109 protein-coding genes (2 of these 109 running past the window's edge) are annotated in these 115,001 nt (G+C 51.8%); 48 read left to right on the forward strand and 61 right to left on the reverse strand.

Going from position 1 to position 115,001, the window contains the following annotated elements:
• Window positions 1-180, forward strand: the end of a protein-coding gene (gene pgeF, locus OQ371_RS00295) for a peptidoglycan editing factor PgeF (protein WP_265991569.1). It extends 588 nt beyond the left edge of the window; only the last 180 of its 768 coding nucleotides appear in the window; its start codon lies beyond the left edge, outside the window; the stop codon is at window positions 178-180.
• 74 nt (window positions 181-254) lie between these two features.
• A complete protein-coding gene (locus OQ371_RS00300) occupies window positions 255-512 on the forward strand; it encodes a GlsB/YeaQ/YmgE family stress response membrane protein (RefSeq protein ID WP_265991570.1) in 258 nt (85 codons plus the stop codon).
• A 48-nt stretch (window positions 513-560) separates the two neighbouring features.
• On the opposite strand, the gene OQ371_RS00305 is transcribed toward OQ371_RS00300, so the two are convergent.
• Window positions 561-1,328 (reverse strand): biotin--[acetyl-CoA-carboxylase] ligase, encoded by a 768-nt coding sequence (locus OQ371_RS00305; RefSeq protein ID WP_265991571.1) that lies wholly within the window; start codon window positions 1,326-1,328, stop codon window positions 561-563.
• A gap of 100 nt (window positions 1,329-1,428) precedes the next feature.
• On the opposite strand from OQ371_RS00305, the gene rsfS reads away from it, so the two are divergent.
• Together rsfS and ftsH are read left to right on the forward strand one after the other, a co-directional pair.
• Complete coding sequence (gene rsfS / locus OQ371_RS00310) at window positions 1,429-1,812, forward strand: ribosome silencing factor (RefSeq protein WP_265991572.1); 384 nt, start codon at window positions 1,429-1,431, stop codon at window positions 1,810-1,812.
• Between the two features lie 190 nt (window positions 1,813-2,002).
• On the forward strand, window positions 2,003-4,033 hold the full coding sequence (ftsH, locus tag OQ371_RS00315; RefSeq protein ID WP_265991574.1) for an ATP-dependent zinc metalloprotease FtsH: 2,031 nt from the start codon (window positions 2,003-2,005) through the stop codon (window positions 4,031-4,033).
• A 91-nt stretch (window positions 4,034-4,124) separates the two neighbouring features.
• Here the strand turns inward: ftsH and OQ371_RS00320 are convergent, their stop codons facing one another.
• A complete protein-coding gene (locus OQ371_RS00320; RefSeq protein ID WP_265991576.1) occupies window positions 4,125-4,895 on the reverse strand; it encodes a hypothetical protein in 771 nt (256 codons plus the stop codon).
• Window positions 4,896-5,010: 115 nt separating this feature from the next.
• On the opposite strand from OQ371_RS00320, the gene OQ371_RS00325 reads away from it, so the two are divergent.
• Window positions 5,011-5,787 carry a UDP-2,3-diacylglucosamine diphosphatase gene (locus OQ371_RS00325; RefSeq protein ID WP_265991577.1) on the forward strand — a complete coding sequence of 259 codons (777 nt, stop codon included), beginning with the start codon at window positions 5,011-5,013 and terminating at the stop codon, window positions 5,785-5,787.
• 17 nt (window positions 5,788-5,804) lie between these two features.
• Here the strand turns inward: OQ371_RS00325 and OQ371_RS00330 are convergent, their stop codons facing one another.
• Window positions 5,805-6,536 (reverse strand): carboxypeptidase-like regulatory domain-containing protein, encoded by a 732-nt coding sequence (locus OQ371_RS00330; protein WP_265991578.1) that lies wholly within the window; start codon window positions 6,534-6,536, stop codon window positions 5,805-5,807.
• 80 nt (window positions 6,537-6,616) lie between these two features.
• Window positions 6,617-7,450 carry a phosphatidate cytidylyltransferase gene (locus tag OQ371_RS00335; protein WP_265991579.1) on the reverse strand — a complete coding sequence of 278 codons (834 nt, stop codon included), beginning with the start codon at window positions 7,448-7,450 and terminating at the stop codon, window positions 6,617-6,619.
• 169 nt (window positions 7,451-7,619) lie between these two features.
• On the opposite strand from OQ371_RS00335, the gene OQ371_RS00340 reads away from it, so the two are divergent.
• Window positions 7,620-8,144, forward strand: a complete 525-nt coding sequence (locus tag OQ371_RS00340; RefSeq protein ID WP_265991580.1) for a hypothetical protein — start codon at window positions 7,620-7,622, stop codon at window positions 8,142-8,144.
• Window positions 8,145-8,153: 9 nt separating this feature from the next.
• Here OQ371_RS00340 and OQ371_RS00345 read toward each other — a convergent pair whose 3' ends face one another.
• Both OQ371_RS00345 and OQ371_RS00350 read right to left on the reverse strand, forming a co-directional pair.
• The gene (locus OQ371_RS00345; RefSeq protein ID WP_134033157.1) at window positions 8,154-8,363 is read right to left on the reverse strand and encodes a DUF2007 domain-containing protein; all 210 of its coding nucleotides are present in this window, start codon (window positions 8,361-8,363) and stop codon (window positions 8,154-8,156) included.
• The gene (locus OQ371_RS00350; RefSeq protein WP_265991582.1) at window positions 8,356-9,270 is read right to left on the reverse strand and encodes a CPBP family intramembrane glutamic endopeptidase; all 915 of its coding nucleotides are present in this window, start codon (window positions 9,268-9,270) and stop codon (window positions 8,356-8,358) included. The genes OQ371_RS00345 and OQ371_RS00350 overlap by 8 nt, the downstream gene beginning before the upstream one ends.
• Window positions 9,271-9,442: 172 nt before the next feature.
• Between OQ371_RS00350 and dusB the strand changes: the two genes are divergently transcribed.
• The 7 genes from dusB (at window position 9,443) to OQ371_RS00385 (ending at window position 17,641) form a co-directional block, all read left to right on the forward strand.
• The gene (gene dusB, locus OQ371_RS00355) at window positions 9,443-10,432 is read left to right on the forward strand and encodes a tRNA dihydrouridine synthase DusB (protein ID WP_265991583.1); all 990 of its coding nucleotides are present in this window, start codon (window positions 9,443-9,445) and stop codon (window positions 10,430-10,432) included.
• A gap of 311 nt (window positions 10,433-10,743) precedes the next feature.
• Window positions 10,744-11,667: a DMT family transporter gene (locus tag OQ371_RS00360; RefSeq protein ID WP_265991585.1), complete on the forward strand. Its 924-nt coding sequence runs from the start codon at window positions 10,744-10,746 to the stop codon at window positions 11,665-11,667.
• Window positions 11,668-11,687: 20 nt separating this feature from the next.
• The gene (locus OQ371_RS00365) at window positions 11,688-12,188 is read left to right on the forward strand and encodes an acyl-CoA carboxylase biotin carboxyl carrier protein subunit (RefSeq protein WP_265991587.1); all 501 of its coding nucleotides are present in this window, start codon (window positions 11,688-11,690) and stop codon (window positions 12,186-12,188) included.
• A gap of 120 nt (window positions 12,189-12,308) precedes the next feature.
• Entirely contained in the window at window positions 12,309-13,025 is a 717-nt protein-coding gene (pyrH, locus tag OQ371_RS00370) for a UMP kinase (protein WP_265991588.1), read from the forward strand.
• A gap of 130 nt (window positions 13,026-13,155) precedes the next feature.
• Entirely contained in the window at window positions 13,156-13,716 is a 561-nt protein-coding gene (frr, locus tag OQ371_RS00375) for a ribosome recycling factor (protein ID WP_265991589.1), read from the forward strand.
• Between the two features lie 428 nt (window positions 13,717-14,144).
• The gene (locus tag OQ371_RS00380; protein WP_265991590.1) at window positions 14,145-16,559 is read left to right on the forward strand and encodes a TonB-dependent receptor; all 2,415 of its coding nucleotides are present in this window, start codon (window positions 14,145-14,147) and stop codon (window positions 16,557-16,559) included.
• Window positions 16,560-16,570: 11 nt separating this feature from the next.
• Window positions 16,571-17,641: a DUF4249 domain-containing protein gene (locus OQ371_RS00385; RefSeq protein WP_265991591.1), complete on the forward strand. Its 1,071-nt coding sequence runs from the start codon at window positions 16,571-16,573 to the stop codon at window positions 17,639-17,641.
• A 30-nt stretch (window positions 17,642-17,671) separates the two neighbouring features.
• Here the strand turns inward: OQ371_RS00385 and OQ371_RS00390 are convergent, their stop codons facing one another.
• From OQ371_RS00390 to OQ371_RS00405, 4 genes are all read right to left on the reverse strand, one after another.
• Window positions 17,672-19,171: a RagB/SusD family nutrient uptake outer membrane protein gene (locus OQ371_RS00390; protein ID WP_265991592.1), complete on the reverse strand. Its 1,500-nt coding sequence runs from the start codon at window positions 19,169-19,171 to the stop codon at window positions 17,672-17,674.
• A gap of 11 nt (window positions 19,172-19,182) precedes the next feature.
• Complete coding sequence (locus tag OQ371_RS00395) at window positions 19,183-21,918, reverse strand: SusC/RagA family TonB-linked outer membrane protein (protein ID WP_265991593.1); 2,736 nt, start codon at window positions 21,916-21,918, stop codon at window positions 19,183-19,185.
• A 346-nt stretch (window positions 21,919-22,264) separates the two neighbouring features.
• Window positions 22,265-23,245: a UDP-glucuronic acid decarboxylase family protein gene (locus OQ371_RS00400; RefSeq protein ID WP_265991594.1), complete on the reverse strand. Its 981-nt coding sequence runs from the start codon at window positions 23,243-23,245 to the stop codon at window positions 22,265-22,267.
• Between the two features lie 124 nt (window positions 23,246-23,369).
• Complete coding sequence (locus OQ371_RS00405) at window positions 23,370-24,701, reverse strand: UDP-glucose dehydrogenase family protein (protein WP_265991596.1); 1,332 nt, start codon at window positions 24,699-24,701, stop codon at window positions 23,370-23,372.
• 309 nt (window positions 24,702-25,010) lie between these two features.
• Between OQ371_RS00405 and OQ371_RS00410 the strand changes: the two genes are divergently transcribed.
• From OQ371_RS00410 to OQ371_RS00420, 3 genes are all read left to right on the forward strand, one after another.
• Complete coding sequence (locus OQ371_RS00410) at window positions 25,011-26,165, forward strand: acyl-CoA dehydrogenase family protein (RefSeq protein ID WP_265991597.1); 1,155 nt, start codon at window positions 25,011-25,013, stop codon at window positions 26,163-26,165.
• A gap of 375 nt (window positions 26,166-26,540) precedes the next feature.
• Window positions 26,541-27,458: an SPFH domain-containing protein gene (locus tag OQ371_RS00415; protein ID WP_265991599.1), complete on the forward strand. Its 918-nt coding sequence runs from the start codon at window positions 26,541-26,543 to the stop codon at window positions 27,456-27,458.
• Between the two features lie 89 nt (window positions 27,459-27,547).
• Window positions 27,548-28,000 (forward strand): NfeD family protein, encoded by a 453-nt coding sequence (locus tag OQ371_RS00420; RefSeq protein WP_265991601.1) that lies wholly within the window; start codon window positions 27,548-27,550, stop codon window positions 27,998-28,000.
• Between the two features lie 73 nt (window positions 28,001-28,073).
• On the opposite strand, the gene pafA is transcribed toward OQ371_RS00420, so the two are convergent.
• Window positions 28,074-29,735, reverse strand: a complete 1,662-nt coding sequence (gene pafA, locus OQ371_RS00425; RefSeq protein ID WP_265991603.1) for an alkaline phosphatase PafA — start codon at window positions 29,733-29,735, stop codon at window positions 28,074-28,076.
• Window positions 29,736-29,834: 99 nt separating this feature from the next.
• Between pafA and OQ371_RS00430 the strand changes: the two genes are divergently transcribed.
• Window positions 29,835-30,572 (forward strand): fatty acid desaturase, encoded by a 738-nt coding sequence (locus OQ371_RS00430; protein ID WP_265991604.1) that lies wholly within the window; start codon window positions 29,835-29,837, stop codon window positions 30,570-30,572.
• Window positions 30,573-30,591: 19 nt separating this feature from the next.
• Here the strand turns inward: OQ371_RS00430 and OQ371_RS00435 are convergent, their stop codons facing one another.
• A complete protein-coding gene (locus OQ371_RS00435) occupies window positions 30,592-31,566 on the reverse strand; it encodes a polyprenyl synthetase family protein (RefSeq protein WP_265991606.1) in 975 nt (324 codons plus the stop codon).
• Window positions 31,567-31,755: 189 nt separating this feature from the next.
• Here OQ371_RS00435 and OQ371_RS00440 point away from each other — a divergent pair, with 189 nt between their 5' ends.
• The gene (locus tag OQ371_RS00440) at window positions 31,756-32,673 is read left to right on the forward strand and encodes a patatin-like phospholipase family protein (RefSeq protein WP_265991607.1); all 918 of its coding nucleotides are present in this window, start codon (window positions 31,756-31,758) and stop codon (window positions 32,671-32,673) included.
• 261 nt (window positions 32,674-32,934) lie between these two features.
• Here the strand turns inward: OQ371_RS00440 and OQ371_RS00445 are convergent, their stop codons facing one another.
• The 4 genes from OQ371_RS00445 to OQ371_RS00460 all read right to left on the reverse strand — a co-directional run bounded on the left by OQ371_RS00445 (window position 32,935) and on the right by OQ371_RS00460 (window position 41,458).
• The gene (locus tag OQ371_RS00445) at window positions 32,935-33,696 is read right to left on the reverse strand and encodes a hypothetical protein (RefSeq protein WP_265991609.1); all 762 of its coding nucleotides are present in this window, start codon (window positions 33,694-33,696) and stop codon (window positions 32,935-32,937) included.
• A gap of 18 nt (window positions 33,697-33,714) precedes the next feature.
• The gene (locus OQ371_RS00450) at window positions 33,715-34,587 is read right to left on the reverse strand and encodes a glycerophosphodiester phosphodiesterase family protein (protein WP_265991611.1); all 873 of its coding nucleotides are present in this window, start codon (window positions 34,585-34,587) and stop codon (window positions 33,715-33,717) included.
• 65 nt (window positions 34,588-34,652) lie between these two features.
• Window positions 34,653-38,078: a TonB-dependent receptor gene (locus OQ371_RS00455; RefSeq protein WP_265991613.1), complete on the reverse strand. Its 3,426-nt coding sequence runs from the start codon at window positions 38,076-38,078 to the stop codon at window positions 34,653-34,655.
• A gap of 194 nt (window positions 38,079-38,272) precedes the next feature.
• Complete coding sequence (locus tag OQ371_RS00460; protein WP_265991615.1) at window positions 38,273-41,458, reverse strand: TonB-dependent receptor; 3,186 nt, start codon at window positions 41,456-41,458, stop codon at window positions 38,273-38,275.
• 499 nt (window positions 41,459-41,957) lie between these two features.
• Between OQ371_RS00460 and selD the strand changes: the two genes are divergently transcribed.
• Both selD and OQ371_RS00470 read left to right on the forward strand, forming a co-directional pair.
• A complete protein-coding gene (gene selD, locus OQ371_RS00465) occupies window positions 41,958-42,992 on the forward strand; it encodes a selenide, water dikinase SelD (RefSeq protein WP_265991617.1) in 1,035 nt (344 codons plus the stop codon).
• 147 nt (window positions 42,993-43,139) lie between these two features.
• Complete coding sequence (locus OQ371_RS00470) at window positions 43,140-43,910, forward strand: alpha/beta fold hydrolase (protein ID WP_265991618.1); 771 nt, start codon at window positions 43,140-43,142, stop codon at window positions 43,908-43,910.
• Window positions 43,911-43,982: 72 nt separating this feature from the next.
• Here the strand turns inward: OQ371_RS00470 and OQ371_RS00475 are convergent, their stop codons facing one another.
• Window positions 43,983-44,561 carry a nitroreductase family protein gene (locus tag OQ371_RS00475; protein ID WP_265991619.1) on the reverse strand — a complete coding sequence of 193 codons (579 nt, stop codon included), beginning with the start codon at window positions 44,559-44,561 and terminating at the stop codon, window positions 43,983-43,985.
• A gap of 210 nt (window positions 44,562-44,771) precedes the next feature.
• Between OQ371_RS00475 and OQ371_RS00480 the strand changes: the two genes are divergently transcribed.
• The 3 genes from OQ371_RS00480 to OQ371_RS00490 all read left to right on the forward strand — a co-directional run bounded on the left by OQ371_RS00480 (window position 44,772) and on the right by OQ371_RS00490 (window position 47,187).
• Window positions 44,772-45,473 carry an SAM-dependent methyltransferase gene (locus OQ371_RS00480; RefSeq protein WP_265991620.1) on the forward strand — a complete coding sequence of 234 codons (702 nt, stop codon included), beginning with the start codon at window positions 44,772-44,774 and terminating at the stop codon, window positions 45,471-45,473.
• A 7-nt stretch (window positions 45,474-45,480) separates the two neighbouring features.
• Window positions 45,481-46,122 carry an MBL fold metallo-hydrolase gene (locus OQ371_RS00485; protein ID WP_265991622.1) on the forward strand — a complete coding sequence of 214 codons (642 nt, stop codon included), beginning with the start codon at window positions 45,481-45,483 and terminating at the stop codon, window positions 46,120-46,122.
• A gap of 120 nt (window positions 46,123-46,242) precedes the next feature.
• Complete coding sequence (locus OQ371_RS00490; RefSeq protein WP_265991623.1) at window positions 46,243-47,187, forward strand: RNA polymerase sigma factor; 945 nt, start codon at window positions 46,243-46,245, stop codon at window positions 47,185-47,187.
• A 53-nt stretch (window positions 47,188-47,240) separates the two neighbouring features.
• Here OQ371_RS00490 and OQ371_RS00495 read toward each other — a convergent pair whose 3' ends face one another.
• On the reverse strand, window positions 47,241-48,416 hold the full coding sequence (locus OQ371_RS00495; protein WP_265991624.1) for an alpha/beta hydrolase family protein: 1,176 nt from the start codon (window positions 48,414-48,416) through the stop codon (window positions 47,241-47,243).
• 284 nt (window positions 48,417-48,700) lie between these two features.
• On the reverse strand, window positions 48,701-48,895 hold the full coding sequence (locus OQ371_RS00500; RefSeq protein ID WP_265991626.1) for a hypothetical protein: 195 nt from the start codon (window positions 48,893-48,895) through the stop codon (window positions 48,701-48,703).
• A gap of 176 nt (window positions 48,896-49,071) precedes the next feature.
• Between OQ371_RS00500 and OQ371_RS00505 the strand changes: the two genes are divergently transcribed.
• Window positions 49,072-49,995: an alpha/beta fold hydrolase gene (locus OQ371_RS00505; protein ID WP_310586603.1), complete on the forward strand. Its 924-nt coding sequence runs from the start codon at window positions 49,072-49,074 to the stop codon at window positions 49,993-49,995.
• Window positions 49,996-49,997: 2 nt separating this feature from the next.
• Window positions 49,998-51,026: a glycoside hydrolase family 130 protein gene (locus OQ371_RS00510; protein WP_265991629.1), complete on the forward strand. Its 1,029-nt coding sequence runs from the start codon at window positions 49,998-50,000 to the stop codon at window positions 51,024-51,026.
• On the opposite strand, the gene OQ371_RS00515 is transcribed toward OQ371_RS00510, so the two are convergent.
• The 3 genes from OQ371_RS00515 to OQ371_RS00525 all read right to left on the reverse strand — a co-directional run bounded on the left by OQ371_RS00515 (window position 51,023) and on the right by OQ371_RS00525 (window position 53,683).
• Entirely contained in the window at window positions 51,023-52,306 is a 1,284-nt protein-coding gene (locus OQ371_RS00515; RefSeq protein ID WP_265991630.1) for an MFS transporter, read from the reverse strand. The two genes, OQ371_RS00510 and OQ371_RS00515, sit on opposite strands and share 4 nt — an antisense overlap.
• A gap of 27 nt (window positions 52,307-52,333) precedes the next feature.
• Window positions 52,334-52,915, reverse strand: coding sequence for a TetR/AcrR family transcriptional regulator (locus OQ371_RS00520; RefSeq protein WP_265991631.1), 582 nt, complete (start codon window positions 52,913-52,915; stop codon window positions 52,334-52,336).
• Between the two features lie 93 nt (window positions 52,916-53,008).
• Window positions 53,009-53,683 carry a DUF6624 domain-containing protein gene (locus OQ371_RS00525; protein ID WP_265991632.1) on the reverse strand — a complete coding sequence of 225 codons (675 nt, stop codon included), beginning with the start codon at window positions 53,681-53,683 and terminating at the stop codon, window positions 53,009-53,011.
• Window positions 53,684-53,777: 94 nt separating this feature from the next.
• On the opposite strand from OQ371_RS00525, the gene OQ371_RS00530 reads away from it, so the two are divergent.
• Together OQ371_RS00530 and OQ371_RS00535 are read left to right on the forward strand one after the other, a co-directional pair.
• Window positions 53,778-56,783, forward strand: coding sequence for a S9 family peptidase (locus OQ371_RS00530; protein WP_265991633.1), 3,006 nt, complete (start codon window positions 53,778-53,780; stop codon window positions 56,781-56,783).
• A 123-nt stretch (window positions 56,784-56,906) separates the two neighbouring features.
• Window positions 56,907-58,178, forward strand: coding sequence for a lactonase family protein (locus OQ371_RS00535; RefSeq protein ID WP_265991634.1), 1,272 nt, complete (start codon window positions 56,907-56,909; stop codon window positions 58,176-58,178).
• A gap of 78 nt (window positions 58,179-58,256) precedes the next feature.
• Here the strand turns inward: OQ371_RS00535 and OQ371_RS00540 are convergent, their stop codons facing one another.
• Window positions 58,257-58,553, reverse strand: coding sequence for a hypothetical protein (locus OQ371_RS00540; RefSeq protein WP_265991635.1), 297 nt, complete (start codon window positions 58,551-58,553; stop codon window positions 58,257-58,259).
• An 800-nt stretch (window positions 58,554-59,353) separates the two neighbouring features.
• Here OQ371_RS00540 and OQ371_RS00545 point away from each other — a divergent pair.
• The 3 genes from OQ371_RS00545 to glgX all read left to right on the forward strand — a co-directional run bounded on the left by OQ371_RS00545 (window position 59,354) and on the right by glgX (window position 62,896).
• Window positions 59,354-60,049: a YiaD family glycine zipper/OmpA-like lipoprotein gene (locus OQ371_RS00545; protein ID WP_265991637.1), complete on the forward strand. Its 696-nt coding sequence runs from the start codon at window positions 59,354-59,356 to the stop codon at window positions 60,047-60,049.
• Between the two features lie 76 nt (window positions 60,050-60,125).
• Window positions 60,126-60,581 carry a ferritin-like domain-containing protein gene (locus OQ371_RS00550; protein WP_265991638.1) on the forward strand — a complete coding sequence of 152 codons (456 nt, stop codon included), beginning with the start codon at window positions 60,126-60,128 and terminating at the stop codon, window positions 60,579-60,581.
• A gap of 218 nt (window positions 60,582-60,799) precedes the next feature.
• A complete protein-coding gene (gene glgX / locus OQ371_RS00555; protein ID WP_265991639.1) occupies window positions 60,800-62,896 on the forward strand; it encodes a glycogen debranching protein GlgX in 2,097 nt (698 codons plus the stop codon).
• 79 nt (window positions 62,897-62,975) lie between these two features.
• Here the strand turns inward: glgX and OQ371_RS00560 are convergent, their stop codons facing one another.
• The 6 genes from OQ371_RS00560 to OQ371_RS00585 all read right to left on the reverse strand — a co-directional run bounded on the left by OQ371_RS00560 (window position 62,976) and on the right by OQ371_RS00585 (window position 67,466).
• The gene (locus tag OQ371_RS00560) at window positions 62,976-63,704 is read right to left on the reverse strand and encodes a DUF3891 family protein (RefSeq protein WP_265991640.1); all 729 of its coding nucleotides are present in this window, start codon (window positions 63,702-63,704) and stop codon (window positions 62,976-62,978) included.
• A gap of 75 nt (window positions 63,705-63,779) precedes the next feature.
• The gene (locus OQ371_RS00565; RefSeq protein WP_265991641.1) at window positions 63,780-64,283 is read right to left on the reverse strand and encodes a pyridoxamine 5'-phosphate oxidase family protein; all 504 of its coding nucleotides are present in this window, start codon (window positions 64,281-64,283) and stop codon (window positions 63,780-63,782) included.
• 368 nt (window positions 64,284-64,651) lie between these two features.
• Window positions 64,652-65,056 carry a four-helix bundle copper-binding protein gene (locus tag OQ371_RS00570; RefSeq protein ID WP_265991642.1) on the reverse strand — a complete coding sequence of 135 codons (405 nt, stop codon included), beginning with the start codon at window positions 65,054-65,056 and terminating at the stop codon, window positions 64,652-64,654.
• 38 nt (window positions 65,057-65,094) lie between these two features.
• A complete protein-coding gene (locus OQ371_RS00575) occupies window positions 65,095-65,262 on the reverse strand; it encodes a DUF2188 domain-containing protein (protein WP_265991644.1) in 168 nt (55 codons plus the stop codon).
• A 307-nt stretch (window positions 65,263-65,569) separates the two neighbouring features.
• On the reverse strand, window positions 65,570-67,033 hold the full coding sequence (locus tag OQ371_RS00580) for a hybrid sensor histidine kinase/response regulator (RefSeq protein WP_265991646.1): 1,464 nt from the start codon (window positions 67,031-67,033) through the stop codon (window positions 65,570-65,572).
• Window positions 67,017-67,466 carry a response regulator gene (locus OQ371_RS00585; RefSeq protein WP_265991648.1) on the reverse strand — a complete coding sequence of 150 codons (450 nt, stop codon included), beginning with the start codon at window positions 67,464-67,466 and terminating at the stop codon, window positions 67,017-67,019. The genes OQ371_RS00580 and OQ371_RS00585 overlap by 17 nt, the downstream gene beginning before the upstream one ends.
• A gap of 337 nt (window positions 67,467-67,803) precedes the next feature.
• Between OQ371_RS00585 and OQ371_RS00590 the strand changes: the two genes are divergently transcribed.
• Window positions 67,804-68,433 carry a porin family protein gene (locus OQ371_RS00590; RefSeq protein ID WP_265991650.1) on the forward strand — a complete coding sequence of 210 codons (630 nt, stop codon included), beginning with the start codon at window positions 67,804-67,806 and terminating at the stop codon, window positions 68,431-68,433.
• Between the two features lie 73 nt (window positions 68,434-68,506).
• On the opposite strand, the gene OQ371_RS00595 is transcribed toward OQ371_RS00590, so the two are convergent.
• Complete coding sequence (locus OQ371_RS00595; RefSeq protein ID WP_265991652.1) at window positions 68,507-69,958, reverse strand: sigma-54-dependent transcriptional regulator; 1,452 nt, start codon at window positions 69,956-69,958, stop codon at window positions 68,507-68,509.
• Between the two features lie 49 nt (window positions 69,959-70,007).
• On the reverse strand, window positions 70,008-70,421 hold the full coding sequence (locus OQ371_RS00600; protein WP_265991654.1) for a response regulator: 414 nt from the start codon (window positions 70,419-70,421) through the stop codon (window positions 70,008-70,010).
• Between the two features lie 442 nt (window positions 70,422-70,863).
• On the opposite strand from OQ371_RS00600, the gene OQ371_RS00605 reads away from it, so the two are divergent.
• The 6 genes from OQ371_RS00605 to OQ371_RS00630 all read left to right on the forward strand — a co-directional run bounded on the left by OQ371_RS00605 (window position 70,864) and on the right by OQ371_RS00630 (window position 76,864).
• Entirely contained in the window at window positions 70,864-71,031 is a 168-nt protein-coding gene (locus OQ371_RS00605) for a lmo0937 family membrane protein (protein WP_134033013.1), read from the forward strand.
• A 466-nt stretch (window positions 71,032-71,497) separates the two neighbouring features.
• Window positions 71,498-71,785 (forward strand): YtxH domain-containing protein, encoded by a 288-nt coding sequence (locus OQ371_RS00610; RefSeq protein ID WP_265991658.1) that lies wholly within the window; start codon window positions 71,498-71,500, stop codon window positions 71,783-71,785.
• A gap of 52 nt (window positions 71,786-71,837) precedes the next feature.
• Window positions 71,838-72,179, forward strand: coding sequence for a YtxH domain-containing protein (locus OQ371_RS00615; RefSeq protein ID WP_265991660.1), 342 nt, complete (start codon window positions 71,838-71,840; stop codon window positions 72,177-72,179).
• 750 nt (window positions 72,180-72,929) lie between these two features.
• Window positions 72,930-73,607 (forward strand): response regulator, encoded by a 678-nt coding sequence (locus OQ371_RS00620; RefSeq protein WP_265991662.1) that lies wholly within the window; start codon window positions 72,930-72,932, stop codon window positions 73,605-73,607.
• A 57-nt stretch (window positions 73,608-73,664) separates the two neighbouring features.
• Window positions 73,665-75,080: a HAMP domain-containing sensor histidine kinase gene (locus OQ371_RS00625; RefSeq protein WP_265991665.1), complete on the forward strand. Its 1,416-nt coding sequence runs from the start codon at window positions 73,665-73,667 to the stop codon at window positions 75,078-75,080.
• A gap of 98 nt (window positions 75,081-75,178) precedes the next feature.
• Window positions 75,179-76,864, forward strand: a complete 1,686-nt coding sequence (locus OQ371_RS00630; RefSeq protein ID WP_265991667.1) for a proton-conducting transporter transmembrane domain-containing protein — start codon at window positions 75,179-75,181, stop codon at window positions 76,862-76,864.
• Window positions 76,865-76,975: 111 nt separating this feature from the next.
• On the opposite strand, the gene OQ371_RS00635 is transcribed toward OQ371_RS00630, so the two are convergent.
• Genes OQ371_RS00635 through aroQ form a run of 4 tightly spaced genes read right to left on the reverse strand, consistent with a single transcriptional unit; the run spans window position 76,976 to window position 79,455 of the window.
• The gene (locus tag OQ371_RS00635; RefSeq protein ID WP_265991669.1) at window positions 76,976-77,440 is read right to left on the reverse strand and encodes a pyrophosphohydrolase domain-containing protein; all 465 of its coding nucleotides are present in this window, start codon (window positions 77,438-77,440) and stop codon (window positions 76,976-76,978) included.
• Window positions 77,440-78,003 carry a MarC family protein gene (locus tag OQ371_RS00640; RefSeq protein WP_265991670.1) on the reverse strand — a complete coding sequence of 188 codons (564 nt, stop codon included), beginning with the start codon at window positions 78,001-78,003 and terminating at the stop codon, window positions 77,440-77,442. Before OQ371_RS00640 ends, OQ371_RS00635 begins: the two co-directional genes overlap by 1 nt.
• Window positions 77,990-79,009: an aminotransferase class V-fold PLP-dependent enzyme gene (locus OQ371_RS00645; protein WP_265991672.1), complete on the reverse strand. Its 1,020-nt coding sequence runs from the start codon at window positions 79,007-79,009 to the stop codon at window positions 77,990-77,992. Before OQ371_RS00645 ends, OQ371_RS00640 begins: the two co-directional genes overlap by 14 nt.
• Window positions 79,010-79,014: 5 nt before the next feature.
• Entirely contained in the window at window positions 79,015-79,455 is a 441-nt protein-coding gene (aroQ, locus tag OQ371_RS00650; RefSeq protein ID WP_265991674.1) for a type II 3-dehydroquinate dehydratase, read from the reverse strand.
• 111 nt (window positions 79,456-79,566) lie between these two features.
• Here aroQ and xerD point away from each other — a divergent pair, with 111 nt between their 5' ends.
• Complete coding sequence (gene xerD / locus OQ371_RS00655) at window positions 79,567-80,463, forward strand: site-specific tyrosine recombinase XerD (RefSeq protein ID WP_265991675.1); 897 nt, start codon at window positions 79,567-79,569, stop codon at window positions 80,461-80,463.
• An 85-nt stretch (window positions 80,464-80,548) separates the two neighbouring features.
• Here xerD and OQ371_RS00660 read toward each other — a convergent pair whose 3' ends face one another.
• The 4 genes from OQ371_RS00660 to OQ371_RS00675 all read right to left on the reverse strand — a co-directional run bounded on the left by OQ371_RS00660 (window position 80,549) and on the right by OQ371_RS00675 (window position 82,524).
• Entirely contained in the window at window positions 80,549-81,085 is a 537-nt protein-coding gene (locus tag OQ371_RS00660) for a DUF8685 domain-containing protein (RefSeq protein WP_265991676.1), read from the reverse strand.
• Window positions 81,086-81,176: 91 nt separating this feature from the next.
• Window positions 81,177-81,776: a class I SAM-dependent methyltransferase gene (locus tag OQ371_RS00665; RefSeq protein WP_265991677.1), complete on the reverse strand. Its 600-nt coding sequence runs from the start codon at window positions 81,774-81,776 to the stop codon at window positions 81,177-81,179.
• Between the two features lie 29 nt (window positions 81,777-81,805).
• The gene (locus tag OQ371_RS00670) at window positions 81,806-82,024 is read right to left on the reverse strand and encodes a hypothetical protein (protein WP_265991678.1); all 219 of its coding nucleotides are present in this window, start codon (window positions 82,022-82,024) and stop codon (window positions 81,806-81,808) included.
• Window positions 82,021-82,524, reverse strand: coding sequence for a SixA phosphatase family protein (locus OQ371_RS00675; RefSeq protein WP_265991679.1), 504 nt, complete (start codon window positions 82,522-82,524; stop codon window positions 82,021-82,023). Before OQ371_RS00675 ends, OQ371_RS00670 begins: the two co-directional genes overlap by 4 nt.
• 181 nt (window positions 82,525-82,705) lie before the next feature.
• Here OQ371_RS00675 and OQ371_RS00680 point away from each other — a divergent pair, with 181 nt between their 5' ends.
• Entirely contained in the window at window positions 82,706-84,301 is a 1,596-nt protein-coding gene (locus tag OQ371_RS00680; RefSeq protein WP_265991680.1) for a peptide chain release factor 3, read from the forward strand.
• A 56-nt stretch (window positions 84,302-84,357) separates the two neighbouring features.
• On the opposite strand, the gene OQ371_RS00685 is transcribed toward OQ371_RS00680, so the two are convergent.
• A complete protein-coding gene (locus OQ371_RS00685) occupies window positions 84,358-84,894 on the reverse strand; it encodes a hypothetical protein (protein WP_265991681.1) in 537 nt (178 codons plus the stop codon).
• 130 nt (window positions 84,895-85,024) lie between these two features.
• On the opposite strand from OQ371_RS00685, the gene pepT reads away from it, so the two are divergent.
• Window positions 85,025-86,263: a peptidase T gene (gene pepT / locus OQ371_RS00690; protein ID WP_265991682.1), complete on the forward strand. Its 1,239-nt coding sequence runs from the start codon at window positions 85,025-85,027 to the stop codon at window positions 86,261-86,263.
• A gap of 71 nt (window positions 86,264-86,334) precedes the next feature.
• On the opposite strand, the gene OQ371_RS00695 is transcribed toward pepT, so the two are convergent.
• The 9 genes from OQ371_RS00695 to OQ371_RS00735 form a co-directional block, all read right to left on the reverse strand.
• Window positions 86,335-87,129, reverse strand: a complete 795-nt coding sequence (locus tag OQ371_RS00695; RefSeq protein ID WP_265991684.1) for an SDR family NAD(P)-dependent oxidoreductase — start codon at window positions 87,127-87,129, stop codon at window positions 86,335-86,337.
• Window positions 87,130-87,142: 13 nt separating this feature from the next.
• Window positions 87,143-88,831 (reverse strand): D-alanine--D-alanine ligase family protein, encoded by a 1,689-nt coding sequence (locus OQ371_RS00700; protein WP_265991685.1) that lies wholly within the window; start codon window positions 88,829-88,831, stop codon window positions 87,143-87,145.
• A gap of 190 nt (window positions 88,832-89,021) precedes the next feature.
• Window positions 89,022-89,288 (reverse strand): NifU family protein, encoded by a 267-nt coding sequence (locus OQ371_RS00705; RefSeq protein WP_265991686.1) that lies wholly within the window; start codon window positions 89,286-89,288, stop codon window positions 89,022-89,024.
• A gap of 65 nt (window positions 89,289-89,353) precedes the next feature.
• Entirely contained in the window at window positions 89,354-90,463 is a 1,110-nt protein-coding gene (locus OQ371_RS00710; RefSeq protein WP_265991688.1) for an Mrp/NBP35 family ATP-binding protein, read from the reverse strand.
• A gap of 31 nt (window positions 90,464-90,494) precedes the next feature.
• Complete coding sequence (locus tag OQ371_RS00715) at window positions 90,495-91,508, reverse strand: GSCFA domain-containing protein (protein WP_265991689.1); 1,014 nt, start codon at window positions 91,506-91,508, stop codon at window positions 90,495-90,497.
• 82 nt (window positions 91,509-91,590) lie between these two features.
• Window positions 91,591-92,031: a 50S ribosomal protein L9 gene (rplI, locus tag OQ371_RS00720; RefSeq protein ID WP_265991690.1), complete on the reverse strand. Its 441-nt coding sequence runs from the start codon at window positions 92,029-92,031 to the stop codon at window positions 91,591-91,593.
• Between the two features lie 69 nt (window positions 92,032-92,100).
• A complete protein-coding gene (gene rpsR, locus OQ371_RS00725; protein WP_111629733.1) occupies window positions 92,101-92,352 on the reverse strand; it encodes a 30S ribosomal protein S18 in 252 nt (83 codons plus the stop codon).
• 2 nt (window positions 92,353-92,354) lie between these two features.
• Entirely contained in the window at window positions 92,355-92,738 is a 384-nt protein-coding gene (gene rpsF, locus OQ371_RS00730) for a 30S ribosomal protein S6 (RefSeq protein ID WP_265991694.1), read from the reverse strand.
• Window positions 92,739-92,881: 143 nt separating this feature from the next.
• Entirely contained in the window at window positions 92,882-93,826 is a 945-nt protein-coding gene (locus OQ371_RS00735) for a DUF8428 domain-containing protein (protein ID WP_265991696.1), read from the reverse strand.
• A gap of 178 nt (window positions 93,827-94,004) precedes the next feature.
• On the opposite strand from OQ371_RS00735, the gene OQ371_RS00740 reads away from it, so the two are divergent.
• From OQ371_RS00740 to OQ371_RS00765, 6 genes are all read left to right on the forward strand, one after another.
• On the forward strand, window positions 94,005-94,667 hold the full coding sequence (locus OQ371_RS00740) for a YggS family pyridoxal phosphate-dependent enzyme (RefSeq protein ID WP_265991698.1): 663 nt from the start codon (window positions 94,005-94,007) through the stop codon (window positions 94,665-94,667).
• Between the two features lie 15 nt (window positions 94,668-94,682).
• Window positions 94,683-95,069, forward strand: coding sequence for a DUF423 domain-containing protein (locus OQ371_RS00745; protein WP_265991699.1), 387 nt, complete (start codon window positions 94,683-94,685; stop codon window positions 95,067-95,069).
• A 6-nt stretch (window positions 95,070-95,075) separates the two neighbouring features.
• Window positions 95,076-95,483, forward strand: coding sequence for a hypothetical protein (locus tag OQ371_RS00750; RefSeq protein WP_265991701.1), 408 nt, complete (start codon window positions 95,076-95,078; stop codon window positions 95,481-95,483).
• Between the two features lie 8 nt (window positions 95,484-95,491).
• On the forward strand, window positions 95,492-96,157 hold the full coding sequence (locus tag OQ371_RS00755; RefSeq protein WP_265991702.1) for a hypothetical protein: 666 nt from the start codon (window positions 95,492-95,494) through the stop codon (window positions 96,155-96,157).
• A 95-nt stretch (window positions 96,158-96,252) separates the two neighbouring features.
• Entirely contained in the window at window positions 96,253-97,608 is a 1,356-nt protein-coding gene (gene eat / locus OQ371_RS00760) for an ethanolamine permease (RefSeq protein WP_265991703.1), read from the forward strand.
• A 203-nt stretch (window positions 97,609-97,811) separates the two neighbouring features.
• A complete protein-coding gene (locus OQ371_RS00765) occupies window positions 97,812-99,230 on the forward strand; it encodes a hypothetical protein (RefSeq protein ID WP_265991705.1) in 1,419 nt (472 codons plus the stop codon).
• Window positions 99,231-99,324: 94 nt separating this feature from the next.
• Here the strand turns inward: OQ371_RS00765 and OQ371_RS00770 are convergent, their stop codons facing one another.
• The gene (locus tag OQ371_RS00770; RefSeq protein WP_374761431.1) at window positions 99,325-99,987 is read right to left on the reverse strand and encodes an NIPSNAP family protein; all 663 of its coding nucleotides are present in this window, start codon (window positions 99,985-99,987) and stop codon (window positions 99,325-99,327) included.
• Window positions 99,988-100,238: 251 nt separating this feature from the next.
• Here OQ371_RS00770 and OQ371_RS00775 point away from each other — a divergent pair, with 251 nt between their 5' ends.
• Window positions 100,239-101,201: an alpha-E domain-containing protein gene (locus OQ371_RS00775; protein WP_265991707.1), complete on the forward strand. Its 963-nt coding sequence runs from the start codon at window positions 100,239-100,241 to the stop codon at window positions 101,199-101,201.
• A gap of 67 nt (window positions 101,202-101,268) precedes the next feature.
• Here OQ371_RS00775 and OQ371_RS00780 read toward each other — a convergent pair whose 3' ends face one another.
• The 5 genes from OQ371_RS00780 to OQ371_RS00800 all read right to left on the reverse strand — a co-directional run bounded on the left by OQ371_RS00780 (window position 101,269) and on the right by OQ371_RS00800 (window position 107,197).
• Complete coding sequence (locus OQ371_RS00780) at window positions 101,269-102,036, reverse strand: hypothetical protein (RefSeq protein WP_265991709.1); 768 nt, start codon at window positions 102,034-102,036, stop codon at window positions 101,269-101,271.
• 131 nt (window positions 102,037-102,167) lie between these two features.
• On the reverse strand, window positions 102,168-104,162 hold the full coding sequence (glgB, locus tag OQ371_RS00785; RefSeq protein WP_265991710.1) for a 1,4-alpha-glucan branching protein GlgB: 1,995 nt from the start codon (window positions 104,160-104,162) through the stop codon (window positions 102,168-102,170).
• A gap of 175 nt (window positions 104,163-104,337) precedes the next feature.
• Window positions 104,338-106,017: a putative maltokinase gene (locus OQ371_RS00790; RefSeq protein ID WP_265991712.1), complete on the reverse strand. Its 1,680-nt coding sequence runs from the start codon at window positions 106,015-106,017 to the stop codon at window positions 104,338-104,340.
• Window positions 106,018-106,112: 95 nt separating this feature from the next.
• A complete protein-coding gene (locus OQ371_RS00795) occupies window positions 106,113-106,715 on the reverse strand; it encodes a hypothetical protein (RefSeq protein WP_265991713.1) in 603 nt (200 codons plus the stop codon).
• Between the two features lie 92 nt (window positions 106,716-106,807).
• Window positions 106,808-107,197 (reverse strand): hypothetical protein, encoded by a 390-nt coding sequence (locus tag OQ371_RS00800; protein WP_265991714.1) that lies wholly within the window; start codon window positions 107,195-107,197, stop codon window positions 106,808-106,810.
• A gap of 425 nt (window positions 107,198-107,622) precedes the next feature.
• On the opposite strand from OQ371_RS00800, the gene OQ371_RS00805 reads away from it, so the two are divergent.
• Complete coding sequence (locus tag OQ371_RS00805) at window positions 107,623-108,102, forward strand: response regulator (protein WP_265991715.1); 480 nt, start codon at window positions 107,623-107,625, stop codon at window positions 108,100-108,102.
• Between the two features lie 58 nt (window positions 108,103-108,160).
• Here the strand turns inward: OQ371_RS00805 and OQ371_RS00810 are convergent, their stop codons facing one another.
• From OQ371_RS00810 to OQ371_RS00835, 6 genes are all read right to left on the reverse strand, one after another.
• Window positions 108,161-108,991 (reverse strand): response regulator transcription factor, encoded by an 831-nt coding sequence (locus OQ371_RS00810; RefSeq protein ID WP_265991716.1) that lies wholly within the window; start codon window positions 108,989-108,991, stop codon window positions 108,161-108,163.
• A gap of 116 nt (window positions 108,992-109,107) precedes the next feature.
• The gene (locus OQ371_RS00815) at window positions 109,108-111,147 is read right to left on the reverse strand and encodes an alpha-1,4-glucan--maltose-1-phosphate maltosyltransferase (RefSeq protein ID WP_265991717.1); all 2,040 of its coding nucleotides are present in this window, start codon (window positions 111,145-111,147) and stop codon (window positions 109,108-109,110) included.
• Between the two features lie 267 nt (window positions 111,148-111,414).
• Window positions 111,415-112,602, reverse strand: coding sequence for a DUF3179 domain-containing (seleno)protein (locus tag OQ371_RS00820; protein WP_265991718.1), 1,188 nt, complete (start codon window positions 112,600-112,602; stop codon window positions 111,415-111,417).
• 1 nt (window position 112,603) lies between these two features.
• Entirely contained in the window at window positions 112,604-113,161 is a 558-nt protein-coding gene (locus OQ371_RS00825) for a carboxymuconolactone decarboxylase family protein (protein ID WP_265991719.1), read from the reverse strand.
• Between the two features lie 107 nt (window positions 113,162-113,268).
• Entirely contained in the window at window positions 113,269-113,859 is a 591-nt protein-coding gene (locus tag OQ371_RS00830) for a carboxymuconolactone decarboxylase family protein (RefSeq protein ID WP_265994363.1), read from the reverse strand.
• Window positions 113,846-115,001, reverse strand: partial view of an MFS transporter gene (locus OQ371_RS00835; RefSeq protein ID WP_265991721.1) — the 3' portion only. Its footprint extends 71 nt past the window's final position; the window shows 1,156 of its 1,227 coding nt (coding positions 72-1,227); the start codon falls outside the window, past its right edge; the stop codon is at window positions 113,846-113,848. The genes OQ371_RS00830 and OQ371_RS00835 overlap by 14 nt, the downstream gene beginning before the upstream one ends.

Below are 115,001 nucleotides of genomic sequence, written 5' to 3' on the forward strand. Positions count from 1 at the left end.
ATTGATTTAAAAGCCGCCAACATGGCCCAACTGCTGGCGGCAGGCATCCCGGCTACTCAGATCGGGGTTTCACCGTATTCGACGGTTTTGCATACCCAGGATTATTTCTCGTTCCGGGCCGAAAATGGAAATACGGGTCGGATGCTGGCTATCATCGGGCTGCGTTCTGATTTTCAATAGGACCGATCAGGCGAATTTGAAAAACAAACCCGGACGTGCCGAGTTCTATACCCATACACAAAACGCACAAGGATATGGGACTCTTAATGACAATATTGGTCGGAGCCATCGCCGGTTGGCTGGCAGACCTTGTTTTTAAACGGTTTTCGTTTTCACTGTTTACCGAAATATTGCTTGGTATAGCCGGGGCCTTTGTTGGTGGCTGGATTTTTGGGAACACCTTCGCAACCGGAGCCGGTGGTATGCTCGACCGGATTCTGACGGCTTTTGTCGGTGCGGTTATCATCCTGGGTATTGCCGCCCTGATCAAAAGATCACGGAGGACAGCTTAATAAGGATTCAATCCTGTCCGGATAGCTGAATAAGTTGTTCGGACAGGATTATTGAATAACAAACTCTACTTCTTTAAACGCAAAGCTTTTTAACTTCTCACCCACCTGGATGGCCAATCGGCCGCTTTCTTCAACGCCGACGATCATTCCCCGAAAGCGTTCCTCATCCGCAATAAATTCGCTTTCTTCCTGATACCGGAATAAACGTTGCAGGTAATTCGTTTTCAAAACATCGCGTTGCCCGGCACGTAAGGCCAAATACCGCTTTTCGAGCGATTCTAATAACGACGGCAAGACGTCCGGGAGAACGAAATCACACTCATTTGGTGTTTCATTAATGAGGGAGGTGGCCGTCGCCGTTTGAAAGCGTGTCTGGTTGATATTCAGCCCGATTCCTACTACCGACCAGGCGATTGAATAGCCGTATAACGTGTTTTCAATCAGAATACCGCCAATTTTTCGTTGTTCAACATACAGGTCGTTCGGCCATTTGACTTTCAGCCGGTCGTTCAGGTACGTAGCCAGCCAGTCACTGATTCCCAGCGACACGGCAATATTTAGCCAGAACTGTTCGTTGGCCTGCAAAAAAGAAGGTTGCAAAATAACGGAGAAAGTCAGGTTTTGCCCCGGTTGGGCTTCCCACTGATTACCCCGCTGTCCCCGACCCGCCGTTTGGTGGTCTGTTACAACGACGGTTCCATCCAAAGCGGCTTCATTGGTAATCAGACTGGCCGCAATGTCGTTGGTTGACTGACAAGTTGGCAGATATTTAATTTTTTGGCCAATAAATAAGGTTTTGGGTCGAAACTTGTACAAATTTTTAATACATTTAGTTGGATGAATGCCGAATTACGGTACAAAACCTTGTTTGTAGCCCGTACCCGCTGATTCGGTCTGTGCAATTTAAACCAGTAGCATGAGAATTAACAAACCAAAAGAATTATCATCCGAAGAACTCTGCAAACTCGTCGTGAAGGGGATGCAGGAAAAGAAAGCCATTGACATTGTTGTCATGGATCTTCGCGAAGTTAAAAATGCCATTTCCGATTACTTTGTAATTTGCTCCGGTACGTCGGACACACAGATTGACGCAATTGCCGATTCTGTCGAAGAAGAAGTATACAAATCCAGCCAGGCTAATCCCTGGCACGAAGAGGGCAAAATGAATCGGGAATGGATTCTTCTTGATTATGTGGATGTTGTTGTCCATATTTTCAAAAAGGAACGCCGGGTTTTTTATGACCTTGAACAACTTTGGGGCGATGCCGAAATCCACACCGTGGAAGAAACCTTTGCCTGATCGATAGAACGGTATAACGGGTCAGACTCACGTCTGACCCGTAAGCAGACTACGGAATGAGTGTTTATCCGCTCTGAGAACCACCTGCCCCGGAAACACTCCGTTTATCGAAACCAGAGCCCCACAGAAACAATCCATTCCTAAATGGTGTTTCCTTTTTTATCTATTTAGCCGTAATTCTGTTGCCAAAATGCCTGATAATAATAGAAATCCACTATCACCCAGAACGCCCCGTCGGCCTAACTTCCAAGGCTGGATTGTAGCGATCCTGATTGCAGCGATCCTCGGGATAACCTTTTTCAACCGCAGCAGCGCCGTTCGAGAGACTACGATACGCGGTTTTGAAAAGATGGTTAAAAACAAGGAAGTCGAAGAGGTTGTCATTGTAAACAATGACGTCGTTGAAGTAACCCTGACCAGACAAGCATTACAGCAAAAATACCGCAACCTGTTTCAGGATAAGTCCTACTTCAATTCGGATTCCGGACCTCATTTCCAATTCCGGGTTTCGTCCGCGGAGTCTTTCAAGAAAGACCTGGACCGTATTCAGGAGGGTGTACCTGATAATGAGAGAATTGATTACAAAATAGAACAACGAAGCGACTGGAGTGGATTCTTGTCCACCTGGGGTTTCTTCATTGTTATGATTCTGGCCATGTATTTCCTGCTGGGCCGCATGTCGGGTGGCGCCGGACCGGGTGGTCAGATCTTCAACATTGGCAAATCCAAAGCTGCGCTGTTTGACGCCGAAAACCGGGTTAAGATTACGTTCAACGACGTAGCGGGCTTGGATGAAGCGAAAGAAGAAATCAAAGAGATTGTCGACTACCTGAAAAACCCGACCAAGTTCACCAAATTGGGTGCCAAAATTCCAAAAGGTGCTCTGCTGGTAGGCCCTCCGGGAACGGGTAAAACCTTGTTAGCCAAAGCCGTAGCGGGTGAAGCCGGTGTGCCGTTCTTCTCGCTGTCTGGTTCTGACTTTGTTGAAATGTTTGTTGGGGTGGGTGCCGCCCGGGTGCGTGACTTGTTCAAACAGGCCAAGGAAAAAGCCCCTTGTATCATCTTCATCGATGAAATTGACGCCGTTGGCCGGTCCCGTGGTCGGGGCTCCATGCCGGGCGCCAATGACGAGCGGGAAAACACGCTGAACTCCCTGCTGGTTGAAATGGACGGTTTTGCTACCGACTCCGGAATCATTATTCTGGCAGCTACCAACCGCCCCGACGTATTGGACTCCGCGTTACTGCGGCCCGGCCGGTTTGACCGCCAGATCAGCATCGACAAGCCGGATATTGTAGGTCGTGAAGCTATTTTCCGGGTCCACCTGAAACCCATCAAACTGGCTTCGGATGTTGATCCGAAAGAACTGGCAACACAAACACCGGGTTTTGCCGGAGCTGATATTGCCAACGTTTGTAACGAAGCGGCCCTAATTGCAGCCCGCCGAAACAAAGAATCTGTTGATATGTCCGACTTCCAGTACGCGATGGACCGCGTAATTGGTGGTCTGGAAAAGAAAAACAAACTCATCTCACCGGAGGAAAAAGAGATTGTGGCCTACCACGAAGCGGGTCACGCTGTAACGGGCTGGTTCCTTGAACACGCCGATCCGCTGGTGAAAGTAACGATCGTACCTCGCGGTGTAGCGGCTCTGGGTTACGCGCAATACCTGCCCCGTGAGCAGTACCTGTATCGTACGGAGCAACTCATCGACGAAATGTGTATGACGTTGGGCGGCCGCGCGGCTGAAGAGAATATCTTCGGAAAAATTTCAACCGGAGCCCTAAGTGACCTTGAACGGATCACGAAGCTAGCCTACAGCATGGTAACGATGTACGGGATGAATGACAAAATTGGTAATGTTTCGTTCTATGATTCAAAACAGAGCGAATACCAGTTTAATAAGCCCTATTCGGAAGCCACCGCTGAAGCCATCGACGACGAAGTTCGCAAGATCATTGATGCGGCTTACGCTCGTACGAAAGATCTGCTTGATAGAAATCGGGCCGGTCTGGAAGCCGTAGCGAAAGAACTGCTCGAAAAGGAGATTCTGTTCCAGAAAGACCTGGTTCGTATTCTTGGCAAACGTCCTTTCCTAAAAGAAACGACTTACCAGGCTTACAAAAACTCCGGTGAAATCGTGGAAGAAGAGATTGGTACAAACAGCAAGCCGGAACAAACCGAGCCGCTACCGACACCGGACTTGCCTGCGTTATCATAAGGCCAGTTTGACTAAATAAAAAAAGCCGACGTACGTCGGCTTTTTTTATACCCAAAGGATTTAAGAACAATACGAAGTGACCAATCTAGACTTACCTAAACTTATAGCCAGTCACATCAAAAGAATAATTTGTTGGGCCGAAGTGGATTAGTCTAAGCGTGCTGGTGGCGGGTTTTCCGTTTACTTTCTCCGAAAAATATTCCTTTTTGGATTGAACCAGCAATTCATTGGGTGCGAGCGACGAAGAGAAGTTGATGCTGTGGGCATCAGGCAGCTTGGCTTCCAGCGCTAGTTCATTGAATAGATACAGGGGATACGAATTGAAGGGCACCTCGGCTACCCAAAGCCATTCCGTATCTTTCGGCCCCAGGCTAGCCCGGTATTCCGTTGCCGTCAGACCGTATTGCGTTCCTTCACGACCCGTAGCCCGGTAGCGTTGATTGAACCGGTTATGGCACGCATCAGCACGGTTGGGTGCGTAAAAAGACTTACCGACATGGTACTGCATGATTACCTTTCCTTCGTATTTGTCGGCCACGTACACCCGGTAACTTCCGTCCGGTTGTCCGGTTACAAACGTGTACCCGCCTACGACGCCCGGAAAACTCAGATTGGCTAACTTACGGTCAAATCCAAATTGCCCCGTTTGTGAATTCAGTAACACCTGATAACGAACAACCGAACCGTTGTAATCGATTTGTTCGTAGACCAGAACCCGATCAAATACCAGTTTCTGGGGCGCTACCGGGCGGCTTTTCGTTACCATTGCCAATTCCGACTGTGCGTGAACCGGTGGTACTTCCTCTCCCAATAACCCCATAAAGCCTACCAAACCGGCTAATGCAATAAACCGTTTTTTCATAGTAACGTAACGTACAAGTTTTCTTGAATCAATAGCTTTCTTTTTGATGTTGCAATATGCAAGTTTCGGAGGTAATGAAGCAATATATTACTTTTGTATTCCTGAAAATTTATTCATGTTTCCTACAGAATCATTAGCGCTCCCACCGGGTCAAGCCGTATACTTTGCATCTGATTTTCACTTAGGCATTCCCTCACCAACCGCCAGCCGCGAGCGTGAAGCCCGGGTTATTCGCTGGCTAACCAACGCTCAAACCGATGCTGCAGCGATTTTTCTGGTTGGCGATGTGTTCGATTTCTGGTTCGAATACCGCAGTGTGATCCCCAAAGGGTTTAGCCGTTTGCAGGGCAAGCTGGCCGAACTGGCCGACAGCGGGCTACCAATCATTCTGTTTACCGGGAATCACGATATGTGGATGGCCGACTACTTTGCCGAAGAAATGGGCATTCCGACCTACCGGCGACCAAAATCCTACGAAATTGGCGGCAAACGGTTTTTGGTAGGCCACGGCGACGGCCTTGGTCCCGGCGATTTTAAATACAAGCAGCTCAAGAAGCTTTTTGAGAACGGCATGGCCCGCTGGTTTTTTAGCTGGCTTCACCCCGATATCGGTATGGCGTTTGGCAATGGCTGGTCGCGCAAACGCAAAGAATCCGAACAACATAGAACGGAAGAATTCAAAGGCGACGAACAAGAGTGGCTTTGGCAGTATTGCCGGGAAGTGGAAAGCCGTCAGCACCACGACTACTACATTTTCGGCCACCGCCACCTTGCCCTGGATTTGAGAGTAAACGACAATAGCCGGTACATTAACCTGGGTGAGTGGATTAACCTAAACACCTACGCCCGGTTTGACGGCCAGGATACGAAGCTGCTGACGTTTGAAAGCTAAAAGCCTATAGCCGAAAATCAGTTATTCTTGAGAATATCCTGCCGCGAGAGTCCTTCCGGTGGAGTAGCGTTGAGTTCCTGCCGGAAATCCTTCTTCTTCAGATCACCGTTTTTGACGGATTTGATAAAATTAGCCCAGGCAAACGGATTCAGGAAAGGTATAGTGGTCATCTGAGATCGACCCGTCATGGATTCGCGGCCAAACCACTGTTGATTGAGGTAGTATCGGTAGTTACCAGCGGCACTCATGGGCGTCATGGCCGCCAACCGCTGCATGGATTCTTCGCTGAGATTACGCGCCATGTTCTCACGTTCCTTGGCGTCGGGTAACTTCATGTTAACGAAAGCCTGCTTGAACAACTCCTCCGTCGGATACGGGTACACTTTTACTTCCGTCAGCATCTGCACGTCTTCCTGCATGGCTACGACCGCCGAGTAAGAGGCTTCGGTCAACCGGCGGGGAATGATATGGTATTGTTTTTTATACCCCACGTAACTAAACACAATGCTATCGCCCGGCAAAACCGGAATGGCAAAGTACCCGTTTGTGTTGGACAGAACGCCCCGACCCGCCCGGGGAATGGAGATGTACGCTTCCGGCAAGGGTTCCGACGTTTTTCCGGCGGTGATGATCCCGGTAAACATAATCAGCTTTTCCTGCCCCTGAGCCCGTGCAGTTTGCGGAGCGGTTGTCATCAACCCCGCCACAACGGCCAGAACAGTTATAATTTTTATCAATAATGTCTTCATATCCTCCTCTTAGAAACGCCCATATACAAGGCGTATTGTCCAAATCCTGTGAGCTGATGGAATAGTCTTCCTATTCAAAATCAGGCAAATAATTTTAAAAACGTAATAATAAACGGGGCCGCCAGCAGCAGACCGTCAAATCGGTCGAGAAAACCGCCATGACCCGGAATAGACGATCCCGAATCCTTGATGGCAATGCTCCGCTTAAAGAGCGATTCGACCAGATCACCGTAGGTACCGGTCACCACAATGATGGCCCCCACGCAGTACCACTCCCAGGGCCGCAAATCGTCGACAAAAATAGTTAGAAAAAAAGCGATGACGGCAGCCGCTAGTGCGCCCCCAACGGCCCCTTCCCACGATTTTTTGGGCGACACCCGTTCGAATAACTTCCGACGGCCAAATTTAGTGCCGGCAAAATAAGCCCCGATGTCGCTGGCCCACAGCAGCACCAGGCACCCCAGCATCAAACCCGGATGGTAGGTGCCCCCGCGCAGCGCCAGCACGTTCAGCAGGGCAAACGGCACGGCCACGTAAATAAGCCCTAAGAAGGTAAACCCGATATTCGTAAAAGGTTTTAAATCCCGCTTTTTATATAACTTGATTAAAAAAATCATGGAAGCCGCCGGGCAGATCAGAAAGTAGCTATCATAACCAACAATCTGTTTCTCAATCAAATAAGTAAGCAAACAAATAAGGCATCCAACAGCCGTTCCGTAATACGTCAGGGGTTGATTGCCATCCAAACCCAGAAGTTTATAAAATTCCAGCTGTGTCAGCGCACTGATGATGCAGAACAGCAGAGCAAAGGTCCAGTCACTGTACCAAATTCCAAATAAGATGATGATGACACCGATGGCCGCGGTAATAACGCGCTGCTGAAGGTTCGACATCCGACTCAAACGTGCTTTCATGTAGTAAGGTAACTACAAACCAGATTGGTTTATCTGGCGAAAATAACAAAATACCGACAGGTCATTCATACATCGGTTTCGCTTTCCGTCTATTTTTATCTTTATTTACAGTTTATCTCACGATTTATAGAGTTGCCGTTTCGGGCAATCTACTCACCGATTCGTACCTATGTTCTTTGTTCTGCTTAGCCTGTTTTTTCAATTGGCAGGAAACGGTCAGCAACCGGATTACGATCTTCGCTCCCTGCGCTGGGATATGACCAGCAAGGAAGTGCAGGCCGCTGAGCGCTCAACACCGTTTGTCAAAACCGACACGACCCTCCAATACCGTCGGCGGTGGTTTCAGACCTTCCCGATTTCAATCAAGTTTGCGTTTGTGAAGGATCAGCTGGTGGGGGCCCAGTACTTTTTTACCGAACGGCACGTGCGCGCCCAGCAGCACTTTAACGACTACGAAGCCGCAGTGAAGATTCTGACAGATCGGTACGGGAACCCGTTGGGCGACTATTGGAATTGGAACTCCCCACTGTACAAAGGGCGTCGGGAACGCTACGGAGATGCCGTGCTGCTGGGTCACCTGACCCGGTCCAATGTCTGGGAAACGGCCCGGTCCATCATCACGCTGGAAATGTCCGGCAAACCAACCGAAGGCATTTTTACGGTGATTTCGTACGCCAAAAAGATTGATAGCTAAAGGAGAAGCCTAGTATTCCAGATCCGCAGAAATTAAGTGAATTTTGGCGAGGGCGGCATCTTCGGCCTGCACATACACCTCGCAGTTTCCCAACAGGTAGTTACTATCTTTTTTATTAACGACAACGGCGTTGATGGCGTGTTCGGCCAACAGGACTTTGGCCAGTTCGGCGCGGTGCATGGTCGGTGTCACCAGTACTTTTTCCCACTGATCAGACATACGGCTGGGACGACGATTGATTTGATTTTCGAAAAAAAACTAAAAAACCTATCGTTAAAATTAGTGAAATTACCGCGCCGGTCCAAGGAACGCTATCGGTATTCTCAATGTCAATCGAAATCATTTTACGGTGGTAGAGCCAGACCATAAAAACCGTAAAACCGTTGTTTACCGTGTGCGCCAGAATAGCCACCCAAAGATTGCCCGACCAGACGTAGAGGTAGCCAAACAGAGCGCCCAGCAGAACCCGCGGTACAAAGCCGTAAAACTGCACGTGAATGGCACTAAAAATGATGGCCGCTACCCAAATGGCGACATGAACGTTGCCGGTCCACTGCGCCAGTTTTCGTTGCAAAAGCCCCCGAAACAGCACCTCTTCGCCAATGCCCGGAATGATGGCAATCACCAGCAGAGCAATTACCAGCTCCAGCGGTGAGGAGAAATCCGTCAGGAAGGTCGTCAGTTCGGAAAGCTGGTCTTCCTTTTGTTTCATCCATTCTTCCAGTCCGCGGAGCGCATCCGGCAGATCAAGGTTCTGATTCCATTCGATAATCAACCCGTTGAAAGGCATGAAGGTAATGGTTAGCAGAGCCACCAGCCCCACGGCCCGAACGGCGCTGAGCGGCCGGGTGTTGAAGTCGGTCCACCCCCGGTGTTCAATCCAGCGCAGGTAGAGCAGGCTCGGCAGCAGAAATGAGCAAAGGTGGCTGACGGCCTGAATCAGCATCAGCAACTGCCAACTGCCCGGAAAATCGGCGGGATTGTTTAAAATATCGGTTATTTCGCCCACCTCATAACCGCTCGTGGAAGCCCAGCCCGCCAGGAACACGCCGGCCAGCAAACCGCCCAGCGACATGCCCAGCAAGATAAAGCCCAACAGGACCAATAGACTACGTAAAGGATGCAAAGGATTCGTTGACGGGGATGCAGAGCGGAAGTCTTCCATAATTGCTGTAAATTTACGGCCAAAACCGTGAGGTCCTTACAAGTACACAATTTTTAATCCCAACACCTGTACGATTTTTGGGCCCCGGGGGTTTCAAACCGAACATCTTTAGAAACGGCGTTGTTAGCGATATATGGTTAAAATTGGAACAATTGAACTGGGCGACTTCCCGCTGCTGCTGGCGCCAATGGAGGATGTCAGCGATCCGCCGTTCCGGGCGGTTTGCAAGGCGAACGGAGCCGATTTGATGTATACGGAATTTATTTCGTCGGAGGGATTAATCCGGGACGCGGCCAAGAGCGTTCAGAAACTGGACATATTCGAATACGAACGCCCGATTGGTATTCAGCTTTTCGGTTCAGACATCGAAACCATGCGGGTCTGCGCCGAAATTGCCACGCGCGCGAATCCGGATCTGATCGATATCAACTACGGTTGCCCGGTCAAGAATGTGGCTTGCCGGGGTGCCGGGGCGGCTTTGCTGCAAGATGTTCCGAAAATGGTGAAAATGACCGAAGCCGTCGTGAAAGCCACCCACCTGCCCGTCACCGTAAAGACCCGCCTGGGCTGGGACGAAAACACAAAAAACATTCAGGAAGTGGCCGAGCGTTTGCAGGACATCGGTATTCAGGCGTTGACCGTTCACGGGCGTACGCGGGTGCAGATGTACAAAGGCGAAGCCGACTGGACACTCATTGGCCGGGTGAAGGAAAACCCGCGCATCAACATCCCGATTTTTGGCAACGGCGATATTGAAAGCCCTGAAAAGGCGCTGGAGTACAAAAACCGGTTTGGCGTCGACGGCATCATGATTGGCCGTGCCAGCATTGGCTACCCCTGGGTTTTCAACGAAATCAAGCACTACCTGCGGACGGGCGGGCATTTAGCCGCTCCTACCCTGGCCGACCGGGTGGCCGTCTGCAAACAACACCTGGAGTTTTCGATTCGCTGGAAAGGCGAGAAAACCGGCATCTTCGAAATGCGTCGTCATTATACCAATTACTTCAAGGGCCTCGACAATTTCAAACCGTTCCGGCTCCGGCTGGTGCAGGCTGATACGCTGGCGGAAATCAGCGGTATTCTGGACGAAATCACCGAAACGTACGAGGTAGCCCTGCTTTGAGGTACGAATTCCGAAGTACTGACGATTTTACCGTTTTAATTGTAAAAGTACTGGTGCCTCGGGACATGGCCGATCCGGGTGCCCATTCCACCTAAACAGAAACCTGAAGCCCCTGCAAGCCGTCAGGGGCTTTTTTATGCTGCAAAGCCGCTTCGTCAGCCTCTGGGCTCTTGAGTAAGGGGTTTAGCTTTCAGTGGCGGGTGGTTTGCTTGGCTTGGCCTACCCAAACCGACTTTCATTCAACCCATTAGCGCTGGACACTTTTTTACAATCGACCGAACCAAATTCTGGCGACCGATGGTTTTCGTTTTATGACAAGACTGTTTACCGAAAAATCCCCCACTCTACCCGAACCGGATCTTTCTTCATCCCCAAACCACCGGTTACAAGCCTGGTTGTTGCTTATACTGGTCGCTCTGATCTGGGGCACTTCTTTTATTTTAATCAAACACAGTCTGACGGCTTTTTCGGCCATCCAGGTCGGAACAGGTCGCATCTTCTTGGCGCTGGTCTTTTTCCTCCCGTATCTGCTCGTTCGCAGGAACCAGTTTCCCCGCGACCGCTGGCTGCCCCTCCTGGGGTCGGGGGCACTCGGTTACCTGATCCCCGCCATGCTGTTTGCTACCGCCGGGGCGCACCTGAATAGCTCGCTGGCCGGAACGTTGAACGCCCTCAGCCCGCTGTTTACCTTCCTGATCGGCGTGCTTTTATTCGGCCGACGGGCGAAGCTGCTGCAGGTTGGTGGTATTCTGCTGGGTTTCGCCGGATCGGTCTTTCTGGTCTTTTTCAGCGCAACCGGCTCCTTTTCCTACAACGGGTACGCCTTTCTGATTGTGCTGGCCACCCTCTTCTACGGCTTCAACATCAACATCGTCTCCCGGTATTTATCCGACTTGCCGGCCCTGCTTTCCACGGCCTCCACCTTTGCAATGGTTGGCCCGATTGCCCTGCTCGGGCTGGCGACGACGGACTTCCCGACTCGGGCTGCCGCTCCGGGTTCAACGCCCGCCCTGCTGATGCTCATCACCCTCGGCATGATTGGTTCGGGCTTCGCCACCATTCTTTTTAACCGGGTTATCCAGCTTACTTCCGCAGTTTTTGCCTCAACGGTAACCTATCTGATTCCCGTCGTGGCGGTCGTCTGGGGGTTGTTCGACGGCGAACCGCTGCACTGGCCGCAGGTTGCCGGTATGGGAATTTGCCTCTTGGGTGTATATTTGATCAACAAAAAATAAAACGCCTTAGCCCTTGCTTCATGTTTCGTGCTTCCGTTAACGATCAGCCCCCCTTTGAAATTGATTTTGCCAGCAACCAACCGGTTCTAAACGGCCAGCCTTTTCCCTGGGATCTGGTTCGGCTGAACGACCGGATGTTTCACATTCTCCACCAGAACCGTTCGTACATCGCCGAAATTCTGCACCTGGACCACGCGGCCAAAACCGCAACAATCAAGATTAACGAGTCAATTCATCAGGTTCAGCTCAAAGACCGTTTCGATCTGCTGCTCGAACAGATGGGTATGAGTACGGTCAGCCAGACGAAGATCAACGAGATCAAGGCGCCGATGCCCGGCCTGATCCTAAGCCTGAGCGTTCAGCCCGGCGATGTGGTGCGTAAAGGCGATATCGTCCTGATTCTGGAAGCGATGAAAATGGAAAACGTCATCAAATCACCCGGCGACGGCACGATCAAAACCGTCCGGATTGGCCGCGGTCAAACCGTTGAGAAAAACCAGGTCCTGGTAGAATTCAGTTGAGCTGGCAGAATCAGAAGAGAGGAATTGGCAGGCGTATTCTCTTGCGCAGCGCATTTTAACTCTTAGCTCTTGTCTCTTAACTCATCACAGTTCACTATATTTGCCGCCAAACTTTCCTTCATGGCTCAACTAAAATATAAACGAATTCTGCTGAAGCTTAGCGGAGAAGCATTAAGCGGAGAAAAAGGGTACGGTATCGATCCGACAGTTTTAGAACAGTACAGTCTGGAAATCAAGCGGGTTGTCGAAATGGGTGTCCAGGTTGCTATCGTTATCGGCGGGGGCAATATTTTCCGGGGTATCCAGGGCGAACGCAGCGGTATGGACCGGGTTCAGGGCGATTACATGGGCATGCTGGCAACGGTTATCAACGCCATGGCCATTCAGAGTTCGCTCGAGCAGCACGGGTTGTACACGCGCGTGATGTCGGCCATCAAGATGGAGCAGGTTTGCGAACCGTACGTCCGTCGGCGGGCTGTTCGTCACCTCGAAAAAGGCCGCGTCGTCATCTTCGGCGCCGGAACCGGAAACCCGTACTTCACGACGGACACAACGGCCAGCCTGCGCGCCATCGAGATCGAAGCGGACGTGGTTCTGAAAGGCACTAAAGTTGACGGAGTGTACACGGCTGACCCGTTCAAGGATAAAACCGCCACCCGGTATACGACGATTTCCTTTCAGGACGTTTACGAGAAGAAACTGAACGTAATGGACCTGACTGCCTTTACGTTGTGCAAGGAAAACAATCTTCCGATCATCGTGTTCGACATGAACCGTTCCAACAACCTGGTTCGACTGGTGGAGGGCGAAGACATCGGCACGCTGATTACGGGCTAATTTTTTAAATGACGAATTAAGAATGATGAACGATGAATCCGGAATGGGTCGCTGATGCGATGATCGACGGTAAATAAACCGTCAGCCCGTTCATCGCCCATCGTTCATACTTCATCATTTATGTAAAACTATGGAAGAAATTGAGCTTTATCTCGAGGACGCCCGGGATACGATGGAAAAGGCGTTAAAACATTTGAACATCGAATTATCCAAAATCCGGGCGGGCAAGGCCTCAACCGCGATGCTGGACGGTCTTCAGGTGGAGTATTACGGTGTCAACTCTCCGATCAACAACGTGGCTTCGATCACAACGCCCGACGCCCGGACTATTTCCATCAAGCCGTTCGAGAAAAAGATGATTGCTGAAATCGAAAAATCCATTCGTAACAGCAACCTGGGTCTGTCGCCCACCAACGACGGCGAAAACATCCGGCTGAACATCCCGCCCCTGACCGAGGAGCGCCGTCGCGATCTGGTCAAGAAGGTAAGGCAGGAAATTGAAGTCGGTAAAGTCAACATCCGTAACATACGCAAAGACACCAACGAAGACATTCGGAAATTGACTAAAGAGGGCGTTTCGGAAGACGATGTTAAAAAGGGTGAAGAGCGCGTTCAGAAACTAACCGATAGTTTTATCGCCAAAATTGACAGCATTTTCGTAGCCAAAGAACAGGACATTATGTCAGTATAAACGGTTTCGACCTTTTGCTACCGGCTTCGGAATCCTCAAAGGCGCTAGACCCGAGGATTCCGAAGCTTTTTTAGTAAGCTTTCTCCTGAAATGCCTCCGTTGTTTCTTCTTTTCCGCTAAGCCACTCCGTTTTACTAACGTTGGCACAGTAGCGTTCCCGGTTGGCCGACAAAACCGGACCAGCTCCACTTAGACGAATGCCCAGTAATGGTAAAATAAGCCCGAATGGTTTTTGGGTTGCTTTCATCGCAATAGGCAACATTGACTAAAGCTGCTGGCTTGGCATCGGTTTATTCCAATAGCAAACAGCAGGTGATTTGGGGACAAAATCGCCCTTTAAAAAACCGAATACTCCAAAACGATCATACTTTATTGCAAACACCCCCTTTCTTCTTATCTTGTAGCTAGATCTAAACCTATGCCAATTTGTGAAATTTTTACGCTGCGCCGGTCTGCTCGTGATCACCGGATTTCTGATTGTTGCTAATACCGATCTTCTTTTCGCCCAGTCTACGCTTTCCCGCGTTATTTCAGGCTATGTGCGGGAAACGGGCACGAACAAACCCATTGCCGGCGCTTCGGTATTTATTCGGGAAACCCGCCGGGGCACCACCACCGACCGGCAAGGCTTCTACACCCTGACGGTTTCGGAGGGTACCTACAATCTGCTCTTTTCGCACTTGGGATACCTGCGTTTTGAGCAAACCGTAACCGTTCCGCCCAACCGAAATCTAAACAACATTTCACTGGCGCCCGACACCCAACTGCTCAATGAAGTGACGGTGAAAACCGAGTCGCCCGACCGAAACGTTAAAAAGGTGGAACTGGGCGTTACCCAGTTACCCATCCAAAGCATCATTAAAATGCCCGCGCTCATGGGCGAAGTGGATGTTATGCGGAGTTTGCTGCTGCTGCCGGGCGTTACAACCGTCGGCGAAGGAGCCACCGGCATCAACGTGCGGGGGGGCAGCGTTGACCAGAATCTGGTGCTGCTCGACGACGCCCCGATCTACAACTCCTCGCATTTGATGGGTTTCTTTTCGGTATTCAACCCCGATGCCGTCCGCGATGTAACCCTGCAAAAAGGCAGCCTGCCCGCCCGCTACGGGGGCCGAACCTCCGCCGTGCTGGATGTTCGAACGAAAGAACCCGACGCCGAAAAGCTGCGGCTCAGTGGCGGTGTTGGACTTATCTCCAACCGACTTGGCCTTGAAGGTCCGCTTGCTGGTCGCAAGCTCACCTTTCTGGCCGACGCCCGGCTAGCGCTCAACGACTTTCTATTTAAACTGGGACCAACCAACATCAGGGATGTTAAAGCCAGTTTTTATGACCTGACGACCAAGCTCAAATTTTTACCCAACGAACGGAATACGGTTTACCTGTCCGGTTACGCCAGCAACGACCGGATGCTGCTGCCCTCGGATTCGCTGCTGGCAGTGGATGTGTCGGCTTCGCAAACGGGTTTTGACTACCAGACCGCCAACGGTTCGTTCCGCTGGACGCACACGTTCAACGAGCAGCTCAGCATGTCCGTCTCGGCGGTGTTTTCCCGTTACCGATCGGCCATGAGTGTACCCGACAGCAGCAACGAATTTCGGTTGCAGTCGGAGTTGTTGTCGAAGATTGGAAAGATTGAAATGAATTACCAGACCGATCGACACCGCTGGGCAATTGGCCTTCAGGCCACCCATTACCGTCTGGAACCCAACACCCTGAAGCCCGGGCCGTTCTCGAATGTGCTGCCCGTCAACCTGCCAACCGAATACGGCCTGGAAGCCGGTTTGTACGCCGAAGACGAGATCACGGTGAACGAAAAAGCGTCGCTGATTGCCGGCCTGCGGTATTCGCAGTTTCTCTTTCTGGGGCCAACGGAAGTGCGTACCTACGCCCCCAACGGCCCGCGTCGGCCCGAAACGCTGCTGGACCGGGAAAACGTCGGATCGGGCGCGGTTGCGCAACAGTACGGGGGCCTCGAACCCCGGCTGGCCCTGCGCTGGGCGCTCCGGAACGACCGATCCCTGAAACTTGCCTACACCCGCACGCGCCAATTCCTGCAACTGGTTACCAACACCACGGCTGCCCTGCCCACTTCGCGCTGGAAATTAAGCGACAACCACATTCGCCCCCAGATCGCTGACCAGTTTTCGGCGGGGTATTTTCGCAATTTCCAGAACGATATGTACGAGGCCTCCGCCGAAGTGTATTACCGGCAAAGCCAGAACGCCATCGACTACCGCGACGGTGCAAAACTGCTGCTCAACCCCGCCCCCGAAACCGATCTGGTGCAGGGTCAGGGACGAGCTTATGGCCTAGAACTGATGCTGAAAAAAAATCGGGGATTCCTGACGGGCTGGGCCAGTTATGCCTTTACACGTACCCATTTGCTGATCGACGGTCCTTTTTCCGGGGAGCGAATCAATAGCGGGAGGTGGTATCCCGCCAATTTCGACAAGCCGCACGCCGTAAACGTTCTGGCCATTTATCGACCATCGCTCAAGTTTACTTTTTCGGCCAATTACACCTACAGTACGGGCCGACCGATGACCGTTCCGTACGCCAAGGCGCGGGTCAGCAACGTAGTGACGCTGCCAGTGTATCTCGACCGCAATCAGCAGCGCATTCCGGATTACCACCGGCTGGACCTTTCGCTTACCTGGGAGAAGAATCCGGCCCGCAAAACCCGTTACTGGTACAGCTGGACGTTTTCCGTTTACAACCTTTACGCCCGCAAAAACGCGTACTCGGTGTTTTACCGGTTTAGCAGCTATTCAACGGGCGATGCCAATAAATTGTCCATTTTTGGTTCGGCCATTCCGTCGCTGACTTACAATTTTAAGCTGTAAAAGACTCCCGAATGAAGCCCGTTTCTCTTCTTCTCATCTTTGTATTGGCCGGACTACTTTGCCAGTGTATTACCCCCATCAACCCCGATACACGTACCCTACCTCCTTCGCTGGTTGTAGACGGACTGGTGACCGACCAGCCGGGCCGCAGCCGGGTTTCGCTTAGCCTGACGGCCGACTATACCGCTACCTCGCTCAATTATGTGGTTCAGGGAGCAGCTGTCTTTGTTACCGACAACACCGATCAGCGAACGGCTTTCAACGAAATATCGCCTGGTTTTTACCAGCCTGATTCAAGCTGGCGCGGTACGATTGGCCGCCAATACACACTTCATGTCCGGCTTTCCGACGGACGAGAGTACCAATCAAAACCGGAACTGATCCGCCCGATTGCTTCCATCGATTCGATGTACGTTGAATACTCGCAGCAATTGAAATACGGTACGGATACCTACGACAAAGGATTTGATGTTTACCTCGACCTTCAGGACCCGGCCACGCCCAATGATTATTACCGCTGGAGCTGGGTGCATTATGAAATACCGCAGTACTGTAAAATCGTTAAAATTCCGGTCTGCGGGAACTGTCTGGATCACTTGGAATTCGGGATGAGTTGCTGCGGATCCTGCTGGGACATTGTGCGATACCAGAATTTAATTAATATTACCAGTGACCAGGCTATCAATGGCAACCGCATCAGCCGCCGGTCCATCCTGCGAACTCCTTTCAACAGTTACTCAACGTATTACGTAGAGATTGAGCAGCAATCCCTGACCAAAGAAGCTTACGAATACCTGGCAACGCTGAAAGATCAGATCCAAAACACCGGAGGGCTTTTCGATGCGGCCCCGGCGACGCTGGTGGGCAACATGAGCCGCGTAAACGATCCGGAAGAGCGGGTGCTGGGTTATTTTGGTGCCTCTGCCATGACGATCCGCCCTTTGTACGTCGACCGACGCACAGCCCCGACTTATCCTGATGTCATTCCGTCTCCTCCCCCGCTTCCGCAGCCTGCCCCCTGCGAACCTTGCATCGAAAGCGCCATCCGAACTGGTAAAAAACCCATTTGGTGGCGGTATTAACCCAAATTTAAAAATTCCGCCTATCCCGTCTCACCAGCCCGGATTTTGGGTCAGGTTCGGATTTAATTGACGTTCTTTGGCGGGAATGGGAAACAGATAATGTTTCTTTTCGTCAAACGGTCGGCCCTTGGAAGTTAATTCGATGTAGGCTCTCTTCCAGCGCACCAGATCGCGCCAGCGGTGACCTTCCATGCCCAATTCCACCACCCGCTCGTGCATGATCCATTCCATAAAGGCGATTTTCGACAAGCCGGGGTCCAGCGGTTTCAGGTCCGCCCGCTCCCGCACCCGGTTAACGGCGGCATAGGCGTCAGCGGTTGGTCCCTGGGACGAATTAACGGCTTCAGCGTACATCAGCAACACGTCGGCGAAGCGCAGCAACCGGATGTTAACGTCCGAACCCGTCGTCCAATCGAATTCGTTACCGGCGTCTTTCTGGTATTTGCGGATAGCATAATCGGTGGGTTTGACATCAAACCAGGAATCGTATTCGAGCACCCGGAAGTAATCGAGTCCGTCAAACTTGCTGCCCCTCGGACCAAAAACAGACGCCAGCAGGCGCGTATCGCCGGTTTCAAACTGCTTGACGTACCATTCCGACGGGATAACGTTGTTGTAGGCCCGCCCCCGCACGCCCATTTCGAGCGGCCGCAACCCGCCCGTACCGCACTCGTCGCAGAAAGCGCCCGGGTCCACCGTGGTTGAGAACTGCACTTCGAAAAGCGACTCCCGGTTGTTTTCGTTTGTGTTCGTGTGGTTGTCCCGGTACTCCGGCACCAGGTCATACACGTTCGAGTCGATGATTTCCTTGAACAGTTGAGCGGACACGGCATAATCGGCCTGGTTGTTGGTCAGGTTGGCCCGGTACAGCAGGGCTTTCGCCCGAAATCCTTTGGCAGCTCCGCGGGTGACCCGGCCAATGTCGTCGTCCTCGTACGAAACCGGTAACCGTTTTTCGGCCTCCTCAAAATCTTTCAGAATGGCGGCATAAACCTGCGCGGTGCCGGTTCGACTGGGTTGTTTTTCGACTGGGTTACTCACATCGACCACTTTCAAAATTAGTGGAACATCCCCAAAATTGGTTACCAACGTGAAATAATACAGCCCACGCAGAAAATACGCTTCACCCAGCAGACGGCTCTTTTTATCCTCGTTCATCGGCACACCCGGAATGCGGCTGATCGCCAGATTGCTCCGGTAAACGCCCTGGTAACACCCCGACCAGAGTATATTGAACACTTCATTCGACGCATCGGCTTCGGCTTCCCGCATCTGCACCAGACTCGGACTGGTCGAAGCCGTTGAGCTGGTTTCGTCCGACATCAACTCCTGCGTCAGATGCATCATCTGGGAATAAAGCTCCGGTGACGCCAGCGTCGCATAGGCGGCATTGACGGCTTTCACGGCATCTTCTTCCGTTTTGTAGTAATTGTCGGTGGTCAGTTCATTGACATTCTGAACATCCAGCGCCTTTTCGCCACAACCGGCCATCAACCCGGCCACCAGCAACAGGGTGTTTATCTTTTTCATACTGTAGTTCATCAAAAGTTGAGTTGAATCCCGCCCAGAAACATCCGCGATTGAGGTTGCTGCGCCCGGTCGATCCCCTCGGCCACGGCCTGATTGCTGGCAAACTCGGGGTCAAAACCGCTGTATGGGGTGCGGGTAAACAGGTTTTGTGCCCCAACGTACACCCGCAACTGGCTGGCGCCAAAACGTGAGGTTACCTGCTCGGGCAAGGTATAGCCAAGTTGCAACGACTTGACCCGAAAATAATTGCCGTTCTCGATAAAACGGTCGGAGGGCCGGAAGTTGCGGGTGCCCGACGCATCCACACGGGGTTCCGTTGTCGACGGGTTGTCGCGGGTCCAGCGGTTGAGCACCTGGGTTCCGGCATTGTAACGCCCCTGAAAACCGTAGAGCCAGTAGGAAGTGACATTGTACAGCTGCCGACCCGATTCGCCCTGCAGCAATACCGACAGATCGAAGCCCAAGCCACTAACGGAGGCCGTAAAGCCGTAGTAAAACGTTGGAACGGGGCTACCGAGAAACGCTTTGTCGTCGTCGGAAATCCGATCATCGCCGTTTAGATCGGCGTAGCGAATATCCCCCGGCTCGGTACCGATCAGGCTCGGGTTGTTGACGATTTCGGTACGGTTTTGAAAAATTCCTTCTCGCCGAAAACCGTAATAGCTGCCAACCGGCTGACCAACGGCCGTGGCCGTCACATTTTCCTCGTACACCAGCCCGGAGAAAGCCGGACCGGGCCGTTCGCCCAGCGAAACGACCTTGTTTTTCTGCCAACTGGCAAAACCGCCCACGCTGTATGTGATAAGGTCCGTGTTTTGTTCGACCGCCAGGCTCAGATCGATTCCGGAATTATCGATTACCCCGGCGTTGGTCAACGGGGCCGCTGCTCCCACCGAAGCCGGTAGCGGGACCTCCACCAGCAAGTCCGTCGTCCGTCGGCGGAAGTAATCAACTTTCAGTTTCACCCAGTTATCCAGGGCGTTAACATCCAGTCCAACGTTGCTGGTTGTCGTGGTTTCCCAGCGAACACCCGGGTTGGGCAACGTACTCGGAAAAGCACCGACGCCCAGGAACGAATTGTTGGGTCCGAACGGGTAATTGTAATTCTGGGCAATCAGCGATGCGTACTGAAAATCGCCCACGTTATCGTTACCGGTTTTGCTCCAGCCCGCCCGCAGCTTGACGGTATTCAGGTAGGGCAACGCTTCCATAAAGGCTTCTTTACTGATGGACCAGGCCGCACCCACCGACGGAAAAACGCCAAACCGGTGGCCCGGCCCGAAGCGCGATGACCCATCACGCCGGACGGCCGCTGTCAGCCAGTATTTCTTGTCGTAATCGTACGCTACCTGACCCAGCAGGCTCACAATGCGGTAGAAGCCGTAAGTACCGCCCACGGTTCGGTTCCGCGACGATTGCCCCGCCGTCAGCGAGCGGATGTCGTTGCCGGGCAAATCATCCGCCGAAGCCTGCACATCGTCGCTGCGGTACGTCTGGCGGCTTCCAGCCAGCAAAACGCCAAATGAATGCACATCCTGGGTCCGCGTATAACTTAGCTGGTGGTGCAGCAGCGTGTTGTAATCCGTCTGTTTGGCCCGGGCCAGCGACGCCGTTGGGTTCAGATTGTATTCGCCCATATTGAAGGCCGGACGGGAATACGCCCGGTCAATAGTACGCAGGTCAAAGCCCAGGGTAGCGCGGTAAGTCAGCCCCTCCAGCAGCGTCCATTCGCCAAATAAATCGCCGGTCAGGTTCAGGGAGGTTCGCCGGTCGTTGGTCAGGGCCGCTAATCCAATGGGGTTGGGCGTGTCGTTGTTGGCATCCAGGTAAGTCGTTCCGTTGTAACCACCCACCCATCTCGGGTTGGTAATGGAAAGGTAAGGTGCGCTTTTCAGGGCTAGTTCGATGGGAGTCCGCCCACTGACACCGTCGTTGGCGTGCTGCACCGACTGACCAACCGTCAGGTGCTGACCAACTTTTATGTTTTCGGCAAGATCAAAATCAGTGTTAAGCCGGAGCGACAACCGTTCAAAATCGGATCCCCGAATAACCCCATCCTGCCTGAAGTAGTCGGCCGCCATCAGGTACCGGGCCGATTCGTTGCCACCGGCCACCGAAAGGAAGGCGTTCCGAACCGGAGCCGGGCGCATCAGGGCGCCGAGCCAGTTGGTAGTGGTGCCCAGCAACGTATCGAGCGACGATTGATTGGTCAGTTTAAAGGCCGGAATCAGTCCGCCGTTCGAGCGGCTGTCGTTGATGAAGTCGATGTACTGGCGAGTGTTGAGGAGCTGCGGCCCCTGGCCCGCCCGCCCGACGCCCGTGTATAAATCCAGGCTGACCCGGGGGCCTCCTGCCGTTCCTTTTTTGGTTGTGATAAGAATGACGCCGTTGCTACCCCGCATCCCGTACAACCCCGTCGAAGCCGCATCTTTCAGCACCTCGACCGACTCAATGGTGTTCGGGGCCAGCCAGTTCAGGTTATCCCACTGTCCGACAATCAAGCCATCGACCACCACCAGCGGAGTGGTGTCCCCGAAGCGGCCAGGGCCGTGCACTTGCAGGGTTGCCGGCCCACCCGGTTCCCCGGAATTTGACCGAACGAGCAGTCCTGCCACCTGTCCCTGTAACGCCTGCAGAGGATTTGCCGTCACAATCCGGCGGAGTTTTCGAGCCGAAACGGTATCATTCGAACTGGTAGTTTGCGGGGTCACCAGCCGCCCGTTCCGCACCAGAAGAGAGTCATCCATCGGACGATTCGGGCTGCCCAGGGCGGGTACTTGAGCAGTAAAAAAAACAGACAAACAACTAATTATCAGCTTGTTTGACCACATCCATAACGTCGAGTCGCACCGAGTCAGCGGTGATTTTACCATACCTGAGATAGGGTTAGAGAAGGGAATTCCAAAGGTAAACCAACTCTTTTAAATCAGGAATAATACCAGACAAAAAATAAAAAGCCTCCGTGATGGTCAAGATCACGAAGGCTCACGCATCCCCGGGCCCGGCCGCGCAGGCTATCGTCCGTGGAATTCTGTATTTCTTGGCGACGGAGTATCGCTCCGAATGTAGTCCCGGATGACGGGGCTACGTTCGTTATTTCTTTTCAAACTCGCGGTGATGAGCGGCTTTGAAAAGCTCCTCTTCGGGCAGGCTCTTGAAGTATTCATACGTAATCCGCAAGCCTTCTTCCCGCGACACTTTCGGCTCCCAACCCAGAATTTCTTTCGCCCGTGTAATGTCCGGACGGCGTTGTTTGGGATCGTCCGTGGGCAGCGGTTTTACGATCAGTTTCTGCGTAGTACCGGTCAGTTTGATGATTTCTTCGCCAAACTCCCGGATCGTAATTTCGTTGGGGTTTCCGACGTTGACCGGGTATGGATAGTCGCTCAGCAACAACCGATAGATACCCTCAATCAGATCGTCGACGTAGCAGAACGAACGGGTTTGGCTACCGTCGCCGAAAACCGTCAGGTCTTCCCCGCGCAGCGCCTGGCCGATGAAGGCGGGCAGTACGCGTCCGTCGTTGAGCCGCATCCGGGGGCCGTAGGTGTTAAAAATCCGCACAATCCGCGTTTCCAGACCGTGGAAAGTATGGTAGGCCATCGTCATTGCTTCCTGGAACCGCTTGGCTTCGTCGTAGACCCCCCGCGGACCGACCGGGTTGACGTTCCCCCAGTAATCTTCATTTTGCGGGTGAACCGCCGGATCACCGTACACCTCCGAAGTAGATGCAATCAGAACCCGGGCATTTTTAACCCGCGCCAGTCCCAGGCAGTTGTGAATCCCCAGCGAACCCACTTTCAGCGTCTGAATCGGGATTTTGAGGTAGTCGATCGGGCTGGCGGGCGACGCAAAGTGCAGAATGTAATCCAGTTCACCCGGAACGTGGATGAATTTCGATACGTCGTGGTGGTAGAACTCAAAATTCGGCAGGTGGAACAGGTGTTCGATGTTGCGGATATCGCCCGTAATGAGGTTATCCATTGCGATGACGTGGTAACCTTCCTTGATAAAGCGATCGCAGAGGTGTGATCCCAGGAAGCCAGCCCCGCCCGTTATTAGTACGCGTTTCATAGAGTCGTTGGTTATTCTAAGTAAAAGGTTTATAGCTTATGCTCGGCAAAGAACGCTCAGCAGCACGGCCGAACCGTAAGCTATAAACCGTTGCTCGTATTTTTAAAGCTGTGTTTGATTGAACCTAGGCACTTTGGTGGACTTCCGGTTTTACCGTTTCCCGGCCGATGCTGTAGTAGGTGTAGCCTACTTCTTTCATCTGGTCGAGTTCGTAGACGTTCCGGCCGTCAAAAATCACCTTGTTTTTCAACAGCAGGTTCATTTTGGTAAAGTCGGGCGTGCGGAACAGCGGCCACTCGGTCATGATCACCAGCGCATCGGCGTCGTCCAGGGCTGCGTACGAGGTGTGGGCGTACGTGATTTGGTTGCCCAGCACATTCCGCACGTTTTCCATCGCTTCGGGGTCGTAAACCGTTACCTTCGCCCCTTCGCTCAACAGCGCCCGAATGTTTTCCAGGGCCGGAGCTTCGCGAATGTCGTCGGTATACGGTTTGAAAGCCAGCCCCCAGACGGCGATGGTTTTTCCTTTTAGGTCACCGTCAAAATGAGCCTTGATGATCGGCAGCAGTTTGCTCTTCTGCAGGGCGTTCACGTCCATCACCGACTTCAGAATCTTGAAATCGTAGGCATTGTCCTGCGCGGTTTTCGCCAGCGCCTGCACGTCCTTGGGAAAACAGCTGCCCCCGTAGCCGATGCCGGCGAACAAAAACCGCTTGCCGATCCGGCTGTCGGTGCCGATGCCCCGGCGGATATCGTCGACGTTGGCCCCCACCTTCTCGCACAGGTTGGCAATCTCGTTCATGAAGCTGATCTTGACGGCCAGAAAGGCGTTGGCGGCATACTTGGTCATCTCCGCCGAGCGCTCGTCCATGAAGATAACGGGGTTGCCCTGGCGCACCAGCGGAGCATACAGTTTGTTCATAACCGCTTTGGCTTTCTCCGACTCCGTACCGATCACCACGCGGTCGGGTTTCATGAAGTCTTCCACGGCCACGCCTTCGCGCAGAAACTCGGGGTTCGACACCACGTCGAACTCCACCTGAGCGCCCTTTGAAATGTTATTCCAGACTTTCTCGGCGGTTCCCACCGGAACGGTGCTTTTATCGACTACCACCGCGTACTGCTTCAGCAGCGGGCCAAGGTCGTCGGCTACTTTCAGGATGTACTTCAGGTCGGCGGAGCCGTCTTCACCCGGCGGAGTGGGCAGGGCCAGGAAGATAACTTCGGCGCCTTCGATGCCTTCGGCCAGGTTGGTGGTAAACTTCAGGCGGCCTTCGGCGGTATTCCGATTGAAGAGGACATCGAGTCCGGGTTCGTAGATGGGGATGATGCCATTGTTGAGTTTTTCAACTTTTCGTTCGTCAATATCGACGCAGGTTACCTGATTTCCGGTTTCAGCAAAACAGGTACCGGTCACCAGTCCGACATACCCGGTTCCTATAACGGCTAATTTCATAGATTAAATGATAGATATGATAGAAGGTTGGATTACAACAGATTTGTACTTTTTATATACGTTGCTTGCAGAACACAAAAATAGATTTTTTTACATAATTCTGATGATCTTGGCTCAAATTTGTATTTACTGGTCAATTCTATACGGATAGCAAATTAGCTTTTTGCCCGTTACGCCCTTAAGCCACTGTTTTATTAGACAAAGACAAATGGTTTCAGTTGGATTTTCAAAAGGACTTGAGACTGTCGATTTAAAGTTGTAAATTATTACGAGGATCACTTTAAAATCGCCAACGAGCGAAAATCGTCTATGACGTCAGAAATTGGAGAAAACCAAGTAAATGATATTTCCCAACTGATCATACAAACGGTTCGTGACTTTGCCGCCCGTCAAATTCAGCCGTTTGTTCGGGAATGGGATGAGGCTCAGCATTTTCCGATTGAAACCATGCGGCAACTGGGTGAACTGGGTCTACTGGGTGTGCTGGTACCGGAAGAGTACGGCGGAGCGGGCCTGGGCTACCGCGAATACGTGGGCGCCATCGTGGAGCTAGCCAAAGTCGACGGCGCGATTGGCTTGTCGATGGCTGCCCATAACTCCCTGTGTACCAACCACATTTTAAAATTTGGCAATGCCGAGCAAAAGCAACAATACCTGCCTAAATTAGCCACCGGCGAATGGATTGGCGCCTGGGGACTGACCGAACCCAATACCGGCTCCGACGCGGGCAACATGCGGACCGTCGCCGTTCGGGCGGGCAACGAGTGGGTCCTGAACGGAGCCAAAAATTTTATTACCCACGGGAAAAGCGGGCAGATCGCCGTCGTCATTGCCCGCACTGGCGAACCCAACACGCCCCACAACGCTACGGCTTTCGTGGTCGAGCGGGGTACACCCGGTTTTTCGGGCGGGCGGAAGGAAGACAAGCTGGGTATGCGGGCGTCGGAAACCACCGAAATGCTTTTCGAAGACTGCCGGATTCCGGACAGCCAGCGATTGGGCGAAGTGGGCGACGGCTTTGTGCAGGCCATGACCATTCTGGACGGCGGCCGGATCTCGATCGCAGCCCTGAGCCTGGGGATTGCGCAGGGGGCGTACGAACACGCGCTGAAATACGCCCAGGAACGCCAGCAATTCGGACAGTCGATTTCCCGCTTTCAGGCCATTGCGTTCAAACTGGCCGATATGGCCACAACCATCGAAGCCGCCAAACTCCTCACCTACCAGGCTGCCGATTTGAAGGATGCGGGTAAACTTGTCACGAAAGAATCGGCAATGGCTAAGCTTTACGCATCGGAAGTAGCCGTTAAAACCGCCGACGAGGCCGTCCAGATTTTTGGTGGGTACGGATACACGAAAGACTATCCGGTCGAGAAATATTACCGCGACGCCAAGCTTTGCACCATCGGCGAAGGTACCAGCGAGATTCAGCGGGTGGTTATTTCGCGCCTGCTGCTTGCCTGAACAGAGAAAAGGCGGAGAAACTCCGCCTTTTCTGTCTTTCCACAATTAAACCTAAATTAGCTGATTACTTTATCACCTTATACTCCAACTCTATAAAGTCGGCTTTCCGGTTTCGTCCGTTGCCATTGCTGTCAATCTGATTTTCACCGAAGCATCGACTTTACACGGGCAAGATGAGCCGGGTGAATTAAACCGGTATTAATTCGGATTTAAAAAGCCGTTAAAGCTTGTCAACGGTTTTCGCGGGTGTCCTTTATCCATCCACCCCGGCGACCTTTCATTTATGCTTTTTTCTGTCTATCATCACAGAACTTGGGGTATCCCCCGACTTATCCGAGATTTACCGCACGGAATTAAACTTAACCTTCTTTTCTCATGGGATACGTATTTCTCACGCTCGCTTTTCTGGCCCTGGTTGTGGTGTTTGCTACGGTCAAGGTGGTACCTCAGCAGACGGCCTACGTGGTCGAACGGCTCGGCAAGTTCTTCGCCGTGCTGCAACCGGGCGTTAACTTCATTATACCGTTTTTCGACCGCGTTGCCTATAAACACAGCCTGAAAGAAACCGCGCTGGACATCCCCGAGCAGATTTGTATTACGCGTGACAACGTGCAGGTGCGCGTCGACGGGGTTATTTTTATTCAGATTATAGACCCCATGAAAGCGTCCTATGGTATCAACGATTATCGATTTGCCGTCAGCCAGTTGTCGCAGACCACCATGCGGAGTGAAATGGGGAAAATTGAACTGGACAAAACGTTTGAAGAACGCACGACGATCAACCAGGCGGTGGTGAACGCCATCGACGAAGCCGCTATTGGCTGGGGCGTCAAGGTGTTGCGTTACGAAATCAAGAACATTACGCCCCCACAGACCGTTCTGAATGCAATGGAGAAACAGATGCAGGCCGAACGCGAGAAACGGGCCGTTATTCTGGAGTCCGAGGGGCAGAAGCAATCGTCAATTAACCTGGCTGAGGGCCAGAAGCAAAAAGTCGTGCTGGAATCGGAAGGTTTACGGCTGCGGCAAATCAACGAAGCTGCGGGGCAGGCGGAAGCCATTAAATCCATTGCCGAAGCAACCGCAGAAAGCATCCGCAAAGTTGCGCTGGCGATTCAGGAGGATGGCGGGATGAATGCCGTTCAACTGCGCGTAGCCGAGCAGGTAGTTAATCAGTTCGGCAACCTGGCCCGTACGAACAACACCCTGATTCTGCCCGCCAACTTCGGCGATCTGTCGTCGATCATCGCCAGCGCCATGACGGTCGTCAAGCAGCAGGACAAAACCGTTTAACGTTTCCCTGTTCCGGTTCTCGCTCACAGGAGCTGACGAGGACCCGGGTTAAACACCCAGTTACTGAAAGCCATTAACCGTATACCGTTATGACACCGTCGCAAATCTGGGCCGTGCTGGGCCTGCTGTTTCTAATCGCTGAAATGGTCAGCATTTCGTTCGTCTTCGCCTTTTTGAGCGCGGGGGCGTTGGTGACGGCCCTGCTCACCTGGCTGGGACTAACCTCCGATGTCAGCGCTCAATTGCTTTGTTTTTCGGTCGTTACCATTATTGCCCTGGTGGCCGGACGGAAACCGCTCCGGCGCTGGTTTGAGTCGCGGACGAAGAAGCAGGAATACGTCGAATACGTCGGCGACCGCGCGAACGTCACCCAAACCATCCCGGCCCACGGCGAAGGCCGGATTTTTTACCGGGGCACCGAATGGATCGCCATCTCAGAAACCGACGAGTCGATTCTGTCGGGCAGGCAGGTCGTGATTAAACGGATGGATGGGATTCGGGCGGTGGTCAATCAGGTGCCCATTGAAAGTTTGCTGTCATGATCCGATGTGCCTTCGGGTAGAATAAAAAAACCGGCTTTCAGGGCCGGTTTTTTTATTCTAACGCTGTTAGACGCTACTTAATTGCTTCGGCAATCGGGTTACCGATGTTTCCGCTGGGCTCCAGAATGTGCAGAAGCGCCGAAACCGTCGAGGCAATGTCGGCAATGTGTGTCCGGCGGGTGGTTTCGCCCGGCTTGATACCCCAGCCGTAGAACAGCAGCGGGACGTGCGTATCGTAATTGAACAACGTACCGTGTGAGGTGCCGCCCTTCTGATAACCTTCCAGCCAGCCGGGTTGGGTAACAATGTATAAATCGCCACTCCGTTTGGGGTTGTACACGTTGCGCAACAGGGGCAGCCAGTATTCCGGTACCGAGTTGCCGTTGATATCGTGCAGATTCAGAATGTCCTGAATGCCCGGATTTTTCAACAAGGCCAGCCGCACCACTTCGGCCGCATCCGCCACTTTGATTTTTTTCTCCCGCATCAGGTCGTGGTTCAGGTAGATTTGTCCGTTTGCATTTCCGGAAACCCATTTGCCCGGCCCAAAAGCCTCGGTCAGGGCTTTGTCGGTAGCCGCGCTGACGTTTCTTCCTTCCAGAAAGCCACCGGGCAGCTTTAGGCTGATCGAATACCCCGGGTTGTCGGCGGCACCGTGGTCAGCCGACAGAAACGTCAGATAATTGCCCTTGCCCACCTGCGCATCCAGCGCCGTCAGCAGGTCGGCAATGACTTTGTCGAGCCGCAGGTATTCGTCCTGGGCCTCAACCGACGAGGGGCTGAAGCGGTGGCCGATGGCGTCGGGCGATGAGAAACTGACACAAAGAAAATCGGTTTCGGTACCTTTCCCCAAATTTTCTCCTTTCAGGGCCGCCAGGGCCATTTCCTTCGTCAGAATATCGCCAAAAGGACTGGTGCGCAGGGCTTCATATTTACTGCCCAGCGAAGCAACCGCCTGGTGCGGAAATATGGCCTTCTGCTCCCCGGCCAGCGGATTTTCGAATGGCGTATCATCGGCCGTACTTTCGATGTATTGATCCAGCGGCAAGGTGGTCTCCCAGGTTTGCGTCAGGTATTTATCGGCCAGTTTGCGGGCGTTGAATTCCTTGGCCCACTGCGGCTGCTCCTTCATGTAAAACGTGCTCGAAATCCAGCTACCGTCTTTTGAATCATACCAATAGGCGGCATTGGCGGCATGACCCGCGGGCAGGATAGCCCCCCGGTCTTTCATGGCAATACCGATCACTTTCGCACGACCCTGCGTGGCAATTTTCAACTGATCGGTTACGGTTGTTACCAGCAGATTACGGGGTGACATTTTACCCGCCGACGAAACCGTTCCGCTGGTCGAAACCGCCGAAACCGTTGAATCCTCGACGCAATAGACATCCCGATCCAGCTGCCGGTCGTACCAGTCGTTGCCCACGATGCCGGAAATGGCGGGCGCCGACCCCGTATATACGTGGGTGTGTCCGGGGGCCGTAATCGTAGCCGCGTAATGGTAATGGTTGTTGCGAGCGTTAAACCCGTCGCGCATCATTCGTTTGAAGCCACCTTCGCTGTATTTGTTGTAATACCGGTATAAATAATCGTAACGCATCTGGTCGACGATGATACCAACAACCAGTTTCGGGCGACTTAAGGGAGAGGAAGCAGGTGCCTTTTTCTGGGCTGCCGACTGCCCAAACGACAGGGCTGGCACCAACAGAAATACCGCAAAATGGAGTAATTTCATACTAATGAAAGGAAACTGTTAAAAATCGGTCGGGTTACCAACCCAAAAGTAGTGAACATTTCTCGTTCACGTGTCGTTAGCCGGTAAATGAATTGTTAAATGACGCCATCTGCCATTTCGTTCAAACCGGCCCAAATCGGCAACCGGGGCCTGCTTGCGGCCACCCTCATTCTGCTGAGCTGGCTGGGAATGCTGATTTTCCTGCTCAATTTCCCCATTGACTGGAAAAATCCGCTGATTTATCTTTTCGTATTGATTCAGACGCACCTGTACACCGGCGTTTTCATTACGGCCCACGATGCCATTCACGGCGTGGTGGCTCCGCACAACAAACGACTCAACTACTGGATTGGCTTTCTCTGCACCACGTTGTTTGCCTTCAACAACTACAACCGGCTCAGCCGCAAGCACCACCTGCACCACCAGCATTCGGCCACCCACGACGACCCCGATTTCCACGACGGCAACCCTCATTTTCTTGCCTGGTATTACAGTTTTCTGAAGGAGTACATTTCGGTGATTCAGATCGTGCTGATGGGCATTACGTACAACATTCTGAAGATCTGGTTTCCGATGGAAAATCTGATCGTATTCTGGATGGTTCCGGCCATTCTAAGCACGTTCCAGTTGTTCTATTTCGGGACCTACCTCCCCCACCGCGGTGAACACCACAACCCGCCCCACAATGCCCGCAGCCAGAAGCTAAACCACATAACCGCCTTTCTGAGCTGTTATTTCTTCGGGTACCACGCCGAACACCACAACTGGCCGTATCTGCCCTGGTGGAAATTGCCGGAAGCGCGGGTGAAGAGTGATGAGTTAAGAATGAAGAATTAAGAGTTGCCTGACACTTCACTTATTTACTCCGCTCGATGGTATACTGAACCAGTTGTTCGAGGGAGGTGCGGTAAACGGACTCGGGCAGCGAAAACAGCAGCGCCCGGGCTTCGTCGACGTAGCGGGTCATGACGGTGGTCGCGTACTGAATGCCGCCGGATTTTTTGACAAAGTCAATCACTTCGGCCACCCGTTTCGGATTTTCGCTCTCGTTTTTAACAATGTTGATCATCCGCCGTTTTTCGGTCCAGCCCGCGTGGTTGAGCGCGTAAATCAGGGGCAGCGTCATTTTCTTTTCCTTGATGTCGATGCCAAGCGGTTTGCCAACCTCCATTTCCCCGTAATCAAACAAATCGTCTTTGATCTGAAAGGCGATGCCCACTTTTTCGCCAAACATCCGGGCGGTTTCCACCACGTCTTCCGTAGCGCCTACCGAACGGGCACCCACGGCGCAGCAGGCCGATATCAGAGAGGCCGTTTTCTGGCGGATAATCTCGTAATAAATCTCTTCCGTAATGTCTAACCGGCGGGCCTTTTCGATTTGCAGCAGTTCACCCTCGCTGATTTCGCGCACGGCGGTCGAGACGATTTTCAGCAGGGCATGTTCGTTGTTATCGACCGAAAGCAGCAAACCGCGGGCGAGCAGGTAGTCGCCCACCAGCACGGCAATCTTGTTTTTCCAGAGAGCATTGATCGAAAAAAAGCTCCGGCGGTAATTCGAATCGTCGACCACATCGTCGTGTACCAGCGTGGCCGTGTGCAGCAGTTCGATCAAAGCCGCCCCGCGATGGGTCGATTCGGTGATGGAACCGCACACGCCCGCCGTCAGGAAGACGAACATGGGCCGGAGTTGCTTGCCTTTCCGGCGCACAATGTAGTTCATGATCTGATCCAGCAACATGACTTCGCTTTTCATGAACTGCCGAAATTTTTGCTCGAACGTTTCCATTTCGGCAGCAATCGGCGCTTGTATGTCCCGGATTGATAGTGGCATCAGTGCAACTAGTCCGTCAACTAGGACGAACCGTATTCAGGGCGCAAGTATACCACCGAAACGTGAACATCAGGACAAAACTTCAAAAAATTATGGAGGATGAATTATGAACGATGCCCGGAAAGGTGTTATTTAAGCTTTTGTTCGTCACGTCTTGTTGCTGATTTATCAATCTTAGTTTCGTCTTCCATGCGTGCATTGGTGTTAGGGGGCGGGTCCCTGAAGGGTGCGTTTCAGGCAGGAGCCATTCAGGCCGTTCTGGAAGCCGGTTATGAGCCCGAAGCAATTTACGGCATCTCGGTTGGTAGTTTAAACGCAGTTTTCCTGACGCACGAAGCCGGAAAACAGTTTGCGGAGCACGGAGCCATTGACTGGCCCAGAGCCGGGCGGCAATTGATCGAATTCTGGATTCGAAACATCACAAAGCCCGAAGATGTGGCCGTAATCCGGTCGCGGTTTATGATGGGCTACAACACGCTGATGAGCCGCTTTGACGGCTTGCTCGACAACACCCCGCTTCAAACGCTGATCCGGACCCACATCAAGCTTCCCATTCTCGTCAACAGCCCCGTGAAGCTGAAGGTGGGCGCCGTTGATATTATTAAGGGCGATATGATCTACACCACCAACGAAGACGAGAGTATTCTGGATTACGTCATTGCCAGCAGTTCGCTGCCGTTTCTGATGCCCGCCGTCTGCATCGGTGGAGATCGCCAGAAAATGTTTCTGGATGGCGGTTTGCGGGAAGTGGCTCCGCTGCGGGAAGCCATCGACGACGGGGCGAATGAACTGGTCTGCGTTGCCTGTCACGCCAAACGAATTTTTACCGAGAAATTCAACTACCGCAGCCTGCTGAACCTGGCGGAAAGGGTGAAGGACATTACCGTTAATCAGATCGTCAACAACGACATTGCCTGGGCCGAACGCTGGATCGAGCGGGAGAAACTTCGGGGCAACGAGATGCACCTGACACTCATCCGCCCCCACGAGCCCCTGTACCTGAACCTGATGAAATTCACCTCCGAGGATATCGGGCGACTGATCGTTCAGGGCTATGAGCACGCGACGGAAGTGCTGCGGGCCGGGGGCGTCAGACGGAAAGTGTGAAAGCAGTTGGTACTGCCTGTCAAGAATTACCGAAGTAGTTTGGAATGACGAATGGGTAGAAGCAAGCAGGGCAGTTCGCAGTCGTCTAAAACCGCAGTCCAACTCCTGCTGATCCCGTAACAAATCCCGACCAACAAATCAATCAAACGAATACACCTGACATGCTACGCCCGCATCTGATCGGTGGTCGCCCTGTCACCGGGAACAGTCGCGCAATCGCTTCCCCGCCTGGACCGCTCATCGTTGGCTTCGTTTTGCGGTTCAGTCGAATTGACTGGTTGGTGGATAAATGACCCAGCCACCTTCGTTGTTCGAATCATATCCTTCTCGAATCCAATCCTCACTTTTATAAAATTCGTCACCAATTGTCTGGGCGTTCAGGTCGACCTGATCGTTAAAAAGGCCGTGGAAGATGGTGTTCTGCTTTTGGTCCCGGTAGTTCACTTCCAGCCCCGGCAATGGCTGGCTGTAGATGCTATATGGCACAAAACGGTACCCATCAAAGGATTCCTCCATAAGCGCACAGATTCGTTTGAATACATCCGCGTATTCGTTTTCCGGCGCAAGCGTCAGAATGGTGGTCGAACAATACCGTTTGTTTAGGAATGAGGGGTAGGGCGCGTCCTCGTCTTGTAAAACAATTTCGGTTACATCACGGCCCAACACGGTATAATACGGTTCTAACAGGCTGACGGTAAAGAATAACTCCTGGTAGCGGGTCAGGTTTCCCGACGGTATTTTTTTCAGAATCAGCCGGGCACTGAACGAAGGCACCTGACCATAGGTGGTGCCCACTACTTCGTTGCCGGTTTGATCAGCCAGCGTTTTCTCTACTACATGCCAGCGGCTGGTGTAATTTCCGTCCTGATGAATGTTTTCAAAAACCAGCGACTCCAGCTTCTTCAAGCCTGGATAATGCTGGTACATTTCGTACCCATCGCCCTTCGGAATACCGATCGGATAGAATGCTTTTATGCTGTCGTAAATCGGCCAGTAATCAAACTTTTCGTGATTAAAGTGCATGGCTCCTTCGGGTCTGAATTATTTTTTATTGGTAAACAACGCGTTGACCTCCACCGGCCGGTCAGTCGTCAGGATGTCCGCACCGGTCTGGACGATCTTACGGTATTCAGCGGCCACTTCGGTGATCGGTTTTTCGTCCAGATTTCCGGGGCCGTAGGTGCCTGCCGTGCAGGGAATGCCGTCGCGGTGAAGTCGCTCGTAGAAACTGGTTTCCTGCCGCGACGCCAGCGCAATCAGGTGGGGCAGGGAAAGACCGGCCTTGCGGAGCGTTTCGCCGTGATCGGCCTGGTTGAAGCCCAGCGCCACCCAAACATCCGGGTATTGTTTCCGCAGCCGTAGCGCGTCGTCCACCGAATAGCAGATGATGAATACGCTGTGCAACGCCTTGTGATCCGTAATCGCTTTCATCATTTTGCGCAAATCAACGCCCGGTTTGGCATCAATTGCCATGACGGCCTTACCGGCTCCCCATTTCAGCACGTCCTCAAAAAGCGGAATGCGCTGGCGGGTCGGCTGGCCGCGCAGATCGCGCAGTGAAACCGTTTTCAGTTCTGCCCACGACGAGGCTTTCAGCGAGCCGCTACCTGTTGTAGTCCGGTCGATTTCGTCATCGTGCAACAGCACCAGCACACTGTCCCGCGTCATCCGAACATCCATTTCGATGATGGCGTCCGGCACCTGCTGATAAGTACGCCGAAACGTCTCCAGGCTGTTTTCCGTCTCCGTCGGTTCGGGACCACCCCGGTGTGCCAGAATCAGCGGCTGGCTTCGGTCAGGCCGGTAAGCTAGTACTTTCTCCAACGCCCTGGCCGTCGTGAATCTGGCTTTTTTCTGCGCATACAGGTTGACACTGTTCAGCAGAAACCAACTCCAAAAAATATACTTTTTCATCTTTCACAAAAAATCCCCCGCCGGATAAGCTCGGCGGGGGACATATTTACTAAACGTTTAACCAATTAGTTGAAAATATACCGGATACCGAGTTGCGCCTGATAAACTGCGTTCAGGTTTTGAGCCGGTACGAAGGAATCCTTCAGCAAGCCGGCCTGCCGCTGCCCTCTGAATGTCTGGGTCGCCAGTCGGTACGTCGGAACGCCAGTCGTCGTGTTCACACTCGCCAGCGTCAGCGGGTTCGAGGTAGACGACGAGGTAGAAGCCGTCAGCGCATAGCCCAGGCCCCAGCTGTTGTTCAGCAGGTTTCCGAAGTTCAGGATATCGGCGCGGAACTGGATCGTGTTCCGTTTGCCCTTGTTACCTACAGCGACATAAAACTCCTGCACCACTGACAGGTCGAAGCGGGTCAACCACGGATAAGCACCCCCGTTCCGCTCGGCGTACTGACCGCGACGGCTATTGAGATACTTGTTGTCCTGGATGTACGTTTCGAACGCGGCAGCCTGCTGTTCGGGCGAATACGTCACCGCCGGAATGGCTGGCTCCGTAGCCGTAGCCGGAACGGCAGCAACCGTCAGCGGAGCGAAGGTCAGTTCAGACGCGTTACGCGGTACGTAGAGCAGGTCGTTGGTCGTCTGACCGTCTAAGTTGACATCCTGGTTGTAAACATAGGAAATTTTGCTTCCGCTGTTTCCAAGCACGCCCAGCGTAATGGCTGTTGAACCGCCCAGCTTACCGCCATAGTTCAGCCGGTAGGTAGCGTATCCAATTACGCGGTGCCGCAAATCCTGATCAGAATACGCCGTTGTCAGGTAGTTTTGGCCATATACAGACGGAACGTTGGCCTGTACCGTGCTACCTACCACGGCCAGGTCACGCGCCTGCCCATAAGTATACGCCAGCGAGAAGCCCAGACCCCGGACAGCCGGTTTCTCCAGTTTCGCCGTCACGATGTATGAGCTACCCTTGTTGGTGTTGCGCAGCACGAAGGCGTTGGTAATTTCCCGGTTGTAATACCGAGCCGCCGACAACGCCGAGCCCGTCAGACCAAAAGCCGGGAAAACCGGGCGGTTGTCCGGACCACTTAACGTTCGGTCGCCTTGCGGTGCCCGCAGGTTCGCATCAATGTACCGCAGCGCCTGGATGTTTTTGTTGTAGACAAACTCCAGCGTACCAATCAGGCCCCAGGGCAACCGTTGGTCTATGGCAATGTTGGTTTTCCAGATTTGCGGGTATTTCAGGTTCTGATCCGATGCGTTGATAACGTAAGGTGCCAATCGGGAAATGTCAACGCTATCCGGGTTGGGCCGGATGGCCGCCGGCAGCTTGCTGGGATCCGTTACAAACGGAACCGCCGTGGTATCAGTCAGGTTAATGACGGCGGTGTTTACCCCGTTATTACCCAACTGGTTCGACACCAATACTTCCGGAATACGGGATACGAAGATACCGGTACCACCCCGAATTTGCGTCGTTTTGTCACCTTTTACGTCCCAGTTAAAACCAATCCGGGGTGACAGCAGCAGACGGGGTTTGGGGAACGTACCGGTCGTGATTTTGTAATCCTCCCCGTTTTCATTTTTAAACGTCAGCCCGGCCACAATCGGGTTGTTAAAGTCTTCAGCCGTGCTGTTGTTGTAGTGGAAAATATCCGCCCGCAGACCCGCCGTCACTTTAATGTTCGGCGTGGCCTGGTACTCGTCCTGCACATAGGCACTGTACAGGCTGCGTTTCAACGTCTGCAGCGGTTCGCCCCCGCCCGGAATCAACGAATAGCGCAGGTTGTAACGGGCTAACCGTACCGGTGAAATCGGGTTGTTCGGGTTGTTGATAGACGCCAGAGCCGCCTGTTTGAAATCATCAATGGAGTTGTACACATACACCCCGTTTGACGAGGGGAAGAACACGTTGTTCGAGGTGTAGTACTCATACACCAGCCCCGCCGTGAACGTATGTTTGCCCAGGAAGTAGTTGAAGTTGTTCGTGATGTTAAACGTCGAATAATTCAGCTTGTTATTCGGCGTAAACGGATCAAAACCGATCGACGTGTACGTACTTCCATCCTTCAAAATATCGATGGTCGAAAACAAACTGGTTTTATAAGCCCGGTCTTCCAACTGCTTGTTGTAGGTAACAATCAGGTTGTTGGCAAACTTTCCGCCGAAGTTAGAGGTCAATTCAGCCGCCAGCGAACGGGTATTGTCCGCGATGTTGTATCCCGAGTTTTCCGGTGAAATTGCCAGTGCGCTATTGCTCCGGTTTCCGTTTCCGGCCGTGTTGCTGCTGTTGCTGTTGCTGATGATCTGATCGGAATCCGAGTTGTGGTGTGAATACCGTACCGACAGTTTATGTTGGTCGTTGATGTTGTAGTCCAGACGGATCAACCCTTTGATGCTATTTACTTCATTGTTGAAACCGTCCAGAGCGCCCAGGTTGTAGCCAAAGTTCGTTTGCATGAACGAGGATAGGTCCTGCATATCGGCCAGTGTTACCCGCGATACCTGTCCGCCCGTGTTTGAACCCCGGTTCAGACTCCAGAGCAACGCGGGAGCGCTGCTTTTGAACATCTCCCCGTTGACGAAGAAGAACAGTTTGTTTTTAATGATGGGGCCGCCCAACCGGAAGCCATAGGTCTTTTCGTTGATGTTTGGTTTCGGCGTAATTTCTACTCCATCCGCCTTTTTTCCCACCAGACTATTGTTCCGGAACAGGTGATACACCGATCCCGAAAATTCGTTTGTACCCGAGCGGGTCACGGCGTTGATGCCGGCCCCCGTAAAACCCGATTGCCGAACGTCAAACGGCGCTACGTTCACCTGAAGCTGGTCAATGGCATCGAGCGAAACGGCGGTTGTTCCCGTCCGTCCGCCGGCCAGTGCCGAGCTACCCAGGCCAAAACCGTTGTTAAACACCGAACCGTCGATGGTAAAGTTATTGAAACGCGGGTCCTGACCGGCAAACGACTGACCGTTCCCGTAAGCGTTGTACTTGGTTACGTCCGTCAGCGTCCGACCGATGGTGGGAATGCTGTTGATGGTTTCGCGTCCGAACGAAGCGGCTGCCCCGGTCCGGTCAGAACTGAAAATATCGCTGCGGTTGCCCGACACGACGATTTCCGACAGTTGGGTGCTTTCGTCCACCATGGCAAAATCAACGTTGGAAGCCGTACCCAAACTGGCTTCGATTCCACTTTTCACCTGCTCCTTAAAGCCAACGAATGTAGCCGTAACGGTATAGGGCCCGCCAACCCGGATGTTTGGGAAAGTATACCGGCCTTCGTTGTTGGTAACGGTTCCGTACCGTGTCCCGGAGGGAGTATGAACGGCAATCACTGTTGCCCCGGGCAGTCCATCGCCTTTCTGGTCTTTCACCAGCCCCGCCATGGAAGAGGATGTCACCTGTGCCTGTACACTACCTCCGCTCAACACGGTCATGGCCAGGCCCAAAAGCAAGGCAATGAGAGGTAGGAACTGTAAACGTTTGTTCATGAAAGTGATTTTGGTTGAATTGGTTTGATTAAGAAAAAATAAACCCGGCCCTTTTATAGAAGGGCCGGGCTATTGTCAGGTATGATAAAGTACAACCCGCTTGACACCGGCAAAATGATTAAATACAACCTGTTTACAGGAGCTATAACTTTTAACGAGAATCATGGCGGCAGTCTTCATCCGATTAAATACGATCAGAAACTGTACCGCAAACCCAACTGCATACGCCAGGTATTTGCGACGTCAAAGTAGTTGCGGTACGGATTGGTCGGTAATACCGTCTGCCCGTCCCGGTTGATGGTAACCATGTTGAAGCTCGGTACGCCCTGCGCCGAAACGTTCGCTACATTCAGCAGCGCATAGTTGTAAATAGAACCGCTGTTCAGCTCCTGACGAACCCCCCAATTGGAGTTCAGCAGGTTACCGGCATTAGTAATATCGAGGCTAAACTGCAGGCTGTGCCGTCTCTGCCCTACGTTGGTAAAGATATCCTGCAGCAAACGGAAGTCGAAGCGGTGATACCACGGCAGCAGGCCGGAGTTCCGCTCTACATAACTTCCTTTGGCCGCTCTCAGCTCCGGCGTATTCTGAACAAACTGGTCATAAGCTTCCCGTTGCTGCTGGGCTGTAAACCGGACCGTTCCACCGCTGACAATGTCAACAAAGTTGATTTCAGAAGAAGTGTTCGGTACATATAGCAAGTCAAGGCTAACTCCATCGCGGTTGATGTCGCCGTTGTACGTGTACGCAAACCGGCCGGCGCTCGATCCCTGATAGAACAGGGAAACCGTAGTGGCCAGGTGCTTGATGTACTCAAACCGGTATGACAGGTTACCCACCAGACGATGAGGGATGGCGTACTGCGACTGCCCCAGCAGCAGTTCGTTCGGGTCGTTGATTGAATAGTTGTTCGACCAGGCGGAGTTGGCTGCCGAACCAGGGTTGCCGGATACGTCTTGAGCCGCGGTGTAATTGTAGAAGAACGAACCGTATAACCCTCTGCGGGCGGGCAACGAAATCCCCAACGTAGCAGCCAGTGAATTTCCTTTTTTGGTATTCGCCAGTACAGGAACGATGGCACCCGTGGCCGGATTATACGTCGCATTGGCTGCACCGTTCCAAAAGTCACGGTTATCGCCGGAATAATTCAACGTTTGCGTGGCTGGTTTACGGTTGGCGTTGAACTGATAGGTGGCATTAAGATCCTTCGTGTAAATCACATCAAAGCTGGCCACCAGGGGCGTACCCGGAATTTTGTAGTCGGCACCAATATTCGTTCGCCAAACCTGCGGCATGCGGTAATCGGGATCGACCAGAGCCACGGTACCGGGAGCAGTGGCTCCGGCGGTTTTCGGGAACCGATTGGGTAACCGGTTTACCCAGTAATAGGGATCGGCATTGAAGTTGGTGATTTCCGCCAGCGTTGCCGCGTTGACCGGTTCGAAGGTATTTTGCAACACCCCGGAGTTGGTTGGCATGTTGGTGAACCACACGAACGGAATCAACCCGGTAAAGATCCCCGTTCCACCCCGCAGTTGCAGCGAACGGTTGCCAAAGACATCGTAATTAACACCGATCCGGGGCGAGAACAGCGGCCGCGATTTTGGCCAGGTCTGGGTGCTGTATGTTGTTGGGTTGCCATCCTGGTCCAGCAGATTGAGCGCGTCGATAGCCGGGTTGTTCAACGGTTTATCCAGGAAAATCGGCATATCCACCCGCAGACCGACCGTCGCATTCAGTCGGTCGTTGATGGCAATCCGATCCTGAGCATACAAACCCGCCAGACCGAATCTCACTTTTGCCCAGGTGTCATTCTGAAACGGATACGTAACACCATACACCGACGGAGCCCGGTCGTTCAGGAAATCCTCCACCGAATTAAACCGGTAGTACGACGTTCCCAACCGAACGTAGCTGTTGTCGAAATTCATGATTTCGAAGCTGGCCCCGGCCGTTACCGTATGCTTCCCGGTTTGGTACGTCACATTATCAATAAACGACAAGTTGGTGTTTTTCAAACCGTTGTTGTATGAAAACAGCTCCGTTCCAAACGACATGTAGTTCCGGCCATCTTCCCAGATATCGACAAACGGGAACAGCGCTCCCGGCGTTGAACGAAGGGATTCGATGTAGCTGTAGGTAGCCAGGAACTGGTTTGAGAGTTTAGCGGAAAAGTTACTATTCAATTCTGCCGTTACGGAACGAACAACGTTTCTCTGCACGTAATTGGCGTTCTCAAACGCAATGGATTCAGAGCTGATCCGGTTGGCGCTCGACCGCGGGTTCGGCCCCGAGTTGTTGTTGGTTCCGGCGTCGCTCGTTCCGACCACCTGGTTGTACCGGAGCGTCAGTTTGTGCTTGTTGCTGATGTTCCAGTCTAACCGGCCCAGAAATTTGGTGCTTAAGTTGGCGTATTGGTTGGCGTAATTTTCGTAAGCGCCCGGATTGTAACCGTACTTGGTGCGCAGATACGAACTGACGGCTTCCAGGTCAGCCGCCGTAGTGCGGGATACACCAGGCAGTCCGGCATTGTCACCACGATTGGCTACCCAGATGTTACCCGGATAAACGTAGTTCTCGCGTTCAAAATTGGCGAAGAAGAAGAGCTTGTTTTTGATGATGGCCCCACCCAACCGGGCCCCGTACACCTTGTTGGACGATTTCGATTGCTCGGGCAGGTCAATTCCCGCTACTTTTTTTCCGTTAAAATTCTGATCCCGGTAAAAGCCGTAAACCGACCCCGTCAGCTGGTTGGTACCGCTGCGGGTAATGGCGTTGATCCCGGCCCCCGTAAAGTTACTTTGCCGCACATCGTACGGTGCCACGTTTACCTGCACCTCTTCGATGGCATCCAGCGAAATAGGCTGTGCTTCTCCACCGGGCAGCAGGTCGTTGCTCAAACCAAAACCGTTTGAGAAAGTCGCTCCATCAATCCGGACGTTATTCAGACGCGGATCCCGGCCCGCAAAACCCGTTCCGTTGGCCTGCGGAGTAAGCCGCGTGAAATCCGTCAGACTCCGGGTAACGGTCGGTAAGGTTGTCAGTTGCTTGGCGTTGATGTTGGTCGAAGCTCCCGTCCGTTCGTTGTTCAGGATGGAGTTACTGGCAACTACCTGAATTTCGGCCAGTTGCTGAGCGCTTTCGCCTAATTTTTGATTTAATACATAAGGCTCTCCCAACACCAGCGTGATGTTTTCCACTACCTTGGGTTCAAAACCAACGAACGTAATTTCAACCGTGTAGGGCCCACCCGTCCGCATGCCCGGGATTGTAAACCGGCCAGTTGCCTGGGTAGTGGTTCCGTATACCGTTCCCGATGGAACGTGCGTTGCTTTTACCGTTGCTCCGGGCAATCCTTCGCCTTTTGAGTCGGTAATCAATCCGTTTATTGATGAATTTGTAACCTGGGCTAGAGCCTGATTGCTACTCGCAACCGCAAAAAGCAGCCCCAAAAAAATGCCTACCGCGTGAACCCACCGTAGCCTTTTGCACATAATCCAGTTTATTTGGTTAAAAATAATTTGAAGTCCTTCAGATTCCTCTGAGCTATTCATATACAAAGAAACGACATTTTTCTTTGCGGCTCAACCCCCCTTTCTTAGGAAAGTACTATAATAACAATTTTGCCGCCAAGGTTTCTACAAAAACTCCACAAATCTGTTTTTATCGTTCAATTTCCCGCCATTATTTTTTTGTTAAGAATCGATCGAACGGGCTCGCTTTTTTGCAATAATCTTACATAATATTCTATTATTCAGCTAATTACCACAACGACTCAATCATTTTCTCTCAAGCCCATTTGCGATTTTTCGAACGAATCTTTTTAACTTTAAGTAGTACATTAAGTGAAACTATTTTCGGGTTCTTACTTCTAGGGATATGATTCAACAAACGGAAATATACAAACTGGCCCAGTACCGCCGTAAGGCGGGGATCATTCAAAAAAAGGAATCGGATATCTTCCATATCCAGCCGACTTCTCTGCCCGATTTTTCTCAACAGCTGGTTGGGACAAACCAGTCCGACAACACCGTTGTGCTGGAAATCGGCCACGGCGATGCCCTCATCAGCACCACCGCCCTCTCCTCCCCCACCGTTGACGACCCGTATGAGTTCGGGCGGATCGCTTCGGCCAACGCCTTGAACAATGTGTACGCGACGGGTGGTGAACCACTGCTGGCATCGGCCATCCTGGGCTGGCCAACCGACCATATTCCCGCCGATGTGGCCAACCACGTGCTGGAAGGCAGTCGGGCGCTCTGCGCGGAAGCCGGTATTCTGCTGACGACCGGGCACCGGATTGAGAGCGCCGAACCGTTTTTCGGACTGACTGTAACGGGCAAAGTCCGGTTGAACCACCTGAAGCAAATCAACATGGCCACCGAAGGCTGTTGCCTTTATCTGACCAAACCCCTGGGCTTCGGGATTCTGACGACGGCGCTGCAAAAAGAACTCCTCCAGCCGCACGAAGCCGAAACCGCGCTGAACCAGATGGCGCTGCTCAACACCTTTGGGGCGTTTCTCGGTAAACTGCCGTACGTCAAAGCCCTTACGCATGTATCGGGGTCCGGCCTGTTGGGTCACCTGATCGAAATGGCGGAGAGCAGCGGTCTGAGCGCCGATATTGACTTCCATAAAGTGCCCGTCTTACCGGGTACGAGCGATTATCTGGCGCAGGAAAGCAGTCCGGAAGCCGCGTATTGCAACTGGGAACGCTTTAGCGAAAAGACCAATGAACTGCCCAACGACCAGCGGTTGATCCTGGCCGATCCGCAGCTCAGCGGGGGCTTGCTGATTGCGGTTGAGTCGCGAAGCGGAGCGGAGTTTGAACAGGTTGCCTTTGAACACAAATTTCACCTGAAATCTTTCGGACAACTGATTGAAAAAGGCGAAAAGGTGGTTTATGTACGGTAATCCCTCCATCGACCGCAAGGCGTAGCCGCTGTTTCGTGTTGGATGTAAGCAAGATTCCGTACTTTAGCCCCTGAACACGTTGTGAAACGATCACGGATGGACGCTGCCTGGCCGAACCGGTTCGCTTCCGTCCGTGGGTACTTTGCTATGAAGCTTTATTATCGTCAGACCGGCGAGACCGGTACTCCTATTATCATTCTGCACGGCATTTTCGGATCGTCCGACAACTGGCTGACCATCTCAAAAACTATCGCGGAGCACAATCACCGCGTCTTTCTAGTGGATCAGCGCAACCACGGGCGCTCTCCGCGCAGCGACGTTTTTGATTATGACGCCATGGCCGCCGATTTGCAGGAATTCATCACCGACCACCAGTTGGAGAAGCCGATTGTTATTGGGCACTCGATGGGCGGCAAAGCCGTCATGCAGTTCGCGATGGATTACCCCAGCCAGTACAGCCGATTGGTGATCGTTGATATTGCGCCGAAATTCTATCCCATTCACCACGCCGAGCTGATCCGGGGCCTGAAAGCGATTGACTTACAGAAAATCAAAAGCCGGAACGAAGCCGACGAAATCCTGAGCCAGTACGAACCGCTGCTCTACGTCCGCCAGTTTCTGCTCAAGAACCTGTACCGCACCGAAGCCGGACAATTCGACTGGCGGCTCAACCTGCCCGTCATCGAACAGGAGCTCCACGGAATTGGGGGTGAATTAAGCAATGTCCGGACCGTCACGGAACCGACGCTGTTTATCCGGGGGGCTAAATCGCCTTACATCAAGGACGAGGATGAGGAAGAAATCAAACGAATCTTTCCCAACAGTACTCTCGAAACCATTGAGGAAGCCGGGCACTGGGTGCAGGCCGAAAAACCGGATGAATTCGTAGCAGTTCTGATGCGTTTTTTGGATAAATGATGAATGGTCTACGATGAACGGCTTTCCGTTAGCAGGATCATACAGCGTTCATCGCAGACCGTTCATTCGTTTTTATTCCTCCACCCAGGTCAGCTTTTCTTCAATGGGTTTCCGGACGGCCGGCTTTTCGCCGGACTGGTGATACCCCATGTAGAAAAGGCCGACGCATTTCTGCGAGGGGCTAAGGTTTAAAAACTCGCCCAGGGCTTCCAGGTTACCGGGCGTGCTCCAGTAAGCCCCCACATTCATGGCCGTAGCCGTTAGCCACATGTTCTGCACGGCGCAGGATACGGCAGCCAGTTCTTCCCATTCCGGCACTTTGTCGGAATGCAACTGCATGTTGATGGCCATAACGCACGAAGCCCGCAGAATTTTGGTGCGGGTCGTTTCGTATTTCGCATCCGAGTAAAGTGCTGGCGGGGTGGTCTGGCGGTACTGCTCGCCCAGAAAATCAGCCAGTTTTACCAGACCGTTGCCCCTAAAAATGGTAAACCGCCACGGTTGGGTCAGGCGGTGCGTGGGGGCAAAATTGGCGGTTTCAACGATGGCTTCAATTACGTCGCGGGGAATTTCCTTGTCAATATACTCCGGCGGAAAAATGCTCCGGCGCGTGCGGATAATATGGTTAATTACCTCAACAGTGTTTTCCATGGGTTACTTAAAAACCGTTTTGATTGAAACTGCAAAACTAACTCAATCAACGGTATTTAGCCGCCCCGTTCAGGAAACTCTCTCGCTGATCAACCCTACGGTATGCTTTTTAACGGGATTGCCCTTTACTTTGCAGGAGTATTCTTTCCGGTTCACCAACCATTTCGTGTTGTTTGGGTTTCTAGGGTGTCCGGACCTTCTTCCGTAATAATGCCGATTCTGTTTCTGATTCCGACCGTGCTGGCCGAGCACACTGCCGACCAGGTGTTATCCCCGCAAATCCGCGAGGTCATCAGCCAGACGAAGGTTTTCTTTGTTGAGAACGTCCGCACCGCCCGGCGCTTTATCAGCAGCCTGAAAACGGGGGTGGTCATTGACGAGCTGACCTTTTACGACCTCCACAAAGACACACCCGAAACCGAAACCCAGCAACAGCTTAACATCCTGAAGCAGCAGAATCAGGACGCGGGCGTCTTGTCCGAAGCGGGCTGTCCGGGGGTGGCCGATCCGGGGGCGGTGGCGGTGCGGCTCGCCCATCAGTCGGGTTGGCAGGTCCGGCCGCTGGTGGGGCCGTCGTCAATTCTGCTGGCTTTGATGGCGTCGGGCATGAGCGGGCAGTCGTTTGCGTTTCACGGTTATCTGGCGATCGACAAACCGGCCCGGATTCAGCAAATCCGGCAACTGGAACAAGACGCCCGCAAGCGGCAACAGACCCAGATTTTTATGGAAACGCCGTACCGCAACAACCCGTTGCTGGCCGATCTGCTGACGGTTTGCCACCCCGAAACGCGCCTGTGCGTGGCCTGCAACCTGACGGCCCCCGACGAACTGGTCCGAACGCTGAGCATCCGCGAATGGAAAAGCCTAACCGTAGATCTGCACAAAAAACCAAGCCTTTTTTTACTGCTTTGAACCGCATATGACACAGATAAAGTCCTTTGTTTTTAATCCATTTTCGGAAAACACGTACGTGCTTTACGACGAAACACGTGAAGCCGTAATCATCGATCCTGGTTGCTACGAACAGCGGGAGAGAAACGCCCTGACCGGATTTATCGAGCAAAACAACCTGAAACCCGTGAAGCTGCTCAATACCCACGCCCACATTGACCACGTGCTGGGCAACGCGTTTGTAAAGCGCCACTACGGTATTGAGCTCTACCTGCACCAAAGCGATCTGCCGGTGCTGAAAGCCGTTGCGGTGCTGGCCCCCAACTACGGTATGGCGGCCTACGAAGAAGCCGAAGTTGATCATTTTCTGGAAGCCGGGCAAACCATCACGTTTGGCAATACGGAACTGGAAGTTCGTTTTGTGCCGGGTCATGCGCCGGGCCATGTGGCGTTTGTCAACCACGCCGACCGCTTCGTCATCGGTGGTGATGTGTTGTTCCGCGGTAGCATCGGACGCACGGATTTTCCCCTGTCGGATTTCGAGACACTGGCCCGCAGCATCCGGACCCAGTTTTACACCCTGCCCGATGATTACACGGTATATGCAGGTCATATGGAAACCACCACAATTGGACAGGAGAAGAAAATAAATCCATTTGTCAGACAATAACCTGCCCGGTTATTCTCCGCAACAAGTAGTTTATTGTATGACTATTTCAATATGCAGTAAAACTAATTAGGTAAAAATGTATATTTGACCAGAGAAGGTCAGTAGATAACCTTTAAGTACATGCACGTTGTGAAAGAAGTAACTATTATTCCGGACTTTTCGAGAGAGTTGTATTGGTGGCGCCGGCTTCAAAAAGGCAATATATTGGCGTTCAAAGCCTTGATCAACGGATACAGTCAGTTACTTTTTTCGTTTGGCAGTAAGCATGTCCCGGATGCCGAGCTTGTAAAAAATTGCGTTCAGGAATTGTTTCTGGATATCTGGGACGGCCGGGAAAGTTTGACCGCAACGGCTGGCATTAAAACTTATTTGTTTGGATTGCTCCGGCGAAAAATCCAGCGTTCCCTTATAGCCAGACAAGGCGCTTTGCAATCGTTGGCTGATCCCGCGCACTTTTCCGTTGAATTTACCCTGGAAGCTGGCTTAACCGAAGACGAACCGGCGCGTACGGTAGTCGACACCTTGCGGCAACTGATTGAACAACTGTCCCAACGCCAGCAGGAAGTTGTCTATCTGAAATACTTTCAGGAGTTAAACTGCGATCAGATTGCGGAAGTCGCCAGCCTTTCCTCCCCGGCGGTTTCCGAGTTGTTACAAACCGCCATCCGGCAGGTAAAATCGCAGTGGAAAGTGGTTTTTTCAGCCCAACCTACTCCGCCGAATATTGAGAAACTGCTCTGGAACGAATCGTTTCGAAAATGGGTGTTGAAACCCACGTCGGAAAGCGATGCCTTCTGGCACTGCTGGCGTATCTCGAACCCCGAACGGGTGGCCGATTTGAAACTAGCGCGTACAGTCGTGTCTGCGTTGCAGGTGCGCGACCGGCAGATGCCCACATCTGAACAACAAGTTCTGGTAACCCAGACTCTCGCCCAAATCAAGGTTCCGGTTCAACGCACCTACTCCTTTTTCTTTCGCTGGCAACCCGCAAACTGGTCAGTCTTTACCGAATTGTTGGTCAGCCTGGCCAAACGCTCCCGAAAAAACAAAGCGTCCCTGTCGTAGCTGAGGTTTCAGGACGAAAGCGGCTCATTGACAGGCAACAGCCTGGCTGGCTTTTATTTCAGCCAGCGGTCAAACCAGTCGAACGCATCGAGCTGCATGGCTTTGTCGAACTTGTGGTCGCCGTCATAATACCGTCCCGCGTACCGATCCCGCGCGCCCGCTTTCTCAAAGACTTCTTTTAAAATTTGATCAGCGGCCTTCATTTCCGGCAACGTATACAATTCATCCTGGTTGTTGTTTTGAACCATTGTCGGAAGGGGTACGCGCAGCCCCAGAATTTCCGGAAACTCAAGGTATTTGGGCAATACCGGCACATACGTCATCCAGGTGTGGGTATACGATTTGTTGAGCAAAAAGTCATCCCAGGTCGTCATAAAGCCAACGCAGACGCAACATTTGATGCGCGAATCCAGACCCGCCAAGTAAACGGTTCGCAGTCCGCCACCCGACAAGCCCCCGCAACCCACCCGCTGCGGATCGACATCTTTTCTGGCGCACAGAATCGACAGCGCAACCTGATCTTCGGACAGAAAAACGCCCGGCCACGTGGTTCCGGCGCAGAACAGCGACTTGGACATGACGTGTTCGTGATCAGAAGACCATTGATTATAAACTTCGATGTTCTCCGCTTTCTCCGGGTCCGCGTCCGACTTGTCCTTGGTGCTCAATGGGCCATTCGGTAGTCCTGCGGTGTCCTCATACAGAACCCGTCGGCTCCCAAACGCAAATGCGTCGTTCACCATGACGACATAACCCCTTTTGGCAATTTCATTGGCCCAGGCCCTGCCTTCATAATCGACAAGCTGATGCTCGGTGAGCAGCGGATGCTGATCATCCCCGGTTTTGACAATTTTCCGGTATCCGAAATATTTCTTACCCGCGTGGTCGTGGAGCGCCAATATAGCGGGCAGAGGTCCTTTGGCCTCTTTTGGTTTTAGCACCACGGCTTTTGCCGGGCTTCCGTACGGGAGTTGCCAGGTGAGTTCTTCGATGATCAACCCGTCGTATTCGAATGTTCGGTCGATCTGCACCTTGGGGGTAGGCGGTTGAGGAGGAGCGGACAAGTATTCCCGGGTTTTGCTGACGGCTTCCTTTTTCCAGCTAGCCAATTGTTCGCGTTTCCACCGGGGGTTTCGGAAGGAAAGAGAAGGCTGGCCATGAAGCGAAGCCGCCCAGGGGCCGTATGCTCCAATGATGCTCTTTTTGTCGGCGATCGTTTTAGGTGGCATCGGATTGGGATGGCTTTCGGCGCCTGCATCAACCTCCGTTAAGGACGGCAAAAAAGGGACGGTACTGGTCAGTAATGACGATTTAATGAACCTTCTGCGGGTTTGGTTGTCTTTCATTTCGGGTTATAGGATCTCGTTTTACAACCAAAGATATTCTTCCTGAAACAAAAGAAAACAGCGCATCCGGCGAATTTAGTAAAGTACCCATTTAATCCTACCGCTTCATCTAAAAAACACAAAAAGGCAGTTGGGAACTGCCTTCTAAGTTTATAAATGGGTGTGCGTTAGCCCCGATTTCCAATGGAAATATTGGTTCCCGGCTCCGTATCGTCCGCATCGGTTCCTTTGTCGGGTTCGAGCGTATCGGTTGTGTCTTCCTGCGGGTTATCCGCCGGATCCATCAGCTCCGGTTTGGTTTCCAGTCCAATGGCATCCTGGTGTCCGCTTTCGTCAATTCGTTCCGGTCGATTCGTATCCATGAGTTTGTAATGTCTTTATTGCGTAACCACGGCTTTGTTAGAATGTTTATCCGTCTATCCACGGTTTCGCCTGAACACTAGACCACCCGGAACGGTTATGTGCCTGATTGCAGAGTTTAACAAGCCGGCGGAAACCTCCGTACGGGGTCAGGCGTTATAAGAGTATGAAGTTGTTTTTGCGTGTCCTACGTTGGGCTTTTATCATTCTTGCTGTTCTGTTTGCGGGTCTGCTCACGGCGGCTCACTGGGTCGATTCGCGAGATAGTGACGCCGAAATTGCCGAAGATTTTCGCGATGCCCCGGTTCATCCCGTCGTTCACCGGTATACGGTAAACGGCCGCACCATCCGCTACATGGAGACCGAAGAAGCCGGTCAGGATACACTCCCGGTCGTGTTGTTTGTGCACGGTGCCCCGAGTTCGTCTTCTTTTTTCAGTAACTTTTTCAAGGACACAACCTTGCTCAACCGCGCCCACCTGGTGGCGGTTGACCGGCCGGGCTACGGGTACTCGGATTTTGGCCGGGTTGAAACGTCGATCATCAAACAGGCCAAGCTTTTGCAACCCCTGATTGATCGGTACCGGAAAGCGGCTTTCTTCATGATTGTGGGGTCCTCCTACGGCGGCTCGGTTTCGGCCCGGCTGGCTATGAATAACCCGGACCTGATCGATCACGTGGTTTTTGTCTCTTCGGCTCTGGGGCCGGGGCTGGAACGGACTTACCCCATCAGCTATTTTATCGATAAACCACCCCTGCGCTGGCTCATGCCGCCTTTGTTGATGCTGGCCAACGACGAAAAGCTGGCCCACCGCAAGGCGCTGACCGAGATCCTGCCCGACTGGCACAAAATCAAAGCCGCCGTGACGTTTCTGCACGGCCAGCGTGACGACCTGGTCTATCCCACGAACGTGTCTTTTGCCCGCTCGCATCTGGTCAACGCTGATTCAAAGGAGTTTCTGTTGCCCGAAAACCGCCACGATATTGTATTCAACAAGCGGGAGTACATGACCGAAATCATCGTCAATATCCTCAACGCATACGCCCACTCGAACAAACCCCAGAAAAGTCAGCCGAAGGTTTACCTGACAGCCTCCCATTAACCATGAAGAATTACCAGCTCCGCCGACTGTCCGACCAGCCCATTCTTACAGCCGCTGATGTCAAGCCCTCGCATCCGCAGTTTCAGGTGATGGGCGCCTTCAACCCCGCAGCCTGCTGGTTTGGCGACGAAGTGCTGCTGCTGCTGCGGGTAGCCGAAGCCGTGGAAGCGCAGCCGGGTAAGATTCATGTGCCGGTTGTGCAGGCCCAGGATGGCCAGTTTCAGTTGATCATTAAAAGCTTTTCCGAACCGGAAGGAGATTATGACCCGCGGGTTCTTCAGATCGACAACCAGGCTTATCTAACATCGTTGAGCCACCTGCGGCTGGCCCGGAGCAAAGACGGTATCAACTTCACGGTCGACGAAAAACCGTTTGTCTTTCCGGAGCGCACGGATGAGTCATTTGGCGTCGAAGATGCCCGGATTACTCTCCTGGATGGGAAATACTGGATTACCTACACGGCGGTTTCGGAAAACGGTCCGGGTGTGGGGCTGGCCGTTACAACGGATTTTGTGACGCTGGAACGGAAAGGCATGATTATTCCGCCCCCCAACAAAGACGCCAGTTTGTTTCCGCAGAAAATCAACGGTTATTATTACATGCTCCACCGGCCAATGGTTAGCGACATTGGAAAGCCGTCGGTCTGGCTGGCCCGCTCGCCCGACGGTATTCACTGGGGCGACAACCAGTTTGTGTTCGGAGCCGCCGGTTCGGAGTGGGAGTACCTGAAAATTGGCGCCGGACCCGAACCCATTCTGACGGACGAAGGCTGGCTGGTCTGCTACCACGGCGCGAGCGTCGGTCACGAGTATTCGCTGGCGCTGGCCCTGCTCGACCGCGACGATCCGAGCCGCGTTCTCGACCGCTCAACCGTTCCGCTTCTGGAACCGGAGCTGGAATGGGAACGGGTCGGTTTTTTCCCCAACGTCGTTTTCTCCAACGGCTGGGTCAAAATGCCGGATGGCCGGATTCTGGTTTACTACGGAGCTGCGGATTACTGCGTGGGCGTCGCCGAACTGGTCACGGTTTAGCGCGTTGGCACCGTCTGACCGCCCGTTCCTGAGGCTTCTTTCGCGGCCTCAGCCGCCTGTTTTCTAACGACGTATTGATTGATGCTGTACATCATCAGGATTGTGACCAGCATGGTAGCCGCGACGATGTACCCCAACCAGTCATACCCCTCCAGTTTCCCGCTGGCCGACTGCACCACAATCAGGCTGGCCACCACGGAGGCCACCCCGCCCGAAATCTGTTGTACCGACGAATTGATGCCCATGTAGGCCCCCCGGTCCTGTGGGTCCGGAACCGCCGAAACTAGTGCTCCCGACGACACCATCCGGGCCGAAATACCGGCAAATAGCAACACGTTTATGGCCATGATCTGCCAGAGCGGTGTGACCCCGAGATTGCAATACGCAATGGTTACGAGCATACCCCAGATGGAAGCGTAGAGAAACAGCGGGAACTTGCCAATTTTGTCGCTGAGTTTGCCCGCCAACGGTCCGATGATGATGGCAGAAACCCCGGTGACCATGTAAATCAGCGGCAGATCAGCCTGCGAAATTCCAAGATTATAAATGGCAAAGGCGCTTCCGAACGGCATCATCATAAAGCCGCCCGTAGCCAGCAGCGTCGTACTGGCAAAACCCCGGAGGTAGCTCGGCCGCGAAACCGTGTGGAGCAAATGCTGAAACGGGTTGCGGTCCGATTTGATTTTCAGGTGGGCATTAACCGGCTTCATGTACACCGCAATGGCAATGCCGACCAGTACGCTGACGCCCACAATCAGCAGAAACGGCGCGTGCCAGCCCAGGTTGTTGGCCAGGTACAAGCCCAGCGGAATGCCCAGCACCTGGCTGGCCGCAAAAGCCGTCTGGATAACGCCCATCACCCGGCCGCGCACCTGCCACGCAAACAGATCGGTAACAATGGCAAACGCGATGGACCCGATAACCCCGCCGAAAAGTCCGGTAATGATCCGGGCGACCAGCAGAAACGGATAGTCGGGGGCAATGCCGCAAAGCAGCGTCCCGATAACGAAACCGCTGTAGAAGAACAACAGCAGATTTTTGCGGTCGTAGCGGTCGGCAAATCCAGCCGTCAGCAACCCCGCTGTCCCGGCGCTGAAGGCGTAGGCCGAGACCACCCACCCGAACTGCGTGGTGGTGATGTTCAGTTCAGACAACAGTTGAGCGCCCAGGGGCGAAAGCACCATAAAATCCAGAATGACCGTAAACTGGATGAAAGCCAGCATCCCAATGATGCCTTTTTCGTAGGTTGTAAAAGCGGTTTTTGGTTCAGCGGTTTGCATGTTCAGGGTATTTGTTATAGGGTGTTATCAGGGCTTCAATGCTTTCAAAACCAGCCTTAGAGTGTCATCCAGCAGTTTCTCATTCAACTCAAACTTCCCCCAGCTTGGCGACTGATGAAACTTAATCAGTTGGTAAATAGGGGCGTAAGCGATTGACCAGTAGACTTCAATCGGTAACTTGACCAGCTCTTTGCGCTCGATGGCGTTTGTTACGAAAACCTTCATCACGGCCGAAAACGGATTCTTTGCCTCGCCCTGGAATTTCTCGTGGAAAGGCGAATGCCGCATTTGCTCCATGAAATGCATTCGAAGCGGGTATTTCAGACAATACTTAACCCGGTTGACCCATTGAATGCGCAACCCTTCTTCAAAGTGCATCTCCGGGTCAAAACCTTTCAGGGTCTCGGTACTCATAAGCTGCATTTCTTCGAAGTAAATTTGCCGGATCAGGTCTTCGCGGTCTTTGAAGTAGATATAGATTGTAGCCGGTGATACGCCCGCAGCCTTCGCCAGTTTCTGCATACTCAGGCCATCAAAGCCCTCCCGCACGATCATTTCAATCGCCTTTTCCCGGATGGCCAGTTCCTTTGCTTCGTCCCGTAATCGCATAACGAATCAAAAATAAACGAACGTTCTTTTATTAAATAATCAGATGGATTAATTTTACGTTAAAAGCGCGACTCGGAATTTTCAATCAACCAACTACCTTCCCAACCGATAGCGCCGTTCAATTTCTTCCATAGTCAGCGCTTTGTATTCTACTCCCAGCCGTTTGGCGTTTTCCTCGACGGTTTGCGTAAAGCCGGCTTCCTTCCGGCGCTTATTCACGGTGGCCGGGCTTTCGATGGGCCAGATAAAACATTCCTGCTTGCCTTGATCGGCTTTCAGGGGATAACAGGTGGCCTGTGTGCCGTAGATTTGCGGTTTGCGCTGCTCCATCAACAGACGGTCTTGCATCATAGCCACCAGCGACATCGGCAGCTCACCCGCCTGACCGGCTTTTTCGATGAGTGGGAAATAGTCAGAAATCTCCGGCGAGTGCTGGATGACGTACCAGGCGGCAACGTTTGTGGGTTTACCGACCAGCGTACTCCCCGGATACCCGTGCGTTTTGATGATGTCCTTCACGCGAATCAGGTTAAGACTATCGATCCGGTTCTGGAGTTCCCAGAGCTTGCCGGATAGGTTTTCCTTGATCTGAAGAGCCGCCATCAGACTATCAGCCAGTTTCCGATTTTTGGGGTACTCCGCAAAGTAGGCCCGGTATTGTTGGTCCAGTACGTACATGCTGTCCAGTTCCCGCTTCAGCGAAGCGTTAATCTGACCAAAGCCCAGCAACGGGCACGCCCAAAAGACACTCAATATAATCTGTTTCATGCGGGATGTAATGTTTTACGGCATTCTACGCATTATACCCTACAAAAACTAACGCGAATTTTGTAAATTAGTCAGTTGTTAACCCAGTTACCCTATGCGTCAACGTGCTTTAAATTGCTTTATCCTTTTTCTTTCCTTTTCAACCTTTATCAATTCCCAGGCTCAGAAACGTCCGCTGACCCACGCCGATTACGACCGCTGGCAAAGTATACGCGCCGAAAAACATTCCAACAACGGCCAGTGGCTCTATTACCAGATTGATCCGCAGGAAGGCGACGGCCAACTGGAGCTGATCCGGGTAAGTCCGGATACGGAGTCTCAGACGGCCCAACTCGTTGAGGCCAAGGCCGGAGGACCCAATGTACCGCCAGAGCGCCGGTCGGCTTCGTTTAGTGCATCAACGCCGGCTCTCAACGCCCGAAAGCTGATTCGTCGGTACGTATTTCCGCGCGGTTATCTGGCGCAATTCACGCCCGACAGCCGGTTTCTGGTTATGCGCCTGAAAGCCCCGTACCGATTGGTGCGGGAAGCCAAGAAGAAAAAGGTGAAAGCCGATCAACTGCCCAAAGACAGCCTGCTGGTGTTTAACCTCGAAACCGGCAACCGCATCAGTTTTGCCAACGTAAAAGCGTACGTCGTTCCGAAAGAAAAGGGGGACTGGACGGCCATCTTGCTGGAACATCCGGAAGAAAAGGGCGTCAAAAAAGACTCATCGGCAACCAAAGCAGCCAGCCGAACCCGGGCGTCGGTTTCGACCAAAAAGCCAAAGGGCGACGATTTGATTCTTTTAAACCATGAAACCGGCCTGACGCACTCCTTCCGCTACGTAACCTACGCGACGGTTTCCGACAACGGCCAGACAATTTTTTACACCAAAGACGCCGTCAACGATACACTGAAAAAAGCCGGGGTCTTTGCCTTCGACACCGGCAAACAGCAGGAAATGCTCATCGATACCAGCTCGAAGCGCAAACTTTACAAGGGGCTGGCCGTCGACAAAACCGGTTCGCAACTGGCCTGGCTGGCCACGGCCGACAGCGCCGACGCCGACGTTCGGGCTTATGCGCTGTACTACAAACGACTGATTCCGGCTCCGGTTCAGAAATCCCGCAAACGCAACGCCCCGGTGGTGTTCTCCGGCTTAAGCGGTCAAACCGTTGTGCTGGCCGACACCCTCACGAAAGCTTATCCGAAAGGCTGGAACGTCAACGAATACCGCACCCCGAGCTTCTCGGAAGACGGCAAACGGCTTTACTTCGCCACCTCCATCCTGCCGCCCAAGCCCATCAAAGACTCCACGCAACTGGACGAAGAACGGGTCAAGGTCGATATCTGGAGCTGGAACGACCCGATCATTCAGCCCATGCAACTCCGGCAGTTGAAGCAGGAAAAAGAGCGGGGTTTTCTGGCGGTTTGCGATCTGGCCACGGGGGGCATTACGCAACTGGGCAACCGGGAAATCCCGAATGTTCAGATTGATGCCAAAGCGGATCATCCGTACTGGTTGGGATTAAGCAATTTGCCGTACCAGATCAACAGCATGTGGGACCCCGGACAAGTTGATCTGTACCTGATCAACGCCCGGACCGGCCAGAAAAATCGGATTGCCAACGACGTCCGGGTGTCGTACGCGCAGTTGTCGCCGGGCGGAAAATACGCCTGGTGGTACGATGAGCGGGATTCGCTCTGGCGGGCGTGGTCGATTGCCGAAAGCAAACGCATTGATCTGACGCGCGGCATTGCGGCCCGGTTTTTTGACGAAGAACACGACACCCCCGACCTGCCGGGTAGTTACGGAGCCGCTGGCTGGACCAAGGATGACCGCTATGTGCTGATTTACGACCGTTTCGACCTGTGGCGCATTGATCCAACGGGGCAGGAAAAAGCCGTTAACCTGACGGCGGGCTACGGCCGTAAAAACCGCATCCGGCTCCGGCGCGTCAATTTTGATCCGGACGAAAAATACGTCAATCTAACGGGCGACCTCTGGTTGACGGGTTTCTGGGAAAAAGACAAATCGACCGGGATTCTCCGGAAATCAATCGCTGATCCGGCGGCTGAACCGGTGGTGCTGACGCAGGGCGCTTACCGTTTCGCCAGCCTGACGAAAGCCAAAAACGCCCCGACGCTGACGTTCCACAAGGGCAATTTCCGCGAACCCATCAACCTGTACCTGACCGACACGACCTTCATGAAGCCGCAGCAACTGACGCGCATCAATCCGCAGCAGGACAGCATTCGCTGGGGCAACGTGGAGCTGGTCAACTGGATCGGCAACAACGGGGTACGGCTGGAAGGGCTGCTCTACAAACCCGAGGATTTCGACCCGAAGAAAAAATACCCGATGCTGGTGTATTACTACGAACGCAACGCCGAAACGCTGAACGATTACAAGGCCCCGGCGCCCAGTCGATCAACGATCAACATGTCGTACTGCGTATCGAACGGCTACCTGGTTTTTGTGCCCGACATTGTGTATACAACCGGGATGCCGGGACAAAACGCCTATGACTGCATCGTGCCGGGGGTATTGAGCCTGATTGAAAAAGGATTCGTGGACCGCGACCGCATCGGGTTGCAGGGACAAAGCTGGGGAGGCTATCAGACGGCTTTTCTGGTTACTAAAACCAACCTGTTCAAAGCGGCTATGGCGGGTGCCCCCGTGGCCAACATGACCAGCGCCTACGGCGGTATCCGGTGGGGTACGGGCATGAGCCGGATGTTTCAGTACGAAAAAACGCAGAGCCGCATAGGGGGGACCCTCTGGGACAAACCGATGAATTACATCGAAAGCTCCCCGCTTTTCTATGCCAACCGCATTCAGACGCCGTTGCTACTGATGGCCAACGATCAGGATGGGGCCGTGCCCTGGTACCAGAGCATTGAGTTTTACTCCGCCCTGCGCCGGCTCAGCAAACCGGCCTGGCTGCTGGTGTACAACGGCGAAGATCACAACCTGACCCAGCGTCACAACGCCAAGGACCTCAGCGTTCGGATGTATCAGTTCTTCGATTATTATCTGAAAGACACCCCGGAACCCGCCTGGATGAAGCAGGGCCGGTCGGCGGTGGAAAAAGAATTGGGAATCATGAAGTATTAAAACAGGTTTCCGGGCTCCGATTTCGGCATTTTCAGAAGCGTCGAAATCGGAGGCTCGTTTATGAAAATTGCGGCATTCGTTTATATTTGTATAACCTCTACGCTTTAACCTTCTACGAACAGCATGAAAAAACAGAGTTTGGTTGCGCTTGCCACCTTATTAACATCGGGCGTTTTTGCCCAGCAGGAACCTATCCAGTTTACCGCCAAAGGAATTGTGGCCCTGTCGGATGCCGACATGTCCGCTTCAGCTTTGGCTGACGGTAACTTGTATAAAAGTAAAACCAACCGGGATGTTCTGACGGTTATCAAATTCCCGCTCGACCGCAGCGGGCAGAACATGGTGACGGCTCCGATTTCCAACTCATCGGCCCTCTACGACAAAGCCGCCGTTGTAACACCGAACGGACGGTTTGCCTTCGTGCTGGAAGGACGCGGACCGTTGGGAGATAGTGTGTCTACGCTGAAAGATGGAGTGAAAGGCCTGCCCGCAGCAGCCCGGATGTTTATTGTTGACCTGGCTCCGGCCAAGCCCTCGGCAAAAGTAGTGAGCGTTGGAAACCTGCCAACAGCCATTACCATCAATCCGCAGGGCAATACGCTGGCCGTTGCGTCGGGTGATGCGGGCAAAGAAATGCGGCTGGTTGAAATTGATAATACGGGTACCCCTAAACGCGTGATCACCGCACCTTCGCCGGTACCGAACGCCCGGATTACGGACCTGGTCTGGAGTCCGGCCGGTGACTTCATTGCCTACGTCATTGAAGATACGCAGGAAGTGGGCCTGATGAAATACTCGCTCGATGCCGCCAAAAAGCCTAATATCATACCGCACGGCAAGCCCATCAAAGTGGGCGGTCTGCCGGCAACCGGACGATTTTCTCCCGACGGCAAATTCTTTATCGTATCCGATATCAAGAAAAGCGCTAATGCGCAGGGCGCGGGCAAGGGCGAACTATTCGTCGTTCAGTTCAGCACCGAAGACACGCCCGGCGAGCATAAGGTGGTCTCGCAATTGGCTGCCGGTGAGAGCGGAGAAGCCCTCACAATCAGTCCGGATGGCTCAATGGTGATTGTCGCCAATGCGGGTCAATCGTATCAGCCTTTCGGTAACGCGGGTGCCGGGAAAAGTTCGCTGTCCGTTTATGCCCTCGACAAAGAAGGGAAGCTAAATCTGGCCAATGAATATCCGTTTGAGGGAATCATGCCGCAGAGCATCGAATTCGACAAGAGCGGTAACGCCATTGCCGTAGCCGTCTCGGAATACCTCGATTACGGAGATCGGACCGGCGCCATCGAGTTCTGGAAAGTAACCAAAGGCGATAAACCGTCGCTGAAAAAAATGGCCGGCAAAATCAGCGTCCCCCGCGGCTGCCATACCGTACGGGTTTATTAAGTGAAGAGTCAGGCGTGAAGAATGAAGAGTTGGCTGACGCATTTAACTCTTCATTCTTCACGCCTAATTCCTAACTCCTTATGTTCTTTCCCAGCGGAACTGCTTTTTAACTTTCTTTTTGCCGTCGCCTTTCTCGCGCTTGGAGCCTTTTCGATCGCTGGCCATGGAAGCCGATGCCCCCTTCCCTCCTTTCCGGTTCGATAGCCACCAGCCCGGGCCGTGCATGGTTCCAAAGAATGTTCCCCGGTAGGTTCGTCCCCCGTGCTGATGCTCCTTTTTGACATGGCAGCTTTTGATGGGACAATTCGATGCCATACAGCCCATCATCAGCCAGCTAATGAGAGCGCTCACCCACAACCCATGATTCTTTCTCATGGAGCTAATTTAAAAGCAAAAGGGATGAAAATGAAAAAGTCTTATCCTTTCCCATTTTCATCCCTCCTGTTTGTAGGGGTGTTTACCTATCTACCAAAAGCTAATTCATACCCAGCATTTACCAGATATTCCGCCACGCGGGGCCGTACTACCCAGTAAACGCCATTGTCACCGCGGACAATCCAGTTGTCGCTGCCTTTTACATAGCGATTATTCGCACAGTCAATGGCCTGCATCAACGTTTTGAATTCGGACTGCCTTGCTTCCCGCAGCATTTCAGCGAGACGGGGAAAGGCTAAACTCCGACGTAATCGAAGTGAAATGATTGAATCTCGAGAGTACATACACGTAGAATAACAGTACAAATTACGATTAATCCAGTGCAGAAATCAAGCCAAACATTGCCTGATCATTAACCGTTAAGTAAAATAAGGCAATATTAATTAAAAAATTTAAATCCCAGATTACCATTTACTAACATTTTTTAAGTACAAGTACTCAGTTAGCAACTAACAGAACTAAATATCACTATTCTAACAAATACGGCCTGTTTCTGTGGAAATAATTCTACAAATTCAGTATCGGGTTCCCCTATGAACATTGATAAATTATTTATTCTGCAGCGGTAAAAATACCACCTAATAGTCCACAATTAACTGAGAATTAACAGAATATCAACTTTAAGTTATCTGATTATACAGCACTAAAAGTTAGTGGTACACCTTTTGGGATTACAGGTTACAAACCAATATTAAACTAGTGTTATGATGAGACACAGCCAATCTTTTGGACTTATCAGGATGCGAACAGTAGCCTTTGTTGTAGCCGGTAGTCTACTGCTGACCGAAACAATGACGGGATGTAAAGCAATCAGAGAGAAAACCAATAAAACTCAACGGGGAGCCATCATTGGCGCTGGTGCTGGTGCTGTAGCGGGCGGGTTGATCGGCCGCAAATCCGGAAACACGGCCATTGGCGCCATTTTAGGGGCAACCGTCGGTGGAGCCGGTGGCGCTCTGATCGGTCGGCGCATGGATAAACAGGCCGAAGAATTACGGCGGGGTCTGGAAAACGCGCGGGTTGAACGGGTAGGCGAAGGCATTAAAATCACCTTCGATTCCGATTTTCTGTTTGACGTCGATCAGGCTGACCTGAAAAGCGGCAACCGCGACAATCTTGCTAAATTGGCGGAAACGCTGAAAAAATACGAAGATACGGAAGTGTTAATTGAGGGCCATGCGGATAACACCGGGTCGGATGAACACAACCAGAAACTGTCGGAACGCCGGGCTAAAACCGTGGCTAAATTGATTCAGTCGCAAGGCATCAAAGGCAGCCGGTTAACTGAAAAAGGTTACGGCGAAAGCCAACCCGTCGCGGATAACAGCACGGTATCAGGCCGTCAGCAAAACCGTCGGGTTGAGGTTGCTATCTACGCCAACGAAAAACTGCGGAAAGCAGCTGAGCGGGGCACCATTGGAAATATCAACACGTAATTACTGAACGGGAAAACACTCTTCCCGCTTCAGGGTTATTGATTATGAGGTTTTCACTTGGACATTTAAAAACGTTATGGAAGTAGGAAAAATCAATGGCGAAATTCTGGATCGCCTGAATACACTGTTGACACGCACCCGCGATGGAGAAAGGGGCTATCAGGAAGCCGCTGAGAATGTTAAGGATACGGAACTGAAAAGCCTTTTTCTGGCTCAATCACGGCAGCGGGGTGAATTTGCCATGGAAATCGACCGCGAAGTCCGGACACTAGGTGGCGACCCCGAAACCACCACCAGTCTGGCCGCCGATCTGCACCGCGCCTGGATCAATATCAAATCAACCATTACCGGCCACAGCGACAAAGCAATTGTGGAAGAGTGTAAACGGGGGGATGGTCAGGCGCTGGATGACTACCAGGAAATCCTGAAAAATACGAGTCTGATTGCCAGCACCCGCGAGTTGTTGCTCCGCCAGAAAGAGCGGATCGAGTCAGCCCATGCATCAATGGCACGGCTGGCCGACGTCGTCTGATTTCGGTGTAGTATATACCCATGCGTTATGCGCAGAAAGAGCCCCTGGTCCCGTTGGATTGGGGGCTTTTTACTTTTTAGCGTTTTCAAAACAATCCAAATGATTACCGAGTTGAATAGATAAACCGGGGAACGAATGAATTAAAACCGTTTATGCGTCCTATTAACCCCTTGATTGCTGCGGATTGTTGTCGTTAAACTGGTTATTATTTATTTCATATGGAACTTACAAATACTGTAGAAAACCCGGAAGATATTCGCTCCCGGCCAGGAAAGCCCTATCCGCTGGGTGCGACCTGGGATGGTGAAGGTGTTAATTTTGCCCTTTTTAGTGAACACGCCACGGGCGTTACCCTGTGCCTATTCGATGCGGAAGATCCCACCAAGGAAACCCAGCAGATTCCGGTGATTGAACGTACCGAACACGTCTGGCACATTTACCTGGAATCGATCAAGCCGGGCCAATTGTATGGTTATCGGGTAGACGGTCCTTTCGAACCCGGGCGGGGTTTTTTGTTCAATCCGAAAAAACTGCTGCTCGACCCGTACGCCAAAGGTATTAGTGGCCCTGTTGAGAGTCATATTGCCCAATTGGGATTTAATCCGGATAACCAGGATGAAGACCGGTTTTCGAAGCAACAAGAGGATGACAGTGCGCCGTATGTACCCAAATCCATCGTTATCGATTCCAGCTTTGACTGGGAGGACGATCAACGGCCGGACATCCCGCTGAACCGCACCATCATTTACGAAATGCACGTAAAGGGTTTCACGAAACAGCACCCCGATTTGCCCGAAAACATTCGTGGTACGTACGCGGGGCTGGGTAGCCCCGAAGCAATCAATTACCTGAAGTCGCTGGGCATTACCACGGTTGAATTGATGCCCGTTCATCAATTCACAAGCGAAACGTACTGGGGATACAACTCCATTGGTTACTTTGCCCCGCACAGTGAATATGCTTCTAAGGGTGAAATGGGCTATGCGGTCCATGAATTCAAAGAAATGGTAAAAGCCCTGCACAAAGCAGGTATTGAAGTGGTACTCGATGTAGTTTATAACCATACCGCAGAAGGCAACCACAACGGCCCAACACTTTCGTTCCGGGGTATTGACAACCCAGCTTACTACTGGCTGGTTGAAGGCAACGAATTGTACTACATGGACTATACCGGAACGGGTAATACGTTCAATATGAGCCATCCCCGAACTCTGCAACTGGTGATGGACAGCCTTCGGTATTGGGTTACGGAGATGCACGTTGACGGCTTCCGGTTTGACCTGGCCACGGCCCTGGCCCATAGCCTGAATGCAGCCGGCCAGTTATCGGCGTTCCTGGATACCATCCAGCAGGATCCGGTTCTGTCGCAGGTGAAACTGATTGCCGAACCCTGGGATATTCAATCGTATCATGTCGGTAATTTCCCGGTCAACTGGTCGGAATGGAACGGCAAATACCGTGACTGCATCCGGGGCTTCTGGAAAGGCGATGAAGGCCTGGCGGGTGAAGTTGCCACCCGGATCATGGGGAGTCCCGACCTGTACAACGACGGACGACAGCCCTCCAACAGCATCAACCTCATCACGGCCCACGACGGTTTTACCCTCAACGACCTGGTGAGTTACAATGACAAGCACAACGAAGCCAACAACGAAAACAACCAGGATGGTGCTAATGACAACCAGAGCTGGAACATGGGCGTAGAAGGCCCAACTGACGATGAAGCAATCATTTGGGCCCGGGAGCAACAAAAACGGAACTTCCTAGCAACGCTGCTGCTGAGCCAGGGAACTCCGATGCTGCTTATGGGCGACGAATGCAGCCGTACCCAACAGGGAAACAACAATGCCTACGCCCAGGATAATGAGATTGCCTGGTTTAACTGGGAATGGTCGGCGGATCAGCAGGCGTTATTTGATTTTACCCGGCAGCTCACCGAGCTGCGCCAGCAGTTTCCGCTCCTGCGTCGCCGGAAATTTTATAGCCCCGAAGAAGCCGTCTGGCTCCGCAACGACGGCAAGCCGATGAATGAGAAAAACTGGAACGACGGTATTACACGCTGTTTGGGAGTGATGATTGACGGAACCAAAGTGGATGAACAAGACGAAAACGGCGAACCCATTGGTGAAGGCCGACTGTTGCTGCTGTTCAATGCTTTCTGGGAATCGGTACCGTTCAAGTTACCCAAGGTGGGCCGCAAGCACACCTGGCAGGTACTGATCAATACCGATCTGGACGCTAAAGTTCCTTACGACGTTTCCGCACGGGAACCTTTCGAACTCAAAGGCCGCTCGCTGGTACTGCTGAAAATGTAAGAAAACGCTTAAACGGGGGTGATGAACAATGACGGGTTGACGCAAAGTCATTCATTCATCGTTCATCACCCCCATTTAGTTATTCTTTTCGAAATCTCCACTCTTTCTCTTTGATGGGCGCTTCCTGTATGCATTTGTAAAGCTCCTGGTCGTCCTTAAAACCCAGTTGGTGCAATTGATGTGCTTCGATCTGCACCGTAAAGTCGGATGAATCAAAGGGCCATGGATCGACGCCCAGGGTCTGGTCCGTCCGTTGAAAAACGTAGTAGATAATCCCATCCGGACCGGGACTAATTTCCAGCCGTCGCTCCTTCTGCGGCAAATCGTCCTGGCACAAAATAAGAGATAGAGAATCACACCACTGTAAGAAGGCGTAGGCATACTTTGCCTCTTTTACGGAAAGCTCCATTTGCCGAATCCACTTCTTCTGGTTTTGCCGCTGCTCCTCCAGAAACTCGGCCAGTTCGGTGTTCTGGTCTTCCAGCACACTATACAAGTACGTTGCGTGCATCGAAACCATCAGGGCATTCCAGCGGCTTTTTTCCAGCGCAATTTCAACCATCCGCTTGGCTTGCGCAACGGAGTATTCATCAATCAGAAAATCCTTTGGAGCTCCGGCCACGGTCAGGTGGTTTCTACCTTCCCAAGGCTCCTGCCCATCATCGTGTTCCGTTAAGGCCACGAGCGTCTCAACCCAACGGTCGGTTCGTTTTTCTGCACTCCAGTGGGTGGCAATTTTGACCGCCAGCAAACCGTGGGCCTGTTGATGAATCAATTCCCAGCCAAAATCTGTACTTCTGACAATCATATATTTGTTGACCTGTTTATTAGCAAAAATGCCGACCTGAAGAGGTCGGCATTTTTCTATATTAGACGATAATGACTACCGGTTTTCCACTATTTTGTTTTCGCCTTCCTTGTAGGTGTCACCCGTCAGAGCGGCCCGGGCCATTTCAAAAAGCCGTACCATCCGACTGGATGTTGAGTCCCAGTATTCAGCGGTTTCGATGTGTACTTTCAGGATTGCCAGTTGCGGGTCATCCTTGCCTTCGGGAAACCACGGTTTAGCCATCGGCGACCACAACTCCTCAATTTTGGCCCGATCATGAAGTTCCTGGGCCGTACCACTCACGGACACATATGAAGCGTCAGCAACGTCGGCAAACGCCACGTTTACTTTATAGTTCTCGCTGATCTGATCGGTTTTTGGAGAGTTTTCTTTAGTGAAAAACCACAGGTCGCCATTTTCATCAAGCTGCATGACCGCCATCGGTCGGCTGACGAGGTTTCCGCTTCCGTCCTGGGTGGTAAGCATCCCAATTCGAATATCTTCGATCAGTTCACTTACTTTCGCCATTTCCTTATTCTGTTGTTCTTTGGTTTCCATGGTTACTGATGATTAAACTAAAAATAAACAGCCGATTGGATTTAGTATACACTAAAACAATCGGCTGTCTTCCCACTAGTATCTATATACGGTGCCGATTTCCGGTCCAAGGTCTTCACCCGGTTAAACTATTTCTGAAAGCTGACGCAGTTTATATAGTTAGCTACAGAACGTTTACCACATCAAGAATTCACAGTCAGGTATACGCATTGGATATCGTTTTTCTCCCGATCTAGTTTTGCTTCCGCTTTTGCCGCGCTGCTCTTGAGGGCGTGGTTTCTGACAGAATTTCCCGATGGCCGATGGCCCAGCCGGTTAAGGACCAGCACCGTTTTTAATTACTTACAGATCCGATTTCGGATACCGGATTAGTTGTAAAGCATTTCCTGACGACCAAGTGCCACAAACAGGGAACGGGAAGTTTCCGTTTCTTCGTCGTGGTGAATACCCATTTCCAGAATGGCCATGCAAGCCCGGATGCACTGGCGGCAGGTTGAAGCAATCTGACAGGCTCGTTCGGCGCTCAGTTGCTCGCACTCTTCGGCGCACTTTTCGCACACTTCAATGCAGGTCCGGGCCAGTAACCGCGTGTTCTCAGATCCCCGAACATACAGAACCGCTACCTGACGGCATAGATCAGCACAGTCCAGACTCAAGAAAATGCAGCGGTACAAATCTTCAATATCCTGCTGACGGGAACACTCAGTAGCGTATTCGTCACAGGTAGAAGCGCAATTTATTAAGGTGTCGTAAATGTTTTTCTTCCAGATCATGGTGAATCGACTTTATTGGGTTGGGATATTGAACAGGATTAGCTAAACTGAGTATCGGCAGATTCCATAAACCGTCGTCGGGACCAACTGCGGGCTTCCTGGATGCTGGTCGAAATCACTTGTTTCTGATCCGACTCATGCTGGCCCTGAAGCGAATTAGCAATTTCAATTGCCTTGGCCCGAACGCTGGGGGGAAGCGAACGCATCGCTGCCGGAAAATGTGTTTGAGTCCAGAACATCATCATCTTTCTCACTTGATATTGCTTATCTCATTGAGATAATTATGCCATACTGAATTCCCCACTTCATGAATACTACGTCCACTCACACCTAATTGATAATCAGTCTTATAATGGTGACACATTTTTTATATTTATTTTCAACTTTACCTTTTTCCGGGTAATCGTGTAGAAATTAGCGGCCTCAGTGTGTAGCAAAATCCACAGATTACTACACAAAAAATGGCCACTGATTTTTCAGTGGCCACGAGTATAGTTTATTATTTTATCAGGATTATTTAGGAAATATCAACCTAAAAGTGGTTCCCATTCCCTCCTGACTCTCTACTTCGATGGAGCCTCGGTGGCTGTTAATGATGTTTTGCGTGGTGGTCAGGCCAAGCCCCATACCTCCCTGTTTTCCGGTAAAGAAGGGATCAAATAGCCGCTGCCGGTTTTGCTCAGAAATACCAGTTCCGTTATCCTCGACACAAACCATAATAGCCCGATCGCCCAGCGAAATGGTCTTTACAGTCAGAACGCCAGTCATCTCCTTCATAGCTTCTACGGCATTGATCAAAATGTTAAGCAGAGCTGTTTTGAACTGTTCCTTGTCGAGCCGCACCTCACTATCATCGGTCGTGAAATCGGTAATGAGCTTCATACCCTTTAGCTGGAGCCGGTCGTGAACCAGGTGCAGGGTTTCTTTTACCGCTTCATTAAGGCTATACGGGGTTAATTCCAGGTCTCTCGGTTTCGATGAGTTGAGCATTTCGGTGATCAACTGGCCGATGCGCTCCGCATTCCGACGAATGATGTTGATATAGAGGGATAAACCCGGATCTTCGGGTGGCAACTCCTCGCGAAGTTGCTCCAGCGCTAGGTGCAGGTTAGTGAGCGGATTGCGGACTTCGTGCGCAATGCTCCGGGCAATCTGACCCGTCATGCTCAGCTTCTCAGCAATCAGCAGATCCCGTTGCGCTTTCTTTTGCTGGGTTACATCCCGAACGATGGTTTGAAACCAGTTGGTTACCCCGGCTTTGTCCGGAATCGCCACAACCGAGAGCAGGCAGTCAATTTTTTTCTGGTCTTTGCTAACCAGCACGACTTCCGTATCCTTCACATGCACCGGACCATCGATTTGCTGCCGCAGCAGATCATAGACCTCTGGCTTATCGAACAGATCCCGCACACTCATCGAACGCAATTCTTCGCTGGTGTAACCCGTCAGATTGACCATCGACGGGTTTATTTCCTGAAACTCAAAATTGCGGTCCGTAATAAAGATGGCATCAATCGACCGTTCAAACAGCGAACGATACCGGTTTTCTTTTTCGGCCAGCTCCCCTACGGTATGCGCCTGCCGCATGGCATAGCGAATACTTCGTCCGAGCAACTGAGCGTCGATCCGGCCTTTCACCAGGTAATCGGCAGCACCCAGTTTCAGCGCCGAATAGTCTACCTCCAGATCATCCTGCCCGGTCAGCAGAATCATGGGCGTCTTGAAGCCCGTGTTAAAGGCCTCCTGAATCAATTCAATACCCGTACGTTCACCCAGACGGTAATCGACTAGGTACACATCGTACGTATTCTGGTAAACATGTTCCAACGCCGAATTGAAATCACTGACCCAATCAAGCTTGATGTTGGCGTTGTCGCGGGTAGATAGTAGCGATTTTGTCAGGACAAAATCATCTTCATCGTCTTCAACCAATAAAACCCGAATGTTTTTTTCCGATAGTTCATCGGGTTGAGTCATCAGGTAAGGAAACGGTGTCAATCCAGTATTTTTTTATGGTGTTCGTAATATCAAGCAACGTGCTGTAATCAAATGGCTTCGAAATATAAGAACTTACGCCCAGATCATAGGTGCGCAGGATATCTTCTTCGGCCGTCGACGTTGTTAATACAACGATAGGAATTTGTCGCAATTGTTCGTTGGCCTTGATTTCACGCAAGGCCTGAATGCCGTTTTTCCGGGGCATGTTCAAGTCCAGAATAATCAGGCTGGGCCGCGTAACCGATCCATAGGGATCCCGTTGCAGCAGAAAGTCAATCAACTCTTCTCCATCCTCTACAAAATATAGCTTTGCAGTCAGATTATTTTCGCGAAAAGCCTGTTCGATCAACATACGATCATCAGCGTCGTCGTCCGCGATCAATATACTGATTGTTGGTTGCTTGCTCATCATTCTTATATATAGATTTGTCGATTTACTCCTGTGAATAATACAAGTACAGTTCCATTTATCTCACAACGGATATTTCCTTATGATTTCAGCGGAAAAGCAGATAATTTCTTGATTGAGCATTTTGTAAATTCCCATAATCTTACTCATTATCTTCTACAGTTTGAGAATTATCTTCCACATTATAGAAAGTTTTTTTTAGACACCTTTGTTAGATAGCCAACCAAAATAAAAGACAACACATTGAATATAAGAAGGTTAAGCGCGGCCTTTTATGATAAGTTATAGCTTGGCACAAATTTATCTGGAAGGGGAAAGTAAACCATAATCCAATCAGTACATGAAAAAGTTGTTTGTCAATCTGTTGTTTTCTTCTGCACTGATCAGCAGTTTAACCGTTTTAGATGCTGCTGCCCAGACGACACCCCGCACCGGAATTAAAGGCGGTTTAAATGCTAGCACATTATATCTCGATAATGTAGAGGATCGTAACGAACGTATCGGCTTTCACGTCGGTGTTTTTACGCAAATACCAGTAAGCAACTTTTTTGCTATTCAACCTGAATTACAATATAGTATGAAAGGCGTCTCGGCCGATTACAACCTTTTCGGTGCAAGCGGTCGAAACAAATTTAATTTAAATTATGTGGAGCTACCCGTTCTGGCTACGTTTAAACTGGGCAATGCAGTTGACCTGCAAGTCGGTCCGTACGCTTCGTATCTGGTTAGTTCAAAGGTTGCTTCTGAGGGGGATCTCGGTTCGGATTACCGCAACATCAATCGGGATAATTTCAATAAACTCGATTACGGTCTGGCCGGTGGTCTGAATATTTACTTTGGAACGGTTCTGCTGGGTCTGCGTTATGGGCAAGGCTTACAACCGGTAGCGAAAGATGGGGCAGCGCGTCTGGTGATGGGAAATGCAAAAAATGCCGTTGGTCAGGTTTCAATCGGCTTTGCAATTAAATAAGGAAAAGAAAAAATGCACAATTAGTGATGAAAGAGCGTAAAAAACGTCTAATCATGACTAGTTGTGCATTCTTTTAGAGATGGATATCGTAAGCTTTAAGCTTATTGTAAAGCGTTTTCCGGTCGATATTAAGTACTTCAGCAGCTTTCGTTTTGTTGTAGCCGGTTTTCTCAAGCACTTTAATAATGGCAGCGCGTTCTGCGTTTTCCGACACGGATTTTAAATTATTTGCCGGAGCCACCGTCGATACCACCGTACCACTATCCTCTATGGCGTAGGTGGGTGAAATAATTTCGAACGGCAGACAATCCAGGGTAATTATATCGCCCTGCGCCAGCAGTACGGCCCTCTTCACGACGTTCTGAATTTCGCGAAGGTTACCATGCCAATAATATTCTTTCAGTTTTTCTTTTACTTCTTCGTCAAAACCTTGGACATTCTTTTCCAATTGTTCATTGGCGATATCCAGAAAATGTTCCGCGAAAAGGAGAATATCGGCTTTACGGTCCCGCAGGGGGGTCAATTCAATGCGGAACTCGTCCAGGCGGTGGAAAATATCTTCCCGAAAGCGCCCTTGCCGAACGGCTTCCCGCAGGTCTTCGTTGGTTGCGACCAGAATCCGCACATCGACTAAAATATCCGTATTGCTTCCAATGCGACGAATTTTGCGTTCCTGTAGAACACGCAGCAGTTTAATCTGATTTTCGTAGGAGAGGTTACCGATTTCGTCCAAAAATAAGGTTCCGCCATTAGCGTACTCAAAACTCCCCATCTTGTCGGACGTAGCCCCCGTAAATGATCCTTTGACATGCCCGAAAAGTTCACTACCGGCCAGTTCTTTAGAGAGCGCTCCGCAATCGATAGCGACGAATGGCTTTCCAGCACGTTTGCTTTTCTGGTGAATAGCATTGGCCACAAACTCTTTTCCCGTACCGGTTTCACCCGTTATGATAACCGACATATTCGTCGGAGCAATCAGATCGATGTGTTTCTGAAGCATTTCGGCAGCGCGGCTTTTACCGAAAATAAACCGCCGTCCCCCATTAATGACAGTTCCCGTTTTGGGAGAACGGGCTACGGGTTTAACCGGGCTCACTTCGGGCATTTCGTCCTCGTGGTCGTCCGCGGCAACAACGGCCACCGAGCGGGAATCGACCAGCTGGCTGCGACGATCAAGCGCACTTTTGATGGTGTAAAGAATTTCGTCCGGATACAGCGGCTTGGTCACATAGTCATAGGCTCCGTGCTTAACCGTTTGCACGGCCATCCGAACATCGGAATAACCCGTAATGATAATAACTGCGGTAGTTTGATCCAGTATTTTAATGCGACGCAGCATTTCTAAGCCGTCCACATCGGGCAGCTTGAAATCACAGATAACCAGTTCGAACGAGTCTTTTCGCAGAAGAGTCAAGGCGTCATCTCCTCGTTGAACAGAAGCCGTCTTATATCCTTGTTTTGACAGAAAGCGTTCTAAAAGCAGGCATATATCCGTATTATCGTCAACGATTAAGATTCTTTCCATATAAGGACAGTTACAGTGTCCGTTAAAATAAACGTGGGTATAAAGTTAACTAAACTTGGATATATTGTAAAGCCTGTTCGATGGTCTTACGGTTAAAAGGTTTACCAATAAAATAATCGGCCCCTTCCTGTGACGCTCTTTTACGCTCTGCAATTCCATCGAAAGCACTAATCATGATTACTTTGGTTTTGTCAGCCATGGTTCGGATGTGAGACAAAAGCTCAAACCCAACACCGTCCGGCAGGCTTAAATCAAGAAACACAGCATCATACGTTTGCTGTGCTAATCGCTGCCGGCCTTCTTCCAGAAAATTGGCACAAGTTGGCTGATACCCCATCCGCATCAACAAACCGGAAAGTAATAAACATATATCTGCTTCGTCGTCGACTATTAGAACTCTCTTTGTGTTCATCATATTTGATATAACCGGCTTATATTGACTTCCGGTTTGCCAGCCTCTCATACGTATACCAAGTTTTACCGTGTTTCACCATTCAAAAATTACATTATAAAATCCTATAGATAATAATGTGCCTAAAATGATCTTTTGGCACGCTTTTGGGGCAATCAGTCGAATTTAGGGTAAAATAGAGGCTATTTTAAAAAAAATATAAAATAGCTCTTTTAAATAGTGGTATAAATAATTTCATATTTCACCAAAAGGTGTTCTTTTCTCTACAACTTTATTCTACAACTGTGTATTTTTTTCTACACTAAAGAGCTCAAATCATAGAGCTGATGCCTAAATCCCTCCAGCATTTTTCGAGAAATGGTCCTACAAACGTGCCATTTTTTGCATTTTTCAGAGATGACGTATTCCTTATTGTACTTTTGGCATAACATTTTCATATTAACTCGACATAAGCATCCACTATATAAATTACTCGGCTTACTAAACGATAACAATGGGAAACTTGCTCTACACAGTCGCCGTTATTCTGATTATCATCTGGGCATTGGGCTTTTTTGGGATACTCGGGACGGGTCTTGCCGGCAACAACCTGATTCACATACTACTGGTGATAGCTATCGTTGCAATCTTGCTTCGCGTAATTCGAGGACGGGGTGTTTAATCAATCGCACATCATTTAAGAACGCCGTTGACCTGATGGTCAATTGACTGTAGATATTTCGCTATTACAACCCTAGCGATACGTTTAGGTTTAGGTGGTTTCATTTTAGGTTAAGTACAAGTTACGGTGGGTACGGAATCCCTGCATCAGATTTGAGTGCAGGGATTTTTTGTTTCCCCTACTTCTTCCCAATTGATTGCTGCGTACATTATTTTGAGTGGCGTATCGTGCTGAAGTGCCTAAACATATCCTCAGTCTTATTCTACAGTTTGTAGAAAATCTTCCTCAGACCCCTCCGCCAACCGACAATCAGCTATTTACGCTGCATCAATTTAAACATTCTGACTAACAATTAGTTAATCATATACCGCGCTGGTTACAGCAGAGTGTGGTACAAAATTTTCTGAGTAGTTGTCGTAATCCGCCGTGGGCGGTATCATTTTTCACTTAAACCGTTTGAAAGGTTATGAAATCGAATTTCAGTGGACTCGTAGTTGCAATATTAACAGGGGCTGCCCTGGGTTTATTATTAGCTCCCCGTAGCGGTAAGGATACCCGTAAAAAGATCACGAATGACTCTGACAAATTCCTCAAAGATTTGCAGGATACAATCACAAACGGGTTCAACAGTATTCGCAGCCAATATGAAGACACTAAAGATTCATTGACTTCGAAATACAACGATGCAGTTGACACCGTAGCTTCACGTTCGAAAGATGCCATCCAACAGGCAGAACGGAACTCCAAATACTAATTAACGCTTGCTCACTGTAGTGGCATTTAACAACTTTAAAATCGGAAACACCATGAGAAGTTCAAGAGATTTTCTGTTAGGATTTATCACCGGCGTCGTTGCGGGCCTTTTGACAGCCCCGAAAAGTGGCCGGGAAAGCCGTCAGTGGATTCAAGACGAAGCTGACAAACGCACCAAGGATTTACAAGACCAGTGGAATAAGGGCGTTGAGCAGGTGAAGTCACAAGTCGACCAGGTTAAATCGCAAGTCAACCAGCAGGTGAACCAATGGACTGATAAAATCCAGGATAAGGGTAGCCAAAACAAAGATGACTTCAACAACGCCGTTGAAAACGTAGCTGATAAAGCCCACGCTGGTGTGGACTCCGCGAAGCAATCAATAAAAGCTGAGTAAAAAATTGGCAGCCGGTTTTGCTCACGAAACCGGCTCTCATTATTAATTTGCTCAACGTTATGATAGAGAGCGAAACGTTTGCCAGCCAGACGTTTCGCTTTTTTGTAACCATTACCTAACATAGTTGGCTACAAAAAGGATACTGGCTCTAATTTTAATGAGAAATATTTTGTCATTTGACCAAAAAGCGACAATTTAATGGCTCCAAGGCCTAATTTGGCTTCATTAGCCAACGTTTATTAGCCAATTGATGAAATAACTAGGTAGTTTTCTTCGTTTTTTTGGACTGACGTGGTGCTGATGCTGTAAACAACTGCTATATTTGCAGATAAATTTGAGAATCAAGACATAAAGATATAGACCTGCACCAACAGGTCATTGACAAAGGCAGCCTAAGCCTGAACGGGCGGCTGTTTTTAAATGGTGTGGATATAGTCGGAAAGCTATTCGGGTACTCTCGGATAGCTTTTTTGTTTTTGATCCTCAGCCTCTTTTAGCTGATTTTAACCTCTCTTTAACGCCGGTTTAATCTCGCTCTTCTACTTTTGAAGAGTAAAATTTTCCCTGACATCTAAGTTAAGACTTTATACAGGGAGGTTGAACGTCAAAGCTGATGTCTTAATCAGTTTTGAATGGTGTGGATAGGATGAAAAAAGCTACCTGAAGGTGTATTTCGGGTAGCTTTTTTGTTTTATTGCTTAATATGTAGTATTTCGCTAGCAAATTTATCCACTTCCTGAAAGAACAGTTATGAAAATTTTGGTGGTAGAAGACGAACCTAAACTCGCTTCATTCGTTAAAAAAGGACTTGAAGAACAATCATTTGAAGTAGATGTAGCCTATGATGGTCAGATCGGGCGCAACATGGCTTTAAGCGTTAATTACGATGTGATCGTGCTGGATGTGAACGTTCCGAAAATGAACGGCTATGATTTGGCCAAATCCCTTCGCTCGGAAAATATCAAAACACCGATCCTGATGCTGACAGCGATGGGCTCACTCGATAATAAAGTAGCGGGGTTTGAAGCCGGCGCGGATGATTACCTCGTCAAACCATTTGAATTTCGGGAACTGCTTGCCCGGCTGCGGGCCTTGAGCAAACGGACTATCGATACCAGCATGCAGGCGAACCTGCTCCGGGTAGCCGATCTGGAGCTCGACCTAAATGAAAAGATCGCCCGGCGGGGGGGAAAGCGCATCGAGCTGACCGCCAAAGAATTCGCACTTCTGGAGTACCTGATGCGCAACCGCAACCGGGTTGTTTCGCGCATCGATATTGCCGAGAAAGTGTGGGATATTCATTTCGATACCGGTACCAACGTAATTGATGTCTATGTAAATTTTCTACGCAAAAAAGTTGATAAAGATTTCCCCGTTAAGCTGATTCACACGGTAATCGGTATGGGATATATGTTGAAAGAAGAGTAGAGCAGCCAGGCAAATACGGGTTTGTCGGGCGTTTTTCTTCTACAGTCTGCTACCGCTATGAACATCCGTACTCGCCTAACTGTACTTTTTGCGCTGCTGGTTGGTTCCATCCTCCTGCTGTTTTCGCTATCCATCTATTACCTGTTCGACCAATACCGCGAACGGGAGTTTTATGAACGGCTTCGACAGAATGCGTTTGCAACGGCCAAGTTGCTGGAAAACGTTGAAGTAAGCGGAATTACGGAGGAAATGCTGCAGCAGATTGAAATCAATTACATGTCCTTTTACAAAGGACATGTGACTATTTATTTGCCCAACAACCGCATCCTTCACTCCACCGATTCCAAACAGGAACCCGTTACGCTGCAGTTCCTGGACCAGGTCCGCAGCGGGAAAGAAATCTTTCAACGCAAGGGGGAAGTCGAAACCCTCGGTGTGCGGTACCCGGATAACCACAATCGGGATCTGGTCGTTGTGGCTACGGCCATCGACCGGTATGGCTTCACCAAGCTGCAATCGCTGCGGGACATCCTGTTTTTTAGCTGCCTGGGCAGTATGGGCATCGTTCTGCTGGCGGGCTGGTTTTTTGCTGGTGATGCGCTCAAACCCGTTTCACACATCATTGACCAGGTCAACGCCATCTCGGCTACCAACATTTACGCCCGGCTGCACGTTGGAAGGCCCAAAGACGAACTGGCAAAACTGGCGGTTACGTTCAACGAAATGTTGAACCGCCTGGAACAGGCTTTTATTCTTCAGAAGAATTTTGTTTCTCATGCTTCCCACGAACTCCGGACGCCCCTGACTGTGATGATTGGCCAGGTGGAAGTGGCGCTGATGCAGACCCGCAATGAAACAGAATACAAGCAAGCTCTGGAGAGTGTGCTGGAAGAAGGCAACAAGATGAACAAACTGGTGAACGGTCTGCTCGAACTGGCCCGGGTTAATGCGGATGCGGGTACGCTCTCCTTCAAGCCCGTACGCATTGATGAACAACTTTGGCAGGCCCGAAGCCAGCTGCTCAAAAAGAACCGGGAATACCGAATTGATATTGAATACGAAAATCTGCCTGGTACGGAGGAAGAGTTGATTATAATGGGTGAGGAATCACTCCTACAGATGGCTTTTCAGAACCTGATCGAAAACGGGTGTAAATACTCGAAAGACCACGCCATTACCGTAACGCTAAACGTAGGCCCCGATCACGTCCAATTAACGTTTACCGACCACGGCTACGGCATTCCGCCGGATGACATCCCGCATTTGTTCGAACCCTTCTTCCGCTCCGAAACAACCTCTGGCATCATCGGCCACGGCATTGGCCTGGCCCTCACCCAACGAATTATTTCCATTCACAAGGGTCATATTCGGGTCGACTCTGAAATCGGTCAGGGGACGCGCTTCGGAGTAACATTGCCGGTCCGAAAAACAGCCAATGTTGAAAAAACCATAGCTTTTGAAGTAGACGAATAACCCGCTAAAATCCTGATTTAACCCGTTTTTAACTCAGGCTTAATTTACTTTTAACGGGGCAGCAGGAATTTTACTCCAGCGTTACGATTAACTTGTGCATGGAGTCTGCTGTCTTGATCTTTACGGCCTTAAGTAGCTGCGGAGTATTTTTATTCCGGTCGCAGACGAAATATTTTTTCAGTCTGTTTCTTCACACGCTACTCATTGTCACGGCTTCTTCCTGGGCGTTCCGGGCACTATCGACGGGCGGCCTGATGCAGTTCAACCTGCTCGAAATAGTGGGCCTCAATCTCTCGGCTAATATTGATAGCCTATCCGCTTTCTTTTTAGCCATCATCAGCCTCACCCTCCTGATCGGTTTGCTATACGCCAACGGCTACTTGAAACTATACCGTAAAACGCTGTCGGATGTGCGGTTGTCGTTGCATCACCTGGCGCTTTTGTGGCTGCATATCTCCCTGATTCTGGTCAATACCCTGCGCGACGGGGCCGCCTTTCTTGCCGCCTGGCAACTAATGACCCTGTCGGCCTTTGGCCTGGTGGTTTTTGAAGCCCAACGGAAAGAGATTCTGAAAACCGGCTTCAAGTACCTTCTGCAAATGCAAATCGGGTTCGGATTGATCACGGCGGCTTTCCTGATTGCCAAAACCAACGGTGCTGCCTTCGGCTTCGAGAGCCTCGATACGTACTTCAGTAGTCACGGTTCACTGCCGGTATTTCTGTTATTTTTTCTCGGATTTGGCATTTACGCCGGTTTTGCTCCGTTGCACACCTGGCTTCCGCCGACGCACCTGACGGCCCCCTCCCACGTTTCCGGTATTATGTCCAGCATCCTGACGCAAATGGGCATCTACGGTATTCTGCGGGTGTTGGTCTCGATGCACATGGATTGGCTTCCCGTTGGATTGATTATCATGACGGTATCTATCCTGACCGCTTTCGTAGGCCTCCGGTATACATTTACCCAGCAGGATAGCAAGAAATTACTGGCGTACAGCAGCATTACTCATACCGGTATCATCGGTATTGGAATTGGAGCCGGAGTGCTGGGCCTTGCTTTTAATATGCCCGCTTTGGCGGCTTTGGGCTTTACCGGGGGTATTCTCCATATTCTCACCCATGCCCTATCGAAATCACTGCTCTTCCAGAGTGTCGGCTCTATTTACCGCGCTACGCACACCCGTAACTTCGACCAATTGGGCGGGCTGATGAACAGTATGCCTAAAACTTCACTGTTGTTTTCAATCGGACTGCTGGCACTTTGCGGAATCCCTCCTCTTACTATTTCCATCTCCGAAACCCTGATCTATGCCGGACTACTCAAAGGGCTCGCGGTCGACAATGCCCTGCTGCACGGGTTGATCTGGACAATAATGCTGGTTCTAACTTTGCTGATTGGCTGGTCGCTGTACGGTTTTACCAACGTATTCCGGAAAGTATTTTTGGACGCGCCCCGGTCAGAAGCCTCTGTTCAGGCCAAGGAAGTTTCTGATGATATGATTCTGCCCAAAGCAATAGCGGGTCTGAGCTTGCTTCTAATGGGGCTGTTTCCCACTGTCATGTTAAAAATGGCCGAGCAGGTAACTTCGCTGTTTGTAACGGACCTGCATCCACTTGACGACGTTGCCCCCCTACTTACCTACCTCGGCATTGCCGGAGTGGTTCTGGCGGGATTGACACTGTGGTTCTTTAAAATTCGTGGCAAAATTCAGAAGCCGGTCAGCCTGAATTATCGACAGACAAACTCATTCAATAAATCCAAGCCGGCGCCTGAGTTTGGATAATGGATTTTCTCAACGCACTCAATTACGTTTCGCAACCCGATAATTTTCTGTAATTTATTTAGGTTATTGGAAGCTCCGGCCGGTCAGTTGACCGGTCCGGACTTTTTTAGCTTACTTTAAAAGCGCTTCCAGACTGGCCGGTGAATAGTTGACATTTTTCAGCGTCTTGTTATCGACCGTCCGGTAGACCAGGTATTTGCCGTCGGATTCAACGTAGTGGCACTCCACGCCTTTTTCCTGGTAATGTTGCACCGTCGCTTCGGCTTCTTCAACCGTTAAGCAGGCTTTGCTGAGATTTGAGCGCTGCACCTCGTCGAACAGCGTTTTGAATTTTTCGCCCAGACCGAATTCCAGAATCGCTCCGGCCAGGACGTACTGCAAATCACAGAGTGCATCGGCCACTTCAACAATGTCTTTTTCCAGAATAGCAACCTCCAGTTCCTTCAACTCTTCGGCCAGCAACGCCACCCGGAGTTTACAGCGGGTTTCAGACGGTATCTGGGGTTGGTCCAGCACCGGATGGTGAAAAGTTCGGTGGAATTCAGCAACAGCATTTAATGAATCAGGAGTCTGCATTAGAAGTTATTTTTAAACAATTTAATAGCGATTGCGAGTAAAATTATGCCGAAAACCTTCCGCAAAATATCCGTCCCTCCCGGTCCGATGCGGTGTTCGATCCACTCCGATGATTTCAGCACGATGTAAATCAGTACCAGGTTGATCAGGATTCCCACCAGGATGTTGGCAGTGGCGTATTCGGCTTTCAGCGACAGAATAGTGGTCATAGTTCCGGCTCCGGCAATGAGCGGAAACGCAATGGGTACAATGTGGGCGGCCCCGGTGCTGTGCTCTTCGGATTTAAAGATGTTTCGCCCCAGAATCATTTCCAGACCCAGCAGAAAAATAATCAGCGCCCCCGCCACGGCAAAGGACGACACATCCACCCCGAACAGTTTCAGAATGGATTCACCGACGTACAGAAACAAGATCATCAGCAGCGCCGATGCCAGCGTTGCTTTCTCCGACTCGATCTTGCCAACTTTTCGGCGCAGGTCGATGATGATCGGCAACGACCCGATGACATCAATAACCGAAAACAGGATGAGTGTAACCGATATGATTTCCTTAAAATTCAGCATCCGTCCGATAGGTCCGTAAAAACGATTTCAGTTTATCAATCTCCCAGTCCTCGATAGCGGGAAAGTTGGCAATTCGAAACGTCGTGGATTTCCAGTCGCCATAGCCGTTCCCCAGCGTAATACCGCCCTGTTGGGCCGCGTTTTTTACCGCCCGGATTTGCGCTTCACTTCCCTGAACGGCAATTACCGTGTCCGAGCGTTGCTCCGGGTTTTCGATCAGCAGCTTCCAGGGGGTTTCTTCGGCCACAAACCGGTACCAGTCGGCGGCCCGGGTCCGGATTAATTCATCCAGCTCGGCAATAGGCGGTACCTGCTGCAACACCTTCATCAGCAGGTAAATTCCCAGACCGTTTGGCGTAAAGGGCGTCTGGTGTTTTTCAATATTTTCGTGAATAAACAGCAGGCTGTTGTAATACTGCCGGTCGTCGATAATTTGGGCCTGCTTCAGCGCGTTGGGGGAATAAACCAACACGGCCAGCCCGGCGGGTAAACCCAGGCATTTCTGAACCGACGCAAACCAGACATCGGCCAGCGTCCAGTCAAACATCAGCCCACCCAGCGACGAAACCGCATCAACCGCTATCAGCCCGCTGAACTCCCGCCGGAATTGGGCCAGCGTGTTCATCCGGACCTGCGTACCGTTCGACGTTTCGTTCTGCACCACGCACAGCACATCGGCTTCGCCGGGCATAATCATCGGTTTGATGCGGTGTGCGTATTCCATCCACTTCCTTCCGAAAGCCCCACCGTACGGATGCAAACTCGTCGTTACCGTCAGCGATTGCGCCACAATCTCCCAGCATTCCGTTGCCGACGAAACAAAGGCGATGTGGTAATGCGCCGGAATCGCCAGTTTTTCGTGCAGCAACCGGACCGTCTCTTTCACAATGTCCATGAAACCGGCGCTCCGGTGGTTTAGGCTCACCACGCCCGACCGAACGGCTTCCTGCGCGTATTCGGCCACCTGCGGATAGACTTTGGAAGGACCGGGATAGAATGTAATCATGGGTTCTATTTTGCGGGCTGTTCGCCCAGACCTATTAAATACCGTACGGCCAGATCGTATCCCATCAGGCCCAGCCCAACGATAACACCTTTGCACTTGGCCGATAAATAGCTGTGGTGCCGAAACGCTTCGCGGGCGTGTACATTGGAAATATGAACTTCAACCGCGGGGGCCGTCACCGCCGACAGCGCATCCGCCAGGGCAATGGACGTATGGGTATAAGCCCCGGCATTGATCACAATGCCGTCGATGGTAAAGCCCAATTCGTGAATTTTATCGATTAGTTCGCCCTCGTGGTTGGACTGAAAATACCGAATCTGTACATCCGGAAAAGTCTGCTCGATGGTTTTCAGGTAATCGACGAAGGTACGACTGCCGTAAATCTCCGGTTCGCGCTTGCCCAGCAGGTTCAGGTTGGGTCCGTTCAAAATAAGAATCTGTTTCATAGCCAGAGGTTTGAGGGTGGGAAAACAGGGCGGATCTGAAATACGGTTCCCCCAGCTTTGCGTTTGTCGGGATTAAACCGTAATTCGCAGGCAGGATTTCGTACCGATACCGTGTGGCAAAGTTACATTAACGCATTTAAAAACTACCTGAAACTGGAACGTTCGCTGGCCGAAAATTCCGTTGAAGCCTACCTGCGCGACGTTACCAAGTTGCGTGAATTTCTGGAATTGTCCGGCGAAACCGTTGCCCCCGTTGGGGTTACCGAAGACCTGATCTTCGATTTTCTGGCGTACCTGACGGATCTGGGGTTGTCGGCCCAGTCACAGGCCCGCATCCTGTCCGGTCTGAAAGGGTTCTATAAATTTTTGCTGCTGGAAAACGCGATTCAAACCGATCCGACGCAGCTCATCGACGGCCCAAAACTTAGCCGGAAACTGCCCGACACGCTCAGCTTCCCGGAAATTGAAGCCATTCTGAGCGCCATCGATCTCTCGACGCCCGGCGGCACCCGCGACCGCGCCATGATTGAAATGCTGTACAGTTCCGGCCTGCGCGTCTCCGAACTCCTCGACCTGCGGCTGACCAACTGTTATTTTGAAGTGGGATTTATCCGGATCACCGGAAAAGGTAACAAGATGCGGCTGGTGCCCATCGGCAAAGACGCCATCAAACACACCACGCTGTACGTGGAGCACGTCCGGAGCCAACTGGACATTCAGAAAGGAGCCGAAGACACGGTTTTCTTAAATCTGCGGGGCAGCACGCTCTCGCGCGTTTCGGTTTTCAAAATCATCAAGAAATTGGCCATTGAAGCCGGAGTTCAAAAGGAGATCAGCCCCCACACGTTCCGGCACTCGTTTGCAACGCATCTGATCGAGGGCGGGGCCGATTTGCGGGCCGTTCAGCAGATGCTCGGGCATGAATCCATCACAACTACCGAGATTTATACGCACCTCGACCGGGATTACCTCAAGCAGATCATCACAGATTTTCACCCGCGTTCTTAATCAACAAAAGTGCCCGCCGTCAAAAACAGCGGGCACTCCTTCGTCGGTTAACCCTAACCCAAATCACATTTATTATTTTCAGTATCTACGATTCCACGGCCGTTTTTTCGCCGGTGAAGTAATGTTCCGTTTGTTTAAACAACAGGTTAAACGATGTCAGGCTCCCGTAAATGCGGGTGATGTACTGCTGAAGGTTAACCTTCTCTTCTTCACCGAGCGAACTGGCGTTAACCCGTTGCTCCAGCACCCGTAACCGATCGCGCACCATGACGATTTTGTGAAAGAATACATCGATCGGCATTTCTTTCGGAGCCAAATCGGTGCGACCCGGCTTTAAAATCAGCTTACCGCCTTTCCATTTATCCCCCAGGGGCACCACTTCCGTTGTACCCATCCATTTTTGCAAAATCCGGGCCAGGGATTGCTCCACATCAAATAAACTGATCAGGTCACGATCCGGCTCCACCTCTTCAATCACGTCCAGAACTGTGTCGAACTTTACTATTTTGATGCCGGTTTCGACAAAAGTCACAACATAGCCCGTTGATTTTGTATTGATAATAACTCCAATCCCAAACTCAGCGTGTCTTATCCGCGACCCAATTCCTAAGATGATGTCCATTTCCAAATTCTATATTTGTTTGTACACAAATATTATACCAAACAGGTTTAAAACCAAGTAGAAAAGCAAGTCAGATGCGAATTTTATTGGATCAGCTTTCGGCTTTGGCCCCTTTGGGGAGAAGAATTTTACAAACGCAGGTGGATTTGGAAGTAACGGTAGTGGCTTCGTCCAGCAAATCAAAACCGTCCCTGATGGTTTGCCAAAGCTCGTCGCTATGTTTATGGTCGTTAATCGTGACGACCAGTAAGCCATTGGCTTTCAAATGCGTGGCGTACCGCTGAAGGGTTTCGAGCGGATGACGGCTGTAGTAAATTGACTCGTTGAAAATAATCAGGTCAAATGTGCCCTCGGGCTGGTATTTGTCCATATCGTCTACCTCGTAGGTACATTTTTCGTCACCCTGAGCCTGTGCCGTCTGAATCGCACTGTCCGAAATATCGATCCCTACAAACCGTCCGTAATTCTGGATCTGAAGCCGCTGCTGCAGGAGTCCTTCCCCGCACCCAATTTCCAACATTTCGGGTTGCCCGGGCTTAAGGTATTTGATATAGCCGACAATGACGCTAAACCGGGCCAGTTCGTTAAGTCCTTTCAACCCCTCCCACAGACCTTTGTCATATTGGTAATTCCAGCGTTCGCGGTTGATGCGGAAAATCTTGCGTTTGATAAACGACGTAAGTTGGCCCATACGGCTTTGTTTAAATGAAAATGTCTTGCTTAGCGGCCGGTACTGTCTTCAACAAATAACGTGTCCGACGTATCGATCACCGTGGTATCAATGTCTGTGCCATCCGGTTCGACCGGCAAGGCCCGTTCAAGCTGCCGCTTTTTATTCCAGGGTGCCGTGGTTCGTCGGCCCATGTCGATGGCCAGCAGGGCGATAATAATGGTAAACAGCAGAGCTACTACAAACAGGATACGCCGGTTCCGATTCATGATTCTTTTAATTTTTTCGGCGAAATCAGATCAACCAGTTGACCCGTCCGGCCCGATACTTCGGCCCACTCCAGCCCGTCAAACTCGATAATGGCAACGGCTCCTTTGCTCATTGAACCCACATCGGCATGCGTCAGAAATTCGGCGAAATAAGAGATGTCTGGATTATGACCAAAAAGCATAACCGACTGGCATTCGCGGTTGACTTCATTGATGGCGGCCATGTAAGCTTTCGGCCCGCCATCAAACAGCCTGGCTTCCAGCACCATCGATTCCGGATCGATGTGCAGTTGTTCCGCCATCACTTTCCCCGTGTCTTTGGCCCGATTGGCCGTGCTGCTGATGAGGCAGTCGGGCTTTACGCCCATCGCGGCTAAATGACGCCCCACCCGGGCCGCGGCCATAATACCTTCCGAAACCAGGTCGCGGTCGTGATCACGCTGAAAACTGGTCCGATCTTCAGCCTTTGCGTGACGGACGAGGTAGAGTACTTTCTTCATATGGTATAGGTCAAGAGAAGCCGTTTTTTTTCAAAACTACTAATTCTGATGAAAAGACCATGTGTCAACTCACCGAGTTGCCGGAATGTTCCTTAGCCTCCCCTAAAAATTTCGTATCTTTGTATTCTGCACTAACAACCAGACAAAAAGAGCCCCAAGACACGGGCCCGTTTAGTATATAATGAGTACGACACAGGAAATCAGCCGTCGCCGGACCTTTGCAATCATCAGTCACCCGGATGCCGGGAAAACGACGTTGACGGAAAAACTGCTGCTCTTCGGGGGAGCAATCCAAACCGCCGGAGCCGTCAAATCCAACAAAATCAAGAAGTCGGCCACGTCGGACTTCATGGAAATTGAAAAACAACGCGGTATTTCGGTGGCCACGTCGGTAATGACGTTTGAATACCGTGACCTTAAGATTAACATTCTGGACACACCCGGTCACAAAGACTTTGCGGAAGACACCTACCGGACGCTGACGGCCGTTGACAGTGTTATTTTGGTCATCGACTGCGTGAAGGGCGTGGAGGAACAAACCGAACGGTTGATGGAAGTTTGCCGGATGCGCGACACGCCGGTAATTATTTTTATCAACAAACTCGACCGCGAGGGCCAGAATCCGTTCGATCTGCTGGACGAACTCGAAGCCAAGCTGAATATCAAAGTCCGCCCGCTGACCTGGCCGGTCAACATGGGTTCGGATTTCAAAGGCGTTTACAGCCTGTACGATAAAACAATGAACTTCTTCCGCGTCAACAAAACGAAGGTGGAAGACGACATTCTCGAAATTGACATCAACACGCCCGTGCTGGAGCAGAAAGTGGGCGCGCGCGATGCGGAACAGCTGCGCGAAGATGCTGAACTGATTGAGGGCGTCTACGACCCCTTCGACCGGCAAACGTACCTGGAAGGCAAAGTAGCCCCGGTATTTTTCGGATCGGCGGTGAACAACTTCGGGGTTAAAGAATTGCTCGATACTTTCTGCGACATTTCGCCCGAACCCATTGCCCGCGCGACCGACAAACGGGTTGTGCTGCCGGAAGAAGCGAAGTTCACCGGGTTTGTTTTCAAGATTCACGCCAACCTCGACCCGCGCCACCGCGACCGGATTGCGTTTCTGCGCATCTGCTCGGGCACTTTTGAACGGGGGAAATTTTACCACCACACCCGGCTGGACAAAGACATCCGGTTTTCGAGTCCGTTCAGCTTCATGGCCGACAGCAAAAGCATTGTTGAGGAAGGCTTTCCCGGCGATGTGGTTGGTTTGTACGATACCGGCTCGTTTAAAATCGGCGACACGCTGACGGAGGGCGAAGACCTGCAATACACCGGTATTCCGAGTTTTTCACCCGAAATTTTCAAAGAACTTATCAATGCCGACCCCATGAAATCCAAGCAACTGGAAAAAGGGATTCAGCAATTGACCGACGAAGGAGTAGCGCAGTTGTTTACGTTAATCAGCGGAAACCGCAAAATTGTCGGTACGGTGGGTGAACTGCAATTTGACGTAATCCAGTACCGTCTCGAACACGAATACGGTGCCAAATGCCGCTGGGTTTCCATGCCGGTTTCCAAGGCCTGCTGGCTCACTTCGGACGACAAGAAAAAACTCGATGAATTCATTCGTCTGAAAGGACTGGCCATTGCGTACGACAAAGACGGCAATCCGGTGTTCCTGGCCGAATCCGACTGGATTCTGCGAATGAACATTCAGAATAACCCCGATATTAAGTTCCACTTCACGTCCGAGTTCAAGACGGCGGTGGAAGCGTAAGCAACGGTTTTCAATAAAGTCAAAGAGCCGGTATCCTGCTGGATTCCGGCTCTTTGTTATTTAAACGCGTACCCCAGCGAAAGCCCCAGCCAATTGGCCTGAAAACCGGCGTTGCTGATAGCAGGTGACCAGTTCAGACGAAAAACCACGCCGTTCCGAACGGGTTGTAACCGCAGGCCAGTGTTAAACGTCCCCATAAAACCAAAGCCCTTGCCGCTGAGCAATTCACCGGAAACCGCATCCGTTCCGGATACGTTGATGTACACCAGCGTAAGACCTGCACCGGCTTCGAACGCAACACGGCGTTGTCCAACCAGGTAATCGACCAGAACCGGCATCGTAACGATTCCGGCTTTAGCATCGGAATTAGTATCGGAAAAACTGCCGCCCCCAACTCCGATGCGCATTCCCAATCCATCCTGCGTCGGTTTGAAGCGGAAGTCATAATTTAAACTCAGTGTTATACCGCTGCCGAGCGCTTCGGCGTAAACTGCCTTGTTGCGTCCGCCATCCTGCGCCCACACCGATGCAGAAGACAGGAAGATCAACAGAAGAACCGTGTAAAAAAATCGTGGATAGGAAAACGTTTTCATACATTCATTGTTGTTTACAGCCCAAAAATGTCAAACACGATTAGTTTTTTGACGGTTATTTCGGTGAAGTGCAATTATTAACCGTTTAAATGGTAATTATACGGTTTGAAGTGTTACCCCTTTACGCCCTATGCAAACGTCCGTTACTGAGCGATTTCTGCGCTACGTTCAGATTGATACGCAATCCGATCCCCGTTCTACGGCTAATCCGTCAACCGAAAAACAAAAAGACTTGGGCCGTTTGCTGGTCGAAGAGCTGCACGAAATCGGTATTTCGGATGCCGAACTGGATGAATGCGGTTACGTCTACGCCACCATTCCGGCCAATACCGACAAACCAGCCGTGCCGGTTCTGTGTCTCTGCGCCCACATGGACACGTCGCCTGATGTAACCGGCGAGGGCGTCAAACCGCTTATCCACCACGGCTGGGACGGTTCGGATATGGTGCTGCCCGACGATCCCACGCAAATCATCCGTCGCGCCGACCACCCGGATTTGAACGATCAGATCGGCAACGACATCATCACCGCCAGCGGAACCACGTTGCTCGGTGCCGACAACAAAGCCGGTGTGGCCGAAATCATGGCGGCCGCCGAGCTGATCATGCGGGAATCGGTAATCAAGCACGGAACAATCCGCCTGCTTTTTACCCCTGACGAAGAAGTTGGACGGGGAACCGAAAAAGTTGATCTGGAGAAGTTAGGGGCCGATTTTGGCTATACGATCGACGGCGAAATGCGGGGTACGCTGGAAGATGAAACGTTTTCGGCCGACGCGGTACGCATTACCATTCAGGGCGTCAGCACGCATCCGGGTTTTGCCAAAGGCAAGCTGGAAAATGCGTTGAAAATTGCCGCTGATCTGCTGGCTTCGCTTCCCAAAGATGCACTCTCGCCCGAAACGACCGAAGGGTACGAAGGCTTTATTCATCCCGGTCACCTGGAAGGCAACCAGGATCAGGCAACCCTTGATTTCATCATCCGCGATTTCAGTGTCGCCGGTTTGCACGAAAAAGAGCAGTACTTACAGAATCAGCTCAATACCGTGCTGGCTTCGTACCCCAATTCCAGCGCAACGTTCGACGTGAAGGAGCAATACCGCAACATGAAGGAAGTGCTCGACCAGCACCCAGCCGTGGTCGAAAACGCTCTTGAAGCCATCCGTCGCAGCGAACTCAAGCCCGAACGCCGAAGCATCCGGGGCGGCACAGACGGTTCGCGGCTGTCGTTTATGGGTCTGCCCTGCCCGAACATTTTTGCGGGTGAGCACGCGTTCCATTCCCGGCTGGAATGGGTCTCGGTGCAGGACATGGAAAAAGCCGTGGAAGTGATCGTTAATCTCTGCCAGGTTTGGGAAGAAAAAGCCTAAAGAGAGAATAAAGCCATAAAAAAGCCGTCTGGAACATTCCCCAGACGGCTTTTCTGTATCTTTTATTTGCTTTAAGCAATGGTCTTGGTTACGCCCCCATCCACCCGGATGGCGGCCCCGTTGGTAGCCGACGCGAGCGGACTGACCAGGTAGGCAACCAGGTTAGCTATTTCCTGGGTGGTGGCAAACCGTTTGATGATGGAAGTCGGGCGGGCATTTTTGAAGAAATCTTTCTCCATTTCTTCCACGGACACGTTATTCCGGGCTGCCATGCTGCCGATAAAATCACCAACTCCTTCCGAAAACGTCGGCCCCGGCAGGACGGTATTGACGGTGACTTCGGTGCCGGTCGTTAGTTCGGCCAGGCCACGCGAAATGGATAGTTGCGCGGTTTTCGTGGTGCCGTAATGAATCATTTCCGTGGGAATCTGCAACGCCGATTCACTGGACACAAAAATGATGCGCCCCCAGCTTTTGTCCAGCATTTTCGGGAAATAATGGCGGGAAAGCCGCACCCCGCTCATCACGTTTACTTCGAAAAACTTGAACCAGTCCTCATCCGGTATATCGGTAAACTCTTTCGGTTCAAAAATGCCGACGTTGTTGACCAGAATATCAACCTCGGGCAACGCTGCCAGCAAGGCGTTGACTTCCTCCACCTTGCTGAAATCAGCCGCCACCCCCCGAAATTTAGCTCCGGGCAGTTCGGCCGATAATTGCTGTACCTGCGCTTCGACCCGTTCTTGATTACGGCCATTGATGATCACTTCGGCACCTTCCTGAGCCAGTGTTTTGGCAATGGCCAGGCCAATCCCGGCGGTTGAGCCAGTTACCAGGGCGGTCTTTCCGCTTATTTGTAGATCCATGATGCAGTTATTTTTAGGAATACCGTTCCGTAATTGCTTTGGCGCGCTCGCGGGTTTCGGTGACCAACGGATGCACCGGCTGGGCAAGCGCTTCCAGTACGTCGGCAACGGTGTCCTTAAACAACAAATTAAGCGGTAATTCGTGCCGTTCCTGCGCGGTTTTTAGGACGACAACGGGCTTGGCCTGCCCCTGTGCAGCGTGTTGTCCGTACCAGGTCTTGGCCTCCTGCCAGGCGGCTTCCGCATCTTCGTTGGTCGTATCAACCACAAACTCCTCTGTCGGCAGGTGGCTATTTTTCCGATCCGCCATCCGAATATCCAGATCCGCCAATTGCTGACGCAGCCCAATGATGTCTTTGCCGGTCCGGATGCGTTCGCGCAGCGACTGACGGATGAAATAGGTAATGGCCTGCGTTACATTCAAACCGATTTCCGCCATTTGTTTGAAAATAAGCGAAGTGGGCGACATGCCAGGAATCGTGTTGGGATCGTGGAGCAACACCCGCCCCGGTTTGTCGGCTTCGTCCGGCGTCAGAAAGCCGTCGATGCGGGCGCAGACGTTCATGCCCAGCTTCGTAAACACCTCCGCCACGTTGATCTGAATTTCCCGGTTGTGTTCCAGACTGGTACCGACCGGAATCCGCTTCCGGGTGGTGCTGCCAGACTGGTATTTCGATTTGAAATCGAAACTCGTGACGTTGTAAATTTCGGTTGGCGGCAGGGCAACCGCCGTTCCGTCGTCGTCCTGAATGACCCCACACGAAAATTCCTGACCGCTGATAAATTCCTCAAACAGCACATCGTCTTCGGAATTAACCGACGCAATCACCAGCGATTGATAACCAGATTCCGCCCACGAGTTTGCTTTTTCCAGCAGGGTTTTGGGGTGATGAATCACCTCGCCGGTTTCCTCAATGACCACGGGGTAACCAATGCCCGAATCCAATTCCGTTGTCGCCTGGACAAAAGCTATTTTTTCGTTTTCAGCCAGCTGCTGCCAGCTAGTCAGCTCTATTTTCTGCCGGAAAAAACATTGATCCACGGCCCGTATAAACTGGTTCAGATCGTTTTCCCGCACAATCACGACCCCGATTGACGACCCCTGATGGGGTGCTTTCACCACTATAGGCAGTCCCAGCCTACTTTGCAGCGACTCGAAAACGCCCGCCTTGTCGGCCTGATTCCAGGCCGGACGGCTAATTGTGGATGTCTTTTTATCCTGTTTATTAACGAGCGCAATGAGTTCGTTTTGCAGGATTTTATTAATGCCCACGGCTGATCCCATCAGTCCCGGCCCGCTGTACGGTATTTTGTACCATTCCAGCAGACCCTGGATGCTGCCGTCTTCGCAGTCCGGCCCGTGCATCGCCAGAAAGACGAAATCAAAATGCTGCCTGAATTCCTGCGGTTGTATTCGCTGCCCAATTGTGCTAATTTCCGTTTCCCGTTCTTCGGCCGATAGCCCGGCCAGCGACTCAATGTACACGCTGAAACGGCTGTCCGTCTGCCGCGGGTAAAAGGACCGGATGGAGCTTTTAGCAAGAAGTTCTTCCCGAATCAGGATGAAGTTGCCCAATCCGTCGACAAACACCATGACGGGCTGGAATAACGTTTTATCAATGTGAGTGAGGGCCGTGCGACCACCGGCAAATGAGACTTCCCGTTCGCGCGACGGGCCACCGAAGAAGATTCCTATTTTCATTTTGTGTACCCACAGATTCTAGTCTGTGAGGTTCTGGTAAGCTTATTGAATGAATTGAAGACCCAGCTAAAAGCCCGCGCGGGTCGGCTGCGCGGTCCGTGGGTGTGGGCGCAAAATAACAAAAAAGCCGCTAATCCGAGGGACTAGCGGCTAAACTCTTCAAACGCGAATTGTATAGACGATTTATATCTTAAAACGCCGGGGTCAAATTTGTTGCTTCTACCCGCGAAACCTCCGGAACGGCTTTCAAAATAGCCTCTTCCAGACCCGCCTTAAACGTCATCGCCGACATCGGACAGGTTCCGCAGGCGCCGACCAGCTCCAGACGAACCACTTTGTCGTTCGTCACTTCCAGCACTTTTACATTGCCGCCATCCGCTTCCAGATACGGGCGAATACCGTTCAGTGCCGACTCAACTCGGTTTAGTAATAATTCGTTATCGGTTGCTGTTCCCATTCTCGACGTAGTATATGACTGATGGTAAAAATACGCTTTTTCCTTCTTTAATCCAATAAAAAGGTTTATTGCCGGACAATTTCGACCGGACGGGTCTTCTCCAGAGTGGCATTGCGAACCGAAATCTGCTGCGCCAGGGCTTCAGCCGCCGACCGAAACGCGCCTGATGTGATGGGGTCGTTTTCGGTTACAACGGGTTTCCCTTCGTCGCCCGCTTCCCGAATGCTTTGCACCAGCGGAATCTGACCCAGCAGGGGCACATCGTACTTATCGGCCAGTAGCTGCCCTCCCCCTTTGCCAAAAATATGGTATTTTGAATCCGGCAATTCGGCGGGGGTAAAATACGCCATATTTTCAATGACACCCAGCACCGGCACGTTGATTTGCGGTTGCCGGAACATCGCCAGCCCTTTCGTAGCGTCGGCCAAGGCTACCTTCTGCGGAGTGGTTACAATAACGGCTCCTGTCACGGGCACGGTTTGCACCAGCGTCAGGTGAATGTCGCTCGTTCCCGGCGGCAGGTCAATCAGCAGGTAATCGAGTTCGCCCCAGTAAGTATCCGCAAAGAACTGCCGCAGCGCCTGGCTTGCCATCGGCCCCCGCCAGACAATGGCATTATCGCGGGGCGTCAGGAAACCAATCGACATCAGCTTAACGCCAAACTGCCGGATGGGTTGCAGCATGTTTTTGCCTTCAACCTGTCCAACGGCGGGTTGCAGTTCCTCCGCGCCAAACATAACGGGAATCGAGGGGCCGAAAATATCGGCGTCGATGATGCCCACTTTTGCGCCGGATTTGTGCAGCGCCACCGCCAGGTTGGCCGTTACGGTTGATTTACCAACCCCACCTTTTCCGGAAGCAACGGCAATGATGTTTTTAACACCCGGCAAAACCGGCGCATTAAAACGCGTCGAGCTTACGTCGGCCGTCAGATTAACAATTACTTCGATATCGGGGCCAATATACGTATGGATAGCATCGACGCACCGTTTGCGAATCAGTTCTTTCAACGGACAGGCCGGTGTGGTCAAAACCACCGTAAACCGAACCTGATCTACGCCTAATTCAATGTCTTTTACCATATTAAGCGTAACCAGATCACGCTTCAAATCGGGTTCTTCGACGTGCCCAAGGGCGCTTAATACGGCTTCTTTTGTGAGTCTGTAGGTTGACATACTGTGCAGTTACTGTAGGGTGAACAGCGAATCAGGCAGCCTGGTTCGCTCCAGGGTCAATCGTTTGAAACGCCCGCAGGCGACGCTCTACCTCTTTTATCTCCTGGCTGACATCCGCTTTTCGGGCGAACACTTCCAATTGTTTCAACAAGCTTTCCAAAAACCGCCGGTGCGACTCCGTTCCTTCGTGGAAGGGTCGATGCGCCAGTGCTTTCCGGAGGTTTTGCCGGCCGGTAATGAATCCGCGAAGTTCGTCATCAAACGCGCATCCGGCAAATTTTTCAAAAATATAGGTTTCGGCGACGGTATTGGGATGGATCAGATCGGCTTCGTAAAACCGGTAGTCCCGCAGATCGTCCATCATGATCTCGTACGCCGGGAAATAATGCACCTGCTCGTTCCAAACCGTCAACTCATGGCTAACCGCCCGCAGAATTGATTTGCTGGCCTGATTGACCGGCAACGAATCTTTCGTGTGGCGAACCGGGCTGACCGTCAGCAGAAATTGCAGGTCGGGATTAGCCTGCTTCAAGGTTTTCACCAGACCCTTCAGCGTTCCCTGGACGTGCTCGTAGGCATACAGGTATTTTTCAAACAGGAAACCCGGCATCTTATGGCAATTGGCCACAACCTTGCCGGTTTCCAGGTGCCGGTAAACAACCGACGTGCCCAGCGTCAGGACCAGCCAGTCAGCGGTTTTCAAGGCTAGACCGGTCTGGGCCAAGCACTCCGTCAGACGGCGGTGCAGTTCCTCCCGGGAGTGGCCCCAAAGCGACGAATGAAAATCGTAGTGAAACCACAGGCCGTCGCGCTCCACGTACAAATCCGGATCCGGTTCAGCATCCAGCAGAGCCGCCCGCAGGAGTTTATCGATCGATACCGGGTTGAACAGCGTCCCGAACGGATTGCTCAGCACGTTCACCTTGTTATCGGCCAGCTGGCGACCCAGCACCTCAGCAAAACAGGATCCAATAGTCACGATCTGGCTCTGCGGCCGGATCAGAACCGGGAGTTTTTCCGGTGTTAGTTCAGTACGAAAGTCCATACTGTAACAACAAAAAAGCGGCCCGAAAAAGTCCGGACCGCTTCAATTTATTTCATAAAACAAGACACTGAAGATCAGCAGCTTACTCAGCCACTACTTCGAATTTAACCGTCTGTTTTACATCCTTGTGCAGGTTGATAACGGCGTTGTAGCTACCCAGCACTTTGGCTTCGTCGATCGTGATTTTTTTCCGGTCGATATCGTAGCCTTTTTCTTTCAGGGCGTCCGCTACCTGCGTGTTGGTAACGCGACCGAAAATTTTTCCGCTCTCGCCCGCTTTTGCCGGAACGGTCAGCGCTAGTTGACCCAATGCTTCGGCCAGGGCCAGGGCATCGTTCTTCAATTTTTCAGCTTTGTGAGCGGCTTGCCGAATGTTTTCAGCAACCACTTTTTTATTTGATTCCGTTGCCATCACAGCAAAACCTTGCGGAATCAGGTAGTTACGGCCGTAGCCAGGTTTTACGTCAACCGTATCGTTCTTAAAACCCAGTCCGGCAATGTCGGTTTTCAGTATGATTTGCATGATTGTAAATGAGTTGTCAGTTTTTAGTATACGATTGACGGGTTTAGCCGAAAACCGTATACCACAAACTTATTTCAATGAATCGCCTACGTAAGGTAACAAAGCCAGGTGACGGGCCCGCTTAACGGCCTGACCCACTTTGCGCTGGAATTTCAGGCTCGTACCGGTGATCCGCCGGGGCAGGATTTTACCCTGTTCGTTCAACAACTTCAATAGGAAGTTGGGATCTTTGTAGTCGATGTATTTGATACCGGACTTTTTGAAACGGCAGTATTTCTTGCGGTTTTCGTTTTTGCTAACGGGTTCGTTCTGCAGACTCATGATTATTTGGCCTCCTCTCCTGCTTTTTCAGTTTGTTGTTTGTTTTTCCCCAGTTGACCTTTCCGACGACGCTCGTTGTAAGCAAGAGCGTGCTTGTCAAGAACGGTAGTCAGGTAGCGAATCACACGCTCATCCCGACGGAATTCAACGTCCAGCGCACCAGGAACTTTCGTCTCAGACGAAAATTCAAACAGGAAGTAGTAACCCGTGTTTTTGTGTTGGATCGGATACGCCAGTTTGCGCAGACCCATACTTTCTTCATTTACAATTTCCGCACCGTTGTCGGTTAAAACTTTGCGGAACTTGTCGACGGTGTCCTTTATCTGAGCTTCAGATAAAACGGGAGTTAAAATGAACACCGTCTCATAGTTCTTTGTGAACTGCATGATAATTGTGTTAAATGGATAATGGTTTCAAAATGAGGACGCAAAGGTAACAATAAAGGAGGAAAAGAGAAAGGGATGAAATGTTTTTTTTAGAAGCCTGTCTCCCTTTTCGTTTTCTCCTTCGCTTCTTCCGGTTTCACGGCTTATTTGACCGTAAAATCGCCCTGACCGATTCTGAAACCTTCCGAATACAGCTCAATCTGGTGCGTTCCTTCCTTGAAAGGAATGTTGCCGCGCCCGTACACAAAGGTGACCTGCTGGCCTGAATTGTCGTAGCTGATGGTTTGCTTCGCCGTGTAGACCATTTCCTGGCCGCTGTAGATAAACTGCCCGGAGCCGGTAGCCATGTCCGCAATCACCGATCCGCTCGGGTCCAGAATTCGCAGGTAAATTTCTTTTTCATTCTGCTGGGCCAACGGGTTGGTCGACAGGCGGAACGCAATTTTCACTTTATCAATCCGCTTCGCCCGGTATTCGCCCCCATCGCTTTCCTTACCGCGCCGGTTGATGGCGTTCACCACCAGATTTTCGGCTTTCAGGGCCGACCCAATAGTCACTTTCTCCGTCAGCTCCCGGTTTTGCTCCGAATACCGCGAAACCGTATCGGTCAGCGCCTGCCGTTCGTTTTTCAGGTTTGCGTTCTCCTGCGTTAAGGTCTGATTCTGGGAAGTCAGGATGCTGTTTTCTTCTTTTAGCTGCTCAATTTCCTTATCTTTCTCGCCCAGCAGCGCCAGGTAACTTTTGATTTTGGCCTCATATCTTCTGGCGTCGAAAGCCGCCACGTTCCGCAGGTTTCGTTTATCGATTTCGAGTTGTTCCTTTACTTTCAGCAGGGAATCCACCCGGCCGCCTAATGACTGGATTTCCGAAATTTTAGCATCCAGTTGAACCGATATGGAATCCAGCCGGGTTTTGGTTACCAGCATTTCCTGGGTTTTATCGCTTAAAGTAGTTTGCTGATTTTTGTTGATTTGTCGTTCCTGGTAATAAAAATAAAGCAATAATAAATTCAGAGCGGCCAGGATTCCCAGGGCCACTAGTAAGTAGTTTTTACGATTGTTACGTCTGTCCTGGTTATACGATTCCATGGATGATATTACTTAATGGGATTGGTATTAGGAGCCGTAAAGTACGGGTTTCCGGGGCGTTTTTCAATGAAACCGCACATTATTCTTCATAATTTCCAGCCGGTCAGCAAGGTAAATTTCCATCCGGATAGTATTGGTTGCATCCACTATCTTTACGGTCAAACTAAGTAACACCCCAATGACAATTGCCGCCACTATTCAGCAGATCGAAGACCAACTGCCGGACCATACCAAGCTCATCGCCGTTACCAAAACGAAACCCGTCGCGCTGCTTCAGCAGGCTTACGATGCGGGTTGCCGGCGCTTCGGTGAAAACAAAGTGCAGGAGATGGTTGAGAAACAACCGCTGTTGCCCGCCGATGTTGAATGGCACCAGATTGGTCATCTGCAAACCAACAAGGTTAAATACATCGCCCCGTTTGTCAGCCTGATTCACTCGGTCGATAGCCTGAAATTGCTTCAGGAGATCAACAAACAGGCGGCCCGTCACCAGCGCGTTATCGACTGCCTGCTGCAAATTCATATCGCGCAGGAAGAAACCAAATTTGGCTTTGACGAAGCGGAAGCCGAAGCCCTGCTGAACGGCCCCGAACTGGCGCCACTCTCCAACATCCGCATTGTGGGACTAATGGGCCTGGCGACCAACACCGATGACGAAGCTCAAATCCGCCGGGAGTTTCAGTCACTCCGGCAGCTCTATAACCGGCTGAGCAGTGTTCAACGCCCGAATGTTGCCTTTACCGAACTGTCGATGGGCATGAGCGGTGATTATTTGATCGCAATTGAAGAAGGCAGTACAATGGTACGGGTTGGAAGTGCGATATTTGGGGCACGAAACTGACAAAACCGTTCAACGATGCATAAATTTTTCATTCAGTCCGGCGCCATACTGGGTTTTCTGGGCGTTGCGCTGGGCGCTTTCGGGGCGCATGCGCTGCGGGCTACGCTCGAACTTTCCAACCGGGCCGACACGTTCGAAACCGCCGTCAAATACCAGTTTTATCACGCCCTGGCTCTGGTCGCCATCGGAATTCTGCTGCAGGTACCGGCCACGTCGGCGGAGTCGGCAAAATTTTACGGCTGGGCAGGCTACGCGTACCTGTTCGGCGTTATTATCTTTAGTGGGTCGCTCTACGCGATCTGTTTTACCGGAATCACCAAGTTTGGGGCCGTTGCGCCCATTGGTGGCTTGCTGATGCTGGCGGGCTGGGCGCTGCTGCTGATCGGCGGGCTGAAAAGCTAACGAAACATGAAAACTCAGAGAGCAATTTTGGGCTTGACGGTCTTGCTGGCGGGCTGGCTGAGTTTGTCGGCGCTGACCGGGCCTTCGACTCCCACGGTGTTGGACGGAACGCAAACGGCGGCTGATTCGCTCAAACACGACCCCAATACCGGCCTGGTGGTTGACGAGCGGCTGACGCTGGTGACGGCCCAGTGTACGGCCTGTCATTCCAGCAAACTGATTCTGCAAAACCGGTTCACCCGCGACGGCTGGAAGGAAAAAATTCGCTGGATGCAACGGACCCAGAAACTCTGGGATTTGGGCGAATCCGAGCCGGTTATTCTGGATTACCTGGTAAACTATTACGGCCCCGAGCAAAAACCATTTGACGGACGCCGGAAACCACTTCCGGCGGTGCAGTGGTATAAATTGTAGTACAAAACATGAAGAAAAGCGCTTACCACTACCTTTTTGGGCAAGACACGCTGTATCAGACGGCGGACCCGGAACCGATTGTCCGCAAACCGTCTCAGCCGGTTGCCCCAGTCGTTTCGCCCAAACCGGTGGCCAAAGAGCCTATAGTGGAGCAAGCCGTTGCGGAACGTGTCGTAGAATCGAACGAGCCCCCGGCGCAGCCGCCGATTGTACTGCCCGAGCCGGAGCCCGCCCCCGTGCCGGTCCTGGTAACCGAACCCGTAGAGGCCCCCGCCCCGCTTCCCATCCCTGAAATCCCCACTACCAGGCCGACAGTGGAGAAACCCAAAGTGCTGCTTCTGATTGACGAGGAACTAACGCCGGGGGAACTGATCTTTCTGGAAAATATCCTGAAAGCCATTAATCTGAACCTGGATGAAGTGGACATGCTGAACCTGGCCGGATCGGGTCTGGTGGATTTTCACGCAGTTCTGGAAAACAAGACGCTCCATCATTTTATCTCCTTCGGGGTTCCGTTCAAGACCATTCACCTGAACATCCAGATGGACCGTTACCAGCCCATCCGGATTTTTGGCATCACCTTTCTGCTGGCCGATCCGCTCTCCGCCATCGAAGCCGACCAGAAACTGAAGCGCAAATTGTGGGCGGTGCTGAAGCAGGTATTTTTGGATTAATGCCCAGAATGACTTTTATTTAGAATACAAATCCGAATTCTGGCTGCATCGGGTTGGGCGTTAGTACTTTTCCTACTTCTTTTTTCATTTACAAAATGGTTGAGTCTTCTACGGGCTCTGCACCGGTTCGGGCGGACGGATCGGCGGGCCAACCCGTTTTGCGAAAAGTAATCACGACGGCCCAATTGTGGTCCATTGCCGTCGGTATGGTAATTTCGGGCGAATACTTCGGCTGGAATTACGGGTGGGCCGTTGCCGGAACCATTGGTTTTCTGGTGGCCACGCTGCTGGTTACGGTGATGTATCTGGCGTTTATTTTTAGTTACACTGAACTCACCACCTCCATCCCTGACGCGGGCGGCCCGTTTACCTACGCCAAGCGGGCTTTCGGCCCGACGGCGGCTTTCATTGCCGGGTTTGCGACCCTCGTCGACTTCCTGATGGCCCCACCCGCCATTGCGGCCGCGTTGGGGGCCTACGCCAACTTCTTAAATCCAGCGCTGCCTGTGCTGGGTGTTGCGGTATCGACCTACGTTGTTTTTATCACCATCAACATTCTGGGAATCAAGGAATCCGCGAACTTTTCGATGATCGTTACGGCGCTGGCGGTGGTGGAACTGGTGGTGTATATGCTGCTGGTGGCCCCCGCTTTTGAAACGAAAAACGTAGTGGCTCACAACGAATCATTTGGCGCGGGTGGGGTGTTTGCGGCCCTGCCGTTTGCAATCTGGTTTTACCTGGCCATCGAAGGCGTTGCGATGGTGGCCGAAGAAGTAAAAAACCCGAAGAAAACCATCCCCCGTGGCTACCTGCTCAGCATCGGGACCCTGGTGGTACTGGCTCTAGGCACGATGCTCCTGACCGCCGGAGCCGGTGACTGGCGACTGCTGAGCGAAATTGATTACCCCCTGCCCGAAACGCTGGCGATGGTGCTGGGCCGGACCAGCCCGTGGTCGAAAATTTTTGCCAGCCTGGGCCTGTTTGGTCTTATTGCTTCCTTTCACTGCAACACGATCGGTTACTCCCGCCAGATTTTTGCCCTCGCCCGCAGCGGTTATCTGCCGGGTTTTCTGGCTCAGGTAAACCGTCGCTTCCAAACCCCACACTGGGCGCTGATTGCAGGCGGCATCGTTGGCTTTCTGGCCCTATTTTCCGGCACCACGGGCGAAATTATCATCCTTTCGGCCCTGGGAGCGGTTATCATGTACATCAGCAGCATGGTGAGTCTGTTTCAGCTTCGCAAGAAGGAACCCCTGGTGGAACGCCCCTTCTTGGCTCCGCTCTACCCTTACGTTCCGGCCATTGCCCTCATTTTATCCGTGGTTTGCCTGATTGCGATAATTTATTACAATATTGGGCTGAGTTTACTGTTTGCCGCCCTGCTGGCGGTTTCGTTGCTCATCTTTCGGGTCATTGGGGTTCGAAGTGCCGATGCTTCGACCATTCGCTAGCCCGGTCCGTTCGAACCATTCACAAATACCGTTTGTTAAACAATATTATGCCGGTTAAAGCGGTTTAGTACAAAGTAATTGGCAAACGACGATAGCAAAAGCCCTGATCGCTATATGGTTCAGAATGTACGAAGTAATTGAAATCGTTGAAGAGATAACAAGCCATTCGGGCGGGTTAGCGAACTGCTTGAAACTGAACGCATATGAATGAACAACAGCCAGGGAATAGCCAGGATTTTCAGCATGGGTATACCAGTGGAATCGAAGGCACCGATCGCCAGAATTATGAAGGCTATCTGTCGAGCCAGGTCAATGATGAATGGATTCGTGAACGCGTCGAACACAAGCGCGAAGAAATCCGGCTTATTGATAAACAACTAGCCGATACCACCGCCCAGCGCCGTTCGGCTTACGACCGGTTGCAGGATCACATCATGCAGACGACGCTGGCGGGCAAAAGCGCGGAGCAACTGGAAACGGAAATCAAATCCGTTGAGGATGAACGCGAAAAACTGAAAGAACGTCGGCAAAACACGGCTTCGGAATATTCGCTGTTTGCCGGTTTGATCTTCGTCGCGGCTGGTATTTCGTTTGTAGCCGGTGATCTGATCATCTCCCACGAAATCGTTGCCTACGCCCTCAATATTCGCAACAACACCGAAGCCTGGATGTTTGCGGTCGGTCTGGCGATGGTATCCATCCTGCTGAAACCGGCGTACGACCGGCTGGTGGAAGAACCATACCTCTCTAACTCATCGCCCGAAGCCACCAAACGCTACGGCTGGTTTAAGATGGGTCTGGCGATCCTGTCCGTCATTACCCTGGTAATTCTGGGTTGGTTTCGGTACGACGCTTACCGCACCGACAAGCTAAAAGAAGCGATCAACAAAAGCATCAAAAATATCCAGTTAAACGCGACGCCCCTCGACCCGGCCAATCCGAATCCGGTGGCCGATCAGAAGGTTTTGCAGCGCATCGAACAACAACTGCAACAGTCCGACGAACTAAATCTGCAACTGGTCAACAGCCCGTGGGCTTTATTGTCGTTTGTGCTGAGTGGGGTGCTGTTTGCCCTGGCCGGGGCGGTTTGTCTCGGGATTGGTCTGCCGGTTTTGCAGAAGTTCTGGTTCCGCTGGCTCCAGGCCGACCCGCGGTTGTGGCGCCTGCGACGTCGGCGCAAGAAGCTGGAGAAAAATCATCAGGCAGCCCAGCAGGAAGTGGCTAAACACCTGACGCAGAAAAATATCATGGAGCACGAGCTGGATGTACTGCCCGCGCTCGACGAATTGCGGCAACGCAAGCAACAACTTACCAACGAGATTGACCAGCTTCTGGAAGATCGTAAGCTGGCCCGCACCGACAGCCGGATTGCCTCCTACAACGACGGCTACGAAAAAGGGATGGCGGCCCGTCAGGCCATGAGCGAAGAAGAGTACAATCAGTTTCGTAACGGTTATTTCTCGGTTTCCAACCTGGCGACCAAAGCCCGCTCTTCCTCCGATCAGGACCGGATGCCGTCCGACAAAGCGTATACCAATCAACGTCCCGTCAATGGTTTGCGTCCGCACCAGCCCGTCCGCCGACAACGCGCCGACGGCTTTGAGCACGACGACGAATTATAGTACTGGGTGAAAGACGGAAAAAGCGAACGGGTGATAGCTCCGCCGAAGGGATTGGATCGGCGCAACTATCACCCGTTCGCTTTTCTTTTTTGCTTTATTGAATCGGCGAGTAATCCGTCGGTTTCATGTATACCGACTCTACTTTAGAGGTCAACGGACCGTTTTTCTCCGAATCAGCTTTGGCTTTCACCCATTTTGGATCAGCACGAAACTCATCGAAATGTTTCTTTCCTTCGGCTTCACTCGGGTGCGCCAGGATGTAGACCAGCTTTGATTGTCCGGTTTCGTCCGGCTGCGTCGTCAGCCAATACCCGATGTTGGTCATCCCATGCTTCTTGAACAGGTCGATCGTGTGGTTTTTGAAACGGGCGATCAGATCGTTCAGTTTGCCGGGAGCCGGAGAGTACGTCCGCAGTTCAAAAACCCGTCCCGGCTTTTTAGTGGTCTTGATTTTAGGCGAAATTTCTGCTTCCGTCATGAAAATCTGATCGACTTTCGCAACGATTCTGCCATTCGCTTCGGTTTTGGCGACGACTTCTTTCCATTCGGGATCGCTGCCAAACGCTTTCCAGGACGCATCGCGGGCTTCGCGGCTGGGGTACGAAAGGATGTAAATAATTTTTTCCTGAGAAGAGTCCGTCGGTAACCAATATCCCACGTTGGTCATACCGTGTTTTTCGAAAATGCGGCAGGTGTACTTCCGAAACCGGTCCACAATGGCTTCGTAATTACCGGGTGTTGGGTAGTAAATTCGCATTTCATAGAAACGGTTTGGCTCAGCGGCTGCTTCCGGCTTGGGGTCTGAATTGGCTACTGCAAAACTTAATGCGGTTACAATAAGGCTACAGGTTAACAGGAATTTTTTCATGGTAAACGTTTATGGGATAAGGTGCAAAAATAGAGACATAACTGACATCTTGAGACGATTTGCCATAATTTCGACAACCGGGCTTTTTTCAGATAAAACCATATATTTACAGGATTATAATCCATATATAATTTCGATTTATGTTAAGCCGTGTTGCAGATTCTATTTATTGGATGAACCGCTATATCGAACGGGCTGATAATTATTCCCGTTTCATGAGTGTCAATTTTAATCTGGCTCTGGATTTGCCACCCAACGTAGATGAGCAATGGGAACCGCTGCTAATTGCTACGGCTGATAACTACCTGTTTTACAACTACTACCAGGAACCCACCCGCGAAAACGTTATTGATTTCATGACGTTTGACAAACGGAATCCGAATTCGATTGTCAGTTGCCTCAACAACGCCCGCGAGAACGCCCGCACGATTCGGGAGAGTATTTCGAAAGAAATGTGGGAGCACATCAACGAGCTGTACCTGCGCGTACGGGATACAACCACCAAAGGCCAATCGAATCTCAACCGGTTGCAGGATTTTTTAATTAATGTCAAAAACGGGTGCCAGCAGTTTTACGGCGTTATTGACTGCACCGTTACCCGGAACGAAGCCTGGCATTTCGGGCGGGTGGGTCGTTTTCTGGAACGCGCCGACAAAACATCCCGCTTCCTGGACGTCAAGTATTTTACGCTCCTGCCCGATCTGGATTCGGTGGGTTCAACGCTCGATCTGATGATTTGGACGGCCGTGCTGAAATCCGTCAGCGCCTACAACATGTACCGGCAACAATACCGAATGATTAGCTCCTCAACGATCGTTGAGTTTTTGATTCTTGATAAACTCTTTCCGCGGTCCGTCGCGCACTGCATCCGGCAGGCTGAGCTGTCGTTGTACGAGATTTCGGGCAACATCATTACCAACGGCTACAAAAACGAAGCGGAGAAAGTCCTGAGCAAACTGCGGTCGGAAATTGAATTCACGGAAACCTCGGAGCTTTTCAAAACCGGTTTGCACCAGTACCTTGACCGGTTTCAGCTCCGGACGAACGAAGCCGCGAAGGCCGTTTACGATGTTTATTTCAGCCTGAAACCGGTGGAGGCTTAACGGGAGAATGAAGGGATACTACGGGTTGGAGATCCGGATCGATACCGTCGGCTCCCCAACCCATCTTTTATTTGAAGAAGGGAAATGTTAACGCCACGTATGTCATCGACGCCCGGTTGCGGAAACGCCGATTTTTGTCTTCAAGATTCACGTTACTAGCCCGCATTTCAGTAGTAATCCACTGGTAACCAGCTTTTATACCCACCCGTCGCGTTGCCTGAAGCCGAATATACACCTCGCTCGACAAGGCTCCCAGGTTGTTATCCCCCAACAAACGGGCATTGACTCTTTGGGGCTGCGCGTATTGCAGGGGAAATTTGGCAAAGCTAACGGTGTCAACTTCGTTGTTGGTGTTGGTGCGTTGAAAAGTACCCTTGGATGATCGGTAATTTCCTTCCCGGTTTTTGCCAAAGGCCAAGCCCAATAAATCCGTACCGGCTCCGATTTCAACGGGCCCTAGCTTAATCTGAGCGCGCAACCCAAAATTGACTGAGGTAACGGATACACGGTCAAATTGCATGGTGTCAATGTTGGCCGGCACCAACGAAGCGCCCAAGGCCTGAAAACCGGTTTTCTCACGCGTCAGTTTGGCGGGAGCCGTTATGTATTCTGCATTGCTGGCGTAAAAAGCGCTGGTTCTGACCGTCCAACCGATTGAAAAGACCTGATTGGCGTCCAGATTCAGCATTTCGTAATAGGTAATTGACGGAGCCAGATAATTTTTTTTAAAGGCGGCTCCAACATCGAGGCCACTGCTGAGACGACTGGAAGTAGGAGATTGTGAGAAGGCGGCAGCAGAGATCAGGGCAAATAGCAGTGTTACTGTTTTTCTCATGGGGTGAATTAACTTTGTAATGCAAAGTTAATCGGATAATTGAAACAACGCGTATTTTGTTTTGAAGAGGCCCTTCGGTTGCAACAGACGATTTCACGCCATCAGCAACCGAAGGGCCTAAGTCTGCCAATTTAAGCAGTCTGGTATTTCAGGACCACCGCTCCCAGGGGCGGAATTGACACTTGTATAGAATTCTCCCGACCATGCCAGCTTTCCGGCTGCGAATTCAGCGGCTCTGGATTCAGCAGACCGCTGCCGAAGAAGGCTTTATCATCGCTGTTGAACACCTCCACCCAGGTTCCTTCAAGCGGCACGCCAACCCGGTAGTCTGTACGGGGCGTGGGCGTCATATTTAGAACAATGACCACCTGCTCTTTCGTCCGGGTACCCTTGCGGGCGTAGACGATGATGCTGTTTTCGCGGTCCATAGTGTCAATCCAATCAAAGCCTTCCTGCGCAAAGTTCAGCTCGTAAAGCGCCGGTTCGTTGCGGTAGAGTTTGTTCAGGGCTTTCATACATTCCTGCACGCCCTGGTGAGGAGCGTAGTCGAGCAGGTGCCAGTCCAGGCTGCCTTCAAATTTCCACTCGGACGTTTGCCCAAACTCGCTGCCCATAAACAGCAGCTTGGTGCCGGGGTGCGTAAACATGTAGGTGTACAAAAGCCGCAGGTTGGCAAACCGCTGCCACTCGTCGCCCGGCATTTTACTCACGAGCGACTTTTTGCCGTATACTACTTCGTCGTGAGAAAACGGCAGCATGAAGTTTTCGGAAAAGGCATAAACCGTGCTGAAGGTCAGTTCGTCCTGATGCCAACGGCGGTAATACGGGTCACGCTGGAAATAGCGCAGCGTGTCGTTCATCCAGCCCATCATCCACTTCATGCCGAAGCCCAGTCCGCCGGTATAGGTCGGGCGCGTCACACCCGGGAAGGCCGTGGATTCTTCGGCAATGGTCTGCGCATCCGGGTATTCTTTGTAAACCGCTTCGTTGAGTTCTTTAAACAGCGAAATGGCTTCCAGATTTTCCCGTCCGCCAAAGACGTTCGGCTCCCACTCGCCGTGGTTCCGCGAATAATCGAGGTACAACATGGACGCAACGGCATCCACCCGTAGACCGTCGGCGTGAAACCGGTCGAGCCAGAACAGGGCATTGCTGAGCAGAAACGACCGAACCTCGTTGCGCCCGTAGTTGAAAATATAACTCTTCCAGTCCGGGTGGTAACCTTTCCGCGGATCGGGGTGTTCATACACGTGCGAACCGTCGAATTCGTAAAGACCGTGCGCATCGTTGGGAAAGTGCGAAGGCACCCAATCCAGAAACACGCCAATGTTCTCCTCGTGAAGCCGTTCGATTAATCGCATGAAGTCCTGGGGCGTACCAAAGCGGCTGGTCGGTGCGAAGTAACCCGTAATCTGGTACCCCCACGACGGATCGTACGGGTGCTCCATGACGGGCATAAACTCGATGTGGGTGAAACCCATTTCTTTGATGTAAGGCACCAGCGCATCCGCAATCTCACCGTACGACAACTGCCGCTTCGGCTCCGACGGGTCCCGACGCCACGAGTTCAGGTGCAGCTCGTACACGGACATGGGCTTGTTGAGGGCGTTAAATTTCCCGCGGTTTCGCATCCAGTAATCATCCTTCCATTCGTACCACGTATCCCAGACCACGGAAGCCGTGTGGGGCGGTGTTTCCCAACGGAGCGCAAACGGATCGCCTTTTTCAAGTTCCCGACCGCCCTCGTGCGTAATGGCGTATTTGTAGACCTCACCCCGGCCAATGTGCGGAATGAATCCTTCCCAGATTCCGGAGCTATCCCATCGGACGCTCAGGGGATGGCTGCCTTTGTTCCAGCCGTTGAAATCCCCGATGACCGACACATACCGGGCGGCTGGTGCCCAGACGGCAAAATACGTACCGACAATGCCGTTCACCTCCACCACATGCGAGCCCAGCTTTTCGTATAATCGGGTGTGTTTTCCGGCCCGGAAAAGATAGATGTCAAAATCGGTAAGCCGACTATATGACTCGTTTTCCGGCGCTGCCGAAGTTGGCGCAGGTACTTGCGTTTCCGGTGTTGCTACCGGAGAAGTGGATTGTGTTTTTGTCGTACGTTTAGCCATAAGTAAGCTATATCAGTTTGCGCGTGAAATATAGGGTTTTAACCGGTGGGCAGCGTTGGCCGCCCCAACCGGTTAGTCTTCAAAAACGTCCGGGAGATCGCTCCGCCAATCCCAAACTCCCCGGAAGTGGCTTACATTCCGGCTCATCTCCTTGGCAAATGCATTTTCCACAAACTTACTCTTTTTTCGTCTCCAACAAGCCCATTTGCAGCCTCGGAACGTCCGAAGCCCGGTTGGGGTCGGCCGTCCGGATTTTTTCAATTTCCTGAATCACATCCATGATTCCTTTCAGCGGAATTTTGACCCAGGCTGGCCGGTAGCTGATTTCGTAGCCGAGTTCATACACGGCTTTTTCCAGCAGATAAACCAGCAGCAAAAAATTAAACTCATTGCTGTTTTTGTAGAGAGGATGCGGGTTGCCGATGGTTTCCAGGTACGCGTTCATGTACGTATCCCGAATCAGGTTGAACCAGCGCTCCGAAACCCGCTGGAGGTGGTTGGGATCGATGTTCTCCGTTTCCGTACTGCCGAAAAGTTTGGCCGAAACCGCGTAGTGGTACGACCGGATCATCCCGGCTACGTCCTTCAGCGGAGAGTGCTTGATTTTCCGGTCGGTAATGCTGCTTTCGGGTTCGCCCTCAAAGTCGATGATAATGAAATCGTCATTCGTGGCCAGCACCTGCCCCAGGTGGTAATCGCCGTGAATCCGGGTGCGGAGCGATTCGAGCGGACGCTTGCGAAAATCATCGATAAACTCATCGATCATTTCCTTGGCTTCCATAAACACCCACGCCAACCGCTGCGCCAGCGGGTCCAGTTTGGTGTAATTATCAATAACCATGGTATACCGCCGTTCGAGCAAGTCTTCGAGCCGCCGGATAATAAACGCCCGGTAGTCGTCGGTGAAAGCTTCCGGCGCAAAGGCCAAATCGTTCGATTCGGGGCTGTAGAGGGCCAGGTGCATCTGGGCGGTCCGCCTGCCCAGCAACTCAACCCGATCAAACACATCCTCCCGGATGGTAAACAACCGGTTGGGAACCGCGTAGAGGAAATCGTTGAGGTAGTCGCCCGTCTGGCTCCAGCTATCTTTCTGGTTTTCGACCATCAACTGCATCATGCCGAGCGTGATGTCCGGCGTATTCTCCTGTTCCCAGACGATGCTTCCGGCGAAGGCCGGTATGTGAGAAAACTGACTTTTTTCGGTTAGAAAGCTGACCAGTTCCACTTCCGGGTTGGTTTCCTGAAACAGTTTGCGGTAAAGCTTCAGAAAATATTTTTCCGGCTGATGGGGCACGCCAAACACCAGGGCTGAGTTGCTCGAATCGACCGGCAACACCCGGCTGACCACGGTGGCTTCCGCGTCTTCCTCCGCCAACCCCCGCCCCCGGTGGAACCGCACCTGACCCGCTTTCTGGGGGATAACCTGTTCCCCGGCCAGATTGGCATACAGCGCCAGCCGGAACCGTTCGTCGTAAATGGCATCCACCAGCAACCCGCCCTTCTGATCAAACTCGGCCGTGGTCAGAATGCCTTTGGGCGGCACCTCCGCTGAGCCGGGCTGAGCCGTCTCCAGGAAGGAAAGCGGCAACAGGTAACGTTCGGTTTCGCCGTCGGTATACCCCACTTCCACTACGGCCAGAAATGCAATCGTATCAACATCGCTCCGGAGCGCCAGGTTGTGCATCACCGCGATCCGAAATTTTTCCTGCTGGCGGGCTTTACCGGCAAACCAGCGGCATGTATTCAAGTACGGAGGCAGCACCGTCGATTCCAGAAACCGTAGCGCGTCCTGATCCTGATCCAGCGTTTCCCAGGAATACCGGCTGGTTAGGTTTGAAGTCGTTAAATCGAGCATGCAAAGAGTGTGGTGACTGGTAAAACTCCTGTTACCGGTAAATTAGACAAACTCATTCCGCAATTAAGTCAAATCCGGGTACTCTACGTTCTGCCTTACAGCCCAACCAGGTAATCCGTCAGCGTTTTCCACTGGATAGTTTGGTAAAAGAGCCAGCCCGTTCCGGCCACGACGGTATTGACCGCGCCCCGCCCCCCCGACTCTTCCTGGTTGTTGGCGCGCTCATTTTTCCCAAACTCGGTGGCCGTTACCGTATTGCCGTGCACCTCGACGCGAAACGTACTGCTTGACTCTTCGGTGAGGAAATGCTCGGTTTCGTTGCTTTTTTCGTTGGGGTTGGAACTGGGATGAACCACAAATTCCGCCCAGGTATCCCCCTCCGACACCCGGGTTATCTTTACCCAGTTTTCCAGGGGTGGGGCAGGCAGTACAATATTGATGTAATCGCCCACAACGGGTTGCCCTTCCGGTTTAGGCTGGCCCGCCGAATCATGCAGGGAGAAATTCGCCGTAATGCTGGAAATATCCGACCAGCGGTTAACCGCAAACAAACGCTCTTTTGCCTGAACGAAGGCTTCGTGGGCCGTTCGCTCATCCGAAAGGGTGTTATCGCTCCGGTATATTTTATCCAGCGTATCCTCTCCTTTCAAAAGGTCGATGCCGTGCTGAATTGCGTCGGCAATGTTTTTAAGTTTCATCGCGTTGGGGAACTGGTTAAGTAAGAGGGTCAAAAACCCATCCCGGTCAGGATGCCGAAATGGGTTTTATCCGTTAAGCATTCAAAACTTGATCAATTCGGTCCGGTGTTTCCAAACGACCGGCCCTCCCCGCGCTTCTGCTTGGTTTTCGGGTCGGCCTTGGGCCGTCCCCGCACAACGCTTTTTTTACCATCCGCGTCAGAAGTAACGGTCGACCGTTTTTCGCGGTTGGGCATGTTATCTTCCCGGTATTTGTCGGTTTTGTCGGACGCGCTGTTTACGTCAGGGCGGGAACCCGTCACTTTGCGTTCAACCTTAGCCCGCGTTTGCCCCGAAGCAGGCTGCTGTTCTTTCACATTCCCGTTTCTACTCTGGGCGGTGTTGGCCGCGTTTCCTTCCGAAGTAGTTGTCTGCGCCGAAGTCTGCAGGGTTATGGCCAAAACCGTTACCAGGGTCGCCACCGTCATTCGTATCGTTTTCATACTCCTCTCAATTAGATTATCACGACTTATTTTACTGCCGACCAGATCGGATTTCGAAAGCGGTTGCTTTCTTTCTGGCCCTCTAAACGTTTTTTATTTAACTTAATCTCCTCTGTATTGTTAGAAACTGTGCAGACTTTATATCCACGTGGTAACGGTTTGCGAACCGGGATGAATAAACGAAAATAAACAAGGAAAGCGGCTGCTGTCATTCCTTTGAACAACCACAGCCGCTGCTGGTATTGACGTAATACTAAACTCTGTTTCGGATAAATTATTTAACGAGATTATCCAACAAACCGACCCTTTTAATTATATTCGCTAATTCGTAGGCTGATGTCCGATAACCTCCTGTTTATCTAGCAATTTATTGGCTATCATTTGCGCTTTTTATCAATTACTCTGGAGACGTAAATAGAAGAACGATGAGCTTTTCCAAATCCAAGACAACCCCGAAACGGCTGAAAAATGCGCGAATTTTGATCATTGAGGACAATGCCGATCACATGGTCTTGATTAAAAGTGCCATCCAAAAATGCTTTACTGACGTTGAAGCGGTAACGGCAACTGATGAGCAAACGGCCATTCACTACCTCAATGAATGCGTTCAAACGGGCCTAAGGCTCCCCCAATTTATCTTATTGGATTTGTATTTACCGGAGCGGGAAAACGGCTGGCAGGTCCTGAAATCGATCAAAAGCCTGAATCCGGAAATCGGACAAATCCCGGTTGTTGTGTTCAGCAATTCGGCTTATCACGAAGATATTACGGAATCCTATGATCGGGGAGTCACCTCATATGTTGTCAAGCCAACGGACTTTACGGAATGGGTTGAATATTTTCAGACCTTGAAAGATTACTGGTGGGAAACCGTAACCCTTCCAAATCCGCAATCCATCTACTAATTGACTATTCCCCCTCAAACATCCGGTTCGCCGGACGTTTGAGGGGTACCCGAATAGCTTACCCCAAAGCGGTAGACAAACGGGCGGTTGCGTACGGCGCCGTTGCCGTTGAAAGCCAGTACCGAAATGTTTTTTCCACCGCCTGAATAAACCGGGTCAGGTCGGCCGAAAGAACAATAACGGAGTTGGCACCCGAAGCATAACTCTGCTCCGCCACATCCGAATTACCGGCCGAAACCAGCAACAAGGTCGGAATAAACCGGAAACGGACGTTCCGCTTGATCGCTTGCAGCGCCCGTACGCTTTTGTCCTGGTTTCCATCCAGAATAATCATAGCAGGCATTTCAGACTCACCTTCTTCCTGGAGGGCGCTTTGTAGCTTGGTAACGGTTTCAAACACTTGCAGACGCCACAGCGGCCATTTTTCGCTGATAATCTGCCGCACCAGGTTTCCCTTCATTTCATCGGCCATTACCACCCAGACCTGCCGCATTCGACGAGACGCCACGGGCCGCCCGGCCGCTTCTCCATTGCCGTAGGGCTGTTCCGGCAGAAGGCCATCAGCGGATTTGGTTTGGACCATCATTGTCTGTAGCGAGTCGACCAGCTGGTTCCATCGCCGGCGGCTTACGGGCAGCGTCAGGTCGTCTTTTAACAGCACCGATCCAGACATTTTGTGGCCCGGAGGAGCTTTAAAATCCGTGATGTAATGCGGATTCACCAAGGCTGTCTTATGAACTCGGAAAAAACTAGGTAGCTTTTTTTCGAAATAGCAGAGCGACTTGGAAAGCAACACCTTGCGGCCATCGCAGTAGTACAACCAAGTGTAATTACTGAACCCTTTCAGATACTTGATCAATGCCGGATACTGAATTGCTTCTTCAATCATGAGTTGGTTAGAGTTAAAAACCGAAGCTCCGTCAACTACCAGGTAGGAGTAATTGACGGACGCTCCACTAAAATAACTTTATTCCGGCAGAATCTGCTGATTTCTTAGGCAATGGCTCAGATTTCAATCTTGAATAAATGCATGGGCAGCAGGTACGGATCAAGTTCCACGTAGTTCCACTGACCGGTCCACGTATAATGAGATCCGGTAAGCAGGTCATGCACGCTGTACTGCTGGTCGTCACGGATGCCCATCAACCAGGTTGGCACCTGCACCATGCCCGCCCGCCGGTTGTAGCCATCAGTGTTGATCACCATGAGCAAACGGTTGTTGCCGCTTACTTTCAGATACGCCATCAGCGCATCGTCGTCAATGCGGCAGAACGTCAGGTTGTTGGTGCTCTGAAGCGCCGGGTTTTCTTTCCGGATGCGGTTGACCAGCCCAATGAGGTACGTCAGTTTGTTGGTACGGTTCCAGTCCCAATGGCGTATTTCGTATTTCTCCGAGTTCAGGTATTCTTCCTTACCCGGAAACTGTTCGTGCTCCATCAACTCAAACGACGGGCCGTAGATACCATAGTTGGACGACAGCGTGGCCGCCAGCAGAAACCGGATCAGAAACTGCGGCTCGTGGCCCGATTGCAGAACATAGGGGTTGATATCGTGCGTCGTCGGCCAGAAATTCGGGCGGTAATAGTGCTTCATCTCACTCTGCGTCAGCTCGGTGAGGTATTCCTGAATTTCGTGCTTGTTGTTGCGCCAGGTGAAATACGTGTACGACTGCGCAAAACCGCGTTTGGCCAGTTGCTGCATCACTTTGGGTTTGGTGAATGCTTCCGACAGGAAAATCATATCTGGGTATTGCTTCTTGACCTCCGAAATCAGCCATTCCCAGAACTGGAACGGTTTTGTGTGCGGGTTATCAACCCGCACAATCCGGACGCCCCACGAAGCCCAGGTCAGCATGGTTTCCTTCATTTCGAGCCACAAACTCCGCCAGTCGTCGGTTTCAAAATAAACCGGGTAAATATCCTGGTATTTTTTGGGCGGATTTTCGGCGTACTGAATCGTGCCGTCGGGCCGTTTTTTAAACCATTCCGGGTGGTCTTTCGCCCACGGGTGGTCGGGCGATACCTGAATCGCCAGGTCCATGGCCACTTCCATACCGTGGTTGCGGGCAATGGCAATTAGGTGTTTGAAATCATCAAGCGTACCGAGTTCGGGGTGAATTGCGGTATGACCGCCCAGCTCCGAACCGATCCCGTAGGGCACGCCGGGTTCGCCGGGCTGCGCCACCACGTTGTTGTTTTTTCCCTTCCGAAAGGCCTGGCCGATCGGGTGAATCGGTGGCAGATACAGCACGTCAAAACCCATCGCTTCCAGACGCGGTAAAAGCCGCTCTACATCCCGGAACGTGCCGTGGGCGGGCAGCCCGTCGGGTCCCAGTTCCGGGGCGGCTGAGCGCGGAAACAGGCAGTACCAGGTGCTGAAACCGGCTTTCGGACGGTCTACTTCCACAATCAGTTCGCGGACGTAACGGGAAGGATGCTTCCGCTCCGGATACTGGTTGAACAAGTATTTAAAATGTTCCCCGTGAACAAATTCAATCGCCTGACCGTACTGGACTTCGTTGTATTCCTCGGCGGCTTCGGACAGAAGCTGGGTAAACCACTCCAGGGTCGATCTGTCGTCACCTTCAGCCCGTTCCGCCATGCCGTTGACATACACCGCTCCGGCTTTCAGCTCACTGATAAGGCGTTGACCAGCCGCCACTTTCAGGTGTACTTCGTGCTGCCAGGACGCAATATGGTCAACCCAGCCTTCGATGGTGTAGGAATAATAGCCCTGTTTTTCGACCGTGAAGGCAGCACCCCAGCGGTCGTTGTCAACAAACGCCATCGGAACTTCGCTCCATTCCACGTCGTCGGTGTGTTTGTACAGTAGTCGGGCGGCCAGTTTATCGTGTCCATCCAGAAAAAGATCGGCCTGTACGGCAATGGTGTCACCGGGAACGGCTTTAATGGGAAACCGGCCGCCGTCAATTTCGGGCGTAACGCGTTCAATAACGACGCGGGTCTGCCCGTCGGTGGGAAGGTTAGCCAGTTTGTAAGCCGTCGCGGCCGATTTAGCGGTTCTGGTGCGGGAGGTTGGGATCATGATCGCAAGCTGAGAAGTTTAGTCGTTAGCCAGTTTCGGAAAGTCTCTTAACCGAACAGCAGGAAGTGCTCACAAACATAACCGAAATTCGCAATTGAGTGTTTTTAGCGGCATTATTCTGATCGAAAATCCAAAACCTAAAAAAAGAGCAGGAGCAAAGCCCCCGCCCTTTACTACTTTGTTAACCTATTAATTGATCTTCCGCAGCGCAAAGACCGGAGAAACAAGACGTTCCACTCGGTCTTTGCGCGCTCTTTTCTTTGTTTTTCACAAATACCGTGTTGTACCCGGATGAAACGTTTCCCAGGAATGCAAGTATTCCTGCGACGCCGGAATCGGCTCCAGCCGTCGGCCTTTCAGCGGTCCTTCCAGACAGACGCCCTGCCGGTTCCAGACCGATTGGGTTTCCGTATCCCGAAATGAGTCAGCGGAGCCCGGCACGAACTGCAACGGCCGCCCATCAACCGTTCGGTTCCAGACGTGAAACGAGACGCTGTCGGCAGCCACCATCAGCACGAGCGGAGTGCCGCCCAGTTGATCGTTCGTAATTCTCTGTTGCTGCAACTGGTTCCAGTCGTAGGCCCGGGCGGCTTTTTTGCGCTCAACGCCCACCACCCACGATTTGGGCTTCCACGCCAAGCTATCGCGCCGGGTTAGATCGCCCTTGCTCCTGCCGCGTTCGTACGGCTCCATACCGGTGTATTGCTTCCTGAAAGCAGAATCCGGCTGAAGCACCAGCGTCTGGGGGTGGCGTTCGGCCCAAGCGTGCAGGGTCATTTGTTCGGCGGGTAAACTGGCCAGTTGGCGACCTTTCAGCGGTCCGGCGATAGCTTCCCCGCTCACCTGCCGCCACCAGCTTCCGGTGGCTTTGTCTTCAAACATGGCGTTGAAGTGGTCCATACCGACCAGCCGGAACTCTTCCGGCTGGTTGCCCACCAGGGGCCGAAAGACGCGCCCGGTTCGGCAAACCGTGCAGTAGGTCACCATCACCGGCTCCCCGCCCACCGTGTCCCGAACCTGATGATGGTAGCCGATGAGCTGCACCGGGTAGGCCCGCGCCTGCCCGTTCACGACAAGCCCCAACACTACCTTATTCACCGGAATTTTATTGCTCCGCAGATCCAGCATCACCGTTTCTTTCGGCTGGTAAAACATTTTATCGGCCAGAAACCGGAAATTGAACAGGTAGATCACCACGCCGTAGCCAAACAGCAACGCCAGCACGGCAATTCTCCGCCCACCGCGCCTGTGATCCGCCAGCAGCCCGTACGTCGGATAAGCCACCAACAGCCAGCCCAGCGTTCGCAACAGCCAGATATGCTGATGAATCCAGTATGCCAGATCAATCGTATCAGCTTCCTGACTCCCCGGCATGGGCATAATGAAATACACCTTTGCGACTTCCAAAGCCGCCAGCAATAGAATCCCGAGGATGAAAAAGACCAATTTGCTCATCTTATTTCGGCATATAATGATCATCGGCCGTATAGCCGTATTCGGCTATTTTAGTCGCCCGGAATTTATAGAGATCGGGATTTTCGGGAGCCCAGGTTGCCAGTCCGTCGACATACCGGTTAAACATGCAGAATGCAGCCGCAATCAATACCGTGTCGTGGATGTCCTTGTCGGTGGCGCCCTGCTCCCGGGCTTCCTGAACCTGCTCGGTAGTGACGTGTTTTCCGCCTTTCTGCACACTTCCGGCAATTGCCAGCAGGGCTTTCAGTTTGGGCGAAAGGGCCGTCAGACCGTAATTTTCCTTCACGGCGTTGATAAATTCACCGCTTTCATCGCCCCAATACTGGCTGGCTACTGCGCCGTGAATCGTCTGACAGAAAAAGCAGTCGTTCCGGGATGAAACGTAGGTGGCAATCAGTTCGCGCTCGGCCCGGCTCAGGCCATCGTCGGTCTGCAACAGCGCGTTGGCTAACTCATTGAGGGGTTTGGCGGTCTCGGGGCTGAACGCCATCGGTCCGCGAATACCGGGCAGTCCTTCGGGCAATTGAATGTGCGGCATATGAAATAGCGATTGAAAAATGTCTGATGCTTAAGCTTACATTCTGGATATATCCCTGACCGCCATGCGGTCAGGGAATATGAGCTAACCTATTATGAATCATTAACCTACTTCGAACTATCTACCGGCGCAGAAACGTGGGGCATGACGTAACCGATCGTGCCCATTCGTTCGCCCATCGCTTCATAGGCGGAAGGGTCCGGCGTTAACGTGGCTAAACCATCGACGTAGCGGTTGAACAAACAGAACGTGGCCGCAATCAACACCGTGTCGTGGATATCACGGTCGTTTGCCCCCTGCCGACGCGCTTCGGCCACCAGTTCGTCCGAAACCGTGCGGGCATCCTGCTGTACATGCCGAGCAATGGTCAGCAACGCTTTTAATTTGTCGGAAACGGGCGCGGTTTGATAATCCGCAATGACCTGATCGACCAACTTCTTGTCCGAACCAAACAGGAAACGGGCCGCAGCCGCGTGGCTCCCGGCGCAGAAGTTGCAGTTGTTCAACGACGAAACAAACGTTGCAATCAACTCGCGCTCGGCTTCGCTCAACGGCGATTCGTTGCGCAACAACGCCTGCGCCAGTGCGTATAGATGCTCGCCCGTATCGGGCCGGTACATAACCAGGCTGCGAATGCCGGGAACACCTTCGGGAACTTGTATATGTGCCATAAACTTGACCGTTTTAGTGGTTGTCAGTTGAACGCGGACCGCGCCAGATGGCTACGAAGCCAACGACAAACGTCCCGGAAAAAGCAAAAATGGCGGAGCCGTAACCGCCCAGCGCAGCTACCAGCGTACCGATGAAAAAGACCGCCGTAGCCGTCACAAGCCGACCGATGTTGAAGCAGAAACCGGTGGCCCGGCCCCGCAGGGACGTGGGAAACAAGTCGGGCAGATAAGCCGACATGGTTCCCTGGCTTATGCCGAACAGCAGGGCCAGCACCGCAATTTCGAGGTAGACAACCGGCGAGAATACTAGATTCGTTTTAAAGACGATGGCGGCCATGACGAAGCAGGCGGCAAAGACAAACAGCATGGTGCGCCGGTGTCCCACGGCCTTGACGATAAAACCGGACAGGATGCCGCCGACGACGCCCCCGCTGCCCATCAACACCATCGAAAGTCCCCGCTGCTTCTGCCCGTCGCCAACCACCAGGCTCTGCACCCAGGTTGGTACCCACGAAAAAATCGCCCACAGCCCCACCAGCATGGCCCCGAATGCCAGCGAACCCAGCCACAGCGACCGCCGGTAGTGGGGATCAAACAGACTGACCTCCGCCGTGGCCGGTTGTCGCTGAACGCGCTTCCAGCCGTCGGTCTCCTGCACGAATACGGCAATCCATACGCTCAGCGCCAGCGGAACACCGCCAATCCAGAACGCCTGCCGCCAGTTGGGCAGAAAATAATTGACCAGCCCCGACAGCATGATGCCAATCGGAAACGCCACGGCCAGAATGCCCAGCGCCACGGGCCGGTTGCGCTCCGGCCAGATTTCGGCCACGATCACGGTTGTCAGGACCAAAACGCCACCGATGCCAAACCCGGCCGCAAACCGCAGCACCACGACGGTCATCCAGTTGGGCGCAAAAGCCGTCAGCAGCGTACAGCCGCCGTACACCAGCACCGCCCCAACCAGCGAACGCACCCGGCCCAGCCGGTCGCCGAAGTAGCCGAAGCTCATGCCGCCCAGCATCCAGCCGTAGAGGAACGTAGCCCCAACATAGGCACTGACCCGGTTAAACTCAGTGGAATCGGCCCGACCCAGCAGGTCGCGGACTACCACCGGCAAGTAGGTAGACATCAAGGTCGAAACCGTTCCGCTAAAGATGTAAACCAGC

Source organism: Larkinella insperata (assembly GCF_026248825.1).
Classification (GTDB): Bacteria; Bacteroidota; Bacteroidia; order Cytophagales; family Spirosomataceae; genus Larkinella; species Larkinella insperata.

Coding starts and splice junctions, on each gene's coding strand:
- OQ371_RS00575 (WP_265991644.1), bottom strand. CDS start 65,262: ATGCGTTCGCTTCCCCCCAGCGTTCGGGCCAAGGCAATTGAAATTGCT.
- pepT (WP_265991682.1), top strand. CDS start 85,025: ATGCAAACGTCCGTTACTGAGCGATTTCTGCGCTACGTTCAGATTGAT.
- OQ371_RS00795 (WP_265991713.1), bottom strand. CDS start 106,715: ATGAAACTTAAAAACATTGCCGACGCAATTCAGCACGGCATCGACCTT.
- OQ371_RS00530 (WP_265991633.1), top strand. CDS start 53,778: ATGCGTCAACGTGCTTTAAATTGCTTTATCCTTTTTCTTTCCTTTTCA.
- glgX (WP_265991639.1), top strand. CDS start 60,800: ATGGAACTTACAAATACTGTAGAAAACCCGGAAGATATTCGCTCCCGG.
- rsfS (WP_265991572.1), top strand. CDS start 1,429: ATGAGAATTAACAAACCAAAAGAATTATCATCCGAAGAACTCTGCAAA.
- OQ371_RS00780 (WP_265991709.1), bottom strand. CDS start 102,036: ATGAGAAAAACAGTAACACTGCTATTTGCCCTGATCTCTGCTGCCGCC.
- dusB (WP_265991583.1), top strand. CDS start 9,443: ATGGTTAAAATTGGAACAATTGAACTGGGCGACTTCCCGCTGCTGCTG.
- OQ371_RS00570 (WP_265991642.1), bottom strand. CDS start 65,056: ATGATCTGGAAGAAAAACATTTACGACACCTTAATAAATTGCGCTTCT.
- OQ371_RS00410 (WP_265991597.1), top strand. CDS start 25,011: ATGACGTCAGAAATTGGAGAAAACCAAGTAAATGATATTTCCCAACTG.
- OQ371_RS00710 (WP_265991688.1), bottom strand. CDS start 90,463: ATGTCAACCTACAGACTCACAAAAGAAGCCGTATTAAGCGCCCTTGGG.
- OQ371_RS00400 (WP_265991594.1), bottom strand. CDS start 23,245: ATGAAACGCGTACTAATAACGGGCGGGGCTGGCTTCCTGGGATCACAC.
- OQ371_RS00500 (WP_265991626.1), bottom strand. CDS start 48,895: ATGGATACGAATCGACCGGAACGAATTGACGAAAGCGGACACCAGGAT.
- OQ371_RS00440 (WP_265991607.1), top strand. CDS start 31,756: ATGCGTGCATTGGTGTTAGGGGGCGGGTCCCTGAAGGGTGCGTTTCAG.
- OQ371_RS00810 (WP_265991716.1), bottom strand. CDS start 108,991: ATGATTGAAGAAGCAATTCAGTATCCGGCATTGATCAAGTATCTGAAA.
- OQ371_RS00385 (WP_265991591.1), top strand. CDS start 16,571: ATGAAGCCCGTTTCTCTTCTTCTCATCTTTGTATTGGCCGGACTACTT.
- OQ371_RS00480 (WP_265991620.1), top strand. CDS start 44,772: ATGCCGATTCTGTTTCTGATTCCGACCGTGCTGGCCGAGCACACTGCC.
- OQ371_RS00545 (WP_265991637.1), top strand. CDS start 59,354: ATGCGAACAGTAGCCTTTGTTGTAGCCGGTAGTCTACTGCTGACCGAA.
- OQ371_RS00325 (WP_265991577.1), top strand. CDS start 5,011: ATGTTTCCTACAGAATCATTAGCGCTCCCACCGGGTCAAGCCGTATAC.
- OQ371_RS00435 (WP_265991606.1), bottom strand. CDS start 31,566: ATGCCACTATCAATCCGGGACATACAAGCGCCGATTGCTGCCGAAATG.
- OQ371_RS00365 (WP_265991587.1), top strand. CDS start 11,688: ATGTTTCGTGCTTCCGTTAACGATCAGCCCCCCTTTGAAATTGATTTT.
- OQ371_RS00590 (WP_265991650.1), top strand. CDS start 67,804: ATGAAAAAGTTGTTTGTCAATCTGTTGTTTTCTTCTGCACTGATCAGC.
- OQ371_RS00610 (WP_265991658.1), top strand. CDS start 71,498: ATGAAATCGAATTTCAGTGGACTCGTAGTTGCAATATTAACAGGGGCT.
- OQ371_RS00565 (WP_265991641.1), bottom strand. CDS start 64,283: ATGGAAACCAAAGAACAACAGAATAAGGAAATGGCGAAAGTAAGTGAA.
- OQ371_RS00455 (WP_265991613.1), bottom strand. CDS start 38,078: ATGAACAAACGTTTACAGTTCCTACCTCTCATTGCCTTGCTTTTGGGC.
- rplI (WP_265991690.1), bottom strand. CDS start 92,031: ATGCAAATCATACTGAAAACCGACATTGCCGGACTGGGTTTTAAGAAC.
- OQ371_RS00470 (WP_265991618.1), top strand. CDS start 43,140: ATGAAGCTTTATTATCGTCAGACCGGCGAGACCGGTACTCCTATTATC.
- OQ371_RS00755 (WP_265991702.1), top strand. CDS start 95,492: ATGAAGAAAAGCGCTTACCACTACCTTTTTGGGCAAGACACGCTGTAT.
- OQ371_RS00520 (WP_265991631.1), bottom strand. CDS start 52,915: ATGCGATTACGGGACGAAGCAAAGGAACTGGCCATCCGGGAAAAGGCG.
- OQ371_RS00510 (WP_265991629.1), top strand. CDS start 49,998: ATGAAGAATTACCAGCTCCGCCGACTGTCCGACCAGCCCATTCTTACA.
- OQ371_RS00700 (WP_265991685.1), bottom strand. CDS start 88,831: ATGAAAATAGGAATCTTCTTCGGTGGCCCGTCGCGCGAACGGGAAGTC.
- OQ371_RS00685 (WP_265991681.1), bottom strand. CDS start 84,894: ATGAAAACGTTTTCCTATCCACGATTTTTTTACACGGTTCTTCTGTTG.
- rpsF (WP_265991694.1), bottom strand. CDS start 92,738: ATGCAGTTCACAAAGAACTATGAGACGGTGTTCATTTTAACTCCCGTT.
- OQ371_RS00515 (WP_265991630.1), bottom strand. CDS start 52,306: ATGCAAACCGCTGAACCAAAAACCGCTTTTACAACCTACGAAAAAGGC.
- OQ371_RS00815 (WP_265991717.1), bottom strand. CDS start 111,147: ATGATCCCAACCTCCCGCACCAGAACCGCTAAATCGGCCGCGACGGCT.
- OQ371_RS00745 (WP_265991699.1), top strand. CDS start 94,683: ATGCATAAATTTTTCATTCAGTCCGGCGCCATACTGGGTTTTCTGGGC.
- pafA (WP_265991603.1), bottom strand. CDS start 29,735: ATGAAATTACTCCATTTTGCGGTATTTCTGTTGGTGCCAGCCCTGTCG.
- OQ371_RS00345 (WP_134033157.1), bottom strand. CDS start 8,363: ATGTCTGATCAGTGGGAAAAAGTACTGGTGACACCGACCATGCACCGC.
- OQ371_RS00790 (WP_265991712.1), bottom strand. CDS start 106,017: ATGCTCGATTTAACGACTTCAAACCTAACCAGCCGGTATTCCTGGGAA.
- OQ371_RS00695 (WP_265991684.1), bottom strand. CDS start 87,129: ATGGATCTACAAATAAGCGGAAAGACCGCCCTGGTAACTGGCTCAACC.
- OQ371_RS00395 (WP_265991593.1), bottom strand. CDS start 21,918: ATGGATGACTCTCTTCTGGTGCGGAACGGGCGGCTGGTGACCCCGCAA.
- OQ371_RS00550 (WP_265991638.1), top strand. CDS start 60,126: ATGGAAGTAGGAAAAATCAATGGCGAAATTCTGGATCGCCTGAATACA.
- eat (WP_265991703.1), top strand. CDS start 96,253: ATGGTTGAGTCTTCTACGGGCTCTGCACCGGTTCGGGCGGACGGATCG.
- OQ371_RS00735 (WP_265991696.1), bottom strand. CDS start 93,826: ATGGAATCGTATAACCAGGACAGACGTAACAATCGTAAAAACTACTTA.
- OQ371_RS00535 (WP_265991634.1), top strand. CDS start 56,907: ATGAAAAAACAGAGTTTGGTTGCGCTTGCCACCTTATTAACATCGGGC.
- pyrH (WP_265991588.1), top strand. CDS start 12,309: ATGGCTCAACTAAAATATAAACGAATTCTGCTGAAGCTTAGCGGAGAA.
- OQ371_RS00490 (WP_265991623.1), top strand. CDS start 46,243: ATGCACGTTGTGAAAGAAGTAACTATTATTCCGGACTTTTCGAGAGAG.
- OQ371_RS00640 (WP_265991670.1), bottom strand. CDS start 78,003: ATGCTGAATTTTAAGGAAATCATATCGGTTACACTCATCCTGTTTTCG.
- OQ371_RS00300 (WP_265991570.1), top strand. CDS start 255: ATGGGACTCTTAATGACAATATTGGTCGGAGCCATCGCCGGTTGGCTG.
- OQ371_RS00645 (WP_265991672.1), bottom strand. CDS start 79,009: ATGATTACATTCTATCCCGGTCCTTCCAAAGTCTATCCGCAGGTGGCC.
- OQ371_RS00770 (WP_374761431.1), bottom strand. CDS start 99,987: ATGCGAATTTACTACCCAACACCCGGTAATTACGAAGCCATTGTGGAC.
- OQ371_RS00605 (WP_134033013.1), top strand. CDS start 70,864: ATGGGAAACTTGCTCTACACAGTCGCCGTTATTCTGATTATCATCTGG.
- OQ371_RS00340 (WP_265991580.1), top strand. CDS start 7,620: ATGTTCTTTGTTCTGCTTAGCCTGTTTTTTCAATTGGCAGGAAACGGT.
- OQ371_RS00625 (WP_265991665.1), top strand. CDS start 73,665: ATGAACATCCGTACTCGCCTAACTGTACTTTTTGCGCTGCTGGTTGGT.
- OQ371_RS00495 (WP_265991624.1), bottom strand. CDS start 48,416: ATGCCACCTAAAACGATCGCCGACAAAAAGAGCATCATTGGAGCATAC.
- OQ371_RS00675 (WP_265991679.1), bottom strand. CDS start 82,524: ATGAAGAAAGTACTCTACCTCGTCCGTCACGCAAAGGCTGAAGATCGG.
- OQ371_RS00715 (WP_265991689.1), bottom strand. CDS start 91,508: ATGGACTTTCGTACTGAACTAACACCGGAAAAACTCCCGGTTCTGATC.
- OQ371_RS00475 (WP_265991619.1), bottom strand. CDS start 44,561: ATGGAAAACACTGTTGAGGTAATTAACCATATTATCCGCACGCGCCGG.
- rpsR (WP_111629733.1), bottom strand. CDS start 92,352: ATGAGTCTGCAGAACGAACCCGTTAGCAAAAACGAAAACCGCAAGAAA.
- OQ371_RS00335 (WP_265991579.1), bottom strand. CDS start 7,450: ATGAAAGCACGTTTGAGTCGGATGTCGAACCTTCAGCAGCGCGTTATT.
- OQ371_RS00615 (WP_265991660.1), top strand. CDS start 71,838: ATGAGAAGTTCAAGAGATTTTCTGTTAGGATTTATCACCGGCGTCGTT.
- OQ371_RS00390 (WP_265991592.1), bottom strand. CDS start 19,171: ATGAAAAAGATAAACACCCTGTTGCTGGTGGCCGGGTTGATGGCCGGT.
- OQ371_RS00445 (WP_265991609.1), bottom strand. CDS start 33,696: ATGCACTTTAATCACGAAAAGTTTGATTACTGGCCGATTTACGACAGC.
- ftsH (WP_265991574.1), top strand. CDS start 2,003: ATGCCTGATAATAATAGAAATCCACTATCACCCAGAACGCCCCGTCGG.
- OQ371_RS00580 (WP_265991646.1), bottom strand. CDS start 67,033: ATGACTCAACCCGATGAACTATCGGAAAAAAACATTCGGGTTTTATTG.
- OQ371_RS00560 (WP_265991640.1), bottom strand. CDS start 63,704: ATGATTGTCAGAAGTACAGATTTTGGCTGGGAATTGATTCATCAACAG.
- OQ371_RS00415 (WP_265991599.1), top strand. CDS start 26,541: ATGGGATACGTATTTCTCACGCTCGCTTTTCTGGCCCTGGTTGTGGTG.
- OQ371_RS00420 (WP_265991601.1), top strand. CDS start 27,548: ATGACACCGTCGCAAATCTGGGCCGTGCTGGGCCTGCTGTTTCTAATC.
- selD (WP_265991617.1), top strand. CDS start 41,958: ATGATTCAACAAACGGAAATATACAAACTGGCCCAGTACCGCCGTAAG.
- OQ371_RS00775 (WP_265991707.1), top strand. CDS start 100,239: ATGTTAAGCCGTGTTGCAGATTCTATTTATTGGATGAACCGCTATATC.
- OQ371_RS00430 (WP_265991604.1), top strand. CDS start 29,835: ATGACGCCATCTGCCATTTCGTTCAAACCGGCCCAAATCGGCAACCGG.
- OQ371_RS00740 (WP_265991698.1), top strand. CDS start 94,005: ATGACAATTGCCGCCACTATTCAGCAGATCGAAGACCAACTGCCGGAC.
- OQ371_RS00665 (WP_265991677.1), bottom strand. CDS start 81,776: ATGGGCCAACTTACGTCGTTTATCAAACGCAAGATTTTCCGCATCAAC.
- OQ371_RS00630 (WP_265991667.1), top strand. CDS start 75,179: ATGGAGTCTGCTGTCTTGATCTTTACGGCCTTAAGTAGCTGCGGAGTA.
- OQ371_RS00585 (WP_265991648.1), bottom strand. CDS start 67,466: ATGATGAGCAAGCAACCAACAATCAGTATATTGATCGCGGACGACGAC.
- OQ371_RS00360 (WP_265991585.1), top strand. CDS start 10,744: ATGACAAGACTGTTTACCGAAAAATCCCCCACTCTACCCGAACCGGAT.
- OQ371_RS00670 (WP_265991678.1), bottom strand. CDS start 82,024: ATGAATCGGAACCGGCGTATCCTGTTTGTAGTAGCTCTGCTGTTTACC.
- OQ371_RS00540 (WP_265991635.1), bottom strand. CDS start 58,553: ATGAGAAAGAATCATGGGTTGTGGGTGAGCGCTCTCATTAGCTGGCTG.
- aroQ (WP_265991674.1), bottom strand. CDS start 79,455: ATGAAACAGATTCTTATTTTGAACGGACCCAACCTGAACCTGCTGGGC.
- OQ371_RS00620 (WP_265991662.1), top strand. CDS start 72,930: ATGAAAATTTTGGTGGTAGAAGACGAACCTAAACTCGCTTCATTCGTT.
- OQ371_RS00595 (WP_265991652.1), bottom strand. CDS start 69,958: ATGGAAAGAATCTTAATCGTTGACGATAATACGGATATATGCCTGCTT.
- OQ371_RS00405 (WP_265991596.1), bottom strand. CDS start 24,701: ATGAAATTAGCCGTTATAGGAACCGGGTATGTCGGACTGGTGACCGGT.
- OQ371_RS00320 (WP_265991576.1), bottom strand. CDS start 4,895: ATGAAAAAACGGTTTATTGCATTAGCCGGTTTGGTAGGCTTTATGGGG.
- OQ371_RS00525 (WP_265991632.1), bottom strand. CDS start 53,683: ATGAAACAGATTATATTGAGTGTCTTTTGGGCGTGCCCGTTGCTGGGC.
- OQ371_RS00485 (WP_265991622.1), top strand. CDS start 45,481: ATGACACAGATAAAGTCCTTTGTTTTTAATCCATTTTCGGAAAACACG.
- OQ371_RS00450 (WP_265991611.1), bottom strand. CDS start 34,587: ATGAAAAAGTATATTTTTTGGAGTTGGTTTCTGCTGAACAGTGTCAAC.
- OQ371_RS00805 (WP_265991715.1), top strand. CDS start 107,623: ATGAGCTTTTCCAAATCCAAGACAACCCCGAAACGGCTGAAAAATGCG.
- OQ371_RS00680 (WP_265991680.1), top strand. CDS start 82,706: ATGAGTACGACACAGGAAATCAGCCGTCGCCGGACCTTTGCAATCATC.
- OQ371_RS00800 (WP_265991714.1), bottom strand. CDS start 107,197: ATGAAAACGATACGAATGACGGTGGCGACCCTGGTAACGGTTTTGGCC.
- OQ371_RS00330 (WP_265991578.1), bottom strand. CDS start 6,536: ATGAAGACATTATTGATAAAAATTATAACTGTTCTGGCCGTTGTGGCG.
- OQ371_RS00765 (WP_265991705.1), top strand. CDS start 97,812: ATGAATGAACAACAGCCAGGGAATAGCCAGGATTTTCAGCATGGGTAT.
- OQ371_RS00825 (WP_265991719.1), bottom strand. CDS start 113,161: ATGCCGCACATTCAATTGCCCGAAGGACTGCCCGGTATTCGCGGACCG.
- OQ371_RS00705 (WP_265991686.1), bottom strand. CDS start 89,288: ATGGGAACAGCAACCGATAACGAATTATTACTAAACCGAGTTGAGTCG.
- OQ371_RS00660 (WP_265991676.1), bottom strand. CDS start 81,085: ATGGACATCATCTTAGGAATTGGGTCGCGGATAAGACACGCTGAGTTT.
- OQ371_RS00600 (WP_265991654.1), bottom strand. CDS start 70,421: ATGAGAGGCTGGCAAACCGGAAGTCAATATAAGCCGGTTATATCAAAT.
- OQ371_RS00635 (WP_265991669.1), bottom strand. CDS start 77,440: ATGCAGACTCCTGATTCATTAAATGCTGTTGCTGAATTCCACCGAACT.
- OQ371_RS00750 (WP_265991701.1), top strand. CDS start 95,076: ATGAAAACTCAGAGAGCAATTTTGGGCTTGACGGTCTTGCTGGCGGGC.
- glgB (WP_265991710.1), bottom strand. CDS start 104,162: ATGGCTAAACGTACGACAAAAACACAATCCACTTCTCCGGTAGCAACA.
- frr (WP_265991589.1), top strand. CDS start 13,156: ATGGAAGAAATTGAGCTTTATCTCGAGGACGCCCGGGATACGATGGAA.
- OQ371_RS00820 (WP_265991718.1), bottom strand. CDS start 112,602: ATGAGCAAATTGGTCTTTTTCATCCTCGGGATTCTATTGCTGGCGGCT.